Raw genomic sequence first — 115,343 nt, forward strand, 5'->3', positions numbered from 1 at the left:
GCGGAGGAAGTTCAGATCTGGACGGACATCGATGGGATGCACAATAATGATCCTCGTGTTGTCAAAGGAACAACACCGATTGCCCATCTAAGCTTTGATGAAGCTGCAGAGCTGGCTTATTTCGGTGCTAAAATTTTACACCCTCAATCGGTATTCCCAGCGCAAAAATATAACGTTCCAGTTCGGTTATTGAACACGATGGAGCCCAATGCAAAAGGGACTTTGATCAGTAAGGACGGTGCTCAGAAAGGTTGTATTCGCGCCATTGCCGCGAAAGACGGTATCACGGCAATTCACATCCATTCATCGCGTATGCTACTTGCCTATGGTTTCCTACGTCGTGTTTTTGAAATATTCGAACGTTATAAAACACCAATCGATATGATCACAACTTCGGAAGTGGCGGTATCGTTGACCATTGATGATACAACCAATTTGGCTGATATAATCAAAGAAGTGGAGGATTTTGGTTCTGTAACAGTAGATGGCGATCAGACCATTGTATGCGTTGTAGGCGATTTTGGTTTGAATAGCCACGGTTATGCCGCTCGCGTACTTGACGCTGTAAAACACCTTCCAGTTCGTATGATTTCTTACGGTGGTTCAGACTTTAACGTGTCGATTCTATTGAATTCAGATCATAAAACAGAAGCATTACGTTCATTGCACAATCGTTTATTTTAAGAAGTAGGTTTTTATATGATAAATACAGGTATCGCGGCGAAGTTTGCAGAGAAAGAAACGCCGTTTTATTATTATGATCTGAATGTGTTAAACAAGACCCTGGAGGCTGCGCATGCTGCTTCCCACAAACGGGGATTTCACGTTCACTATGCATTAAAGGCCAATTTTAATGACGAGCTATTGAAGGCGATTCAAGAGATCGGCTTTGGTGCGGATTGTGTGAGTGGCAATGAGGTAAAGAAAGCCATTGAATGCGGCTTTGATTCCAAGAAAGTCACTTTTGCAGGAGTTGGTAAATCTGATAAGGAAATCAATTATGCGCTCGATCAAAATATTTTTGCTTTTAATGTGGAATCCATTCAGGAGCTTGAGGTCATCAATGAGCTTGCCTCAAAGAAAGGTGTAAAAGCAAATGTGGCTTTACGGATCAACCCAAATGTGGATGCACACACCCATCATTATATTACAACAGGGCTTGATGAAAACAAATTTGGTGTGCCCAATGCCGATTTGGAAAAATGTGCAGCCGTGCTAAAAAAATGTGAATCTATTGAACTGGTTGGTCTTCATTTTCACGTAGGTTCACAGATTACGGATATGACCGTATTCAAAAGCCTGTGCGTGAAGGTCAATGAATGGAAAAACTGGTTTGAAGAACGCGGTACACAAATCCGTGTATTGAATGTCGGTGGCGGATTGGGGATTGATTATAAAAATCCTGATGGAAATACAATTCCTGATTTTGAAGCCTATTTTGATATTTTCGACCGCTTCCTGGAGCGTACAGCACAGCAAGAAGTGCACTTTGAATTGGGGCGGGCTTTGGTCGCACAATGCGGAAGCCTTGTTAGCCGCGTGTTGTATGTTAAAAATGGTGTCAAGAAAAATTTCTTGGTATTGGATGCTGGAATGACTGAATTAATGCGCCCGGCCTTGTATCAAGCCTATCATAAAATTGAAAATATCAGCGCGACAGACAGTGCCGAATCCATTAACTACGATGTGGTTGGGCCAATCTGTGAATCGTCCGACTGCTTTGGTAAGGAAGTACCACTTCCCGTTTCAAAACGTGGCGACTTAATTGCCATTCGTTCCGCAGGCGCTTATGGCGAAGTGATGGCCTCGCGTTATAACCTACGTGAGGAAATCCGATTTGTGTATAGCAATCAGCTATAACCCCCGTTTTTAAAATATTTATTAAAAGCCAGTCTGTTCTTCAGACTGGCTTTTTGGTTTTAAGAGTTTTGTCATGTGCAGAAACTTTTGTTTGTCATTTTCTTGATCGTCTTTCGTATACTTGTTTATGCTTATGGCGATTGAATTTCCGGTTACGATAGATTTGTTTGGAAAAACGTTTCTCTTACATCCTTTTATGGAAGGATTGGGGATGTTTATTGGCATGCGTTATTATCAGTTGCTCAAATGGAAGGATCAGGAAAGTTTAGGGCATACCAATTCCCTTCTTATTGTTATTGCTGCCGGCCTAGGGGCTTTAATCGGCTCACATGTCATCGGTTCCCTCGAGCGCCCGGCTGAATTGCTCAATGCGACACATAAATGGGCTTACATCTGGGTGAATAATACGATAATTGGTGGTTTGGCAGGAGGCTTGGTTGCCGTGGAAGGGATGAAAAAGATCATGGGTAAAAAAGAAAGTACCGGTGATCGGATGGTCTTTCCCTTGATTAGTGCAATTTCCATTGGTAGGGTAGGTTGTTTTTATACGGGTGTATTCGAGCAGACCTATGGTTTACCCACAACGTCTCCATTGGGGATGTATTTGGGGGATTCCTATAAACGGCATCCTGTAGCGCTGTATGAAATCGCATTTTTACTGCTCTTATTTGTAGGACTCCAACTTTTTAAACGACGATACAATTATCGAAATGGCGTGTTGTTTCAGCTTTTTATGCTTAGTTATTTTAGTTTTCGTTTCCTGTTGGACTTTATTAAGCCACGGGCAATTATACTTTTGGGGCTAAGTACCATACAAATTACCTGCATCGTGGTGATAATTTATTATATTTATTTATTAAAAAATGAACGTTTAATCAAAAAATAGAAATTATGTATTTGCTTGAGGGGTCATTTGGATCGGAAAGTACCGCGATGTTGGGACTTTTTCTACTTACTATAGGTGCTATTGTGATCGGTATTGCACTTTTGGTTATTATTATCGGTTCGATTATTAAAGCTGGAAATAAAGAATCAAAATTCAATGTCAATCCCTGGCTTAAAGTATTGTTGGGCGGAATTGGAGCAATGTTGGCAGGGGGACTTGCCTGTGGACTTACCTTTATGAACTAGAGATCAGCTTTATGCCAGTTAGAAACTATACATACTACGATTACACCATCAGCCTATGTCCAACATGCCTTTCGCGTGTTGGTGCCAAGATTATTATCGAGGATGAACAGGTATTTATGACGAAAAACTGTCCTGATCATGGCTTTTTCAAAACACTGATTGCAACGGATGTTGACTATTATAAGAACATTCGGAATTATAATAAGGCCTCAGAAACACCTTTGAAATTTGATAATGAAGTACATTATGGCTGTCCCTATGATTGTGGCTTATGCGTCGATCATGAACAGCACAGTTGCCTTTCTATAATCGAAGTGACCGACCGCTGTAATTTGACCTGTCCAACCTGTTATGCCATGTCCTCGCCCCATTACGGACGACATCGCTCGCTGGAAGAAATTGAACGGATGTTTGACAAAATCGTCGAAAGTGAAGGTGAACCGGATGTGGTTCAGATCAGTGGTGGAGAGCCAACCATACATCCTGATTTTTTTAAGATTTTAGACATTGCGAAGACAAAGCCTATTAAGCATCTCATGCTCAATACGAATGGGATCAGAATTGCAAATGATCCTGGTTTTGCTGAGCAACTCGCGACTTATGCGCCTGAATTTGAAATCTATCTCCAGTTCGATTCCTTTCGTCCTTCGGTGCTTGAGAAATTCCGGGGCAAAGATCTTACGGATATCCGAAAAAAGGCCATTGACAAATTAAATGCACTCAATCTAAGTACAACCTTGGTCGTCGTCCTGGAAAAAGGAACCAACGATGATGAAATAGGGGAAATATTGGATTACGCCTTACGACAGCGATGTGTACGGGGAGTAACCTTTCAACCGGTGGAAATTGCCGGTCGAAATGCGGCCGATGCGCAGCAACATAAAATGACATTAACGGAGGTACGTCAGGAAATCCTGAATCAATATCCACTATTGGACCCACATGATATTATTCCTGTTCCTTGTAATCCTGATGCTTTGGCGATGGGCTATATACTGAAAATAGGAGCGGAGCGGATACCTTTGACCCGACATATTGATCCGGCTATTTTGTTAAATAGCCAATCGCGCAACACCATTGTATATGAACAGGACAAAGGTGTTCAGATGCAATTGCTGGATATATTTAGCACGGGAATTTCTGTGGATAAGGTAAAGCCAAAAGTAAACCAGTTGCTTTGCTGTTTACCCGAAGTCTGCGCACCTGATCTTGATTACGACAATCTTTTCCGAATTATCATTATGAATTTTATGGATGCCTACGATTTTGACGTTCGTGCAGTCAAAAAATCATGCGTCCATATCGTCAACAAAGACTTGAAATTAATTCCTTTTGAGACGATGAATTTATTTTATCGTGACGATAAAATAAAACGGCTGGAAGAACTAAAACTATCGGATGCTATTCGATTTTAACAGGAGATAAGTTATTTTTGTCGAAGAAATACCTTTGGTCCTTTCTTTGCAAGATGTAGTGTTCATTGCATTTGGCTACACATTGCCAGGTAAGGAAATCAACAAAATTAGAAGTATGAAATTGGGCATTGTTAAGCGTTTTATTTTTGTCTTAAGTCTCTTGGCTTTTCAGTTGCATGTGTCTGCACAGGATTCAGTTCAGGTTAGAAAAAATCAGAGTAACGATCGAACCGCGGCACATGTTGGCTTCAATAAAAGGCCAGCTGTGGATTCCACACGTGTTGGCAATGACTCCTTACGCAATGACCTGAAGAAGCTCAATTTGACTTTTCTTGCTAATATTCGAACAGGTTCAATGGCAGATTTCGTTGCACAACTGAATGAGAAATCCAATACGTATACTGCAACCAATACAGGATCCGCCAAAGACAGTATTGCAGCAATAAAAAATAGTATTCACGAAGAAATTAGGCAGCTGAAGTCTATTAAGGGCAGTATCAGTAATTATTCAAACAGTCTTACTATTACCCAGGATCAGATCAGGAATTTGGTCAACCGGTATGATATTAGTACCAGTAATCATAGTCGCGCGTACCAATACCTTGATAATGCTCAGCTCAAGCTGTCGGCAAAAATGGATTCTTTGGAGGTAATCAACCGTACGATAGATGAACTTATCGCCAAGAACCAACGCCATTTGTTGCGTCTGGATGCTGTGCATGAAGTGAAAAATGTAAGTAAAAAGGTCGATTCTACATCGAGCAAAAGTTCGATCTGGAAAGCGAATACGGCCGCAATTTCAAAAGATGTCTTATTAAATAATATCCGTACAAATTATAGTAATAATAAATCGATTGACAAATATGTCAACCGGACGGACTGGGCAAGCCGTATCCTATTGATTGTATTGGGATTGGGCTATTGCTACTGGATTGTGCGGGTGTCCTACATCCTTCGACAGAATGATTCTGAACATAAACTTGCGATTGATGCTATCGTTGGGAAAACAATTATTTTTCTCTTGACACTGTTGCCTTTTGTAAACTTCTTTACACCAAGTTTCATTCTGCAGGCTTCCCAATTGGTCATTATGTTAATCTTCATGTTTTTGCTAAGGCATCGCATGAGCGGATTACAGCGTAAAATTGCCATTATCCTCATTGTATTTTACATCCTGGATGTATTTGTCAATATGATCGTAAGCGATGACCTCTTTTTAAGGATTGTTTGTATCGCCTTTAATCTGATCGCACTGGGACTTGTTAGCTACACAAAGCGACGAATCAAAAATGCGAACAGTCCGGGGTATATCAGCAATTTTATTTATGTTGTTTTCGCTATCCTCAATATCACGGCAATTACCTTGAATATGATTGGCCATGTTGAGCACTCGCGGAGCTTTAGTATTGCCTGTGCCGTTGGTTTAGTCCAATCCTTTACGTTGCAGTATTTTGCAGACATGATTAAGGCTGATGTGCGTAATCAGTTTAAAAAAGATCGACTGACTGCAGGATTCTGGATGCGTTTTAACGAACAGCGTACATTGGCTATCATCACCGAAATCCTTCGGATCGTCTGTGTGCTTTTGGCCATTATTGTATTGGCAAACAACTTACAGTTTATAGAAACACTATTGGCCGCGAGCGAAGTCTTTTTTGGCAAAGTGCGCAGCATTGGAAGCATATCTTTTACACTCGGCAACCTTGTTGTGGCTGTTTTACTGCTTCTCGTGGCTAACTGGTTTCAAAAAAATATCAGTTTGATTGTTCTCGGCGGTGAAGACGGTCAGCTTAGCCAGGTCTATAATCAGAAGATGACCCTATTTCCGCTATTTCGTTTAGCGATTATTCTGATTGGTTTTTTTATGGCAATCTCTGCCCTGGGAATGAGTTTGGATAAACTTACCGTTGTCATCGGAGCACTGAGTGTTGGTATTGGTCTGGGCATGCAGAATATCATCAATAATTTTGTGTCTGGTATTATTTTAGTTTTTGACAAGCCATTTCGGGTGGGTGACCAAATTGAGCTTGCCGACAAAAAAGGGCGGGTCAAAGAAATCGGTATACGTGCCAGTGTCCTAAAAACTGCAGATGGTGCCGACGTTATCATCCCAAATGGCGATTTACTCTCTGGAAGAGTCGTCAATTGGACTTTATCACAGGAGTACAGCAAAACAAGCTTTGTACTCCATATCGATCGACAGGCCGATCTGGACAAAGCGAAAGAATGGATTAAAGATGCGATGATGGCGAGCCCATATTACATCCAGGAAAGAGACAGCGGGATCAGCATACAGGATATCAGTGCGGAAATGATCTATCTAAGTGTTTACTGCTGGGTAAACGCGGCGGGCAATGCCTCGTCGCTTAAAAACGATGTGCTGCTTGTATTATACAAAAAGTTTGAAGCGGAGGGGTTGAAATTTTATAGTGTCATTCCACCCAAAAATTAATTTATCAATTGACTTTTTCTGACGAGTGTGCATCATGGATTATGGGCAAGGCTTATTATTTAGTCAAATGAGTTCGGAAATATAAGGGGCTGAATCCCTTGGCCCGTTTGTAGAAATGGGAAAGATGGCTCTCGTCGGTAAATCCGAGTTCTGCAGCAATTTGTTTCAAGGTATAATCTTTGGATTTAAGTCTGTTTTCGATGAGTTCGATCCTGTAGCTGTTGATATAGGCTCTTAAACTGGTGCCGAAGTTCTTCTTAAAATAGATTCCAAAATAGGATGGAGCAATATTAAATTTCTGAGCCAGCAGGTTGACCTGAAGTTTTTCGGGCGAAAAAATATAGCGATGAATATAAGCCGAAATCGATCGGTCAACATATAGTTCATGCTGCTGGGTTAAGCGTTGTGTTTCTGATATTTCTTTGTAGAGCCCAAAGATCGCAACGAGTTGGTCAAATAGCCAATCAGAACGTTCGTTGACAGTGGTATTACTATACAGTCGGACAGCTTCCAGGATATGTGAATAAATTAGGCGATGGTGTTCGTCCATATACAGTTTGCGTTCCTTTATTCCTTTATCGTTCATTAGCTCCATAATCCAGGCATAGCGCTTTAGATTACGTTTATTCTGCAGGAAGTAGGTGTCTGTAAATAAAATAAACAAAAAATGGGTCTTTTCTTCAATGTTAAAATAATGCTTGTCTGCGGGACTAATTAAGAACACATCGCCAGGTTCATAATTCAGTTCAAATTTGTTGATCACATGGGTTCCTTTGCCCGAACGAATATAAACAAGCTCATAATAATTTTGCTCGTGGGGGGGCAAATGAAAACTATCCTCAATAAATTCGCTGATCCGTAAAGGTTCAAACTGTTTTTTGCGCATTGCTCTCCTGGTATATATCTTTAAATGTACATAAAAATAATGTATTTGTACATGTTATTGCCTGCTCTACTATCGCACCTTTGTGTCGTATAAAATGATAAGAAAACATGATTAATTTTATAATGATTGCATTTTGCATCGCAGCGGGGATGGTATTAAGGCGAACAAATTTAATTCATTCCGAAGCACATAAAGGGATCAATACCTGGATTCTTTATTTTGCGCTGCCGGCGGTGTCTTTCAAATATATTCCGAAGATCGTATGGTCATCACAATTACTGTTTCCCGTGTTTTCGGCAATCCTCGTTTGGGCAGGTAGTTGGTTATTTATGGAAGTGTACTGTCGGCGCAAAAATTATAAACAGCGTTCCCGCAGTAGCTTGGAATTGGCCGCAGGTTATAGCAATACATCCTTTATAGGCTTTCCATTGATCATCGCCTATTTTGGTGAAGCCCAATTGCCGATTGCAATTATTTGCGACCAAACTACATTTATTCTACTTTCTACAGCCGGAATCATCAATGCACTAAAAGCGAATGTCCAGGATGGCGAAACGATCGATGTCAAATTTATGCTTCGAAAGTTAGTCAGCTTTCCACCTCTAATCGGTTGTATAACTGCTTTAATGCTGTCTCAATTTGTTGACCTTTCAGTTGCCGAGCCTTTTTTCGATAAGTTGGTGGCCACCGTTGGGCCATTGGCCTTATTTTCTATTGGTTTGCAGTTGAAGTTTGATGGTTGGCGACAACAGATTTCGCAGATCAGTACAGCGATGAGTTATAAATTGATTCTAGCGCCAGCATTGGTATTACTATTTGCATTACTACTTGGTGTGAAGGGAGCTGTTGCGCGGATCAGTATATTCGAAGCAGCTATGCCAACCTTGGTCACTTCGGGGATCATTGCCGAGCAATACCATCTGAATACCAAGCTGGTCAATCTGGTTATCGGTTTTAGTATTGTTGTGGGGCTGCTAACAACTGCATTTTGGGATTTTGTTATTCGACTTTTTTTCTCCTAACCTACGGTTGCAATGATTGATTGATTGATTGATTGATTGATTGATTGATTCATTGATTGATTCATTGATTGATTTTGAAAACAGCGTAGGCCTGATTTGGCTGCGATTTGTCATATCCGAAGTATTGTGTAGGCGTGGGGATGTATTCACTTCGTAACATTTTGATAGTGAATCATCTCATGCGAACAACTTTTTTGCTGTTCAACTGTTATTAGGCTATAACCATCTATAAAAAGGAGGTATATTATGAACCTGATACACAAAATTGAACATTGGGGCGATGCTCATCACCCACAATGGATTGATTACCTAAGAATTGCTTTAGGGGTCGTTATTTTTGCCAAAGGTGTAAGTTTCGTAAATGATAGGGATGTTGTTCAACATATGATTGAACAAAGTAGTTTCCACTTATCATCATGGGGTGCTGTTCACTATGTGGTTTTTACCCATTTGGTGGGAGGGTTGTTCCTAATTTTAGGTTTTCAAACCCGTTTGGCCTCACTACTGCTATTTCCGGTACTGGTAGGGGCTGTATTTTTTGTTAATATCACCCACGGCTTTAGTTATTTGAATTCCGAATTGTGGCTTTCTATAGTCGTATTCTTTTTGCTGATCTTTTTTATGGTCATGGGTTCTGGAAAATACTCCCTAGACCAAATGATGAACAAACCAGGATACAAAAGGGATATCTAAAAAAAAGCTCCTTCATACATGAAGGAGCTTTTCTTTATTATTTGCCTTGCGCGTCAATCCATCGACGTGCATTAACGAATGCTTCAATCCAAGGAGAAACTTCGTCCTGACGACCTTTTGGATAATTTGCCCAATGCCATTGGAACACCGAGCGCTCAATATGTGGCATAGTAGCCAAGTGACGTCCAGTCTTATCGCAGACCATTGCTGTATTATAGTCCGAACCATTTGGGTTATGCGGATATTGCTCATACGCATATTTTGCAACGATATTGTATTGCTCTTCAGCATATGGAAGGTTGAATTTTCCCTCCCCATGTGAGATCCAAACACCCAATGTACTTCCCGCCAGTGTCGATAACATGACGGAATTGTTTTTCTGAACTTTTACAGATACAAAGTTTGACTCGTGTTTTCCGGAAGTATTGTGTAGCATTTTTCCGTGGATTTCATGCTCAGGATTGATCATCTCAAGTTCCATAAATAGCTGACAGCCATTACAGATACCAACCGAAAGTGTGTCCGGACGAGCAAAGAAATCGGTCAGGGCTTTTTTCGCTTTTTCATTGTAAAGGAAAGCTCCGGCCCAACCTTTTGCCGAACCCAATACATCTGAGTTCGAGAAACCACCTACAGCACCTATAAATTGGATGTCTTCCAATGTCTCACGACCCGCGATCAAATCGGTCATGTGAACATCTTTTACATCAAATCCTGCCAAGAACATGGCGTTAGCCATTTCGCGTTCGGAGTTGGAACCTTTCTCACGAAGGATCGCGGCTTTCGGACGTGGTTTAGTTCCGTCGATTACTGGTTTCTTACCATCAAATTGACTTGGGAAAGTAAAGGCTAGGGGTTGATTTTTATAATTATCGAAACGTTGTTGTGCTGTTCCATTTTTAGATTGCTTTGAATCCAAAAGGAATGATGTTGTAGACCATACATCGCGGGTTGCTGCGACATCAAAGCTGAATACCGCTTCTTGATTTTTAATCGTTACCGTATTACCTTCGATCACCTGGCCAATTTTAACCGCGTCCACAGCAGCTTCCTTGACAATCGCTTCAAAAGCAGCGTCGTCTTTCGCTTGCAGGACAAGTGCAATATTCTCATTAAAGAAGGCTTTTACGCTATCAGATTCATTTAATGCTGAAAGGTCATAGTTGGCGCCTAGATTCACATCGGCAAAGGTCATTTCCAATAAGGTGGTAATTAAGCCCCCCGATCCGACGTCGTGACCAGCTTCGATCTGTCCTTCGTTAATTAATTGTTGTACGGTATTGAATGCTGTTTTGAAATAAGCAGCATCTTGAATGGTCGGTACTTCAGTACCTAATTTATTGATGATTTGTGCAAATGACGAACCTCCTAATTTGAACTGATCTTTTGATAAGTTGATGTAATAGATCGATCCGGCCTTTTTGTTCAGCACCGGTTCTACCACTTTTGTGATATCCGTACAATTTCCTGCGGCAGAAATGATCAATGTGCCTGGGGCAATGACGTTTTCGCCGTTTGGATATTTTTGCTTCATCGACAAAGAATCCTTTCCCGTCGGGATATTGATTCCCAATGCAATGGCAAAATCCGAGCAGGCTTTAACAGCTTGGTATAAGCGGGCATCTTCCCCCTCATTATTGGCCGCCCACATCCAGTTGGCCGATAGGGAGATTCCTGCGAGGCCATTTTTGATTGGCGCAAATACGATGTTGGAAAGCGATTCGGCAATAGCCGTTCTACTTGCCGCCGCTGGATCCACCAAGGCAGCAACAGGCGAGTGACCTATTGTTGTCGCAATACCTTCTTTACCTTTATAGTCAAGTGCCATAACACCGACGTTGTTCAACGCTAACTGCAATGGACCTGCACATTGTTGTTTGGCAACACGGCCACCAACACAACGGTCTACTTTATTGGTTAACCAATCTTTCGAAGCAACAGCTTCCAGTTGTAATACTTGGTTTAAGTAGTTTGGAATGTCGGCTGCATCATAAGCAAGATCAGCGTAATTGCGAACTACAGTTTTATCGCGCATGAAAGTTTTTGGGGATGAACCAAAGAAATCTTCAAGGGCGTAATCCATTGGTTTTTCACCTGTACTTTTCGATTCAAAAGTAAAGCGGTGGTCGCCAGTGACATCACCTACAGTGTACATTGGTGCACGTTCGCGATCTGCAACACGTTTTAACGTATCAATATCATCTTCAGCGATCACAAGTCCCATACGTTCTTGCGATTCATTACCGATAATTTCTTTCGCCGATAATGTAGGATCTCCCACAGGAAGCGCATCCAGATCAATTAAACCTCCGGTCTCTTCAACAAGTTCAGATAAACAGTTTAAGTGGCCACCTGCACCATGATCATGGATAGAGACAATTGGGTTATGATCGGACTCTACTAAGCCACGAACAGCATTCGCTGCACGTTTTTGCATTTCGGGATTGGAACGTTGAATCGCATTAAGCTCAATTCCAGAACCAAATGCTCCCGTATCTGCAGAAGATACAGCAGCTCCACCCATTCCGATGCGGTAATTTTCACCACCTAGGATAACGACTTTATCACCAGTTTTCGGCGTATGTTTTTTCGCTTGATCTAGTTTTCCATAGCCAACACCACCAGCCTGCATAATGACTTTGTCGTAGCCAAGTTTACGGCCATCCTCTTCATGCTCGAAGGTCAATACAGAACCTGTAATGAGGGGCTGACCAAACTTATTACCGAAGTCAGAAGCACCGTTGGAAGCTTTGATCAGGATGTCAACTGGGGTTTGGTATAACCATTGACGCTCTTGCATCGCATTTTCCCATGGGCGTGTTTTGTTGAGTTCCTTTGCTGGCTCAGTTATTGTTCCTGCCTGAAGGTCCAATTTATTTTGTTCCAATCGCGAATAAGCAGTCATATATACGGCTGTACCCGCCAATGGAATCGCTCCTTGGCCACCGGCCATACGGTCGCGGATTTCACCACCTGACCCAGTAGCAGCCCCCGAAAATGGCTCTACAGTAGTTGGAAAATTGTGTGTTTCTGCTTTTACTGATAAAACCGAATCAAATGCTTTCTCTTCGTAAAAATCAGGTTTGTCGGCAGATTTAGGTGCAAATTGTGTGACACGCGGACCTTTAACAAAGGCAACGTTATCTTTATAAGCAGAAACAATCTCGTTCGGATTGGTTTCAGAAGTCTTTTTGATTAATTTAAATAGGGAAGTGGGCTGCTCTTCGCCATCGATGATAAAAGTACCATTGAAAATCTTGTGTCTACAGTGTTCAGAATTTGCTTGTGAAAAAGCGAATACTTCTGAGTCTGTAAGCAGACGACCCAACTTGGTCGAAAGATTATTGAGGTAGTCTACTTCTTCTGGATTTAGCGCAAGGCCCTCAGATTTGTTGTAGGCCTCGATGTCTTCAATTTCCAATATCGGTTCAGGTGTGATGTTGACGGTATACATGTCCTGTGTCAACATACTGAACTTTTGTGAAATCATTGGATCGAAGTCATTGAAATCCGCTGGTACCGGTTGAAATTCTTCTATACGAACAATTCCTGCAATGCCCATATTTTGTGTGATTTCTACGGCATTGGTACTCCAGGGAGTAACCATCGCAGCGCGGGGTCCTACAAAGTAATGGTTAAGGTTTTGGTCGTCTAGTTTTTTGGCGTTGCCGAATAGCCAGTTGAGTTTAGTAATGTCTTCTTGTGATAAAGAGTTTACGCTTTGAACACCATATACAGTGTTCGATGGGTTCTCAAAGAAATGAATCATTATAAATGTTTGTTTTGAACGTTCTTCAAATTAAAGCACAAAGTTACATATTTATTTTGATGGAAATGCTTGAATTTTCATTAAAAAATAGGTTCAGGTTGCGTTTATTGGAAAAGGCCAAAATTGCTGTTTTGTGTAAATAAGTGTAAAGTTGTGTTAATTCATGTAAATAAAAGTTATAATTAATAATTGCATTCGTTTCGCTCGGGGAAAGCCCCTACATTCGCAGCATTCATCACCTATGAATAAATATGATTATCCTTGGGAAGGGATTTATGAACTCCTTCATACGATCTCTTCCTTCGGTATAAATCTAAGGTCCAAATAGCTAACTTGGTTCTATCGTATCAACTTTCCAAAAAAGATAAAATCGCTTGCTGCCTAGCTTAATGAAGTCTTTTGAGGAGCCTACTTACTGCATTAAATTCAGGCCAACTGTCGATGAAGGGTAAATTGACGTTGGATATAAACTCAAATTTATCTAAGTTTGTGCATCAAATCAAATTCGAGATGAATATTTCATATAATTGGTTAAAACAACACGTTAATATAGATTCGACACCGGAGGAACTATCGCTTATCTTGACAAATACAGGATTGGAAGTAGAAGCTTTGGACGTCGTGCAGAGTATCCCAGGTGGATTGGATGGTTTGGTTGTTGGTGAAGTGAAAACTTGTGAACAGCATCCTAATGCCGATAAATTGAGAGTAACTACCGTTGATGTCGGTGGGCCGGAGTTATTGCACATTGTATGTGGCGCACCGAACTGTCGTACAGGATTGAAAGTCATTGTTGCTACAGTAGGCACGACATGCCATCCGCTTACAGGAGAGCCTTTTAAAATTACCAAATCTAAAATTCGTGGTGAAGTTTCCGAAGGTATGTTATGTGGAGAAGATGAAATCGGTTTAGGTACATCCCATGCGGGTATCGTTGAATTACCAGCTGATGTTGCCGTGGGGACCTTAGTGAAAGATCATTTCAATATCCAGGATGATTACCGTTATGAAATTGGTTTAACGCCAAATCGTGCAGATGCAGCTTCGCATTTAGGCGTTGCAAGAGATATTGCTGCACATTTCCGTACAAAAGTGTTAAAAGCAGACGTTTCTGCATTCGAGGCTGCTGAGGCTGAGGGAACGGCAGTGGTCGTTGCAGACGCACAGGCTTGCCCACGTTATAGTGGTATCAATATTAGCGGTGTTCAGGTTGGAGAATCTCCTGATTGGTTAAAAGAGAAATTAAATGTTATCGGTGTTCGCCCGATCAATAATATTGTCGACGTCACAAATTATATATTACACGATTTAGGTCAGCCATTGCATGCATTTGATGCTGATAAAATTGCGGGAAATAAAGTCCTTGTTCGCCTTGCGACTGAGGGCGAGAAATTTGTTACCCTAGATGGTGTGGAGCGTACCTTGTCTGCAGAGGACTTGGTGATTGCCGATGCTGAAAAACCGATGTGTATTGCCGGGGTTTTTGGTGGAGCGTATTCGGGGGTATCTGGCGAAACGACCAACGTATTTTTGGAGTCGGCTTATTTCAATGCTGTTTCTGTACGGAAGACTTCCAAAAGACATGGTTTAAAAACAGATGCTTCTTTCCGTTTCGAACGTGGTACTGATCCTAATATTACGGTTGAAGCATTGAAGCGCGCAGCTTTATTGATTCAAGAAATTGCAGGTGGAACGATTTCATCTACCCTAAAGGATGAGTATCCTGTCGTGATTAAACCATTTTCATTTCACGTTAGCTATGCAAATGTGGTTCGTTTGATTGGTCAGGCGATTCCAAATGAGGAAATTAAATCAATCATCGTTGCGTTAGGTATTGAAATAGCCGCAGAAAGTGAAGCGGGTCTTGATGTGTTGGTGCCTGCATATCGTGTCGATGTCACACGTGAAGTGGATATTGTAGAAGAAGTGTTGCGTATTTACGGTTATAACAACATTGAGTTGAAATCACAAATTAAAGCATCTTTAAATACGGCTGAAAAACCAGATAAAGAAGTTGTCTTAAATCAATTGGCCGATCTGTTGATCGCTAATGGATTTCGTGAAATTTTATCCAATTCATTGACGAAGCTGGATTATGCCGATGATAGTGAAACAGCGGTTAAATTGCTTAATCCCCTGAGTTCAGATTTGGATACCATGCGTCAAAATATGGTGTTTTCTGCTTTGAGTGCGATCGAATATAACCAAAAGCGAAGAAATTTTGATGTGAAATTCTTTGAATACGGTAAAACTTATGCGCTTGATGGCGAAGGTTATAAAGAAACGCAGCACTTTGCTTTCGTTATGGCGGGTAAGGGTGAAGCCGAGCAGTGGAACAACAACAAAGGAAGCGTTAATTTCTATAACCTAAAAGCAGCAGTAGATACTATTGTTAAAAGGCTGAAAATTGAAGGAATTCAGATACAAGATGCTACAAGTTCACATTTTGCCTATGGTTTGAACTATATGAAAGGGCAGAAATGTTTGGTTTCATTTGGTGCAATTGCAAACGCGGATTTGAAAAAAGCAGATGTTGAAGGTCAGGTTTTCTTTGCTGATTTTGACTGGGATGTTTTGATGAAAATTATTCGTAAGAATAGCATCCAATATAAAGAAGTTTCCAAATTCCCGGCTGTACGCAGAGATTTGTCACTCTTGATTGACGAAAATGTGAGCTTCGATAAGCTACAATTTGTCGCTCAGAAGACCGAACGCAAGCTTTTAAAGGAGGTAAATGTGTTTGACGTGTATAAAGGTGATAAAATTCCGCAAGGGAAAAAGTCTTATGCTCTGAGCTTTATCTTGCAGGATGAAGAAAAAACACTTACTGATAAGCAAATTGATGCGATAGTTCAAAAATTAATTGTTAATTTTGAGAAGGAACTAGGCGCGGAAGTGCGTGGTTAATTAGAGATACAACATTAATTGGTAATATTCAATTTATATTATGGCAACATTGTCTTCACAAATGAATCTGATCGTTGAGAAAACGAAAAATTTAATTCAATTGTGCGAAGTCTTGCAAGAAGAAAATGATTTGCTTAAATTAGAGGTACAATCCTTAAAAGTGGCTTTCGATGCGAGCAACGATAAGAGCAAGCAATTGGAAGAGAAGGTTAAAGCGTTGGCAGTTGCCCGTACGTTAGATTCTGAAACGGATAAGGAAGCAATTAATGAAAAAATACTTGACACAAAACAAAAAATTAACGATTTTGTGCGGGAAATAGACAAGTGTATTAGTTTGTTGAAATAGTTGGGAGAAGTGTTATCGGATTCAAACTAATACAACGTTAAAAAGCTCAAAGAAATGGGAGAGATTTCCATAAAAATAAATATCGCAGATCGTGTTTATCCCCTTCGGGTGGAGAGCGCGGAAGAAGAAGTAATTCGACACGCTGCGAAATTGATAAATGAAAAAGTAAAGGAATTGCAGGAAAACTATACTGTGAGAGATAAGCAGGATTTGTTATCCATGTGTGTATTGCAATTTGCGACGCGTATGCTTAATGCAGAACGGCAGTCTCAAAACCACGAAGTGGGTTTGGAAAATTCAGTACAGGAACTTGATCAGTTGTTGACGGATTTCTTTAAAAAATAAATTTACGTTCTTTATATTTAGAGCTTAAACGACGAATTTGCCGCAATTAAATTCGGGTTGTCACTATTTTAAACTTAACGCTTCAATATTACAGGCGCAAAAAGATATAGGCCATTTTGCGAAAGCCATCTGGGTCACAATCTAAGCCTAATTATGTAATCACGAAGTTTAATAATACATGAGACCTGTTTAAATTTAATTGCGGTTTTTTTTTGTCATGTAGTGCTGATGCACTTATTGGGATCGCTACTGAGTTGGCTTATACCAAGGATAAGGGAACAGGCTGATTGGTGATTTTACTGGAAATTGAACATAATTAATAAAAACAAACACAAATAATACAATTATACATACATGGACATCGCAATTTATAGCATAATTTCTCTGATTGTTGGTGTTGTTATAGGTCGTTATCTATTGGTTCTGTTATTTAAAAAACAAGAACAGGAAGCCAAGGATAAGGTAAATAGCATACTGAAAGATGCAGAGCAGGAAGGGGAACACATTAAAAAGAAACGCCTGTTAGAGGCCAAAGAAAAGTTCCTTCAATTAAAATCTGAACACGAAAAGGAAGTCAATCAACGTAACAATACCATCAACCAAAAGGAAAATACGTTAAGACAAAAAGAACAGTCAATTAACCAAAAGCTGGAAAACATCAATCGCGATAAGCAAGAGGTGGATACCAAGAAAAAGCAATTGGATAAGTTGGTTGAACTGAATGAAAAGAAATCTGAAGAAGTAGAAACGCTCAAATTACAACAGATTAAGCAATTGGAAAGTATCGCTGGCGTAACTGCTGACGAAGCAAAAAATCAATTGGTGGACTCGTTGCGCGAAGAAGCCCGCTCACAAGCGATGATTCAAATCAAAGATATTGTGGATGAGGCCAAATTGACGGCGACTAAAGAGGCGAAAAAGGTTGTTATTCAGACCATCCAACGCACTGCTACGGAATCTGCGATCGAAAATACCGTCTCAATTTTCAATATCGAAAATGATGAAATCAAAGGTCGTATTATTGGTCGCGAAGGTCGTAATATTCGTGCATTGGAAGCTGCAACAGGCGTAGAAATCATTGTAGACGATACACCCGAAGCAATTATCCTATCTGGTTTCGATCCCGTACGTCGCGAAATAGCGCGTTTGGCTTTACACCGTTTGGTAACAGATGGTCGTATTCACCCGGCTCGTATTGAAGAGGTTGTTGCTAAGACGCGGACGCAAATAGAGGATGAAATCGTTGAAATTGGTGAACGTACCGCGATCGATTTGGGAATCCATGGTTTGCACCCTGAATTGATTCGTATGGTAGGGCGCATGCGTTACCGCTCGTCTTACGGACAGAATCTTTTACAACACTCGCGTGAGGTAGCTAATTTTGCAGCAACAATGGCGGCAGAACTAGGTCTGAATGTTAAACATGCGAAACGTGCTGGATTACTACACGATATAGGTAAAGTGCCTGATGATAATCCGGAGCTGCCACACGCTATTTTAGGTATGCAACTTGCCGAGAAATACAAGGAACACCCTGATGTATGTAATGCAATTGGTGCTCACCATGATGAGATCGAAATGACTGCCTTAATATCTCCGGTTGTTCAGGCTTGTGACGCGATCTCTGGTGCACGCCCAGGCGCACGTCGTGAGGTTGTGGAAAGTTATATCAAGCGCCTAAAAGAGTTGGAAGATTTGGCTTTATCGTATCCTGGGGTTGAGAAAACCTTCGCGATACAAGCTGGCCGTGAGCTACGTGTCATCGTTGAGAGTGAGAAGGTGTCTGATGCACAGTCGGAAATACTAGCTGCTGATATCTCTAACCGTATTCAAACGGAAATGACTTATCCAGGGCAAATTAAAGTAACTGTAATTCGTGAGACAAGATCAGTGTCTTACGCAAAATAGATCCTAAGGATCCAGCATAAAAAAGCTCCAAACGAAATGTTTGGAGCTTTTTTTATGCAATGCTCCACGTTTCACCAACTTGATTATTTCAGCCATTCCATTCTTCAAAGGGTGGACTTAAATTGAATCGACTCAAATGACTTGATTTGAATTGAATCGGCTTGACTTGAGTTACTTGGATTGACTTGAGTTAAATTTGATTTGACTTAAATTGAAGCAAATTGTAGCCAATAAATAGTTCGGATCTTTTGGATACCCTTTTTATTATCGGTAATTATTGAAAAAATTCCATCAGATCTGTCACTGTAGCCAATAGATAGGTCGGATCTTCCTGTTCGAGTTCGGCTTGGCTACCATAGCCATACAATACACCAACAGCATCCATGCCTGTTTCTCGTGCACCAATCAGATCATGTTTGCGATCTCCGATCATGAGGCAGTCTTGTGGACTTGTTAGCTTGGCCTGTTCCATGACATATTGGATGACACTGGTTTTGGTCGGTCTGGAATCGTCCAAAGCGCTTCCGCCCGCAAAATCAAAATAGGTATTTATTGCAAAGTGCTGTAATATTTTGTGGGCGAAAATTTCGGGTTTGGAGGTCGCAAGGTAGATGCTGTACCCTTTTGTTTTTAGCAACGCTAAAAGCTCAGGTATGCGATCAAACAGGATATTCTCATACAGCCCTATGGTTGAAAAGCGCTCCCGATATTTTTCTACACAGGCGATCGCTTCGCTTTCGTCAAACCCAAAGGTATGTATGAAAGAATCTTTGAGGGGCGGGCCGATCAAGGGTTTGAGGCTATTCAGATCTGCTGTATGGATGCCTTTTGATTCCAAGGCATAGGCAATAGATTTCGTAATTCCTTCCGCGGGGTCGGTCAGGGTTCCGTCCAGATCAAATAAGATATGTTTGTAAGAGTTCATGCTGCAATATTACGGAATAGAATAGGAGTAAGCGAGTTTGTATGCGCTGAAAGCATATAATGACGTGCAGCAGACCAAAAAATAAGGAATATTATCATCTTTAAGGCCTAAGGCATGCCCAATATTTGTTAAATTTGCCGAATGAAACAAAAGAAGAAAGTTCAAGAAGTCGAACCTTTATGTCCCGTAGATAAGTATTTTGCGGAGCTGGATGCTAATTTTCAGGATCCGACCAATCGTCTGATTCAAGCCATCTTTTTACCATTATTGTTTTTTGGTATCATGGGCTGCATCTGGATGATCCCATTTCCACAGTTCGAGTTCTTGGTCAAACTCAATTGGCATACTTTTTTGAATTGGGGGTCTTTCTTCATCGCTATTGTCATTTATTATTATTTAAAGCTGTCCGCAACGTTGTCTTATGCGATATTATTCTCTATCGGGGGCATGAGTTTCTTTATTGTGCAACTGGAATACGCACAAAAGAATGGTGGCCCTGCTGTCATCTGGGTGTGTTTGGGGATCGCATTGCTAGCTATTGTGGCGCTTTTTATCGGTAAGGGAAAGGAAAAGACGAAAATCACAGGACAGCAGTTTCTACAGTTTTTACTTGTCGGACCGATATGGTTGTGGCATTTTGTCTTTAAAAAATTGAATATAAGATATTAATTGAGCTGTTTTTATGTGCCGATCGTACTATTTATGATCGTAGCCTAATCGGGATGCTTTTATATAAAAGAAAAGGGCCAAATTGCTTGCAATTTGGCCCTTTTTATGTTGCTGTAGTTATGCACAGCTGGTTCAGAATACGGCTAGCTTTTGTAATTGAACCATTTGATGATTTCTTTGAGACTTGCTTTTTTACCATAGATCAAAATACCGACACGATAGATGCGGGCAGCAACCCAGGTCACAAATAAGAAGGTCAGTATGAGCAAGGTCAGTGAGGTCAGAATCTGCCACAGGGGTACACCAAAAGGTATGCGAACGAGCATAGCGATGGGAGAGGTGAATGGAATAAAGCTTAACCATGTTGCAATCGGTCCATTGGGATCATTGATAATGACGCCAAAAGAAAGAATATAGGTTAATAGCAAAGGCATGGTAATGGGCATTGAAAACTGATTGGCCTCTGTTTCATTGTCGACAGCTGAACCAGCAGCAGCGAAAATAGCACTATACAGCAGATATCCGGCAATAAAAAACAGAAAGAAGAAAATGATGACTTCCGTGAAGTTAAAGCTTTGGATCGAAGTAAGGATAGAAGCAGAATCATTCTGAGCCATTGCTTTTGATACGGTACTCATATTACCCGCTCCAGGTTGGCTTGCGGCAACCTCCTGCATATCCTGAGGATTGACAAATAGGAGTGTTGCCGTGATAAAAAGGCCTCCTGTAAGCACGAGCCACATGACAAATTGCGTCAGTCCAACCATACCGATCCCAACAATTTTACCCATCATGAGCTGAAAGGGTTTGACCGAGGAAATAATGACTTCGATGATACGGTTGCTTTTTTCTTCGATAATACCACGCATTACCTGGGCACCATAGAGAAACAGGGATAGGTATACTAAGATAGCCAAAGCGACACCAAGACCCATTGCAATGGCTGTATTGCTGTTCTTTTCTTCACCGTCTGCTGTTATTTCTTTTGCATCGATGGTGACTTTGGGCTTAATGGACTGGATAATCTGCAGGTCGATTCCCTTGGCTTTATATTCCTTTTCACGGATGATCTCTTCCAACTGGCCGCTAATGATCTCCTGTGTGACAAAACTTGTCTTGCCGCCGGTAATCAGTTCGGCTCGTTCGCTTGTTAAAATATCTTTTGGAATATAAAGGATCGACTGTTTTCCTTCGCTTTGTGTAAGCTGCGCTTTTTGGGCCTGCAGGTCCAATTTGGATACCGTATAACTTACATTTTTATTGCTTTGGAGTCTGCTGGCAAAGTCGCCTTGCTCATCTAAAATAAAGACTTCGGTGTGCGAATCTTTAAAGCTCTTTTTTGTCAGATAAAACATGCCTGCATACAGTGCGAAAAAGAACAGGGGCACGGCAAAAGTCATGACAATAAAAGATTTTTTCTTGACACGTGATAGGTATTCCCGTTGGATGATAAGTAATATTTTATGCATGATCGTTAGCTGTAGGTGAGATTTGTGTGACTTTTTGGATGAAAATATCCGCCATGGAGGGAACGATTTCAATGAGTTGATTGAGCTGTATTTTGGGGATGAAACGCATTAATACATCATTGATATGACTGTTGTTATTTAGTTGAATTGTAGTGATGTATGTTTTTTCATGCTTTGTTGACGTGATGACCTTAAATAGGGTGTCGTCGGACAGAAGAAAATTATCTTCGCTTGCTGTATATTCCAATCGATAGGTTTGATTTCGGTATTCTTTTTTAATCGCTTGTACAGAACCATCCAGTATTTTTTTCGATCGATTGATGAGGGCAATATTATCGCAAAGCTCTTCCACAGTCTCCATGCGGTGTGTGGAAAATATAATGGTCGCACCTTCTTGATTTAAGCGGAGAATCTGTTCTTTTATGATATTGGCATTTACGGGATCAAATCCCGAAAAGGGCTCATCTAAGATAATCAATTGTGGTTGGTGGATGACTGTAGCGACAAATTGTACTTTTTGCTGCATACCTTTACTGAGATCTTCTATCTTTTTGTCTAACCAGGATGTGATGTCCAGGCGCTGGCACCAATCTCGGATGCGTGCTAAGGCTTCTCGCTTGGAAAGCCCCTTAAGCTGTGCCAAATACAACATTTGATCACCGATTTTCATTTTTTTATACAAACCCCGCTCTTCGGGTAAATAGCCGATTTGAGCAATATGCTGTGGCCCCAACGCTTCGCCATTAAACAGAATTTCGCCGGAATCGGGGGCGGTAATTTGGTTAATAATACGGATCAGGGATGTTTTTCCAGCCCCGTTTGGCCCCAATAGCCCAAAAATCTTACCCTTTGGGATTTGAATGGATACATCGTCCAATGCACGGTGATTGGCGTAATCTTTGGTGACATGATTGATTTCGAGTAACATCTATTTTAAGGTTTAATTTATTCGTTCTTTGGGTTTTTAAGAACATTGCTTTTTTTCCAAAGACTGACGTTTATTTATGTAGTTAGTATCTTGTACAGCTGAATTGTTACAGCGCCCTTAAAAAATTTTATGCAGGGTGATGTTTCCGTTCTTTACACTGGCCTTCTTTTATTACGTGCAGGCCTCTTTATATTCATACAGGTTTTCTTATTACATGCAGGACTTCTTTTATTTGGTTAATACTACATCGTTCTCCGATTGCATAATGCCGCTTCGGAATACGCTTATTCGTTTGACTAATCGTTTGTAGTGAAAGTTAAAAATAATTAGGGACATTTTATTATCCTGCCCATAAAATCGGAAGTCAAGCTTTTTTATGGAATAGAAGCCGTACAAATCTTGTCAAAGGGATTCATTTAACGTACCTTTGTTCCATGGAAGTGAAAAAAGCCGAATTCGTGTGCAGTAACACGAGAGTTGACAAATTACCTGCACCCAATTTGCCGGAATATGCGTTTATCGGACGTTCAAATGTCGGTAAATCATCGTTGATCAATGCAATGACCAACAAGAAAGGACTTGCCAAGACCTCCCAGAAACCTGGTAAGACGCAGTTGATCAATCATTTTATCATCGACGATACATGGTATTTGGTGGATTTGCCAGGTTATGGTTTTGCTAAGGCCTCTAAAACAAGTCGTAATGAATGGGAAAAGTTCATCCGTCGGTATCTTACCCATCGGGACAATTTGCAATGTGTTTTTGTGTTGGTGGATAGCCGTCATGAACCACAAAAGATTGATCTTGATTTTTGCTATTGGTTGGGCGAATGCGGTTTACCATTTATGTTGGTTTTCACCAAAGCCGATAAGCAATCGACTGTTAAATCCGATGCGAATATTGCGAAATTTAAAAAATCATTGCTCCAATGGTTTGAGGAGGTGCCGCCAATTTTCCTAACGTCTGCGGAGAAGAAAATGGGGCATGAGCCTATTTTAGAAGCTATCGATGAAGTTAATGGCCGATTTGTTCGCCCTGAACTCGACGGAAACGAACAGTTTTAGCTAGATTTTAAGTTCAGATGAAAAAATACTTATCCTTAGTTTTATTTGCCCATAGTGTATTTGCATTGCCATTTGCCTTTATTGGCTTCTTTTTGGCATTGCACACAACAGACTATGCCTTTTCGTGGAAATTATTGGTTTTGATGCTCGTTTGTATGGTGACGGCCCGTAATGCTGCCATGGCATTCAATCGTTATCTGGATAGAGATATTGATGCCATTAATCCAAGAACGGCCATGCGTGATATTCCTGCTGGAAAAATTTCCGCTAAAAATGCATTGGTTTTTACGCTGGTAAATTGCTTGATTTTTATTGCAGCTACGTATTTTATCAATTCTCTTTGCTTTATGTTGTCGCCCATTGCACTTTTTGTTGTGCTTTTTTACTCCTATACAAAGCGCATAACGCCCTTATGCCATCTTGTATTGGGGGCAGGGCTGGGATTGGCTCCAATAGGCGCATATATGGTTATTACAGGACAATTTGCGACCGTTCCGGTACTTTATGGTTTCGCTGTGTTGACTTGGGTGAGTGGCTTCGATATTATTTACGCTTTACAGGACGAAGCCTTTGATCGGGCCAATCATCTTAATTCTATACCCGTGTGGTTAGGAACGAAAGGAGCTATGCGCGTTTCGGAATGTCTGCATGTGCTTTCTTTTATATTTATTTTAATACCAGCATTTTTGATGTCTGTAGGTTGGATTTATTATTTAGGTGTGGTCTTTTATGGGGCGTTGCTGATTTACCAGCATACCCTGTTTTCATCGACTAATTTAAGTCGGGTCAATCGCGACTTTATGACAACCAACGGTTATGCCTCGGTGATTTTTGCGGTATTTTACCTCTTGGATATCTGGTTGATCAAATAAATGTTTTAGCATAAAATAAGAAAGGCTTTAGGAATTCCTAAAGCCTTTCTTATTTTTGCATCTAAACCAAAACACATGCTATGAAGAAAAGTATTCTTTTCACGTCTATTTTATGTTTGTCATTGTCTTCGCAGGCGCAAAAGCTGTCGAATTATGTCATTCAATATAATCAAAGTTTCAATGGGAATACAGCTGCCAATCAAAATGCCATTCTAGTCTATGCCAATGAAAAGGAGACTTTTGTTAGTTCGGCAAAAGAAATGAATGGACAGTTGGCGCCGCCATACGAACGGGTTGTGGTGGAGCGTGCTGGAGGCAATGCTTTACTTAAAATTGCTAAACTCAAAGACGGATCAATCATTCTAACCAAAGATTCGCTCGCGCTTTCGAAGCAAAAATTTAACGCCACAAACGAGACTAAAACAATATTGGGCTATCCCTGTAAAAAAGTGGAGACGAGCATCAATTCCAATAAAATAGAAGTTTGGTATACCGATAAATTAGGGGTCAAAGGTGCACCCACGGAACTTGGTCAGGACCTTGGTCTGGTACTCGAGGTAATCCGCAATGGGAATACACGGACTTTTGCCACTAAAGTAGAAAAGGTAAAGACTATACCGGATCAACTGAGGCTGAAAGGAAATGAAAAACCTTACGACGAACTTTCTTACAAAGATCTCATCTGGAAGAACCGTTTTATTCAAATACCTGTTTTTCGGAAGGAAAGAATACGTTTTGCAGATGATGTGAAATCGGATTCTATTTTACGTTTTGCTAATGGGACAGTTTTGGTAAAAAAGGTGAAAATCCCAAAAATAAAGACAAGCGACAATGTATTTGTGCAGTTGGTCGAACAATCGAAAGGTGATGCCTATGATCGCACTGGATCAGTTTTTATCATCCCGACCAATAAGGCACAGAGCTTTTTGGATGGCATGAAAAATGGTATGAATACCCTTCCTAAGTATGAAAATGGCAATGGTAAAGCCTATCAAGGGGTTGTAAAAACAACATCCTTTGAGCCTATTGTTGAATTGATGCGTTTCTTTACACCATTTGGTGTTAAGCAGTTTAACTATCTTCAGTTAAAGGATAAGGTTTGGCAAGACTCAGTGCTGTACCGTCAGGACGTAACCGAATTGGCAGGTATGTTGAGCGAGCAGGAGATCTATGTGGGTGCCTTCATTGGTAACTATGATAAAAATGGACATGAGGTTAGTGTGGAGCTGACGATACATCCGGGCTTCGATGCCGAGTCAAAAGGCAGTCTGAAAAAGACGATGTCTTTATTTACGACGACCAATGTCATGGAAATGGGCGGTCAGGAGTATGGATCTATGTTTGACAAGGAGAAAGGTCTTACTGTTTCATTTCATTTGGACCAGGATGCTAAAAACGTGCAATTACGCTACATTACCACAGGACATGGAGGCTGGGGCAATGGTGATGAGTTTGTGCCTAAAGAAAACCGCATTTTCCTAAACGATGCATTGCTCTTTAAATACACCCCTTGGCGCAATGATTGCGGTTCGTATCGTTTGTCGAACCCCGCTTCAGGCAATTTTGCTACAGGGTTGTCTTCATCCGATCTGAGTCGCTCCAATTGGTGTCCAGGTACAGTAACACCACCGATCTACATTGATCTGGGGGATTTAAAAGCTGGAGACCATACGATGCAGGTACAGATCCCACAGGGAGCGCCTGAAGGAACAAGTTTCAGTAGCTGGAATGTGACGGGTACCTTGTTATTCGATTAATTATTTTTTCATTGCTGTTATGTGCAATAATGCTATTGCACATAACAGCAATATTCCTTCGTTTTTAAGACAAAAATTAAAGGGGATAAGCCGTCTCGCTTTTTGTCTCCGATAATACAAAGTAGGTCTGTACGGTGTTTACTTGAGGTAATACAGCCAGTCGATGCCGCAGAAAAATATGATAAGCATCCATATCTTTGGTTGCTATACGTAACATAAAGTCGTAAGAGCCTGCCATTTGGTAGCATTCCATAACCTCGGGAAATTTAGCCACCTCTTTTTCGAATTCATTCAACACCTCAAACGTATGCGCCTTGAGAAAAACCTGGGAAAATGAAATTAACCCAATGCCTATTTTGTGGCGGTCCAAAATTGCCACCGTTTTTTTGATGTAACCCAACCGCTTTAGCTTTCTAACACGTTCATGAACAGCTGCAATAGATTTGTTGAGTTCAAAGGATAGCGCTTTATTACTCATTGAGGCATCTTGCTGTAGGAGGCGCAATAATTTTACATCGATATCATCCAATTCCATAATCTGAATATTTTCGGTACGAGTGTAAAAATACGCTAATGTTCTGAATTATTTATTGGTTTTTATGTCTTTTAATTTAATTTTTATTGAAATTATGGTGATGTATTGAATATTATCTTGTCATTGGTCAATTTTGCAACAGAATAATCATTTATAAGAAATGGCTGAACAAGAATTATTAAGTGCGTGTTTGTCACCTGCATTGGACAAGAGGTTTAAACATCTGTGGCGATTAGTTGGAAATACGCCAATGTTGGAACTACAGTATACTTACAAAGGTAAACCCGGACGAATTTTCGTGAAATGTGAGAACTACAATCTGACCGGTAGCATTAAGGATAGGATGGCTCTTTATATTCTATACAAAGCGTATATGAATTGTCAGATTCGCCCGACTGATGTTGTTATTGAAGCCACAAGTGGAAATACAGGGATTGCTTTTTCAGCAATCGGCAAAGCGCTTGGTCATCAAGTAAAGATTATTATGCCTAACTGGCTGAGTAAGGAGCGTACCGATATTATTCGAAGTATGGGAGCGGATATTCAGTTGATAAGCAAAGAAGAAGGTGGTTTTTTAGGAAGTATTCGTTTAAGTGAAGAGCTTGCTGCGAAAGGCGGTGTTTTTCTTCCACGGCAATTTGAGAATCAATATAATGCCGAAGCGCATGAGAAAACCACAGGTTACGAGATTGTAAAGCAACTGGAAGAACAGGGCTTAGTAGCTGATGCTTTTGTTGCTGGTGTGGGAACTGGTGGTACAGTAATGGGTGTGGGGAGAAGCTTAAGAAAGGTAAACCCAAATGTCCGTGTACATCCACTGGAACCGGCAGAAAGTCCAACCTTGACTACAGGACATAAAGTAGGTTCACACCGTATTCAGGGAATATCTGATGAATTTATTCCTGCTATTGTGGATTTAGATGAACTCGATACTGTCGTTTGTGCGAATGATGGCGACTCCATTATCATGGCGCAGAAGCTGTCACGTCAATTGGGATTGGCTGTTGGTATCTCTTCCGGAGCAAATGTAATCGGAGCGATTAAATTACAACAGGAATTGGGTGATGAAGCTGTCGTGGTGACGCTACTTTGCGATGATAACAAAAAATACCTAAGTACTGATTTGGTGAAAGAGGAGCCAGTAAAAGAAGGATATCTTTCTACAGACGTTGATTTTTCGGGTTTTCAACCTATTTGCAGACTGGCAAATCCAGTATTTGGAGCCTAAAAAGATTTAGTTTCATATGTTTATAGTTAACTCGGGGAGTCTCTAGCTCCTCGGGTTTCATTTATTCAAAAACCAACATATACCTAAGAATAACACAAAATGAAAGTCAATTTCAAATTATTTATCCTTCTCATGTTGCTGATAGCGCCTGTGGCCATGTTTGCCCAAGCGGATACAATAACAAACAAGTTGGAGGGGCTTGAGTTTACGGATGGTACGATAAGTCCCGATTCACTATCTTTTGAGGAATCTCCGGATACCGCTACCGTAAAGGCCGACTCAAACAAGACCACAGTAGCGGCAGTAGCAACAGGTGAAAAAGCTGCTGGGGCAGAAAAGAAATCATTGTGGAGTATCTTTATTGCAGGCCTTATAGGTGGTTTTGCAGCATTATTGATGCCTTGTATTTTTCCGATGTTACCCCTGACGGTGAGTTATTTTACCAAACAGGCAGGAAGTCGTGCAAGTGGTATCAGTAAAGCTCTGTTGTATGGATTATTTATTATTGTGATTTATGTAGCCTTGGGGATGATTATCACGATTGCATTCGGATCTGATGCACTCAATGCGCTTTCGACTAACGGCATCTTTAACTTCATTTTCTTTTTGTTGTTGGTTGGATTTGCGGCTTCTTTTTTTGGTGCATTTGAAATTACTTTACCAAGCTCCTTTGTCAATAAAATGGATGCCAAATCAGATAAAGGTGGCTTAGTCGGCTTGTTCTTTATGGCCTTTAGCTTGTCATTGGTTTCATTTTCTTGTACAGGACCGATTATTGGCACGCTGTTGGTTGAGGCAGCTTCGAAAGGGGAAAGATTAGGTCCAGCAATTGGGATGTTGGGATTCTCCATTGCCCTGGCCATTCCTTTTGGTTTGTTCGCTATGTTTCCTTCCATGCTTAAATCCTTACCGAAATCCGGTGGTTGGCTGAATAGTGTGAAAGTAGTCTTGGGATTTTTGGAACTCGCTTTAGCATTGAAATTTTTATCCAATGTCGATTTAGCTTACCACTGGAACTGGTTGGATAGAGAGGTGTTCCTGTCGCTATGGATTGCTATTTTTGCTTTGATGGGTCTATACTTGATCGGCAAGATAAAGTTCTCCCATGACAGTGAGCTGAAATTCCTATCTGTTCCTAGAACGATCTTGGCAATTGTTGTTTTTTCTTTTGTAGTCTATATGGTGCCCGGTTTATGGGGTGCACCTTTAAAATCGATTTCTGCTTTTTTACCACCATCGGCAACACAAGACTTTGATCTTTCTTCGGGTGTAAGTGCTGGTGCTGCTGCACATTCAGACGGGAAGGTGAAAAAATATGCTGAAATTTTTCATGAAAGAGGCACGCCAAAAGGATTTGATCCTTATTATGATTACGACCAGGCATTAGCTACGGCTAAAGAATTAAACAAGCCCGTATTAATCGATTTTACGGGTTGGAATTGTGTCAATTGTCGTAAAATGGAAGCGAATGTTTGGACAGACCAAGCTGTGGCCAAATTATTAAAAGAAGAGTTTGTTATGGCTGAACTTTTTGTGGACGATAAGACCGAGCTGGCTGCCAACGAACAATTTGTTTCCAAATATAGTGGCAAAAAGATCAATACAATCGGTAAAAAAAACAGCGATTTTCAAGCTGCTACATTTGATAGCAATTCACAACCGCTGTATGTAATTGTCGATCCGACGGGCAAAAAACTGGTGCCTCAGAGCGGTGCCAACTACAATGTAGAAGAGTACAAGGCGTTCCTGCAAAGTGGTTTGGATGCATTTAAACATAAAAACTAACCATCGTCATATTCTAATTTTATCCTCCTTGTTCTGTGCAAGGGGGATTTTTTTTGATAAAACATCGCTTTTTGTGTCTCCAGGGCTAATGTAGAGGGGCTTTCTTCATATTGTCTTCGTATTGTGTTCGTACCAGCTTCGAACGGGAGCAGTCTTGTAACATATATTGACCAAACCTTGACCAGATAATTCCTGTTCGAGGTCTGTTCAACAACTGTACAGCACCTGTTTAATATCTGTTGCTTGTCCGAAGCAGGTACGAACCTCGTCCGAAGCAGGTCCGAATCTTACCGCGAACCTTATCGTGATGTCTTATACTGAAATAGGTTTACATATACCGAACAGATTACTATATAGATTTTACATTTTATTTTTTTCTACTGGATATAGTTTTCATTGTCTGTTTTCTTACTATTATCAGTTGTCCGTTCCCTGACCACAGTTTCCCTGGTTTTACTGCGGAACTTTTTTGACTCAGCGTTACGTCTTTGAAACACTTTGGGAGTTTTTGGGTTCTGCCATTCCAGATGTGCCTGTTGGGGAGACATCATATTGCAGGACATATGTGGTCTAAAATGATTATATATATTGACTGCTTTGACCAACTGTGCAAGTGCCGTTTTATAGTCCGGGAAAGTTTCGGCCATTCGATATTCGTTTTTTAGGATGCCATTTAACCTTTCTGCCACGGCATTGTCATATGGGCTCCCGGATTGCGTCATGCTTATTGCGATCCCATTTTCCTGCAATATAGTGACATAATTTGTGCTGCAATATTGGATGCCCCGATCCGAGTGGTGGGTCAGACTACTCTGCGGGTAGATTCGATGTGATATGGCCATCCTGAGCGCTGATATACAGGCCTGGGCTGTTGGTCTGTGGGTAAGTTTGTAACCCACGATCTTTCGGGAATAGGCATCTGTGACCAGGCACAGGTAGATCCATTTGTCCCGGATGCGGATGTAGGTGATGTCACTTACCCATATCTGCTCGGGACGCAGGGCCTGCCTGCGCTGCACAAGGTCGGGCTACTTTTTGAAACGGTGGTCGGATTGGGTGGTGATGGCATACCTACGTTTGCATTTGACCAAAAGGTCATTCTCACGTAACAGCCTGAAAAAAGCGTCCCTTCCCAGTCCAGTCATCGCGCTGCCCATTTCTTTGGCCAATATGCTGCGGAGTTTAAGGGTACCCATACGATGGGAGTCCTTCCGAATTTCACGTACCCGCGCCAACACAAGACCACTGCGAACGGAATATTCCTGCTCTCTGCCCATATATTTATAGTAGGATTGCCTTGTTCTGCCAAATAGTCCACAAAGTCTGGAGACCGAAACATTCTGGTAACACGACTTCATTTCTTGGACGATTTGGCCCCAGACTTTTTTACAAAATCAGCCCCATGGAGCTCCTCCGCTTTTTTGATCAGCATCTCCAGGGCAGTAATTTTGCGGTTCGCCTGGAAGAGTTCATCCCTGAGATCCTGCTCATTTTTCAACCCGGTATCTTCTGACTCCACAGCCTGGGGAACTTCCAGCTCCAGATTGCTTTCCCACTGCTGGTACCATTTCATAAAATACCGCGGAGTGGCTTCCCCAGGAAGATTGTACTTCTGGGCAAGTTGCGAATAACTCAGCTTTCCGGCAAGGTATTCTCTGGAAACGAGGATCTTGAAGCTATCGCTGTAAACTTGCTGTCCCCCTGATTTACGTTTTGTCATACGCTTTTTCATAATATTAAATTTAAGATTTTAATATTCGGTTTTTGTAAACCTTTTTCAGGAATGGACATGAATGTGCCACCCCCATCAAGTAATCTAGGTTTTCCACCGTCACGGCCATCATATCCATCACTACCATCTATTCCACCTACTATCCTACAGGTGGAGATGGTGGCGGGGGAGCCGATGTTGCGGAAGCATACGGCAAAAAAAGAAGCCCTGTCATTTGTATGAACAGGGCTTCAAATTATACTATAAATTTATGGAAACTATTAGAAGTCAAATCTGACCCGCGCACGAATACCCCAGGCTGGCGCATCGACGTGGTCAAGATAGTTTAGACGTTTTACGTAGTCTACACGTAATATTTTGAAAATATTGGATAGACCGATACTCGCTTCCATATAAGGTTCTGAACCGAACGTATAGGAACTTTGCACACCATCTGCATTGTGCTGCCAAGTGAATACCTTTGAGCCATAGTTAGGGTCATCAGGATTGTTTTCTTTACGCAGTCCACCGTATACCCCTTTGAAGCTAAATACTTCGCGTAATTTAAGTTTTTTGATCAAAGGAATCTTGTTCAAAAGGAAACCGTTCATATAATACTGCACGTTCAATGAGGCATTATGGTCACTCACAAACTCAAGGAAATTCATCAAGTTATACGAGTTCAATTGATAAGCATAGGTCTGATTGGCGCGGTGGATTGTCAAGAAAGGGAATGGGATCTCTTTTCCTGCAATATAGTTGCCCTCAGCTGTTACGTCAGCAAATCCAAATTGACTAAAATAAAAGCGCTTGAATGCACCAACATTAAAGTTGTGATAATTGTATTCACCCTTCGCTAATCCTTTGATTCCAGCGGTATAATTGAACGTGAAGATCGGATATTGATTGAATATAGGTGTCCGGTAAATTTTGCCTTGATAAAACTCTTCATGCGGAGCGTATCTGAAATTTACAGACACTTCGGTCGAGTTCAGTTCATTGAACAGTCTACTTTCATTGTTGGCATCGACCATTTGATAAGTCAGACTTCCAGCAGGTGTTTGTCTGTTGATATTGAAAGCAGCGCCAATAGCCAGGTGATTTAAAAATTCTTTTTTATACTCTAAGCCATAGTTTGTCTCATAAATGTAACGGTCATTATCTCCGCGTTTGAAAGATAACAAGAAGTTGTCTTCCTGAATAAACTCCAGTTTTTGTCCCGGAATCTTTGTATCCTTTTTATAAGAGGCCCTGATGTAGTGCATCGGGAAAGAGTAGACAGATTTGTTGTTGAACGCGTACGTTCCGCTGAAAAAGTATTTCCACTTTTGATCTTTAAAACCATAAGCCGCATAACTTTCAGCATAGAAACGCTTGCTTAACGATTCTGTCGTACGGCCACCGACACGTAAACGGAACCCTTCTACGGGATTAAAGCTATAGAATGTATTCACAGGGCCGATTTCAACCGGGCCAGCTTGTTTGTATCCTGAAAGCAATAACGCTGCAATATCCATAAACGTACGGAATGAAGGAATCTTTTGTAACGTATCGATATTATGATAGATGTTCAGTTCGTTTTGTGCAAGGGCAAGTGGACGTTGTGTTTCAAATAAAGATTTTGTCGCTTTCTTGTTTTCGACATTATAAGCAATGACCGTGGACGGGCCATCATAGATGCTGTCCGGTTGCTGGATGCCAACTTTGTAATTGTTGTAATCTACAGTTCGGCTTCCACGGATTCCCATACCTTTCTCTGTTAATGAAAAATCAATACCCAGTGTACTTGTTTTTAAGTAGAAGCGACTTTTGCTATCTTTTTCAAATTTAAGCTGTATCTGGAGGTCACGTACGAAATTTAAATTGATGTCGTCCGCTACGGTCATATTGGCACCCTGCACGGCATAATTTCCATCTAATGTAACGTACAGCTGTCCTTTGAACAACATATCCGCCTTGTTGCGCGGAAAAAAGCTTAATTCAACCAACCAAGGTTGTACAGTCTTAATCGTATCCGTAATAAAAAACTTATAAAAAGTAGGAGCGGAGTTTGCTATTGGGCTTAAAAACTGATTAGTAACCAACGAAATGTTGTTGTCATAAATATCAACTTGTTCGTAGAGTTTATTGAAGTAGGCTGTCAGACCATCGTTATCAATAAATTTAGGGTCAAATTGTGCCCGTTGGTTACCAAGGATGTACTGTTTGGTTTTGCTTGGATCTTTTCGGTAATACACTTTTGACATTTTTTCTTCTATGAAAGCAGGCAATACATATTTGTTGGCTGTTTTAGCCGAATCGTCCGTTTCAAAAAGAAACTGATAATTTTTGAATATTTTTTTATTGACAAATTTTTCCGAAAGATTGCTTAGCCCTAAAGACATCTTCTCATATTGGTCGAATTGCGCATATTGTTGACCCGAAAGCCTGTTTTTTTCTTTATTCTCGATGACTTTACGGATCAATGCGACCGCAGGATTATCCTTGTTACTGTATTTTTTCTTTTTGGCCTTAACAACGACCTCTTCCAACATATTGTCCTGTTGATCCATCAAAATCTCTTTTGTTTGCGTGGCGTCATTCGTAACAAAAGCATCCTTGCTGTCATATCCAATATAGCTTGCTCTGATTTTTACATAAGATGTGGGAAAGACAAGTTTGTATTCACCATTTGCATTGGTCGATGTTGTGGTTCCCGCAGAAGCAGGAGCGCCGACTACAGCCACAGTCGCATAGGGTATGGGATTCTTGGTCTTTGCATCTCTAACTGTACCGGTTACGGTTTTGTTTTGGGCAAAAGCCATGGACACCGTTAGCACGAGCGTTATCGAAAAAAAGAGTTTAGTTATGAAGGTTGTTGCGTTTATTTTAGCTCTCATTATATTGCTATAATCTTGAAAATTCAAAATTGTTTTCCTGTTTTTACTTTATTTTTGACTTTATAGGTATTAAAATCAAAAAATCAGTGAACAAAGGAAACAAAAAATTAAGAATAATTAAAATTTTATTGTAATGTAATAAAGGAAAGTAGTTGAATTACATTTCTGTGTAAACGGCTGTTTTTTAATTGTTTATGCTGAATTATTGATTTGGGTCAATAAATTTTACATTACATTTTGACTTGGCGATGATTTTCCATTGCTTTATTTGCTGACTTTTGTAACGATATAGTCAGCGGTATCAAAAATCTGGCTCGATTTCGAAGGTCATTTCTTGCTTGGAACGAGGGTGAATAAAGGTAATTGAAGCTGCGTGGAGATGTAATCTATTGGCTTTTCTGCCATAGAGATCGTCACCAACAATAGGTGTATTTAGGCCATTTGGATGTACAGCATGCATGCGAAGCTGATGGGTGCGACCAGTCAAGGGGTAAAACCTGACTCTCGTTTGATTATTCGTTATTGCAATTTTTTCCCATTTTGTCTGCGCTGGTTTGCCATACGTGTAGCAGACCATTTGCCGTGGTCTATCATCCAGATCTACGCGAAGTGGGAGATCGATCAAACCTGATGGGGCTTCGATAATACCATCCAGTAAAGCAATGTATGTTTTTTTGATGGTATGTTGTATAAATTGATCTTGAATAAATTTATGCGCCTCTTTGTTTTTAGCAACAACCAACAAGCCGGATGTAGACATGTCGAGGCGGTGGATAATAATTGGCCCCGCATTTGGGTAGCGTTGAAGAATACGGTTGTAGACCGAATCCTTTACATATATTCCGGGGACAGACAGAAATTCGGCCGGTTTGTTGATGATGATGATATCCTCATCTTCGTAAAGTTGAGGAAGTGCTAAATCCAACGTCGTTTCCTGTTGCATGGGATTGGGATCTACGACCAAGCCTTCGAGCATATACCCTAAAATCGGTTCACATTTTTTGCGACAGGCAGGGTAGTAGTTTTTGTGTCTGCGTATTTCAGATGCAGGTGAGCAGCCCCACCAAAATTCGGCCAAAGCAATAGGTGTCAACTGGTTTTCATAAGCATATTGCAGCAGTTTTGGCGCTGCGCATTCCCCCGATCCGGCAGGCGGTGTTGTGCGGTCAAATTCCTGAAATATGTTGACTACATTTTTATGTTGCCCTTTCGCGTTGCGAAAATTATATTGTTCGAAAAGCTGTTTTTGAAGATTTCCTGAGCGCATTTTGCGTTCCTCTTTTAGCGCAGTAATCGTCGATAGCAATTGGTGTAAATGGTTACTTTCTGTCTCCAGGGCCAAATGCATTTCATATTGAAAGCGTTGAAGCTGTTGTTTGTCTTTTAAACTCTGGCTCCGCATGTCTTCCATCAATAATTCATACTCCGCATCCGATAAACTGACTTTTAATTTTGTGCGGGTTTCTTTGCGTTCCTTCTTTTGAATTCTCAATTTCGATTTTAGCTCATCGAGTGATTTATCCCATCCGTTTTTTAATAGATCAAGATTACGTTGAGCATTTGCTAGCTCTTCACCTGTTTCAAGATTTTCTATTTTTCGGTTCAGCGCATTGAGATGCACCTCTTCGTTTAGAAAAAAACTGTTTTCTTCCAACATATCGAAGATGGGGGGGACAAAATGCCGGTGTTTGTTGCTCCCGGCCAGTTTTCCCGAAACAGCGGCAAGGTAGCCAAGCTCATTGTGTTGGTTTTTGACAACCAGAACACCGAACATTTTTCCAATAGCGAGTCCCTCCACGGCGGCGTCTAGGCCAAAATTGTGGGTCCAATCGTCTTGGGTTTCGATGTAATATTGGAGTTCTTGTGCGGCGGTGACGGCAAGGGGGTGCGGTTCATAGCAAAATGGAAAAGTAAATCGTGTCGGAAGTTCAATAGCTGAAATATCCTGTTTGAATTGATGAAAATATGTATTGTTGTCCATTTTGTCCGCAGCGCTCCCTCAAAATAAAGATGTCCGCAAAAATACAACATTATGTGCTTTAAATAATAGCTTGATCGATTTTTGTTTAAAATGTTTCGTATATAAGGTACTGTTTAGGTTTAATTGCTGTCTATAAAGATCAAGGTCGGTGCAGCTTCGGTATTTTCATTTTTTCGGTATAGCAAACCCTTTGCAGCTATATGATATACAAGTCGGTTTTGGTATAGTGGGTTGAGGTAATTATTGTGAATTTGAGTGGCTTTTTATTTGGTTTTTACTGCATTATTAGGTAAATTTAACTAAGCATTTAAAACATATAGTTAACAAAAGAATATACATATGAAAACTTCAATTGGAATTAAAGATGCGGACTTGAAAAAAGTTGCAAAGTTGTTAAATGTGCTGTTGGCAGATGAACACATTATCTACATGAAAACGCGCAACGCGCATTGGAATGTGGAAGGTGCGGATTTTCATGCTGCTCACTTATTTTTGGAATCACAATACGATGAACTAGCTGAAGTGATCGATGAAATCGCAGAACGTGTACGTACTTTAGGGCATTATGCGGTAGGTACCTTTGATCAATATTTGAAATTGACTCGTTTAACGGAGTCTACTTCAGAAAAAACCGACAGTCAGTCCTATTATAAGGAATTGTTGGCTGATCATGAATCCATAGCAATGTCAATTCGTGCCGATCTTTCCGTAGTTGAAGGAACAGCGGATAATGGTACGGAGGACTTTTTGGTCGGATTATTAGAAAAGCATGAGAAGATGGCTTGGATGCTTCGTGCGCATTTCATTAAGTAAGCTGTAGAAGTTTATCCACAGGTATTGAAAAAAATTCCGTCTATCCCAATAGGCGGGATTTTTTTTTGTGTTTTGTTGTCAGCGCAGGATTAATTTTCTATCTTAAAGAGGAATTAAGCCTTCAGAAACTTTTTAACATATTACAACTATGCTTGAAGACGACAACCTAAATCAAACCACACTAAATGAGGAGGGAAATGATGGTACTTTGGAGAGTATGCATCATGTGAATAATCCGGTATTGGATTTACCTAAAATTGAAAAGAAATACCTTGAAACCATAGTAGCCCACAATCAAAACGATAAGTCCTATTATTTTTCTGACGGCAAAGCCAAGGTAGAAATTAAGATCGTCACGGACGAGATTGTCAGGGTGCGGCTGGCTCCACAAGGAACTTTTTTGGAGGATTTTTCTTATGCCTTAGCCAAGAAAGATCACCGTGTTAGTATACATCAATGTAAGGAAGAGGCTGACCATTATCTGGTTCATACGAATACAATTTCTTGTAAGATCAATAAGAGTGACTTTTTGATTTCTTTTTCGGACCGATCAGGGAAGCTGTTTAACGCTGATTTGGCACCGATGCACTGGGAGGAAAATCCCGATTTTGGAGGTTACTATGTATATAGCACGAAAGTGGCCTTTGAAAATGAAGCTTTTTATGGACTAGGGGACAAGGCCACTAAATTGAATCTGAGAGGTAAAAGACTTAAAAACTGGAATTCAGATACTTATGCTTTTGCTTATGATCAGGATCCACTTTATAAAACTATTCCGTTTTATATTGGTTTAAAAGATGGTGAAGCGTACGGCATATTCTTTGACAATACTTTTAAAACGTATTTTGATTTCGCGGCGGAAGATCCGGGAAAAACAAGCTTTTGGTCCGAAGGCGGTGAACTGCAGTACTACTATATACACGGGCCGCATATTATCGATGTTATCCGTCGTTATCATACGTTGACAGGTACGCATTACCTGCCACCGTTATGGGCAATTGGTTACCACCAGTGTCGTTGGAGTTACTATCCCGAAGCGAATGTCCGGAAGGTGGCAGAGGAGTTTCGGAAGCGACAGATTCCATGTGATGCTATTTATCTTGATATCGATTATATGGAAGGATACCGCTGTTTTACCTGGAATAAGCAGTATTTCCCAAATCCAAAAAATATGATCAGCGATTTGGCCAATGATGGTTTTAAAACCGTGGTGATGATCGATCCGGGTATTAAGGTTGATGAGAACTACTGGGTGTTCAGGGAAGGGAAAGAAAACAGGTATTTTTGTCGTCGAGGGGACGATTATTTTATGGAAGGATTTGTGTGGCCCGGACGTTGTCAATTTCCTGATTTTACCAATCCGGAGGTTCGCCAATGGTGGGGTACATTATACCAGGGGCTTGTGGAAGATGGTGTTGCAGGCTTCTGGAACGATATGAATGAGCCGGCGGTATTTGGCCGCGGAACATTCCCCGACGATGTACGTCACCAGTACGATGGCCATCGGGGTTCACATCGCAAGGCACACAATGTTTATGGCATGCAGATGGTTCGTGCAACGTATGATGGCTTAAAGAAATTGTATAAAAACAAGCGCCCATTCACCATTACCCGAGCGGCTTATGCGGGTACACAACGCTATTCTTCGGTTTGGACCGGCGACAATCTGGCGAGTTGGGAACACCTCAAGTTGGGGACCTTGCAATTACAGCGTCTATCGACTTCGGGTATGTCCTTCTGCGGAACGGATATCGGTGGATTTACGGGCGAGCCGGACGGTGAGTTATTTACGCGATGGATGCAATTTGGCGTTTTCTCGCCCTTTATGCGTGTGCATTCTGCCGGCGATACCCGCGATCGTGAGCCCTGGAGTTTTGGGGAGGATTGGGAAAAGATCAATCGGAAATTTATCGAACTCCGGTATAAGTTGTTGCCGTATATCTATACCTGTTTTTGGGAGCAGACCAAGTATGGTTTTCCAATATTACGTCCGATTTCCATGGTCGAGCAGCATATACCGACCAACTGGCAACGCGAGGAGGAATTCTGTTTTGGGGATAAAATATTGGTATCCCCGGTATTGCAGCCAGGACAAAAAAGCAAGATTGTCTACCTACCCGAGGGCACTTGGTTCTATTATTTCAATAATGAAATCTACGTAGGCGGTAAGGAACATACCATCGCTACGCCGATTGATGAAATGCCGATTTTCATTCGCGGAGGATCTGTTGTACCTGAATACCCGGTGATGCAATATACTGGTGAAAAGAAAATTGAGGAGCTACAGCTCAATGTTTACTTCGCTGAAGGTGTAACCCGTTCGTATGTGTATTCAGATCATGGCGACACCTTTGCGTATGAACAAGATATTTATCTTGAAAAATGTTTTACGGTTTCAGGGCTCAAAGAATCCTTGTCGATCAAACAAACGCGAGATGGACTTTTTACAGAGCGATACGAAGAATATAAACTACAATTGATCGGTCTGCCTTTTCAAGTGAAGAAGGTGAAGACCGATGGTATTGATACAAAAGTACAAGTAGATGAAAAGGGGCGGTATTGGATTAATGTCGCACGAGAATTTGATAACATATTGATAGAAGGTTAAACATGGCCAATGAAGTAATTCCGCATAGTCTCTTTTCTGAATTTGATGTCGCCTTATTCCAGTCGGGTAAGCACTTCAAATTATACGAAAAGTTCGGTTCGCACGAACTGGAAGTCAACGGTGAAAAAGGCGTTTATTTTGCGGTTTGGGCTCCAAATGCAAAATCCGTCTCCGTAACCGGCAACTTCAATTTTTGGGATAAGGAGCATCACGCGCTCTTTGTGCGCTGGGATGGTAGCGGAATCTGGGAAGGGTTTATTCCGGGGCTTGGCAATGGAGAGACATATAAATATGTTATCCAGACCTATACTGGTGAGCAACTCGAGAAAGGTGATCCTTTTGCCTTTCGGTGGGAAGTTGCCCCAAAGACTGCTTCCGTTGTTCATTCGACCTGGTACGAGTGGCAGGATAAGCAATGGATGCAGGAGCGTATCGTTAAAAATAGGCTGGATCAACCCTGGTCCGTCTATGAGGTCCATTTAGGGTCCTGGTCGCGGGATCCCGAAAGTCCGGATACGTTGCTCAATTATCGGGAAATAGCCGTGGCACTTGTATCTTATGTGAAGGAAATGAATTTCACGCATGTGGAGTTTATGCCTTTAATGGAGCATCCCTATTATCCTTCTTGGGGATATCAGATAACAGGTTATTTTGCGGCGAGTTCGCGTTATGGTTCGGCACAAGATCTCATGTATCTGATTGAGGAGCTGCATGCCGCCGGGATAGGCGTATTGTTGGATTGGGTTCCTTCGCATTTTCCGGGTGATGCACATGGTCTTTATCGTTTTGATGGCACGGGCTTATACGAGCATGAAGATCTCAGGAAAGGGTTTCATCCCGATTGGCAATCCTATATTTTTAACTATGGGCGAAATGAAGTACGCTCTTTTTTGATCAGCAATGCATTTTATTGGTTGGATCGTTTTCATATCGATGGACTTCGGGTCGATGCGGTAGCTTCTATGTTGTATTTGGATTATAGTCGAAATGCAGGCGAGTGGATTCCGAATGAATTTGGAGGAAATGAGAATCTCGAAGCGGTACAATTTTTAAAAGAGCTGAACGAGGCTGTTTACGGACATTTTCCAGATGTGCAGACAATTGCCGAAGAATCTACTTCTTGGCCGAGTGTCAGTCGGCCAACGTATGCTGGTGGATTGGGCTTCGGAATGAAATGGATGATGGGCTGGATGCATGATACGTTGGATTACTTTAAAGAGGATCCAATTAACCGCAGTTATCATCATGATCGACTCACCTTTGCGACAGTATATGCTTTCCATGAAAATTTTATGCTACCCTTGTCACACGATGAGGTGGTTTACGGAAAGCAGTCCCTAATTTATAAAATGCCAGGCGATGAGTGGCAAAAGTTTGCCAACTTGCGAGCATTGTACCTCTTTATGTATACTTTTTCGGGAACAAAATTGCTGTTTATGGGCGGTGAATTTGGGCAGACGTCGGAGTGGAATGTAAACCAATCACTTGATTGGCATCTTCTGGAGTTTGCGCCTCATCAGGGTATGAAAAGATTTGTAGCCGATCTGAACGCGATTTATAAAGCTCAACCAAGTCTTTACCAAAAGGCTTTCGATGCTGCAGGTTTCGAATGGATAGATGCCGGTGATCGTGAAAATTCGATTGTGGTCTATTGGCGAAAGGGATTTGACTCCTGGGATGATACGGTGGTTGTACTTAACTTAACGCCTGTCGTTCGGGAACATTTCCGTATTGGTTTACCTTACGCAGGTGAATGGGAAGTGCTGCTGAATTCGGATGATTTGACCTATTTCGGTTCAGGTATACATCATCCCGTTGTCCATAGTGAGCACCTGCATTGGATGAACCAAGTACAGTCTGCACAACTTCATTTGCCTCCTCTAGGAGGCTATATCCTCAAAAGGAAGAAGGAACTAAAGGATGTAAATCCGGTGAAGCAGGGAGAACGTACACCTGTATAATATGTTTCTCGAAAATTTGATGATGCACAAGAATAAGTTGAGTTATAAAATACGGATCTGGCCTCAATTTTCAGGTTCGGTAAATTTGTTGTAATAAATAGTAGGAAGGTCGCTTTTTGCCTTTGAAAGAGATAAAATATAGAACTTATTCGAATGAAAGTATTTCACTTGAGTGTTGAATGTTATCCGGTCGCCAAAGTTGGTGGCCTTGCGGATGTCGTTGGGGCATTGCCCAAATATCAGACCAAACTCGGTTGGGAAGCGGCGGTTGTCATGCCCTGGTATGACCGACCATTTGTTCGGGACCATACTTTTACTGTCGTTCACGAGGGTACTTTTTATCAAGGATCTGAATTGTTGAACTATATTGTTTATAAGGAAGCAGACAATATACTGGGATTTGAGCTTTATTTAGTCAAGATTCCAGGAAAACTCGATCGGCAGGAGGTGTATTGTTATCCCGATGAAGGCGAACAGTTTATCGCCTTTCAACATGCTGTATTGGCTTGGTTTAAGGATAAAGCTATAGTACCTGATATTGTGCATTGCCACGACCATCATGTCGGTTTGATGCCTTTTTTGATGAAGTATAGCAATGACTATAATTTTCTTGCCGATGTTAAAACGGTAGCCACCGTGCACAATGGGCAATATCAGGGTTGGACACATTGGAGCAAAGCCATTCTGTTGCCTGCTTTCGATAGCTGGAAATGGGGATTATTGGACTGGGATGGTTTAATTAACCCACTTGCGGCCCTAATTAAATGTTGCGATGCTTACACCACAGTATCTGAAGGCTATCTGGAAGAGCTCTATGTGGAAGCAAATGGCTTACAGCATCTATTTTATAATGAGCGAAATAAATCTGTTGGTATTGTCAATGGAATTGACTGGGAAATCTGGGATCCCAAAATTGATTATACCTTGTTCGAAAACTATGATGTTGTACAAGCTTTTTCCGGCAAATTGAAAAATAAGGAGGCTTTGGCGAAGCAGTATAAAATCAATCCAGATCGACCACTGCTTGTTTTTATCGGCCGATTTGCAACAGAAAAAGGAGCGGATTTACTACCGGAGATAATTTTGGATTTGACGGAGAAATATCGCGATAGATTAAGTATATTTATACTGGGTGCCGGAGACCCAGCGATCCAGTCGCGTGTGAAATCACTCGTCGATGATGGAATTGATAATTTTGATGTGTTCTTTGGTTATGATGAAAGCCTTGCCCATTGGCTTTATGCCAGTGCGGATTTTCTTTTAATGCCTTCCCGTGTTGAGCCCTGTGGGCTTAATCAGCTCTATGCGATGAAGTACGGTACATTGCCGATCGTGCATCAGGTGGGGGGATTAAAAGATACAGTAATCGATCTGAAAAATGATGGTTACGGTATAGGTTTTGATAGTTTGACAATCACTGAAATTAGTGCAGCGATTGTTCGGGCTATAAATTTTTACGACAGTAAAAAGCAGTTTGAGGAGAATCAACGTAAAATGATGCAGTTGGATTTTTCTTGGGATAAATCTGCAGCGAAGTATATAAGTCTATATAACCAAATAATGTAATTTGATATGTCACGTCATAATGTAGTAGCTATCGTCTTGGGCGGAGGAAGGGGCTCACGTCTGTATCCATTGACCGATCAACGGTCTAAGCCAGCGGTTCCCATTGCCGGGAAATATCGCTTGGTGGACATTCCCATCTCGAATTGTCTTAATTCGGGTTTTAACAAGATTTTTGTGTTGACACAATTCAATTCTTCGTCACTCAACTCCCACATTAAGAATACCTACAACTTTAGTATTTTTAGTAAGGGCTTTGTTGATATCCTGGCTGCTGAACAGACCAATGATGGCGATAAATGGTTCGAGGGTACGGCAGATGCCGTACGGCGATCGTTTCGGAAGCTGGCTAGTATTGATTATGACTATGTACTGATTTTATCGGGGGATCAGCTGTATCAAATGGATTTTGATGCACTGGTTGACTTTCATGTCGAAAACGAAGGCGACCTGACCATTGCGACTATTCCAGTAAACGCCAAAGATGCCACTGGTTTTGGAATACTGAAATCGGATGAAAAGAATCACATTACCTCTTTTATTGAGAAGCCGAATAGTGAGCAGCTGGTGGACTGGAGTTCAGAAGTGAGCGATCATTTAAAGGGTGAGGGTAGGGAATACCTGGCTTCAATGGGTATTTATGTTTTTTCAAAAGGCGTCCTGAAACGTATGCTGGAAGAGAATCGCGGAATGGATTTTGGTAAGGAAATTATTCCCGATGCAATTGATACGAATAGGGTGCTTAGCTATCAATTTGAGGGTTATTGGACAGATATCGGAACCATAGGTTCTTTCTATGAGGCCAACATTGGTTTGACTGATAATATTCCGGCCTTTAATCTGTTTGATAAAAATACGGTTTTCACCCGTCCAAGGATGTTGCCGCCTTCTAAAATTTCGGGTACAACATTAATCAATTCTGTCATTTCGGATGGCTGTATTATCCAAGCAGATAAAATAGACCGTTCCGTCGTGGGCGTTCGTTCGCGGATTGGTACAGGATCTGTGGTGCGCGGTACATATATGATGGGGTCTGACTATTATGAAGATCTCGTCGATATGGAGGATGCAAAGCGGAAAAACATTCCTGTGGTTGGTGTTGGAGAACGCTGTTATATTGAGAATGCTATTTTGGATAAAAATTGTCGTATCGGTAACGATGTACGGATCAATGGCGGACCACATCTCTTAAATGTAAATCACGCGACCTATACCATTTGTGATGGCATTGTTGTTATCAAAAAAAATGCAGTTATTCCAAACGGAACAACAATAGGATTGACAAGCCTATAAAATTTATAGAACAAGGGAGATAATATATTGTTATCATTGCAAGTTATTCTAATGGAAGTATCGCGAAATAAGGCTAATCTACAGGCTCAATTTATGGGCAGATAGCGATAATTGTTTCATGGTACTGTCTTTGCTAGCAAAGAACATTTTAATATAATGAAATCGTATGCAATTGAGACAGATTATCTCCCTTTTTTTGATGGTATTTGCCCTACTGGGCTGCGAAACTTCATTGATGGTGCAGGGAACTGGTGTACTGCGTGATGCCTCGCGTAGATTTGAACTTCGTAACGGCAATCGAACAGTCGTTTACATTCCAATGCGGCATTTGGGTACGCGTGTGTACTATGATCAAATCCAGCGTGCTGTAGATTCTCTTCAACATTCGGGCTATGTGGTTTTTTATGAAAGTATCGCTTATCAGGTGGATAGTGCGGCACAACGTGATCTGTATGACCGCAAATTTAGAAAGCTTACAGGCAATCGGCTAGGGTTGCAGCAATGTATTGAAATACCGGGTGATACTTCCCGGGTTCTTCGGGCGCCCATGTACCGTAAATTGGGGCAGCGAATCATTAGTCAGCCCGATTATTCCTTTTTCCTGGTGAATTACGAAACAGCGGTGAATGCAGATATTCCCAAAAACAAATTGCTTGACGAGTTTGAATACCTGTATGGTACGATCAACCTGGATGACTGTGATTACAAAACACCGCTTCAGGAACCTTATTCCTGCAAACCTATAAAAGCAGCATTAAAAAACAAATTTGATAAAGAATTTATCATGAAAAAAAGGGAAGAGAACCTGGCTTCCTTAGTTGCTGATGCCCCACAGCAAAAGATTTTAATCTTATTTGGAACCTCACATTTTAAAGGCTTTTTGCGTAATTTGCAGGCTCGGGATCCCAAATGGATACAGATCAAATAATATGCTAGGAAAACTATTCATTGTACTGCTTATACCAGTAACCATTTATGTTGTTTATTACCTGTTAAATCGCACGGCCAAAAATAGCAAAGCCATTAAACGTGTATTGAGCGACGAAGGCAAGGAAATTCTAGAAAAAGAAGTTGCCTATTATCGTAATCTGTCTATTGCGGACAAAACGGAATTTGAAGCCCGCTGTTTAAAATTTTTGGATACAGTCAAGATTGAAGGTGTGGGGGTAGTGGTTGAGCTGAAAGATTATATGATGATTGCTGCCAGTGCAATTATACCAATATTTGCCTTTAAGAAATGGACTTATCCCAATTTGACCAATATTATGGTTTATCCTTCCCAATTCAATACTGCGTATGAATTTGAAGGCCATGCTGACCGCAATATTATGGGTATGGTGGGTGAGGGAGCCATGAACGGACAAATGATATTGTCTAAATCGGCATTGGAGTATGGGTTTAGGAATCCAAAGGATGGACAGAATACAGCGATACACGAATTTGTGCATCTGATTGATAAAACCGATGGCACAGTGGATGGCATTCCCACACATTTGATGGATAAAGCTTCAGTCATTCCTTTTATGAATCTGATACGGGAAGAAATTACCAAGATAAAAGAAAATAAATCTGATATCGATGTATATGGCATGACCAATCCGGCAGAGTTCTTTGCAGTTGCCTCGGAGTATTTTTTTGAGAATCCAGAAAAATTTAAGCAGAATCATCCCGAGCTCTATACAGCACTTTCTGAAATTTTTGAACAAAGTTAGTTATCGATAAATAAAATTTTAGTATTTTTAAGGCAAACAGAAGTTGTTTGCCTTTTTTCTTTGAGCACCCGCTCCTAGGCGGAAAAAAGTACGATGCGATCGTGAATCCATCGCTGCTGGCAGCTTCGATAAAGTTTTGTTAATTATAACTGTTATGCCTAAAACTACAATTTATTCTTCTATTGCCCTGGCTTGTATGCTATTTTATGGCAGTAATCCGGGATTTTCCCAGCAGCGTTTTGCTACAGGGACAACATTTACTGAAATGGCCGATCCCACAAAGGATACTTTATCCAACTGGTCGAATGTTAAAACCGGTCTACATGCTTCGTTTGTATCGATAGACAAACGTTATCCCAAATCTGTTAATCCAAATCTGACAACACAACGTACGGCGACTGTGGATGCCTGGAAAGGTGAGCAGGTATCGGCGCAAGTATTGTTATGGACCAGTGCTGCCGCAGCAGATGTTGCTGTATCGGCAAGTGAATTAAAGTCTACAACAGGCAAGGTGATCGGTAGCGATGCGGTACAAGCACGTTTTGTTCGTTATGTCATGACTGACGAATTTGCAAGTGGTTGTGGCCATCGTAAACCAGAAGATTTTAAAGCATCGCTTTCAGCGGATATGCTGGATGATCTGAAAAGCTATGACCTTGAAGCTAAGAAAGTCCGTCCTGTATGGATTACAGTAAAGGTTCCCAAGGAAGCTGCTGCTGGACAATATAAAACGACAATTTCGGTTAAGCAAAATGGTCAGGTAAAGGAACAGTTACAACTTACGGTCAATGTGCAAAATCATGTGCTGCCACCTGCATCCCAGTGGACTTATCATTTGGATCAATGGCAACACCCTTCGGCAGTTGCCCGCGTCAATAATGTGAAGATGTGGAGCGATGAGCATTTTGAAGCGTTGAAGCCTACCATGAAACAACTTGCAGCTGCAGGGCAGAAGGTCATTACAGCAACCTTGAATAAGGATGCCTGGAACGTACAGACCTATGATCCCTATGCGGATATGATCACCTGGAAGAAGGCAAAAGACGGTTCCTGGACCTATGATTATACTGTTTTTGATCGATGGGTAAACTTTATGATGGATCTAGGGGTCAACAAACAGATCAATTGTTACTCTCTTTTGCCGTGGAACAACGAGGTTCATTATTTTGACGAAGGTAAAAATGAATTGGTCAATGTAATTGCTAAACCGGGAACGCCGATATTCGAAGAATTGTGGACGCCTTTCCTAAAGGATTTTAGCAAGCATGTCAGCGCAAAGGGCTGGTTGAAGATTACCAATATCGCCATGGATGAAAGAGGTCGTGAAGAAATGGATCCAGCCATAGCATTGTTGGAAAAAGTAGCGCCTGAGTTTGGGGTTGCTTTTGCAGATAATCACAAAAGCTACCAACGTTATCATAAAAGTACCGATATCAGCGTTGCGGCCGGAGATCCATTTGACCAGAATGATTTGATTGAACGACGCAAAAAAGGATATATTACGACATTTTATGTGTGTTGTTCGGACGAATTTCCAAATCAATTTACGTTCTCGGATCCAGCAGAATCTACCTATATGGCTTGGTATGCACTAGCGGCAGGCTTCGATGGAGCATTGCGTTGGGCGTTTAACTCCTGGGTCAAAGATCCGCTGCATGATTCAAGGTTCCGTACCTGGCCAGCAGGAGACACCTATATTGTTTATCCACAAGGAAGAAGCTCTATCCGTTATGAGCGTATGTTGGAAGGTATTCAAGATTATACCAAAGTCGGCATTCTTAAAGCAAAGTTGGAGAAGTCAAAAGATCAAGCTAACCTAGCGAAGCTAAATGCAAAAATTGCAAAATTGAATACCGCTAAACGCTATGCGGACTGGAACAAAGATCTCAATGATGCGAAGCGTTTTGTCGATGAATTGTCGCGACAAATCAACTAAGGATTTATTAAGTCTATAATTTTAAAAAAGCTGTTTCAATCAATTTGAAACAGCTTTTTTGTTGATTACAATCTTTTTCTATTTTAAGTGCAGCGGATTATTGGCTGAAAATTTCAGCGCAGTGTGTCCTTGCTTCCCGCTGAGGCTATCCTTGCACATGCGATCATTTTATACGCTTGGGTAATACTGTATTGTTCAGGTAATATCCCAAACCATTACGCTAAATTATTGTTGTTATTAAGTGGCGATAACATAATTTGTATAAGGTCGCTGTCACAAAATCTTAAATTATAGTATAGGTATGAAAAATGTAGCACACCAGATTGTGGGTCTTTTAAAGGATGCGGGAATTCAGCGTATTTATGCCGTAACAGGCGATAGTTTAAATTTTTTCAACGAAGCAGTTCATGCGGATGGAACGATGCAATGGATACATGTTAGACATGAGGAAGTGGGGGCATTTGCCGCAACGGCAGAGGCTGATTTGCACGGGATCGCCTGTTGTGCGGGAAGCAGTGGACCAGGACATGTGCATCTGATTAATGGTGTTTATGAAGCGCACAAAACTCGGGTACCCATGCTTGTGATTGCATCAACCTGTGCTACATACGAATTTGGAACCGATTATTTTCAAGAAACCAATCCAATCAAGTTGTTTGACGATTGTTCTTGCTATAATCAAATGATTACCCGGCCCGAGCAAGTGCAACGTATGGTGCAAAATGCATTACAGCAAGCCATTTCGAAACGGGATGTTGCGGTTATCGGTTTGCCTGGTGATGTATCAGAAATGGAAGCGGTTCAAATGAATACCTCAACGAAGGTGTTTTTCACTGAACCTCAGGTGAGGCCTTCGGATATGGAAATCGGGCGCCTGGCGCAGTATATCAACCAGGCTGAAAAGGTGACTTTGTTTTGTGGAGTGGGCGCCAAGAAAGCACAGGAACAAATTGTGGCGTTATCACAAAAGATCCATGCGCCAGTAGGTTATTCATTTAAAGCAAAGTTGGATATTCAACGCGACAATCCCAATGAAATCGGTATGACCGGACTTTTGGGTATGGCGTCTGCATTTCAAAGTATGCATCATTCGGATCTTATTTTACTTTTGGGGACTGATTTCCCTTATAAAGATTTTATACCGACGAATAAAACCATTGTTCAGATTGATATTGAAGGCGAAAAGCTTGGGCGCAGATCTATCGTAGATTATGGGCTAGTGGGCGATATCAAGCATACCTTAAAAGCGGTATTGCCCTTTGTGGAAGCGCGTTCGGATACAAAATTTCTGGAGAAGCAGCTTGCATCCTATGCAAAAGTCAAGGAAGATCTCATGACTTATGTGGACGATTCGGGCAGCGAATGCGCGATACAGCCTGAATTTGTTGCACATACCATTGATCAAAAAGCCAGTGAGGATGCGATTTTTCTGCTTGATACCGGGATGTGCTGTGTGTGGGGAGCACGTTATATTAATCAGCGAAAGGATCGTATCATGCTAGGGTCTTTTAATCATGGGTCTATGGCTAATGCCATGCCAATGGCTATTGGAGCGGCATTGACACATCCTGAACGTCAGGTTATTGCTTTTTGTGGTGATGGGGGACTATCCATGTTGTTGGGGGATCTCGCTACGATAAAACAATATAACTTACCGATTAAAATCATCGTCTTTAACAACCGTGCACTTGGTATGGTTAAATTAGAAATGCAGGTATCAGGTCTGAAAGATCAGGAAACCAATATGGTCAATCCAGATTTTGCGATGATCGCTCAAGCGATGGGAATACGCGCATTTACGGTGACTCAGCCCCAAGAGGTGGATGCTGTTATCACTGAAGCTCTTGGCATGACGGATGAGCCTGTCCTGATCGATGTATATACCAATCCCAATGCATTGGCTATGCCGCCCAAGATATCCTTCAGTCAAATGAAAGGGATGACAGAAAGTATGGCAAAATTAATGTTGTCGGGTAATTTCGAAGAAGTATGGGATACCATTAAGTCGAACTATAAACATTTGAAATCGCTTTAATCACTTGTGATATTCGAATTGTTAAACATATTAAAAGCCCCTCGAAGCATAACAGCAGAGGGGCTTGTTTTGTGTTAAAAGTGAATTCGTTGCTGTCAAGCGATACGTTACTGACAGGCACTAATAGTCGAAATTTGGAGTAAAATGTTATCTCAACATTGACGTTGAACAAACCAAAGACTTTTAAGCAATTCTTCTTTACAGCGTCTGAGTTTTTCAACTTTGGATTCGGAAGAAATGGTAACTTGCTCTTTAACAATAATAGCTAAGTCTGTTTCAATGGACAATTTTGTGAGTGATGTACATCCACTATCAAATTTCTTAAAGCTTACATCTTTCATACTAATATTGGTTAAGAATTCCTGAATTTTATAGAGTACAATTTACTAATAAAAATTAGCTTTACAATAAGCCTGCAATAATTTTATTGTTACTAAATTGTTTATTTTTAATAGCTTATATCGTGCTAAAATAGCCGAGTGCTATCTAACTTATAAACAATATTTGCTTGCTTTTTGTTTTCTGAATTTTAAATTTTTAAATGTTAGTTATTTAAAACAAAATTTCTTTTGAATTGCTATCTATACTATCAAACAAAAAAACACGATGAGAATAATCAATTTTGGATTTATAGTGTTGCTGTGTTGCGCTGCTTGCCATCAGGAACAAAAAAAACAGGATACTTCGGCGAAACTCGATGACACTGTTCAAAGTACTAAACCATTGGATACCGGGAGGTTTCTTACAGGAAAGAGTACGTATCAATACCTTAAAAATGGCGATACCATTTCATTATCAATCACTGTTGATGGAGAAAAGGTTCAGGGTGATCTAAGCTATGCCTGGAAGGAAAAAGATCGTAATAGCGGACATATTGATGGCGTATTAAAGGGGGATATTTTAACTGCCGATTATACTTTTTCTTCTGAGGGACAGGAATCCGTCCGCCAGGTAATATTTAAACTATCCAAGGAGCGTGCACTGGAAGGTTATGGTGCGATGGAGGAGAAGGCTGGAAAAATGACTTTTGCCGATCCTAAAAAGATAGCTTTTGATGAGAAATTCGCCTTAGAAAATTTAGCGAAGGGCCAATGAGATCAGCTTGGGAATAAAAATTAAGAGGCCGATCAATAGTGCAGTGATGCTGCTGATCATCACTGCCGCTGCGGCAATATCTTTAATTTTTTTTATGTTTGGATTATTTTCAGGACAGATAAAGTCGGCTATATTTTCCAATGCGGTATTTAACAATTCACAGACAAATACAAAACCAATGGAAAAGAGTACAGCAATCCATTCGTGGGTACTTATGTGAAGCACAAATGACAGGGTAATGGCAATAATGGCCGCAGTACAATGCACCCTGAAATTATGTTCTTCCTGCCAGGCTGTTTTTAGCCCACTGAAGGCATAGTGAAAACTCTTTAATCTAGCACGAAATGAAAAGTTATTTTTGGCCATAGTTGTCCTACTATTTTCTGTAAAGATAGCGCTTTCTGCTTATCTAGGCATACTGGATTTTTTATTGTATTTAGTCCGAGTTATTCCTTTGCCATATCCATCTGATCCGCTTTCTTGTTCATCCATTTTACTTTATAGGGCTTTTATTACAAATGCAGCCTAATTTTGAGTAAATTGCTGTATGATCTATAATTTTGATAAAACGATTGTTCGTCGTGGTACCGAATCGGTCAAATGGAATCAACATGATTATGACGATTTGATTCCACTCTGGGTTGCGGATATGGACTTTCCAGCAGCACAACCTGTTGTGGATGCGCTTGCGCAGCGGGTTCAACATGCGGTATATGGGTATGCCACTATTCCAGCTGCTTTTTACAGCGCGGTTATGAGCTGGTCTTCGCAGCGGCATAAATTTGTACTTCAGCCGGAATGGATACTTCCTGTGATCGGTGTGGTACCGGCGCTTTCGGCTTTGGTTAGCGCATTTACTTCACCGGGTGATAAGGTTTTGGTTCAAGAGCCTGTATATCATTGTTTTTTTTCCTCAATAGAACGCAATCAAGCCGAGGTGGTTTCCAATGACTTGATTTACCGCAATGGCGAGTATGCTATTGATTTTGAAGATTTTGAATATAAAGCAAGTGATCCGAAAGTCAAGTTATTTATTTTATGTAGTCCACATAATCCCGCTGGCCGTGTTTGGACTAGAGCTGAGCTTGAACGTCTCGGTGAAATCTGTTTGCGGCATCAGGTCTTAATCATTTCGGATGAAATTCATTGCGATCTGGTATTTGACGGCCATACGCATATTCCTTTTGGGAGCATCAGTGCAGCCTTTTTGGCGAATTCGATTACCTGTGTAGCACCGAGTAAAACCTTTAATTTGGCAGGACTCCAGGTCGCTACGGTCTTCGTGGCCGATCCTGAACTCAGAAGGAACGTGCAGCAGGCTTTCTTAGCCAACGAGATAAGTAGCATAAGTCCCTTTGCTATTACAGGCCTGATCGCAGCGTATGAGTCGGGTGGGGAATGGTTGGATCAAGCTTTAAGCTACATTCATGCGAATTATGTTTATTTGAAAGGCTTTATGGCTGAATACCTGCCTGCTTTGCATGTCCTTCCTTTGGAGGGTACTTATCTGGTATGGGTAGATTGCGCCGCTTTGGGGATTTCAAGTCGAAAATTGGGGCAGCTCTTATTGGACGAGGCACATGTACAGGTCAATGTCGGTGCGATGTATGGCAAGGGGAGTGACGCCTTTATTCGCCTCAACATTGCTTGTTCAAGGGAAGTCTTGACAACAGGCTTGTTGCGTTTGAAGATTGTTTTCTCCTCTTTACTGCAAGGAGCAAAATAGTATACGGATAAATTCTAAGTGAGGAGTTGAATAGGTTCTGATATACGGCGAGTTTTCGGCTCATAGTATCGTGGATCATGGTATCTTCCCGCTTAGCGAAAAGAAAATAGCCTAATGAACAAAAAAAATCCGCTGTATCTCTCGATGCAGCGGATTTTTTGAGGTTTGTTTTAGACCCTATTAAATACCCATTTCTTTCAGAATGAAATGCGCGTTGTCGATTTTATCGGCAACCCAGAGGACATAACGAATGTCGACTCCGATAGATCTGCTGTAACTCTCGTTCCAGGCGAAATCATTAATTGTTGCATCATAAGCACGGTCAAAATTTACACCGATTAATTCACCATTGGCATTCATTATTGGAGATCCTGAATTTCCGCCTGTAGTATCCATATCATATAAGATATTGACCGGCACAGAACCCAGATCTTTTTGAAGATAAGGACCAAAATTCTTATTGAGGTAAGCTGTCTTGATTTCTTGCGGGTAATCAAATTCTTCTAAACCAAGATTTCCTTTTTGAATGATTCCTTCGATTGTCGTGAATGGCTTCATATAAGTTGCATCAGCAGGAGAGTAGCCTTTGATGTGCCCATACGTCAGACGTAAGGTTGAATTTGCATCAGGAATAAAGTTTTTGGCCTGAAAAATTTCCTTGACGGCAACATAATCGCCCATTAATTTGTTCAGTACCCCTTCACGTCGTTTTTGTTCAGCAGCGAACTGGACAATATCACTGTTCAATTTGCCCTGGAAATCCAATAATTTGTCGTCAAATTTCTGGAGTGCATCGGCATTGGCCAAGACAGTATTTAGTATGTAATTTTGATCGCCAAGTTTACTGTTCTGAATAATCTCTGTTGCAAATTCTTGTGCGGTACCCGTATTAAATTGCAATTTCTGAATGGAAGCCAATTGATTTTTACCTTGGAATGCGATGGCATCTTCCAACATTCGGGAAAAAATACGCTGATCAGCCTGCTTATTGTAGCTTTCGTAGGTTTCTTTAACAGCGGTTTTTAATTTTTCGATATTCAGATCGAAAAGCTGCTTGGCAGCTTGGGAAGATTTTTCCTTTGCCAAGTTGGTTTTCAGAACGTTTAGGTCGCGGGCTACTTTCAATAAGCTCGTACTATTGTAAATATTATTGATCCAAAGTTCTTTCAGGGCATCTTGATCGCTCAGCTGATAATAGGCGTCAATATCAGTGAGTAGGCTTCCATATTTGTTTTTCAGTTCGGGTTTACTTAAGATAAACGCTGCCAGTGCTTCGTCTTCTTGTTTTTTTGTCGATAGCAAGTCGATTCCTCGTAAGCCCTTGAGTTTACCACGATAGTTTTTCAATACATTCGCATTACGTTTTATGCGTGTTGCCAAGGACAAGGCGATATCGGTATTGTCTTTTCCTGCTTCCTCCATCTGTTTATTTTGGAAATCATACAGGTTGGATACGTAAGGCAAAAGATATTCTTGTTGATATCGAATATATTGTGCTGGTCTGTGTCGGAATGTTTTTCCGGGATAACCAAGGATAAAGGTGAAATCATTTTCCTGTACACCATTTGGATTGACTTTAAGGTGTTTTTTGGGCTGGTACGGAACGTTGTCTTTAGAATAAGGTGCAGATTTTCCGTTTTTGCCGACATAAGCTCTCAGAAAAGAATAATCTCCGGTGTGGCGTGGCCATACCCAGTTATCTGTTTCGCCACCAAATTCACCGATGTTTTGACGTGGAATATAAACCAAACGAACGTCTTCAATTGTTTTATAACGGAATAGGACATAACTTTTACCGATAAACATTTCCGATACTTCAGCTTTAATCGTGGGATCTTCTTTTTCCGCTTGTTTAACCAGTTCTTGTTGTTTACGTTTGATCGTATTGATACGCTCTACCGGGTCACTGATGTTGGCGACAGCATTCAATATTTTAGCGGAAACATCCTCATAAGAATCGGTAATTCTTATTTTTAATCCTTTTGCCTCAATTTCCTGTTCTTGATTTTGTGCGACAAACCCGTTTTTTAGGTAATTGTTGATTGCAGTACTTGCAAGTTGAACGGCAGAAAAAGCGCAGTGGTGATTGGTAATGATCAAACCACGGTTTGAGACAAACGATCCTGTACATCCACTGACTTGAACCAGGGCATCTACCAGTCCGACCTGACCGGGATTGTAGATATCTTTCTCACTGATCTTTAACCCAGCTTTCTTCAATCCAGCTCTATTTAGTTCGCTCAATGGAAACATTCCCTCATCGGGATTTGCCTTGCTGTAAGGACTGTTTGCCATGGTTAAGAATAAAGCTAGTGCAATTGTCGTGCGATTTATAAACTTCATAGGATTTTAACTATCAACTGTTGTAAATCTCCAAATTTAAGAAAAGCATTTTGATGAAATCGATTTTTTATGTGAACTAATGTAACAATAGTGGATATACTGGACCTTTTTGGCAAGGTATTTATTGTATATTCGGCAGGCCAAATGCTCCTGTTGACTTTAATTATAAAGGATTTGACATTGGTTTACGACAGGATTCGTAATTTTGTGCTTTAAAGATAGTAAGATGACCTTAATCCAACTGGAATATATTATAGCTGTTGATACCTACCGAAGTTTTGTTGCAGCTGCAGAAAAATGTTTTGTCACGCAACCTACGTTGAGCATGCAAATACAAAAACTTGAAGAGTCTTTAGGGGCTAAAATCTTCGACCGGAGCCGTCAGCCTGTTGTTCCTACAGAAATCGGCGAGAAAATTATTCTTCAAGCTCGATTGGTATTGACGGAAAGCCGAAAGATCAATGAGATCGTACAGGATAAAAAAGGGGAAATTGAGGGTACACTACGGGTCGGTGTTATCCCGACAATCGCACCTTATTTACTTCCGAATGTGCTCACCACATTTATGGAGAAATATCCAAAGCTACAATTACAGATTTGGGAATATACGACAGAACGGATTGTGCATGAATTGAAGGTCGGACTTCTGGACTGTGGTGTGCTATCTACTCCCTTAAATGACCCCGGGATTTTGGAATCACCCTTATTTTACGAAAATTTTGTCGCTTATATTTCAGCCAATAGTCCGCTGTTTCCAAAAAAAATACTGAGTGGTGATGATATTGCCGATGATAAACTTTGGTTGCTCAATGAGGGCCATTGTATGCGCGGGCAGGTGCTTAATATTTGTCATCATAAACATAATCAAGATCTTACAGGGCGATTTGAGTATAATACGGGTAGCGTAGAGACTTTAAAACGTATGGTAGATATCAACGACGGAATCACGATATTGCCTGAGTTGTCGATTTGGGATTATTCCGATGAACAATTGGATCGGATCCGTTATTTCAAATCACCGGAACCAGTACGGGAGATATCATTGGTGACGACGCAAAATTATGTAAAGAGACATGCAATTTCGGCCTTAGAAAAAGAAATATTGGCCGTAGTACCCGATAAATTCAAAACAAAAAAGAAAAAGGAAGTGTTGAGCTTTCAATAGGACGATATGAGAAACCTCAAAAGACGTTTTTTTAAAAAAATAGACCAGATCAATCAATGGCGGATGAAGAAAGTTTCTAACCGGAACTTTATCATTATACTCGCATTTTTGGTTGGAATTGTTGGTGGTATTATGGCATCTGTGCTAAAAAGATTAACCCATTTTATTGCAACGACTATACAGGATGATATCGATTGGAAAGTAAAATACTCGGTTTACTTGATTTTTCCATTGATAGGGATTTTGCTCAGCGTGTTTTTTGTTCGCAAATTTTTGAAAGGGAAGAAGATGGAGCACGGGATTACCCCGATTATTTATGCCATCAGTCGGAAGGGCAGCCGATTGGATCCCAGCAATATTTATTCTCAGGTGGTGACATCGGCTATTACCGTTGGCTTTGGCGGGTCCTGTGGTTTGGAAGCTCCTGTTGCTTTGGGTGGTTCTTCTATTGGTTCTAATATCGCCCGTTTTTTTGGATTGCAGTATAAGGAAGTTACCATGTTATTGGCTTGTGGTGCAGCTGCAGGAATTTCAGGCGCCTTCAACAGCCCTTTGGCAGGAATGATTTTTGCTATCGAGATCTTGCTTCCCGAATTTTCCATTCCAGTGTTCATTCCTTTGCTGATCTCATCGGCATTGGCTTCTGTTGTCTCTCGGGTGCTTTATAATGAACCCTTATTCAGTACATTCAATTCCGATTGGCAAGTTTCGGCATTGTTGTTTTATTTGCTATTAGCTGTGCTGATTGGGCTTTATACGATTTACTTTGCACGTGTTTCCAGGAGTGTGGGGAAATGGTTTTCTAAGATTAAGAATCCCTATAATAAAGTGTGGGTCAGTGGTATCGCCTTGGGTCTGATGATTTTTGTATTCCCAGCGCTGTATGGTGAGGGCTATATTACCATTCAGCAGATTCTCAATGGTCAGTTTAATTCGATTGTTAAGAACAGCTTGTTCTCAGACTACAAAGATATGGGATTAGTAGTTTTGGGTTATACAATATTGACTTTATTTGGAAAATCGCTTGCTGCATTATTTACATTAAATGGCGGTGGAAATGGTGGGGTATTTGGGCCAAGTTTAGTGATGGGAGGTCTGTTGGGCTTTGCATTTTCTTATGGTGTAAATTTGACTGGAATTGCCGAGCTAAATGTACCAAATTTTGTGGTAGCGGGGATGGCCGGTGCGTTGAGCGGCATTATGCATGCGCCATTGACGGGCATATTTTTGATTGCAGAAGTGACCGGAGGTTATACTTTGATGGTTCCATTGATGCTGGTTTGTTCCATTTCCTATTTGATTAATCGGTCGGTTTTAAAGCATTCCATTTACACCAAGGTATTGGCGGAGTCTGGCGATCTGATTTCTTATGAAGACAAGGATCGATCCGTGTTAAGTATGATGCGGATAAAATATGTATTGGAAACTAATTTTGTGATCTTACGCCCCGACGAAACACCAAAAGGTCGACAAACAGACATTATCCATAGTAAACGCAATATCTTTCCAGTGGTTGATTACGAGGGCAAATTTATGGGGCTTCTTTATAGCGAGTTTCTATTCTCCGTATTATTGGGTGAAGTGGATGGGGGGGATACGACTTTCGAAAAGTTAGCTCAGAAGCCAAATGATACGGTAGGAATCAATGAAAACATGGAAATCGTGATGGCTAAAATGAATAAGGACGACACGTGGATACTTCCAGTTTTGGGGGATGAAAATAAGTATATGGGCTTTGTTTCCAAATCGAGTGTATTCAACAAATATCGCGCGTTATTGATACGTCAGGGACACTATTTGGAGTAAACTGAGTATACATTGTTAGAACCCGAAACGAAGCGGGTTCGGATATGCTCCCTTGGGTCGGCTTTAAACCCGAGGAAGCATAGCAAATTTTTTAAGCGCGTAAAGCCATTATCTTTGTGACATATTTTCCGATAATATCAAACTCCAAGTTGACTGTGCTACCCACTTCAACTTGTTGCAAGTTGGTATGCTCTAGTGTATACGGAATGATAGCAACTGAAAACCGATCGTCTTTAGAGTCTACTACGGTCAAGCTGATACCATTTACGGTAATGGATCCTTTTTCTACGGTGATATTTTGTTTGGAAACATCATATTGAAAGGTAAAAATAAAACTACCATTTTCATCTTTCTTTTGGATACAACGCGCAGTCTGGTCTACATGTCCTTGGACGATATGTCCATCAAATCTTCCGCCGGCCAAAGTACAACGTTCCAGATTGATCAGGTCGCCCACCTTTAATTGAGCGAGATTTGTCTTCTGCAAGGTTTCATCAATTGCCGTCACTTTATGCTGATCATTGTTCAATCCAACAACAGTAAGGCAAACACCATTATGACTTACACTCTGGTCTATTTTAAGTTCATTGGAAATAGCAGAACTGACGTAAAAATGGATATTGCTTTTTTCCTGTTCGATATTTTCTATTTTTCCTAGGGTTTCTATGATTCCAGTAAACATGATATTTTTTTTGATTGATTCCAAAGTTACTAAATAATTAAATGAAATATCGATGTTTAGATCGCACAAATGTGGTAGATAAGAGCTCATGGTAATTACATCTGAAATCAGACTTCACCACCAAATTAAGTTGAATGGCAGACTTGAAAGTTAAGGGGCAATCAACAATTGTGGTCTGTATTGACCTGTAGGGTGTATTTACGGATGCAATTGAGTGCGTAAAGATAAAAGTGATAGATAAAATGAGGGTAGGAGATGACCGGTCATTCTGTTGTAAAGATAAATAATGCAAGGGTTAAATACTGTGGTTGGGACTAGCTGAGCGAAGCAACCAAAAAAATAACCTGTTGAAAAATGCAAAAAGATTGTAGTGTACATTGTACACTTACTATTCCTTTTGTGATTGCTGTGCTAAAACAAATTTATGGGAGTTGAAAAAAAATATAACAAAATTTTTGTTTATATCATTTGAACCACTATCTTTGTCCTAGGTTTAGGTTGATTGCCTCTTACAAAGAGGTATTTATAAAAGCTTAGCAGGTCGCCCGACCGAATGCTAAGCTTTTTTTTGTGATCATTTTTTTTGATTATTATTTTCCTAAACGATTGATAGGTAGTTGTTTACTTTGTTTTATAAATTTCTGGGAGGAGGATGCGGGCTGTGCGGTAGCAGTTAACTTTTGAAGGTATACCAAGCTGTCAGCATTAGGATGGTGAGATATTCAAATTTTTTCGATTTGAAACGTTCTTTTAACGCATGCAATGCTTTGGATCTCGCATAATAGATGGTTGATGCAGTTGTGTTCAATGTTTCGCAAATTTCATCTGTATTCAAGCCTTCCAAAAAACTGAGCTTGCAGATCTGAGCTTGTTGTTTGGGAAGCAAATTGATTTCAGCAAGTAACAACTCGGTGAGTTCTGTTCGGAATATCTTCTTGAGTACATCTTCATCCGGAACCGACATATGCTGCAGAATATCGAGTTCCTCTTTCCGTATTTTGAATTGCGTAGTTCTTTGCATATCGATACAGGCATTTTTAGTGGCGATAAAAAGAAAGGCTTTGAGGCTTTCATAATGCTCAACCTTTTGTCTATTATTCCAGAGTTTAACAAAAACATCGGAGACAATTTCCTCGGCATCGGTTTTGTTACGGAGGTAAGAAAAGGCAAAATAGCGTAAAGAATGACCAAAATGATCCATAAAAAAGCATAAAGCCATTTCATCACCTTCTTTCAGTGTATTGATGTATGATTCTATTTGCCGCATACTTGGTTATTGATCGTTTTACGTTGGCCTTCGGAATATGTTACACTCCTGTGTGGTCAATACGTCATTCAATAGGTAAATTCACATTCGAGCCCCGCTATGGATTGCTTGGCTAAATTACATAAAAAACTTGGGTTGTCATGATTCAATCCGGACAACCCAAGTTTTTTAAGATTAAAAAATTAAGAAAGAAATCGATTTATTTTTTAATCATCTTATTCGCTACAATCTCCCATTCCTGTATATGAGCAGGCTGGTGTTCATTATTGACAATTTCATCGAAATGCAGCAGCATTTGTGGGTGCTGTACCGCGATATCTTTTTCTTCCCAAGGGTCTGTTGTTAAATCATATAATTGCCATTTTCCTTTAGGGTTTTTCTTCAGATCGAGTTTGACTGCCTTCCAGCGTCCTTCGCGTATGGCGATCTGGCCGCCCTTTTCTGGATATTCGAAATAAAGATATTGATGTTTTTGTTGGTTCTTTTCACCCAGCCAGGTTGGAAGGAGGGAGAGCCCATTGCTGTGGCCGGGGCTTTGTTGAACCAGCTGTGCGAAGGTCGCCATGAGATCGTATTGGGCCGAAATCAAATCTGTTTCGGAATTCGCTTTGATATGGTTGGGCCACCTGACAATTAACGGAACTTTGATACCACCTTCAAAAACATCCATTTTCAATCCCCGAAGTGAATCGACACTGCGGAAAAAACGATAATCTATGCCCCCATTAAAGCCAGTTCCGTTGTCACTGGAGAATAAAATAATGGTATTGTCATCTATTCCCAATGCTTTGATATGCTTCATAATCGTGCCGACCTGGTCATCCAGATAGGTGATCATACCGGCATAGGTTGCTCTTGGATAGGGGGTAGCCGTATAGCCGTCCTGTCCGTAATAAGGTTTGTCATGGAAGAGGTCCTTATATTTATCTACATATTCCTGGGGAACTTGTAGTGATAAGTGTGGCAATGTATAAGGAAGGTATAAGAAAAAAGGTTTGCTTTGGTTTTTGTCGATAAAAGCCAGTGCTTTCTCTGTCATTAGTTCAGGTGCATATTCCTTACCGTCAAACTGTTTGAAGTCCTCCGCCGTGGCCTTACTGGAATCTAAAGGAGAATGGACAAATTTTTCCTTGTTTTGAAGGGGATATTTTGTTTCATTTTCCCAAAGATGTGTTGGGTAGTAATTGTGTGCCTGTTTCTGGTCCAGGTAACCGAAGAAATAGTCAAATCCCTGTTTATTGGGGCTTCCGGTGGAATTATTCATCCCAAGTCCCCACTTTCCAATGGCAGCGGTCTGGTAACCGGCTTTTTTAAATAGGTGAGCCATGGTATACGTTCCTTCAGGTAGTGGCATCTGGCCACCCTCGAGACTATCTGCGAAACCGCCCAATTCATAATTTCCGCGAATATAAGATTGGCCACCATGCTTGCCCGTTAATAACATGCAACGGGCTGGGGCGCATACAGGTGTACTTGTATAGTGGTTTATAAAGCGTAAACCTTCATGTGCCAGCTGCTGGATATGTGGTGTTTTGATCAATCGTTGTCCATAGGGCTCAGTTTCGGCATAACCTAAATCGTCCGCATAAAAAAATATAATATTGGGCAATTTATGCTGCTTTTTCTTTTGTTGTGCAAAAAGAGTCCCCCATCCGAGGAGGATGAGGGAGAGTCCAACTTTTAATTTCATTTTTTACGTTCTCCTTCCAATAACTGCTTGAGTTCTGCGACCTTTTCTGGATATTTTGAAGCCACATTATTCTTTTCGCCGATGTCATTTTTAAGATCGTATAACTGATCTTCCGGAAGACTTCCTGTTTCTGTATCGGTTAATTTCATGTAGGGGGAACCTTTGCTTGGCGCAATATATTTCCATTCGTCCTTTACGATGGCAAGTGTCTGTGCATGCTGAACCATACTGCTACGTCCCTTATTATCTTGACCGGTTAAGGTTTTCAAGAGCGGCGCGCTGTCTTTTGCTTCATCTGCTTTTAGTGGAACATCCAATAATTGGGCACTTGTTGCCAAGAGGTCTATTTGGCTGATCAATGCATTGGAAACTTTTCCCTGTGCAACGCCCTTGCCGCTTACGATAAAGGGCACGCGAGTTCCGCCTTCGAAGATGCTATATTTGCCGCCGCGTAGTGGACCTGCGGGTAAATGGCCATTTTGCTGGGCCACAGCGCCATCCATATAGCCGTCGTCGAGAACGGGGCCGTTGTCGCTGCTGAAAATTATAATCGTGTTTTTGTCAAGTCCCAAAAGTTGCAATTGCTGTTGAATTTGTCCGACGGTCCAATCCAATTGAAGGATTGCATCGCCGCGGTAGCCGAGTTTGCTTTTACCTTTAAATTGTGTTGCGGGCATGCGTGGGACGTGTGGTTCTGTCAAGCAGAAGTAGAGAAAGAACGGTTTGTTTTGATGTTGCGAAATAAAGTCCTGGGCTTTGTGAAGAAATGTTGTGGAAACTTCTTCGTCTACCCATCTGGCACGTGTTCCACCGCTCATGTAACCGATTCTTCCGATTCCGTTGACAATAGTTTGATTATGTCCCTGACCAGGTGAAGAATGCATTTTGAGCAGTTCGGGATGCTCTTTTCCTGTGGGGTCGTTACCTATTTTCTTTTCATAGTCGACCAGGATTGGATCATTGGCCTCTGCAGCGACGACCTGATCATTTTCAAGGAAAACCGTTGGGACGCGATCTGCTGTTGCAGGAAAAATGAATGAATAGTCAAAACCTACATCATTAGGCCCGGGTTTTATGGGTGCATTCCAGTCTTTTTGGACCTGATTTCCGAGTCCCATATGCCATTTGCCAACAATGGCAGTAGCATAGCCCGCATGTTTAAATACTTTGGGTAAGGTGATTTTATCAGTAGGAACGATTAGCTTGGCATCTCCGGGCAGAATGCCTGTCCCTTCCTGACGCCATGGATACGTTCCGGTCATCAATGCAAAACGGGAAGGGGTACAAGTTGCCGAAGTACTATGAGCATTGGTAAATCGTACGCCGCTTTGGGCGAGCTTATCCAGGTTGGGGGTTTCGATCTGTTTGGCACCATAGCTGCTTAAATCACCAAAACCAAGGTCGTCAGCATAAATATAGATCACATTCGGTTTATTGGCCTTTTGGGCAAAACTAACCGTGGGGAGCGCTGCGAAAAGGCTCGAGGAGAGTAATAACGTTAGGGATAGTGGCTTCTTCATATACGTTAAGTTTTGTTTAAAGGGTATCGTTTGACAATTGACGATACCCAAGATACTATTTTAAATTTGGATTGATATTAACTTCATTTTGCGGAATTGGCCAATGTTCATCTTGGCCAGTACGGAAGGACTTGCTGGTCACATACCATCGGCTATAAGGGTCTTTACTTCCACCGGATTTTATACGAAGATTTTTCGCATTTGGAAATGGGGCGCCATAAAAATCACCTTTCAGTACATCCTTTGCGATACCCCAACGTAGTAAATCCCAATAACGAAGTCCTTCCAATGCGAGTTCCACACGTCTTTCGTTGCGTAACGTCGTGCGCAAGGTGGCACTACTTTGGATGTTAATGGCTGGCATATTAACGCTGCTTCTTTTTCTGACAGCGTTGATGGTTTTGTCCAGTAGGTCGCTGGTAATAGGGTCTCCATTTTCGAGTTTGGCTTCAAGGTAACTCAGGAGAACTTCGGCGTAGCGTACAATAGGAACGTCGGCTCCAGAGTTTTGTAAGTTTCCACTAAACCCTTCGTCGTTGAACTTGCGTAATCCGTAGCCCGTACGTGTGGCCTGTTTTGTTGTGGTCAATTGGTCGATAGATAGGGTGGAGTCGGGGTGAGATGTATATTTAAGGTTTTTGAAACGATCACCATTCGTTATCACGGTGAAAGCTAAACGCGGATCCCGGTTTTTGCTGATGTCTTGCGCATTATATCGCGCATCATCGTACGAAAATGCCGTTCCATCGGTGAAACCATAGCTTTCTACAAGACTACCGAGCGGGCAGTGAAGATGCCAGCCGCCGGCGATTGCCGGAAAATTGTGCTGAAACATTCCGTTTCCGGCAAGATCAACCAAGTACTGCGTGGCAAAAATAATCTCTTTGCTCGTTTCGTTGGTTCCATTAAATAAGCCTGAATAGTTAGGATCTATGCTATTTTCATTGGCATTGATGATCTGCTCATAGCTTTTGATAGCGTCGGCGTAAGATTTTTCTGCCAGTTGGATGCGTCCAAGGAAAGCGAGGGCTGCCTGTTTGCTTGCGCGGCCCCTTTCTGCGGTAGTCAATTTGCCATAACTAGGTAAGTCGTTTGCTGCTTCCTGCAATTCACGCGCGACAAATGTAACCAATTCCTGTTTTTTCGCTTTGGAAACCTGATTTGCTTCACTGGGCGTTAAAGTTTTGGTAACTAAAGGGGCATCACCCCAGTATTGGGATAGGTAGAAATATTGGCAAGCACGAATAAACCGAGCTTCTGCTTTAAATCGTGCGAGTAGATCTGCTGAAATAGGAGTTTTATCTATGTTTTCAAGAAAATAATTTACACGGGCGATTTTCTTGTAGGTATACATCCAATAATTGTCTAAGTTGCTATTATTGCTTGTCAAGGTACCATCGGATAGTTTGTTGAAAACCGAATTATCACCACGTCTATCGTAGGCATTGTCCGAAGCAAACTCCAGGTAAAGCAGACCGTTATAGGACCACCAATCTGTGGGGCTGAATTCGGCGAGGGAGTTCATTTGTATTTCCGCTTTGTATAATCCTGTCAGCGCTGCTCGAGCATTCGTTTCGTTTGTCCAAAAGGTTTCGTTGGCAAATTTATCCAGTGGATTGGTTTCCAGTTGTTTTTTGCAACTGGTACTTAGGCTTGATGCAAAAAGAATGCATAAGGCCAATTTTATAGGTTTATATGAGATGTGTATCATGGTTTTTTATCGATTGGTTAAAAACTAAGGTTAACCCCAAATGTAAAATTGCGCATAATAGGGTAGTAGGCGCCGCTTGAATTGATTTCAGGATCCCATCCTTTTCTATAATTGCTTGCTGTCAATAGGTTTTCGGCATTTGCGTAAACCCTTAGACCCGACAATTTCCATTTGTTAAGGATGTGCTTAGGAATGGTATAACCCAATTGGATGTTCTTGAGCCGTAGGTAGCTCGCATCCAGTAACCAGTAGTCTGATAGCAGGGTATTTGGTGTGCCGGTATTTGGCAATTGTTCGATTCTTGGATATATGGCATTTCGATCGGGATTGGCTGCAGTCCATCTGCCGTCAGCTTGCCAGCGTTGGATATTGCCGTTTTGTGTCAACGCAAATCCAGCATAATTGTCCAATAAGCCTTTAACACCGCTTACACCTTGAAGAAGTATTCCTAAGTCAAACCCTTTGTAGTTCATCCCGATATTCATCCCGTAGGTGTATTTGGGGATACGTGATCCAATCACAGTTCGGTCGTACGTAGCGTCTACTTTTCCATCAGGTACTCCATCGGGGCCACTGATGTCCTTATATCGGATATCGCCTGGTTGCGGTTTGGGGTTGATGCTGGTTTGATTAGCATAGCTTGCAATATCTGCTGCGTCAACAAATAAGCCATCCGCCTGGTAGCCGTAGTAGGCTTGAATCGGGTAACCGATAAACAGGGTGGAACCATTTCCCACTAAGCCATTTGGTTGATTGATATTGCCGACACCCAAATCGACGACCCTATTTTTGACCGTAGAGAAGTTCAGATTAACGTTGTAAGAAAAATCATTTAATTTTTTTTGATGCCCTAGCGTAAATTCCCATCCTGTATTTCGAAGTTTTCCAGAATTTTGTACACCTACTTCAAAACCCAAAATTTTGGAAACACTAGAACCTGGGCTCACCAAAATATCGTAAGTATATCGGTTGTAATAGGTACTGCTGAATGTCAGTAAATTTTTAAATAAAGCCACTTCCACGCCCGCATCTGCCGTTCGGGTCGATTCCCAGCGTAGCGTAGGATCAACAATTGTGGTTCGAGCTACGCCTGGAGAAATAGTGTTTCCAAAGGGGTAATTATAACCCGGATTTAAAACATCCTGGTATGGGTAGTTGGAGACAACGCGCTGTTGGACATTATTGACAATATTTTGGTTACCGAGAACCCCATAAGATCCTTTGATTTTCAATTCGTCTATCCAACGATAGTGGTTCTTTATAAACGATTCTTCACTCAGTAGCCAACCTACTGCAATTGAAGGAAAAGTGGCATACTTTTTATCGGTTGGAAAACGGGAAGATCCATCGTATCGAACAACACCTTCGACAAGGTATTTCTTGGCATAGTTATATTGTACGCGTGCAAATAACGATTCCAATGCCCACTCAGTAGCTGTACCAGTGTTTTGTTGTCCATCTGGTGAACCTACATTTAACTCGGTAAGATCATTGCTGGGGAAATTCTGGCGGTAAGCGCTTAAACCTTCGCTGTAGCCTTTCTCGAAAGAATAACCGCCCAATATTTTCAGGGAATGTTCCCCGATCATTTTATTATAGTCTGCTAAGGCCTGAAACGTTTTATACGTTTCATAAGGAGCGGTTTGATTGAGGCTGGAAGGTCCTAGCGTAATGGAATTGTTGATCCGTTGTGATGCTCTGAAAAGTTTTGTGCGGCCATTCGTCTGCGTATAGCCCCCAATAGCGGATAAGGTCAGATCTGAAATCGGTTTCCAGTCGAGTCTTGCGTTTCCAGAGATATTGGATACTTTTTCTTTGTAGAAAGATTCGCTCTCCAGGAAGGATACCGGTGTCCCTTTCAAGTTATTCCCTGCGCCCCAGTCGCCATTGCTCAGGCGTATTGGGTATATGGCGGGATAGCGAATCACCTGAGAAATGATATCCGTCATCCGGGAGAAGTCAAGCGTTGCCGGTGCTGCAGGTTCATCTGTTTCGGTCTGAATTGCCGCTACCCGTGTCGTTAATTTGAGCTTGTCATTGAGGTTTGATATAAGATTGAGGCGAACATTGTATTTGTCAAAATTGTTTTTGATGACAATACCTTTTTGATTGAGAAAGCCAGCAGATAAGGTGTATTGTATTTTATCTGTGGTATTGGATATATTTAAGTTGTGGCCTGTTTGCGCCGCTTGGGACTTGAATGAACTGGTCAAGTAATTACTATTTGGATAGTTGTCGGGATCCGAGCCATCTTTAAATTTTTGGATCTCCTCTGCGGTGTAGCCTCCGCCGCCACTTGTGGTTTCATTGAGCAAGGAAGCGTACTCCCAAGAGTTGACAAATTCGGGGAAAGCTGTTGGTTTCTGGATACCGTAATAGCCATTGTAATTGACCGTTAATTTTCCACCTGTTGCCCCGGTTTTTGTTGTAACAAGAATAACGCCGTTGGCGGCTCTAGCTCCATATATGGCTGCCGAAGAGGCGTCTTTCAGTACCGAGATAGATGCAACATCATTTGGATCGATATCATTGAAGGAATTGGTGGGTATACCGTCGACTAAAATAAGTGCGTCGGTACTTGCACCGAACGAACCCACCCCCCGGATCTGGATGGTATTGTTTGCTGCTCCAGGTTGACCAGATCGCTGTATGACGGTTACACCGGGCATTTGACCTGTGAGGGCCTGCGCAAGCTGGGGGACAGTACGTTTTGCCAACTGCTTTCCGTCCACCTGCGAAACCGAACCGATTAATTCTTTCTTTTTTGTCGTACCATAGCCTACGACGACGACTTCCTCTAGTGCATCGACTTGTTGGCTAAGTTCAATATTTAGGTAAAGCTGGTTGGATAATGGGATTTCTTTGGTTTGGTAGCCGATCATTTTAATCACGAGTACGGCATTATTATTTGCTTCGATCTGAAAGTTACCGCTTTCATCTGTCGTGGTTGCTCTAGTCGAACCTTTTATCATGATCGTCGCACCCTGAAGCATTGTTCCTTTGCTATCGTGAACATTTCCTTTGAATGTGCGGGTTTGTTGTACTAACGTGTAGTTATTTGGAAGCTCATAAGTCGGATAATTTGTTTTTAACTTCGTTACGACAAGCATATTATCCTGAAAACTCCAATCGACAGGTTGGTCTTTTAAGAGAACCTGTATGGCTTTTTCTAAAGGCATATTACGAACCTGAGCCTCAATTTTAATTTCGGCAAGTTCTTTACCATTCAACAGAAAAGGGACGCCACTCTGTTTTTGGATGGTACGTAAAACCTGTACCAAAGACATTTTTTTGGCGTTAATAGTAATTGATTGTGCGTAGCTAGTTGCAGACAGCTTAACAACACATGCAAGGGTAAAAAAGGCACTAAGCTTCATTTTGGTCTTCCATTGCTTGGGTATGTTCACAGCAATTCGATTTCTATGAACAAGAAAATTAAAATTCATAAATTTGTTGAATTAGGGATATAATCTATTATTAAGCTGATTGGGTAAATCGGTCAAAAATGGAGATCGCTATTATGGCCGATTAATGTTCGTAGCATTGGTCGGCTTTTTTAGTATCTCGTTTGGTCTCCTTAGGTTGGTTTTCTCATAATTGTTGTTTTTGGGTTATTTTATGGATAATTGGTTAGTTTGAAACAAAGAGTTTACGAACTCCATTTTCTTGGATCAATTCAAATTTAATATGGCTACGCTCCAGGATCTTTAGGACTGCCGCGAGACTTTTCGTGCGTTTAATTTCGCCATATAAAAGTGTTTCTTTTATCGGTTGTGTGTAGATGATTTGCAGGTCATACCATTGACCGATCAGTTGTAGAGCAGTATGAAGGTCCGTTTCATTAAAATAGAATTTATTGTCGAGCCATGCGATGTAATTAGCGGGATCGACCGTTTTTTTAGATAATTGACCCGAAGCTAAGAGCGCTTGCTGATTGGGCTTGAGCTGTAACGTTTGCCCTTGCGCCGATAGATTGATACTCCCCTCTACAAGCGTTGTACTACTTTGGGATTTTGAATAGGTATTTACGTTGAATTCAGTGCCCGTGACTTCAATTTGTTGCCCGTTGGAAAGAACATGGAAGGGCACCTTTTTATTTTTTGCAATTTTAAAATAGGCTTCGCCGTCCACTTCAACAACACGTTTGCTTTTTGCAAAATGAAGCGGGTATTTAAGTGTTGTTTTTGCATTGAGCGTAATCTCCGATCCATCTTCCAGTTGGAGTTGCAGCATCGTGCCAGCAGGGGTGTTGACGGTGGCCATCAGATCTCCTTTTAAAGAGGCGTTTTGAAGGATAGTACCGTCTTCGTAGGTTAAATTGTCTCCTGAAACCAAGGCTCCTTTCTGACTCGATACCTGGAGTACTTTGCCGTTCGAAAGCCGTATTTCTGCCTGGTTGCTCTGTGCTTCTACGTCATTTAAGACGATTCGATTACTGACCGGTGCAACTTGTTTTCTAACCATGAAATACATCAAAGCTCCTAAGATTATGCTTATTGAAGCTGCTGCGTAGGGAAGCAGGTGTTTTATATTTCTGATAGGAGATGGTTTAACGGCAGAGGTCCGAATAGTTTCTAGGGTCTTTGCTTTTAACCTTTCGTTCCAATCCATTGTATCTGAAGCCTGAAGCTCGCTCCATTGATTCAAGTCATTTATCAAATCATGGTTATCCAGGAGGTCTTCAAAAAAAATACGATGTTCTGCTGATTCATCCAACCATAACTTTAAATCAGCCTTTTCACCGGACGTTAAGTTGTCGCCGATATACTTTATGATTAGTTGTTTGATATCATCAGTCAATCTCATGGTATATAATTTTAGATAGATACGTAACAGGGAGGATAAACCTTAGTAAAAAAGTGAAAAAATAATTAGGTGCCGCACGTCGACAAATATTAAGCTCCAACCGACCAATATCGTCAATACCACGCCCAATATTGCCTTGGCATTTATCTTTACGGATTAATTCGCATCTTTAAAGAAGATTATTGTTTTTACTTAAAGCTTGATGGTTAAAGGGATTTATCAGCTGTAACTTGTAAAAGGTTGGCGTTGAAATCAGTTTTGGGATTGCCGCTCCCCTCAGGAACTGGTCGAAATGAATTAAAGGGAATAGGAGGGAACGAGGAGTTCAGGCCTATTCGCCGCTTTGTTTATTTATTTTAAAATAGTGTGCTAATGAAAAGGAAGCTAAGTTTTATTTTCCTGCGAATTATAGGGGTTAGCGTATTGACGACCTTTGTCCTTACAGCCATACTTCAGGCAAATAATGATGCGGCAAAAAGAGCACGTTGCTACATGCCCTTTTTTACAGAATTGTTGCTTTCATTCGTGGCACTCTGTATTGCGATTGGTACGATATCTATTTTTCTAAATCTAAATAAGCAATTTAGAACCAGTAGGCTTGCACGGGCACTATCCTTTGTTTTATTGCCCGCCACTATTAGCCTATTGTTTTCGTCCTTTCTGATCCAAGCTGGCGGAGCATCCAATATATTTGAAATGCTCCACATGGCTGCAACCGTAGTTCCGGTATGGGGGCTGATTTTATGGCAATATAATAGATTTAATCATTGGCTGACTACTACGACTTACCAACATTAATTATAATGACAGCCATTAAAATCAGGAGTATGCCAAACCATTGGACCCCTGAAACAACTTCCTGTAAAACCAACATGGCAGATAGGGTTGAAACAGGGATCTCCAGACTTGAAATAATATTTCCCATCGCTATGCCGGTTTTTGGGATTCCTTTTGTAAATAGTAAGGGTGGAAGAATCGTTCCAAAAATGGCAATCAATAATCCCCAGGGTAATGCATTAGGTTGCATATACCGAATAATATCAATATTCCAAAATGCTACGATGAGCAGCAGTCCGCCTAAGACCAAGAATTGGCTACGTACCGGACTCGGCAGCTCTTTTTCCACTGTGCTTGAAGCATAAATTGCCAGCGCATAACTTATTCCCGCTCCGAAACCCAGTATTATTCCTCTGTAGTCAAGGTCATTATTGTTTTGGAAGAGATTGGTTGCTAAGGTCGTGCCGAGCAAAACAATAATAACTCCTGTTATCTTGCCTTTTGACGGAAACTTTTTCAACAGCACTGCTTCTGCCACCAAACTTATCCAAATGGATTGCATCAGTAAAATAATTCCAACGGATACGGGGATATATTGGATGGAGAGATAGTAAAGTGTTGTTGTTAGACCAAGGGAAATGCCCCAGACCATCAGTTTAATTTTTGATGAAAATTTGATGGCGTTATGTTCTTCTTCATTACGCTTTGATAACAGATTAAAGGCCAACAAAAAGAGAAAACCAAACATAAACTGCAGAAAGGTCAACAGACTTGTGTGTATCCCTAAATGGTTTGCATATTTCACAATTGTTGCGAGCAGTCCATAGCTGCAAGCGCCGGCAGCAACATAGAGTGTCGATTTATAGTCCTTCATGTTGAAAGTAGTTTTGAAATAAAGCCAACTGTTGTGATAGTGATTTGCTCCAATAAGCAGTATCGTGTCCTCCTTTTGATTCGATGTAAAGATGCTCGATGTTCTTGTTGGTCAGATGCTTGTGGAATGTACGGTTCATTTCCAGCATTTGCAGGTCTTCAGTTCCACAATCGAGGATATAGCGTTGTTTATTGTGCTTCATTTTATCTTCGTTGCTGTAGATGCGGTCTACATCGTTTAGATTTTTGAAATCGCCCAATACCTTGTCTACCTGATATTGCTGGTAAGCTTGTCCGAAGCGGTCGAAATCAAGTGCGCCGCATGAACTTCCGACGATCGAGAATGTTTGTGGATAGGCTATCCCGATGTGCAATGCTCCGTAGCCACCCATACTCCAGCCCAGTATTCCGCGCGCATTTCGGTTTTGTCGCGTCGGGTAGTGATGATCGATGTAATTGACTAGCTCATTTCCGATAAAAGTGGTGTACTGTGCATGTGGATCGATGGGACTATCTACGTACCAAGAGTTGAAATTTCCATCTGGTAGTACGTAAATAGTCTGAAATGTTTTTGCTTTTTGGATTAAGTCCGGAATGTCTTCTTGCACGGTACGGGTGGGGTTGCCGCTATAACCATGGAGAATATAAACTGTTTTATACTTGATCCCGTCTTGCATGTCGGGCGTAATTATAATGATTTCAATGTTTTTGTCCATTTTGGCACTATGGATATTTGTCTTAACGACTTTTTGTGCCGCCAGTGGTAGGCTAAGGGCAGAAAATAGGAGTGTGTATACTGTTTTCATAGCTTAAAATTTTGTCTCTATAAGGCAAAATTCAACAGTATAATCTTTAAAAACGTATACACATGTTGATGTAATTATTCTTTTAATTCCTTACGGATGCGACTTAATTGCGTGGGAGTTACACCGAGATAGGAGGCGATATGATGCTGCTTGAGGCGTTTGAAAAGTGCCTGATTCTTATGAAGTTCAAGATAGCGTTCCTTTGCAGATTCCCACTTGAGCTCGATTTCAAGTGGTTCTTTTTTGACCACCCAATTCTTTTCCAGGTAGGCTATCTGAAAGAGCGCCAAATCATGCTTTGTGCGGACAAGCTCACGGAAAGCCTTGGCTGAATACTGAATTAGTTCAACATCTTCGAGTGCAATGATGTTGAAGGTGCTCGGTCTTTCTTCAATGATGGCGGCGGTGGAAGCGCAAAAGCTATTTTCTTCAAAAAACATTTTGTAGATGATATTGCCATCAGCGTTTGATTTATAATAACCTAATAATCCTTTGCATATAAAATAATAGTACTTAGCATATTCTCCAGCACGTAGAATATGTTCATTTTTTTTGAACTGCTTCACCTGAAAGATAGTTTTCAAAATTTCTGTCGTAGCTGGGCTAAGCGCAGCATAAGTATTCATTTCGAAGAAGAGTTTTTCTATCATCACCATTGACTATTTTGTGAATGTCTAATCTGTCGATGTAACAAAGTTAGCGAAATGATCGCTTCAATCGTATTTTAACGGTTTTAAGTTGAAAACTAACGATTTTTACACTAGTCTTTGATGTAGTACTCGGTTCCATTCAGACCGACATAGATTTCCTTGTCGAGGTCGCCGCGATAGCCAATAAACAGCGGATACTGCTGTTCGCGTAATGGATTATTATAAAGCTCCTCAATATTCGCATACTTTGCTTTTACAATGATTTGATCAGTCTCACTATTTTTTATTCCCTTTAGTAAAGTGTTCTCACTGGTAAAATCTACGTAAGGTATTTCTTTTCTTTTGGGGCGGAAAATCAATTTAACTCCTTCCTCAATCAACTCCTTATTTTTTATGCGAAATTCCTGAATGGATTGCTCTTCCGGAAATAGTTGTTTTCCACTCTGGTTGTCTTTGATGTGTTGAAAGAGTGTGTTTTGATCTATGCTGTCGCTATAATAAACAGTTGAATTTTTGTACAGATAAATTGTTGTTTCACCTGTCTTAAAATCGGCGGCATTGTATTTATACACTCGTGTACCCATTTTATCGATACGGTAGCGTTCGCCATTGAATAGTACCCAAGCATAGTCTTCTGTTCCATATTTAATGATCTCGGGATTATTGACATGGAAAAGCTGAAAGTTATAATCAGCTTCGAAGAGTTCTGCTTTTTCAAAGAGTGCTTTTATCTTAATGTTTAGCGATTTGTCACAGTAACCATATAAGCTGTTCTGCATGAGTGTGGGAATTAAATCAGGATACATCAAATCCGTTGAAGCTAGTTTATCTTGGGCTGGGGAAGGTATACTTAAGAGGGTTAGAAGAAGTAAAACAAAATTTTTCATCCGTTGTGCTATTTAATGTGCGTAATAAAATTATCAAATTAAATCTGTTAAAAAATCAATGAAAATAGTGATTTTTAATCGTGGGAATAGATTTAGACATTGAATTACTTATATTCGGGTGTTAGCTGTTATTCCATCCGAAATTATTCATAAATTGATAAGGACAAAGACAATTCGCAGATAATCCTTAAGACAATGCTGATTTAACGTTAATTGCAAAAAGAATGAAACAAAACACACTTTTTTTAATGCTCATCTTTTTTTCAATTGTTGTTCAGGGGCAACAATTTGACAGTACCTATGGAAAACCATTGATTGTGCTCACTGAGACAAATCCTTGGGTAATGGTTATGGGGTCTGACATACCGTCATTTGCACTTTATGAAAATGGACAAATCATCTATAAGCAAGTCGAAAATAAGCAGTTGAAAATTTATGAAGTAACATTGGGGAAATCCGAATTAGAATATGTAATTAAGTCATTAGATATCACAGACGGCATTTACAAATTACCCCAATACATAGAAGTAAGCTCTTGGACAGATCAGCCATCAAATGAGTTAATTTTGAACATTGACTCAATTAAAATGATTAGTGTATATGGCAATATTGGGACAAAAGATGAAGACAGAAAAGCGGCACCTAAACAATTCTTGACTGTTTACGACAACATCAAAAAATATAAGAGTAAGTCTGCAAAAGAATGGTTACCAAACAAAATTGAAGTAATATTTTGGGACTATGCCTATGCGCCCAATAAACGGCCTTGGCTTTCGGGGTTTCCAGATTTAAATTCTCCTGCAACGGTGAAACGAGGTGACGATGAAAATACAATGTATAGCGTTTATATTGACAAAAAAGATTTTGAGGAGTTCAAAAAATACTATCTATCAATGGAGGAAAAGCAAGCAGTGGAAATCAATGGAAAGATGATGGCGATTGATTACCGATTACCTTTTCCAAATTTAGAGTAAACCCGGCCGACCCTTCTTTCGAATCCTAATAGCTTTAAAACAAGAAAAGCTAATCTTTCGATTAGCTTTTTTCTTTGTGATCCCGCTGGGATTCGAACCCAGGACCCATACATTAAAAGTGTATTGCTCTACCAGCTGAGCTACGGAATCTTACTTCTTTGTTTTTGAACTACCGTTCCTTGTTTGAAGTGATGCAAAGATAGGGTTAATCCCTATTCCACGCAAGTATTTGTGCGATAAAAATGCGCTACGGCTGTTTAGGGCTTCATTTTTAGTGATTTATTTTTTTATTTAGGACAGAAATTCCCGGTCTTCATCCGATAATTGGGACTTTCTGTCGCTGTTTTCTTCTTCCGATTCGTCTATTTCTTCCTCTTCATACGCCCGTTGTTTCTTTTTTCCGATTTTCAATAGGGATACAAATACAATTCCCGCAATAAAAAAGGCCAATAATAGCTTCCATAATGCCACTTGTGATTCCCCAAGAAAATTGAGCTGCACCGATTGCGGATTTTTGACACACATCACTGTGATGATAACCGTTATCAAGATTAAAAAGATATTACGCATGTTACTGTAAACTATATGTCGTTATTCTAACAGCGAATATAGGGAATATCTGTTTTTAATCGATATCGATCTTTGCACGATTTAAGCGTAAAGAATTCAAGATAACCGAAACGGAGCTGAAACTCATTGCAGCGGCAGCGATCATCGGGGACAGGAGAATTCCGAAAGAAGGATATAGAAGCCCAGCAGCCAATGGAATCCCAAGTATATTATAGACGAAAGCGAAACCCAAGTTCTCCTTAATATTTCGGAGCAGTTTTTGGCTCAGCACCTTTGCTTTGGCTATTCCGATAAGGTCTCCTTTCAGCAAAGTGAGTGAAGCGCTTTGTATGGCAACATCGGTACCTGTGCCCATGGCAATGCCGATATCGGCTTGAGCAAGGGCAGGGGCATCATTGATGCCATCACCAGCCATAGCCACCACATGTCCTTTTTGCTGTAACGCATGAATTTCCTGCAATTTATCTTTGGGCAAGGCATTGGCTTTGAAATGCTTGATGCCAACTTGATCAGCCACAGCCCTTGCTGTATGGATATTATCTCCCGTCAGCATAACGACATCGACTTTATGCTGTATAAGATATTGGATTGCGCGCTTCGAAGAGGCCTTTATTTGATCTGAAATACTAAAATACCCCAATAAGCTACTGTCTTTTGCCAGAAAGGATACTGTCTTTCCATGGGATTGTGCAGTTTCGGCCATCTGCTTCATATCGTGAGGGATTGCTATGCCGATAGACTCCATCAACAATTGATTGCCCAGTGCTATGCTATGTCCAGCTATATTTCCCTTGATTCCTTGCCCGGCAACATTTTCAAAATCGGAAACTGCAAGGTCCGTTTTACTATTTTCCTTTTTTGCCCTTTCAATAATAGCATGGCCCAAAGGATGTGTGCTATTGGCGTTTAAAGCGGCAGCCAAAGACAATATCTCGTCTTTGCTGCTTGACGAGTTTGGCTGAATATCATCAACGGTGGGTTTTCCTTCGGTGATGGTACCTGTTTTGTCTGTTAGAACCACATCCACTTGGTTCATTTTTTCCAGCGCACTTGCATCTTTGATCAGGATCCCATGTTTGGCCCCTTTGCCGACCCCCACCATGACGGACATCGGTGTAGCGAGTCCCAAAGCACAGGGGCAGGCGACAATAAGTACGGCAAGTGCATTCGCAAAGCCGAACGCTAAGGAAGCAGAAGGAACCCAAAGCCACCAGGTAAGAAATGTTAAAATTGCAATGATTATGACAATCGGAACAAATATCTCAGATACTTTATCCGTTAACCGTTGAATGGGAGCTTTGCTTCTGCTCGCATCATTGACGAGTTGAATGATCTGAGCCAGTAGTGTGTCCGAACCGATACGTTCTGCCTTCATGAGGAAACTGCGGTCGCCATTGATTGTTCCCGAACTAACATGATCTCCTTCCTGTTTTTCTACCGGAATGGGTTCACCCGTTAGCATGGATTCATCAATGTTACTGTTGCCATCCGTAATCTGTCCGTCAACGGGGATTTTGTCCCCGGGTTTTACTTTGAGTATATCTCCGAGTTGAATTTGATCTATGCCAATTTTTTTATCTATTCCATTTTCTACGCGCGTAGCTTCGGAAGGGCTCAGCTTGATCAGCTCTTTGATTGCCGAATTGGTTTTGGAATGTGCTTTGGCCTCCATCACCTGGCCTAATAATACCAAAGTCAATATGACGGTAACGGATTCGAAGTAAAGGGCAATGTAGCCATGGTGATTTTTTAATTCAGCAGGGAACACCTGCGGAAAAAATAGGCCAACCAAACTATAGGCAAACGCAGCTCCAGCACCAAGTGCAATCAGGCTAAACATATTAAGGCGCCAGGTTTTGAAAGATACCCAGCCCCGTTGAAAGAAAGACCAACAGGTATAAAAAACGACCGGCAGGGATAAAACCAGTTGTATCCAGCCAGACCAGCTGGGCGAAATGATTTTACCTATTGGATTACCGGGAAGCATTTCGCCCATGGAAAGTATAAAGATCGGGACCGTAAATAGGATAGAGATCCATAATTTCATGCGTAGATCACGATAGGTATGATCGTCGGCCTCATCATTCCCATTGGCTATAGGCACAAGGTCCATACCGCATATAGGGCAATTTCCAGGATGATCTTGTACAATCTCAGGATGCATGGGACAGGTATATTGGAGGTCTGTCTTTAACATGGGGATCTTTTCCAGATTCATGCCGCATACCGGACAGTTTCCGGGTTCGTTATAGCGTTTGTCGCCCTCGCAATGCATCGGACAATTGTATTGATCAGCGGATGTGTAACCATGTGCTTTGTCAGCTGAAGATATTGTCTGTGATTGATGTACCGTAGCATTTGACTGCGCGGAATGATTGTGTTGCTGTTTGTGTTGGATATGCGAGGTCGCTGCGTGCTCAGTATGCAGCTTATTTTTAATTGCTGTTTCTGCATCGAGCTTCACCAAATGCATACCACAGATCGGACAATTTCCTGGTTGGCTGTACGTTTTTTCACCTTCGCAATGCATGGGACAGCCATATCTCTCCGATGCTTGTGCTACAGTGTGTTGATCGGACTGTAAATTACCCTGATGCTTATGTATTTCACTGAGCTGATAAGGACCTAATTTTGATATGATTTCCTGTAATTGCTGTAACGGAATATGTTTCTGGGATGTTACTGTCATGCTTGGCGGGTTTAAAGTTACCTCGGCATGAACCCCAGGAAGCTCATTCAATGCATGTTCGATTGTGGTTCTACATCCATCACAGGACATTCCCGAAAGTGTATAGTGGTGTTGCATAGCGTTGTCTTTGTTGCCTAAAGTTAAACGTTATATCGAGGTGATTTTTACACTTTTACCGGGTTTTCTTGTAAAATTTCCCGTTGATAATATGTGCTTCCGGTTTGCTCTCATTTTCTAGGTCGAACCAGCTTTATAGTCTTCGGGAGACGGTATGTGATGTAAAAAACAGCGAAACTACGCTATGATAAACACAATCGAGCGATGTTTTGTTTGCTCTGGGGTAGGTATGGGATAGGGGAATTTCCCTTTTATTAAGCCAGTAGCATTACTTGGGGATGTTTGATCAAGGTATTGATGGTTATTTGTTCTTTCAGAACTGCTTCGTGAAAAGGCGCCGGGATCATCAATTTGAATGTTTTTCGGGCGGTTTTTACCAGGAAAAGAGCACCGTGAATCACTTGCTTATCGTCGATGATCAACGTGTGCTGTGTTGCCGGCTGATTGCCTAATTTTTCTTTTTCGATGAGTTGTATAAGTTGTTGCATTGTATCAAAATATTTAGCCAAAATTACCAAATACTTAGCATTTATTGTTTTTTTTCTAATCGTTGCTATTTGAAATTTATCCACTGCTTTCAACCTTTTATTATTTTTTTAATAGCTAATAATCGTTTTAGCAAAGAAGAGTTTTCAAAACATAGCGCAATCGATTGCGTATTTAGTCTGCTAAAATGCTAAATATGAGAAGGATGTGTTTGCTAAATTTTATTTAACTTTTTTAGCTTTGTGCAACAAATATCCAATAAAACAACATTATGAGTGGTATAACTACACTAGGTCAATTTATCATTGAAAAACAGGCCGATTTTCCGTATGCTAAAGGGGAGCTTTCTAGACTACTGCGCGATATTGGAATCGCAGCAAAAATTGTAAATAGAGAGGTTAATAAAGCGGGATTGGTCGATATTTTAGGCGATGCAGGCCAGGTCAATGTGCAGGGCGAGGGACAAAAGAAACTGGATGTTTATGCCGATGAGCAGTTTATCAAAGCGCTTCAAAGTGGGGGAGAATGCTGTGTAGTTGCCTCAGAGGAACATGAAAATCCCGTGTATATCCAATCAGGGGTTTCCAAAAATGCGAAATATATTGTTTGTATTGACCCGCTGGATGGCTCAAGCAATATCGATGTTAACGTATCTGTGGGGACGATTTTTTCCATTTATCGACGAATTTCTGATACGGGTGTTTCCTGTAATGGCAATGATATTTTACAGCATGGAACGAAACAGGTCGCTGCAGGTTATGTAATCTATGGTAGTTCAACCATGTTGGTGTACACAACAGGAAAGGGCGTAAACGGATTCACATTGGATCCTTCGATCGGCGAGTTTTGTTTATCCCATCCTGATATGAAAATTCCGGCTTCGGGTCAAATTTATTCGATTAACGAAGGAAATTATTCCAAATTTCCAAACGGCGTTAAGCAATATATCAAATATTGCCAAATGGAGGACAGTGCAACGCAACGCCCCTATGCGTCAAGGTATATCGGCTCAATGGTCGCCGATATTCACCGCAATCTCCTCAAAGGGGGCATCTTTCTTTATCCAACGACTTCTGCGCATCCTAATGGTAAACTAAGATTGATGTATGAGTGCAATCCAATTGCCTTCATCATTGAGCAGGCAGGGGGTAAAGCTTCGAATGGATCTCAGCGTATACTAGATATTGAGCCAAAAACTTTGCATCAGCGATCAGCAGCTTTTTTGGGTAATACCGATATGGTGGAATTGCTGGAAGATTTCCTGAAAAAATACAGTGATTGATTCTGTAGTGATTCAATGACAGGTAAGATTCTTTAGACAATAAGAATTATTTATCTTTGTCCTCAGAAAATGGCTTCATTATTGCGAAGCCATTTCTTTTTCACGATTTGTAATATGTTACGATTTTTAGTTTTTATTTCATTTGTTTCAGTAGTATTTTTTTCTTGTAAAGATAATCCTCCGACTTATGGCGATGTGTTGGCGAAAGAGTTTGAAAATAAGTCCTATAAGGATTTTGACACAGCAGCTTATGTAAAAGTCTTCCGTGAAGTGTATGGCAAGGAAAAATCTCAATTGGTTAATCCGAGCTGGATGAAGGAATTATCGGATTCTACTGAAGGGATGACTTTAATTGCCGAACACCTTTTTGATGGTAGTATCGACACCATGTTAACGTACTTTGAGCGGAGTGATGCACATGGTATTCGAACTAGTTATTTCCATACAACTGCGATTAAGGAAACATTATCTTCACTTCGAAAACTGAAAAGCAAAGATGTTGCTGAAGTTTATCCCTTATTGGCCAAACTTGACTTATTGAGTACTGACGGGCTCGTGGCTTATATCAGCAGCATAAAATATGGTGTGGTCAACCCCAAACGCCTTTATGGACGATATTTCGTTCCTCAAAAGCGTATGAGCTATGGCAAAGTTGTACAAATGCTGGATAGTGTAAAAATTGGAACTGTGTTGACCGATATCCAACCTAAAAATCAGTATTACATCAAATTTCAGGATTTATTGGAAAACGGGAACCTAAACAGTGCACAACGAAGCCAGGTGTTAATGGTATTGGAAAAATTGCGCTGGATGGGAGATGCTTTTCCGGAGAAATATGTATTTGTGAACATACCTGAACAGCGTTTACATATTATGGAAGAAGGGAAGACAAGTCAACTGATGAATGTGTGTGTAGGTGAAACAGATAATCCGGCGTATACACGGAAAGGTGAGAACCACGAGACGCCTGTCATGCAGGGGGTCTTGGATGCCATGCAAGTAAATCCTGTATGGAATATTCCAAGTAGTATTGTCAAGAAAGAATTATTGTCAAGCGTTCGAAACAATCCAAACTATCTGGCATCGCGCAATATGGTGGCTTATTACAAAGGTAAACAAGTGGACCCTGCAACGGTCAACTGGAATTCGGATTCTGTGGAGAATTTTCGTTTTAAACAAAATCCTGGTTCGGATAATTCATTGGGGAATGTGAAGTTTTTGTTTGAGAATCCCTATTCCATTTACCTGCACGATACGCCTGCAAAACAAATGTTTGGGCAGAGCAATCGCGCTGTCAGCCACGGTTGTGTGCGTGTTGAAAAACCCGTTGATTTGGCGTCATACCTTGTCAATAATGAAAAACAGGCCGAAAAAATTGCAAAAGAAATTACGACAGATTCGATCTCAAAATCACGTTGGGTAACACTTAAACGGCAGATGCCAGTTTATATCACCTACTATACAACCTGGTTGGATGACGAAGGGAAAATCGTTACTTATCCGGATATATATGGTTATGATCCGCGTTTGAAGGAAGCGTTAAAGAAATATTGGATAAATTAATCAAAAAGGCTTAACTCATTTAGTTAAGCCTTTTTTATCGCTAGTATTCAGAGTTGTAGGCTAGTGCTATCCGGACAAAAGGATAGTCTTTGTTGACATTGTTATGGTCTTGATAATGACCTTCCAATCTAAAGTAACCGGAGTAAAGGTTGACACCGAAATTTTTCCAGATACGCATTGAAGCACTTGTGGATACCGCGTGTAGAAAATGGTGGGATTTGTTGCCACTGATTGTGACAAAATATCCGCCACGATAATCTACACCAAATTTAAAGCGGTTTAATGTGCTCAATGTGGCTGAAGCCCTAACATCGGCCCCGGGGCCATAATCGTATGTGCGGCTTTCACCAAAATGGAGATAAGGATCGGGTACAGCGGCCAGTACCACTGGACCACCACCAAGGATGGTTGTCAGCTTGGTACGGCTACCAATATTGAAGTTTGAAAAGACATTGTAATTGATGCTCTGTGATCCATAGTAAAAGGCTTCATTGCGTAGAAAGTCGAAATGCGCAGACACGATACCACGATGACGTCCTGTTAAATTGGATAAAATACGGTTACCGTATAACGAGGCATACACATTGACCGCATTGACGATGGAACTATCATCTGATCCAAGTTCCAAATTGAGGAAGAAGTCATCAAAGGGTTTCTTTTTGTCTAGATCATCGTTGGTGTAAATCAGTTTGATACGCGCATAGATGTCATTCTTTCCTTTATTCAAGATATCATGTTCCTTGGCATCAAACCGTCTTAGCCCCAATTCAACTTCGGTGTGTACTAAAGAACTGTCGACCACCGCACCTTTTACTTTATCTCCCCAGCGCCCGTCGAGCAGACGGTTGAGTCCGTTTATCGGATTGATCAGCATGGCCAATAGTTCTTTTTTATTACGTTGTCCTTTGGTCAGACTCGGGCGCGAAAGAATATGATGCGATAGTCTATGGGTCATTTCACCTAAAATAGTACCACCAAAACTTGTGTTGATGATATCATTGATGGATGGTGGTTCTGTTTCACCTGCAGTTTCCCAGATATAGCTACCAGCTACGGTTGCTGCTGTCGATTGTAGAAAACTATAGTTGTTGGATCGGAACGAATTGAAATAAAACTGACCGTGATAAGGGTGCGCCATTTGATTTGTGGCAAAGAGATTGTCGTCCCAGGTCCAGGCAGACAGTTTTAAATGGCTAAAGAAGTTTTTAAAAGAAATATGCGAAACAGGATCTTTTCGAATGAAGTAATTAACCGAAGCAGGAATAGCTTGGATGGAAAACCACTCAATTCCCGCCCTTAAGAAGTTCTTCTTTTGGTAATCGAATAGACTGTCTGTTTGTTTTACGTTGATAAGATGATTGTTCCAATGTCGTTGTTGCCCATCGTGGTACATGGGATATTTTTCGACAGGTTTCGCTCGAAATAGGCTATCTGAAGTCATTAAGGAGTCTCTAGCTGGTAGGAATGCAGCCTTACTAGGCCCTATACTCCCGAGCTGGACAAGCAACAAAAAGATACATATTAAAAGACTATAATGACGTTGGTTAATGCGTTGTTTGATCGAAATGAACATACTGTTTTGCGATAAAATTTGTAAAGAATAACAAATATAGGGGAAAAGTGTTTGTGTGATTAGTACCTTTGCGGCAATTATCCTGTTCTAGTAATTTAAAAATGAACCATACCTTTGAAATATTCAATATAAAATCGATTAATCTTAAGAATGAGTTGTTTGCAGGATTAACGGTCGCAATGACAATGATTCCGGAATCGCTCTCATTTGCAATTTTAGCCGGGCTACCACCGTTGACGGGACTTTACGCAGCATTTTTAATGGGTTTGGTGACCTCCATTTTGGGAGGTAGGCCAGGGATGGTATCCGGAGGTGCTGGCGCAACAGTGGTTGTATTGATGGCCCTGGCGGCAAGTCACGGTATTGATTACCTGTTTGCTGCTGTCGTCTTGGCGGGGCTCCTGCAATTTTTAGTCGGGCTTTTTAAATGGGGGAAATTTGTACGCTTGATTCCACAGCCTGTTATGTACGGTTTTTTAAACGGACTGGCCATTATCATTTTTATGGCTCAAGTAGTCCAATTTAAGGTGAATACCGGGCAGGGGGCTGAGTGGATGTCGGGAAGTACCTTATACATCATGGGGGGATTGACTCTGCTGACGATGTTGATTGTGATTGGATTTCCGCGGATAACGAAGGCTGTTCCGGCCTCTTTAATCGCTATTCTGGTTGTATTTGGCCTAGTTTCTCTTTTAGGTATTGATACCAAAAAAGTCGTCGATATTGCCTCTGTTAGTGGGACATTGCCCCATTTACATTTACCTCATGTACCGCTGAGCTGGGAAACATTGCAGCTGATTTTTCCGTATTCTTTGGTGATGGCTGGAGTAGGGTTGGTGGAGTCGCTTTTGACACTGAACATGGTGGACGAAATAACGGCGAGTAAAGGAAATGCAAACCGCGAATCCATGGCGCAGGGGATAGCCAATACAATCAATGGATTTTTTGGGGGAATGGGTGGATGTGCCATGGTTGCTCAAACACTGGTCAATTTAAATGCTGGTGCACGCACGCGGCTTTCTTCTTTTATTGGAGCGATGACCATCTTAGTGATTATTTTGGTAGGTGCTCCTTTTATTGAGCAGATACCCATGGCCGCGCTGGTCGGTGTGATGATGATGGTAGCCATTGGAACCTTCCAATGGGTGAGCTTACGTATTGTGAATAAATTTCCCAAATCAGATATTTTCGTTGGGATTATTGTTGCCGGAATTACCGTGGTTTTACATAATTTGGCACTTGCGGTGCTTATTGGTGTAGTGGTATCGGCACTTGTATTTGCCTGGGATAATGCGAAGCGCATTCGGGCAAGAAAATATTTGGATGCCGAGGGCATCAAGCATTATGAAATCTATGGCCCTCTTTTCTTTGGTTCGACAGCTAATTTTTTGGATAAATTTGATGTTTTGGAAGATCCCGAGCGCGTGATTTTAGATTTTAAGGAAAGTCGTGTGGTGGATATGTCCGCCGTGGATGCACTCAACAAAATTACCGAACGCTACGCTGCACAAGGGAAAAAAATCGAATTGTGGCACCTCAGTGAAGATTGTCGCTCTTTGTTAAAAAATGCTGCGGGCATTGTGAAGGTCAATATCATGGAAGATCCAACCTATCGGGTCATGCCGGGCAAGTAGACTATTTTTTGCGCAGCTCAAAAAACAGTTCATTTCCCTGTCTTTGGGGAATACTATTTGTTGAATCTGTCAGCTGTAAAATGTCAAATTGCGATGCGAATAATTGTTGATATTCCGTTTGATCTCCACCGAAAGGCGGTCCCTGTAGTGCAAATTCCCGTTTAAACAATAAGCCCATCAGAATACCCTGCTGCTTGAGCAAAGTATGCATTTGTTGTACATAGCTGGGGCGTAATGAAGGATCCAGTGCACAAAAAAATGTTTGCTCAATTATATAGTCGTACTGGCCCTGGTGCTGGAAGAAATCTTGACATACAATTTGGATCTGAGGGCTATTGGCAAACTCCTTTCTTACCTTCGCAACGAGGGTCGGAGCGATATCAAGTAAGGTAATTTGATGGAACCCCATGTCAAGTAGAGCCTTTGCTTCATAAGCATTTCCACAACCGGGAATTAGAATAGATGCATCTTTGGTGATAGACTCCGCTGCATAGTTGATAATAGCAGGAGAGGCATAGCCAATATCCCAGCCTGTTGCTTTGTTTTTATAACGTTCATCCCAATAGTTTCCATCCAATAGTGAAGAATTCATAGCTGTTTTTGTTCTATATGCTTTAGCAATTTACATAAATATTAGGTCAATAGGGTGCTTCTCTTTGCTGAAAATTGCTTTTAGCTATCCGCTCGGAAGTTGATTTTATTCAATTGATTTGCGCTATTGTGGTCAAAGTTCGATTGGCAAGATGTCGTATTGGAGAGAAATCTTGAAATTCAGGTGTGTTCCATACGATATTAAAATTTACAGCGTTCAATTACTCTAGTAGGGATAATCCCCTGATGTTTTTAGATGAATTATATTAAAGTAGTTTTATTTATTGTTTTATTTCTAATTGTTGGTCTTGCCTACGCTAATCAAGATTGGAATGGTTTGGAGAGTGCACATTACTATATCGGTTATTTGTTGTTATCATTATATCTATCGGGCTCAATACTGTTTATGTATAAGCCTCTTCAAGGGGATAGAAAACTAAAACGACATTTTTTTATTCGATTTTCTGTAGTCTGCATCGCCTTTCTGCTACTTCTTGTCCCATATTTGATTCTTAAACAACAAAATGATGGTTTGGGGGCTGGATATTTACTCTATTTTATGACCGTCAGTCTTGCAGCACCGTTGTCCATTTATGCCTTTATTGAGATTCTATGGTTATTTACCCAAAAGAAATATCCGCAAATAGGTGTTAACCTATTACTTGTTGGCTATATCTACTGCCTTTTTTTATTCACTGGTCTATTTGGATATTAAACCTATGGGAGACACCGACTTGTCATCATCGTCTTTTAATCGGTTAAAATTAAGCATGTTTCTGCTCGTTTTTCGAAAATTATTTTTTTGTAAAAAGAATGAGTGATCAAAATTGTTGTTTGCTTCTTATCCGGAAAATTGCTAATTTAATAAGGATTCTTAAACCTGAATTTAAAGAATCTCGAGACTAAACCTGATCAGGTCCTTGTTCTTGAAGATAACAATTTTATAACCAATTAATGGATTGAGGTATGATACACAAAGTAGTTTCCCTTGTATTGGGAGGAGGTCGAGGGTCGCGCCTTTTCCCATTGACACAGCAACGTTCGAAACCAGCGGTTCCAATAGCTGGAAAATATCGTTTGGTCGATATTCCGATTTCGAACTGTTTGAATTCTGGCTATAATAAGATCTTCGTACTGACGCAGTTCAATTCGGCCTCTTTGAACACACACATCAAAAATTCTTACAATTTCAGCATTTTCAGTAAGGGCTTTGTTGACATCTTGGCTGCTGAACAGACCAATGAGGGCGATCGTTGGTTTGAGGGTACGGCTGATGCTGTTAGGCGAACGCAGAAACATCTCCTGAATGTAGATTATGACTACATTCTTGTCTTGTCTGGTGATCAGTTATACCAAATGGATTATTCGAAGCTGATTGACTTCCATGTTGAAAATGGCGGGGATGTTACCATTGCGACTATACCGGTCAATGGTAAGGATGCTACGGGATTTGGTATTTTAAAAGCGAATGAAGCGAATGAAATTACCGCTTTTGTCGAAAAGCCCGATAAGGACGAAGTATTAAATTGGACCTCAGAGGTCTCCGAGGTTTTGCATAAGCAGGGAAGGCATTATTTGGCATCCATGGGGATTTATGTTTTCTCAAAAAACATCTTGCGTAACCTTTTAATTGCCAACCCGGGGATGGATTTTGGCAAAGAAATTATACCCGATGCCATCGAAGCACTTCGCGTGTTAAGTTATCAATTTGATGGTTATTGGACCGATATCGGGACCATCAAATCTTTTTTTGATGCCAATATCGGATTAACGGATGATATTCCGGATTTCAACTTGTTTAATGAGACCGTATATACACGTGCGCGGATGCTTCCGCCTTCGAAAATTTCAGGAACGACTTTAAATAATACGGTAATTGCCGATGGATGTATTTTAAATGGAGATAAACTGGAAAGGTCTGTTATTGGGATACGCTCCCGTATTGGTGAAGGGACGGTTATTAAATCGACCTACATGATGGGAACAGATTACTATGAGCAATTGGAAGAAGTATTGGAATTGGGAAATACACAAAAGCCACCACCGGTAGGCGTCGGTAAACGTTGTTATATTGAAAATGCAATTTTGGATAAGAACTGCCGTATTGGAGATGACGTTCGTATCATTGGTGGACCGGGCTTGAATGATGGCGATTTTGATACGCATATGATCTGTGACGGCATCGTTGTTGTGAAAAAAGATGCTATCATTGCCAACGGGGTTACGATAGGATTTTGATCATTTATCTATGTTGAAGTTAAAGACTGCTGTTTATATAAATTGTGTAAACAGCAGACTTTCGTTGCTTTTTCCTTTGTTTTACTGATAAAATGGAGATTGATGCCCAATATTGTCGTGCTGTATGGAGTAATACTGTCAAAGAGGTAGTTTATAAATATTATCTTTGCGCATTATAAAATTTTTTAAGGCTAAAATGATCGATTACAGGAAACAGATTGTTTTTTATTGGCTACTGGTTTTACTTTTTGTAATGCCGGTAACCTCATTTGCGCAGATCCAGTTGGAACAACCTTCGGATTCGAGTAGCGGATCTCACTTTTTTAAGAAAATTCCTTACAAAGAACTTGCTGTTCCTGTTGGATTGATCACCTATGGTATTGTTGCCAAAGGGAATCCCTTTTTAAAAGGGATAGATGAAGACATTAGAGACGGTGTATCGAGAGGGAACAATCAAAAAATTAAGTTGGACGATTTCACCCGTTTTGCTGGAACTGCCGGAGTTTTTGTTCTGGATGCGGTCGGGGTACCTGCGAAACATAACCTTAAACAACGCCTGTTCACAACAGCAGTTTCCAATATTATCATGACTTCGACCGTGAAAATTATGAAATCGACCATTCCTGTGTGGCGGCCGGACAGTTCAGCGAACAATTCCTTTCCTTCAGGGCATGCTGCCACTGCATTTGTTGGAGCGGAACTTCTTTGGCAGGAATACAGACAGGAGTCAATTTGGTACGGAATAGCGGGTTATGCTGTTGCTGCTGGTACCGGTTATCTGCGGATGCACAATGACAAGCACTGGTTCTCGGATATCGCTATGGGAGCTGGGGTCGGTATCTTAAGTACTAAAATCGCTTATTGGTTGCTACCTTTGGTAGACAGTCGATTGCAGAATTCAAAAAAGAGTTATGTGGTATTACCAACCTATAATGGGCGGCAATTTTGTCTAAATGCCAGCTTACAGTTTTAGGCTCTTATTTTTTTTAGCCCCATTCGGAGCCTCTACATTGATCGTATTCGGCTCGCCTGAAAATAAAATTTCCTAGATATGATTCATACAGGGATATAAATCCGATTTAAATCCCTGGGTTCACTATCGTTTTTAGGTGTCCTACCTGAAGATCGGGACTGCCGTGTCGGGCATTTCCATTCCCTATTTTAAGCATGTAACGTTTCTGTGAATTTTAGATTAAAAAATCATATTAATTTCGTTAATATGATTTTGTTTTTTAAATTTAATAGACAATCTAATCCACTTTTGCTGTTTTTTATAAAAAGAAAGGCATGCAAAGTCAATAAACCAAAGTTGAACCCCACGGTTCTTTATTATTTTAAACCAATTTGTAATTATGATGAGAAATTTTTTTCTTCATGGAAAGGCGAGACCCATTAGCCTTTTGGGGCTCTGCCTGCTGTTTAGTCAGCCTGATTCTTACGCGCTGAATCTGGATCCGATCAATGCTATTGTCGATCAAGATCAGGTTACAGGGATCATCAAAGATGAGAAAGGTCAGGCATTAGCCGGTGCTACCATCACCGTCAAAGGAACATCCGTTCAAACGTCCTCCAATCAACAAGGTGTTTTTTCTATTCGTGCTAAGCGTGGTGATGTTTTGGTCGTGAACTACCAAGGGTTTACAAAACAGGAGGTGGCCGTTTCCACAGGTAATGTGAATGTGGTCATGGTTTCGAGTGATCAAGCACTTGAAGAGGTCGTAATCATTGGCTATGGTAAGCAGCGGAAAGGAAATATTACCGGTTCGGTGGCTACCGTCAATGCAGAACAGTTAAAAAACATCCCCAGTTCAAATCTTTCCAATTCACTCGCCGGTAGAGCCGCGGGAGTCAACGTAACCAATACTTCGGGGATGGCCGGAGCATCGTCGAGCTTGCGTATCCGGGGGAGTTTTGCCGAACCACTCTATGTAATTGATGGCGTGGTTCGCGATAAAGCTGCATTCGATGTGCTTGAAGCGAACGAGGTTGACCAAATGACCTTCTTAAAAGATGCTGCAACTGCCGCAGTGTATGGCACCCGGGCCGGTAATGGTGTAGTGGTAGTAACGACAAAAAAAGGAACAGCGCAAGCACCAGTTTTTAATGTACAAAGTAATTATACTTTCAATACACCAACACAGGAGCTCCTAGCTAACTTAACCACTGCGAAAGATGAACTCACCTATCAAAACCGGGTCGCCGAATTTCGTGGTCTTTCCATCCCAAATGGACAAAAAGAGTTTGATTATTTCAAGGACAAAAATTACAATGCCAATGACGTTATCTGGCGCAATCCGTTTACACATCGACAATCGATATCGGTTAATGGGGGGGGCGACAAAATTACTTATTATAGCTTGCTGAGCTACCGTAAAGAAAATGGATCTTATAAATCTTTGGATCATGAGAAATTTAACCTACGGAGCAATATCTCCGCGCAGATTACTGAAGATTTTAGCATGGATTTTAATATTTCAGCCAACCAGACGAATTCGAAGCGCTTTTTTTGGCCCTTTAGCACATCTTCCAATGATGATGATTTTGATGTATCCGATTTCTACCGTGTTACATTCAACTGGCCAAAGATGTATCCTTTTTACCTGAATGCAGATGGAACGCCAAGCAATACACCAACGGCTTTTCCTGTACAGACCCCTATGGGAAGCTGGCAGGCGTGGAATGTGATCGATCAGGTCATCGGAGATCGCTATATAGACCGTAAAGTGCGGCAGGTCAATCCTATTATGACCCTAAACTTGAAGCTGGATAAATTGGTACAGGGCCTTTCGACAAAAGTTGTAGGAAGTTACATTGCTCAAGACTATATGCGCAAGCGTTATATGAGTTTTCAAAAGAACTATACCTTTACCTCTTTAAACCCGAATGACAACCGCTTTATACCAGCTCCGCCATCAGAAGCTAATATTAATATTTTTACTTTTAGTCAGAGCCAGCCTTTCATGGATTACAGTCCACAACGATTGTGGGAATATCAGGTAAACTGGTTTTTAAACTATAACCGCAAGTTTGGTAAACATTCCGTAGACGGAACATTGGTGTATGAACAGTCCAAAAAAGGAGGGACTTATGTCACTTCACGGGCAGAAAATCCAATTACAGCCCTGGATCAAATGTTTATTTATCCTACAGATCGCAACTTCAGGTCGACAACGGCCAATGAAACGATCGATTCGAGACGTGGTATCATCGGGCGTGCCAACTACAATTATGCGGATAAATATATTGCGGAGTTTTCTTTTCGTTATGATGGTTCACCATTATTCCCGACAGATAAGCGCTGGGGATTTTTTCCTTCAGTATCAGCAGCCTGGCGTGTGTCGGACGAAAACTTCTTTACGGATATAAAAAATACGATATCGGATTTGAAGTTCAGAGCTTCTTATGGTACAACGGGTAACGATTTGGATGTCAATGCCAATCGAATCGGGCAATTTGGTTATTTAGAAAAGTACACCACCTCGGGCGGCTATATGTTTGGTGACCGCTATTATAATGGTATTGCATATGGTGCAACCCCAACACAAAATCTAACCTGGACAACTTCTAAGAGTGTCAACTTGGGTTTAGATTTTGGATTTGTTAATAATAAGCTGACCGGTAGCCTTGATCTGTTTTCACGCAAGGAAACCAATATTCTTGGTCCAAGATCGCTGAAGGTTCCTGACAATTACGGTCGTGCACTTGCTCCTGAAAACTATGCGGCGAGAAGTTATAAAGGCGGCGAGATTTCATTTAACTGGAATGACAAGGTTGGTGAAGTGGCTTATGGTCTCAATGCCAATCTGGGGTATGCCAAAGACCGTTGGGACATCATTGACGAAGAACCTTCTTATGCGTCGGGCCAACCGCAGAACTTTCGCTCCAGAATTGGACGACCTGAGAATAGAATAATCGGCTTAGAATCCCTTGGTTTGGTTAGGACACAGGCTGAAGCTGATGCGTTGAAAGCAAAAGGATTTAAGACCTACGGAAGGGATCCTTTTCCTGGGATGATCTTATATAAAGATATTCAGGGAGCAAATTACTCAGGTGGTCCGGATGGGAAAATTGATGATAACGATTTGCAGTTATTGTCGGACAATAATTCCCCGCGCATCAATTATGGGTTTGGATTCAATGCGAGCTGGAAGGGCTTTTATGTCTCGGCCTTATTTCAGGGAGTCCTTGCTTATGATCGCATGATCAGTAATCAAGAAGGTGGTGGAATGCGCCAGCACGGTGATACCTTCCGTCCGTATTATCCAATTTGGGCTTCCGATGTTTGGACACCGGATAATACCGACGCCAAATATCCGCGACCAACGGGGTACTCAGGCTGGGCCGAATCCGGTGCAGCCCCTTCGTCATTCTGGATAAGAAATGGGGCCTATTTGCGCTTACGTGACATTAATGTTTCTTATCGATTGCCGAAAAGCGTGACAGAGAAATTGCGTGTGAAAGATGTCAATCTGTTTTTTAATGGAACCAATTTGTTTGTTTTTTCGCCAATGAAAGAGTTTCATGATCCCGAACAAAAGCTGTATGATTCTTATCCAGTCATGAAAACCTTTACGTTTGGACTTGATGTTAAATTTTAAATGAAAAAAAGATGAAAAAAATATATTATCCTTTAATTGCATTGGCCTTGTGCATGTCCTCCTGTAAAAACGTATTGGACATTGAGGACCTCAATTCGCTGGATGAAGCTAAGGTATGGGCTGATCCAAATCTAGTGAACGGCTATCTTGCCAATTTATATCCACTATTTGGTAACTGGAATTCTGGTGCGGACGGAAATTCGGAACAACTAATCGGGATCGCTTTTCCATTGGATGCGGTTACCGTCAACAATGGTTCTTACAAATCGTGGGATTATACGACCATCCGGAAAATCAATACGGCCATACAGAAAGTCAATGAAAGTAGTTCGTTAAAAGATGACTTTAAAAAAACGGTGATTGGCCAAGCGTTGTTTATGCGTGCCTTTATGTATTTTAACATGGTCAGGATCCACGGCGGTGTTCCTTATATTACTGTACCGCAAGACCTAAAAAATGATGATCTAAATGTGCCCCGCAATTCGACAAAAGAATGTTTTGAGCTGATCGTTAAAGATCTGGATCAGGCTATTTCACAATTGCCAAAAACAATTGCAAAAGGAACGGCAGATTATGGGAAAATTGATGGTGATTTTGCAGCCGCTTTTAAAGCAAAGGTATTGTTATATAAGGCTTCTCCACAGTTTAACCCTTCCAATCCTTATGGAAATGCCTATTGGCAGGAGGCCAATACCGCAAATAAATTAGCTTATGATCAGCTTAAGGCGGATGGCTATAGTTTGACTTCAGATTATTCCAATATCGCGCTGGTAGAAAAGGGGCCAGAGGTTGTTTTTGCTGTGATTAATACCTATCCAAATAAAGTTGCCAATTGGGATAATGGTGTACGTCCGGGATCCGAAAGTAGAGGGCCGGCAGGTTCCGTTCCATCCTGGGAATTTGTAAAAGCTTTTCCAATGAAAGATGGAAAGCTATATTCCGATCAAGCGGGTAAATACCATAAGACAGAAGATCAATTTTTACAATCCTATTGGGAAAACCGCGATCCGCGTTTTGACAAGTCTATTGTGTGGAATGCCAAAATCTATGAAGTTTCTGGCAAGACTGGCAAAAGACAATACACTTCTGTCGGTATTGCTCCGGCTTTAGATGACTTTGGCATTAACCCGAAGGCAAAAACTCCATCGTCCAATTTGGATCGATATAGTGGTTTTTTTATCTTAAAAAATTCCAAACTGTCATTAAAGCAAACCGAAGTGGAAACTCAGTATGATGTCGACTTTGTGTTGATGCGCTATGCTGAGGTCCTATTGAATTATGCTGAAACGGCAAATGAAACAGGAGATTTTGCGACAGCCTTAGACCTGGTTACACAGATTAGGAAAAGAGCGGGAATCGAGCCGGGCGCAGACAATAAATATGGCATAACAGCAACCACGAAGGAACAAATGCGTGAAGCTATTTTGGCAGAGCGTAATATTGAGTTCTGTTTTGAGGGACATCGTTTTTGGGATTTAAGAAGGTTACGTAAGCTCAATATACTGAACAATACAACCAAACATGGAGTTGAAGCGATAGCAATAAATTCAAATGGAACCGAGATGAATCTGGATGATGCCAATGCATTGGCCAAAACATACACATTGAAAGAAAATCAGTTCAAATATAGCGTCTTGCAGGTGCCAAGTACAGGAAATAAAGTGAATTTGGTGCCCGATACCTATTATTTCTTTCCCGTCGCGCAGTCGGTCATTGACAAGAACCCAAATATCAAGCAGAATAAAGATTGGGGCGGTACATTTAATCCAACCATGGAATAGTATTTTTGTCTAAACCCATTCAATAAAAAACACCCGCAACAGCTAAAGCCGTTGCGGGTGTTTTATTTAAATCTCATGTATGGTGAGTTTATTAATCGCCCGATTGAGCCTTATTTGGATGATAATTTAAAAACTCTTGAACTGAGTCTACCCTGGCCTTTGATTTTGATTTCTTTCGGATAGAGTTCCAAAAGTCCATAGGCATTGCTGGTAGCTGTTTCGATCATACCTTCTATGGTTACAAAAGGAATATTATTTGCCATTACATAATTGCCTTTATGATGATGACCGGAAAGTACCAGCTTAACTTCGGGGAATTGGTATAGTATATCAAGAACTGCCCGGTTATTGAGTGTTTCATAGCCGTTTTCTGGCAATAAAGGATGATGTGTCAATACAATCACATGCGCTTTGTTTTTCCGCGCTTGGGCAAGTTCGTTTTGCAACCATTTGAGTTGTTTACGGTCAACCCCGGCATTCCAGGGTTGCGTATTTTTCCTTCCGCTTGTCTGTAGGCTATCCACTAGGGTTTTCCATTCATGTTGGTCTGCTGAATTGGGCGTTGTGGCATATTCACTGAGCGCATTCGTATTTAAGAAAACAAATCGCCATTTTCCTTTTGTAAATGCGTAGTATTTAGCTGGCATCCCAAAAGTAGTGTGCAAAAGATCTGGTTTGGATACGTTGACATAGTCGTGGTTTCCAAGTAGACAATAAGTCGGTTTTTTTAAAGGGGAGAGATGTTTTATCAGTATAGGTAGATCTTTTGGACCTTCGTCGACAAGATCGCCAAGAATCAATGAAAAATCGACCTTATTGCGATTGAAGAAGTCTACAGCCGTATCGACCTTCATTAATGAATTGTGGTAGAAACGGCTACCGTGGTCTGCTTTGTCTGCGTATTGCATATCGGCCATGATACCGATACGGAGGACCGGTGTGTTGGATTGTGCCATGCTGAATAAGCTGGGTAAAGAGCAGATAACGAATATGGAAAGAAACTTCCATTCCCGTTTGATTTTTAAGCCAATCTGTTTCATTTTTTAGCGTTTTAAAATATATTGCTATAAGAATATATTAGTCTGTATTCCGGTAATGTTCCTTTACGGTCTGTTTAGTCTATTTTTGAACCGCCGTTCTGAGTAATTGATTATAATGTTATTACGAGTATACTGAGAATAAATTAGAGATTCAAGTAAATTGAATACACAAACGTTTGTGTAAATTGATGGATCACTAACGAATTATAAATGATTGCCAACACATATAAACTATCGATTTTTTAGCTATTGTAATACTGTAAATTGGCGATTGTGATGTTTAACGAATAAAAGGTTTTAACTTTTGTGTTGATTATAATTTTTTAAAGGCTTATTATTTGAAACGAAGAGCAAAAATAAATACGTATGATAAAGAAAATCCTGATTAGCTTGACTTTAATTACCATTATTGGCTGTTGCTGGTTTTTTTTTACGCTATTCGATGCTATCGACTTGGCGCCTACGAAAAATAATCATTTGGCAAGTGAGGAAAAATGGAAAATAGAGCAGCGGGCTGATATTGACAGCTGTGAAAAGCATCTGCTGAAAAATCAGATCGATTTACGGCGCGGAAATGCAAAACGGGTCTCTGAACTCGCTTTTCGAACACAAACTATTTTATTTTTTGTCATCTGTATACAGATTGTTATACTCTTAATACTTCTAATAGTTCCCAAAAGATATATTTTTAAAATTTAAGAATGAAAATGCTGCTGAATAATTTGAGGTTGTCAATAGGACAAGCTGGTCGTTGTGTGCAAAACATGGATGACTAGTATTCAAAAAAAACGTATTTTCACAATAGACAAATTTTATCCATACCAGTAAGGACTAAAAAACGATATCAATGATCAAACAGAATGCGGCGGAGAGAGCCACTATTTACCTGAATACAAAAGAAGAATGGCGATTTTGGCTTGAGAACAATCATCACATAGCACAATCAATTTGGGTGATCTGTAATACTAAAAAATCAAATTTACCGGTGGTCAACTGGACTGAACTTGTGGATGAAGCATTGTGTTTTGGCTGGATTGATAGCACACGGAGACCGATTGATGCCTATTCATTCATGCAGTTATTTAGCCGAAGAAAACCCAATAGTACCTGGTCTAAAATTAACAAAGAAAAAGTTAAAAAACTAATCGATGGGAATCTGATGACTCCAGCGGGGCATGAGGTTATAAAAATAGCACAAGAAAATGGCTCCTGGTCAATTTTGGACAGTGTGGAAGAGTTAATTATTCCCCAGGATTTGGATGAAGCATTTCAACATTACGCTGGTTCAAAAGATTATTTTCTTGGATTGAGTAAATCCGTCAAAAAAATGATGTTGCAATGGATTGTTCTTGCCAAAAGACCAGATACCCGCAAAAAACGCATTGATGAGATCGTGGCAAGGGCGGCTGAAAAAGACAGGCCTAAGCAATTTCAGTAAGTTTCCAGTATTTTGAACTGCTATATCGAGTGGTAAATAAAGAATTTTTGGTCAGATCTAAACATCTGGTTTTACCAATTCTATTGCCTGATAGGGCTGTTTAAATAGTGCTATTTTCATGGCTATTTAATAGCAATCTTTTGGAAGCGCTTCATTGTAAAACTGATCTTCAATTTTTCCTACAAAACGTATTAATTAATTTATACCAGTTCTACTATTAGTAGGGGTTTAACAGGGGGATAACAGGGGGTTAACAGGGGTATAACAGGGGTAAACCCTTGTTAACCCCTAGCTATATCCCTGTAAAAATGGTACTATTCCGATTTAACTTACGAACATGATCGCAATGTGGTAACATGGTTAGGGGGATAAAGAATAGTTGTCTCAATAATGCCATTTTTTATATTGGGAATATGATAAGCGGTGATAGTGCGTGTTATATAATGATGAAACGATCAAAAGACCATGTTAAAGCTTATATCAATAGCAACTTGATTTGCTGTATTTGCTCAATTTTTGTATCATTGGGGAGATGATAACCAATGCAGCAGCTTAAGTCTTTTTTATACGCGTATCTCCAACTCTTTCTTTTCCTTTTCTTAGGGCAATCTTCAGTTTGGAGCCAGGTCAATACGTATGCGTTTAAAACCTTAACTTCTGATCAGGGCCTGGTCCATAATCATGTCAATTGCGCACTCCGGGATAAGTATAATTACCTTTGGTTTGGTACCGAATCTGGCCTGAGCCGATTTGATGGGGCGCAATTCACAAATTTTCGCTATTCTGCCAATAAACGTACCGGGCTGAGTGGAAATTCGATTTCCGCAATCTTTGAGGGACTAGAAGGCAATGTATGGATTCGTACCAGCAACCGGATGAATGTGTATGATCAGCGCTCAGGTATTATCATCCAGCAGCTTGATTCCATACTGACCCGCTTAAAGTTGCCCGTCAAAGACGTACATACGATAAGACAGCTGGAAGGGCAGATCTTTGCACTATTGTATAGCGATCGTTCGCTGATCTTGTACGATAGCCTAAAGAAAACCTATCGTACTGTACCGCCGTTGACCAAAAACAACCGAATCGCCGATGTGATAGCTGGGCAAGGCCACACGATCTGGGTAATCTACGAAAATGGCCTGCTGGGCCATATTGATACGAAATCACTTCAAAGTACCAAAGCCAGCTTATTGCCGATCAGCAATAAGCTGGTAAATTATAATCTATTTGCCGATCAGGATGGGGCGATATGGATCTTCTCAAAGGATATTCCAATCGGTGTATACTGGTTTGACCCGAAAGATGGATCAATTCAACATCTCCAAAAAGAACTATCCAATCCTTTTGTAGGCAATATCGTGCAAGATGATAAAGGGCACCTCTGGCTAGGAACTGACCATGGTGGGATCAATGTTTATGATAAAAAAACAAAAAGTGTACAAATCATCGGTAACGATAAATATGATTTACGAAGCCTACCTTACAATAGCATAACGGCTTTATATCGGGATAAGTCAGGTATTATCTGGACGGGAACATACAAAGGCGGCATCAGTTATTATCATCCCAACTTGTTATTATTCTCCTTAGTCAAGAACTATCCTGGACTTCCCAAATCACTTCCCTTTGACGACGTCAATAAGTTTGTACAGGATCGAAAGGGTAATCTCTGGATTGGGACAAATGGTGGGGGATTGCTCTATTATGATCTCAGTCAGAAAACCTTTACGCAATACCTGCATGATCCTCAGGATCCCAATAGTTTGAGCAGCAACGTGATTGTTTCCTTATTGCTGGATGCGGAAGACAGGCTGTGGATAGGAACTTATCGAGGTGGTATGTGTCGATTTGACGGCAAAAGTTTTAAGGTTTTCCACCGTGACTCGGCCCCCGGGAAATTGAACGACGATAGTGTATGGGAGATCTATGAAGATAGTCAACATCGGCTTTGGATAGGAACGCTAAGTACCGGCCTGTACCTGTTTGATAAAAAAACAGCACAGTTTTCGAAAACATATACACGGCAGGGCCAAACCATCAACAGCAATTATATCTCTGTTTTATTTGAGGATTCAAAAAAACGTCTCTGGATCGGCACAGCTACAGGATTGGCATTGTTGGCCCCCGACGAGAAGATTACCTATATCAATACATCCAGTTCGCCTATGAAACTCATGAATGATCTAATTTATGATATCAAAGAGGATAAAACTGGTCGTATTTGGGTAGCGACACAAGAGGGACTGCATGTAATCGATGGTACCAAAATAAGCTATCTTACACAGCAAGATGGGCTTAGCGACGATGCAATCCTGGCACTCTTGGTCGATGATCAAGGTGATGTTTGGGCTTCCACAAACAAAGGCCTGTCGGCGATTGTCGGTACAGGACAGGCAGAGAAGTTTATCATCCGCAATTTTACGCAGGAATTGGGCCTTCAGGGGAATGTATTCAATGAAAACGCTGCTTTAAAAATGCGGGACGGAAGGCTTGTCTTTGGTGGGCCAAAGGGGTTCAATTTTATTGATCCTGCGAAAATTAGCCGCGAAAGTGAACTGATCTTGCCGCTTTTGTCCAATCTCTATTTATTCAACAAGCGGGTAGCCGTAGGTGAAGAATTTTCGGGCCGGGTCATTTACGATCAAGCCCTGAATAATCTTAAGGAACTGAGGCTTCCGTACAACCTCAATGCCATTTCGCTGGAGTTCTCAACCTTTGACTACCTACAGCAACATAATGGACTCTACCAATATCAGCTTGCTGGTCTAAGTGATGAATGGTTTGATTTTGAACCGGGAACCATGCGGGCCAGTTTTACCAATCTGGACACCCGTAGCTACAGCTTGTATATACGGCATGCTATCGATTCAAGTAGCTGGTCAGATGGTGTACTACTTTTGACAATCGATATACAGCCACCGTTTTGGCGTTCAACAATGGCCTTTCTTTTTTATGCCGGTTTGATACTAGTCGTCCTATGGGCTTATTTTTATTTGACAAAACTGCGTGTCAGGACGCGTAATCAACTTTACCTCGCTCAGGAACAGGCTGCACAGGCAAAGGAACTGGATGCGTTGAAAACACGTTTCTTTACCAATATAAGCCATGAATTCAGGACTCCGATCAGCTTGATTCTAACCCCAACACAGCAGCTGCTGGATGAAGAACAGCATCCAGAAAAAAAAGCCGACCTAAACTTAATCAAGAAGAATGCAGACCGCCTGCTTAAATTGGTCAACCAGCTGCTGGACTTTAGAAAATTGGAGAAAAGTGAACTTGAACTGAATGAAGAGTATGGGGACCTCATGGGATTTATCCGCGAACAGCTCGATGCCTTCGCCGGGATAGCTCAAAGTAATCAGATCTCGTTGCAGGTCAATATCGCTCCAGACACATATCTGTCCTGGTTTGACAAAAACAAATTGGAAAGCATTATTTTCAATCTGATGTCAAATGCGGTCAAATTTAGCCCAGTATCCGGCATTGTGGCATTCCATGCCGAAATCACTGAACAAGAAACAGAAAAGATACTGTGTATTGAAGTTCAAAATCAGGGTATAGCGATTCCCGAAAATTTACAAGCCCGCGTTTTTGAACGTTACATACAACTGGATGTGCCAAATGGAAAACTGAATCAAGGTACAGGCATCGGGCTTTCTATTGTCAAAGACTATGTCGAATTCTTGAATGGAAATATCAGGCTGAGCAGCAATGCGCACTGGACGACATTTAATGTTCAGCTGCCCATAAATAAGGCCGTAGCGAGCGCCGATCCCGTCGAAAGCAGTAAGCAGGATAAACCCGCTATTTTATTGGTGGAAGATGATATTGACTTCCTTCATTACTTGGAGCGAACCCTGAGTTCGGTCTACTTAATTCACGCTGCACAAAGTATTAATGATGCAAAATTGATCCTAAGCAAGCAGCAGGTCGATCTTATCATCACGGATCTTAGCCTGCCTGGAGAGAGCGGACTGGATTTTTGCCGCTTTATAAAAGCCCAGGCTAAGTTGGTTCATATCCCTGTGCTGATTGTAACTGCGGTAGTCAATCAGAAGATTGAACTGGAGGCCTTACAGGCCGGTGCAACAGATTATATAAACAAACCTTTTAATATCAGTCTACTGCGTTCAAAATTGGCGCAGATACTCCATCAGCAGCAGACGTTGGTAAAACGGTATAAAAAACAGATCAACGTTAATCTGGAGCAGCCCGATATCGTATCTGCTGATGAACAGTTTATCCGTTTGCTTGTAAAGGAAATTGAGCAGGATCTCAGTGACTCTTCGCTTTCTGTCGAACTGCTAGCCAAAAGAATGAACCTCACCCGCGTAGGGCTTTATAAAAAGGTGCTTGCCATCACAGGCTATTCACCGATGGAATACATCCGACATATACGGCTCAAGCGTGCCATGCATCTGGTTCAGAACTCGAAATTATCGATGGCTGAAATCGCTTATGAAGTTGGATTCGGAAATCCGAAACAATTCAGCAAATATTTTAAATCTGCATTTGGTAACCTGCCGTCTTTTTATCGAAAAAGCTTATAAATAAGTGGTATAGTGGCAATGTCGTCTGCATGTCTTACCGCATAAGTTAACAAAATAACCCCTAAAAGTTAACAAAACATACCCCTTATACAACCGGTTGCATTTTATATTTGATCTGTTCTTTCAATAGGAAAGGACACGTAATAACCAAGGGAATATAATAACCAATAAATCTTATTTAAATGCGCAACTTAACGTACGCTTTAAGTGGTTTGATGCTCTTCGCAATCGTGCAGCAGGGATTTAGCCAAGCCAATAAAGCTCATTATGAAAAAATGCCTTCTGGTATTAAGGTCAGCTTCAAAAATTCGGAGACCTCCATTGATCAGGATATTTATTTGGATGTCGTAACCGACAAAATTGTGCGTGTCACAGCTGTTCCGGCTGGTGCAGCCTTACCGGGAAAAACAAGCTTAGTGATCGTCGATTCACTGCGCCGGCAAGTAAAATCACTTGCGGTAAGCTCGACCGACTCGACGGTAAATGTACAAACGGCCAATATGCAGGCAGTGGTTTCCTTAATAAATGGTAAAGTGGAATTTTTTGATCTTAAGGGGCAATCCATCTTTAAAGAAGCAAAGCGGAATTCAAGTTCTTTCTTAGCCAATAGTTATCAAGGTGATGCATTTTATCACATTAACCAAGACTTTATTGTCAATGCGGAAGAAGGGATCTATGGACTCGGCCAACATCAGAATGCGGTGATGAACTATAACCGCGGAAAACAGGTTTCGCTGCTGCAATATAATACCGAAATCGGAATCCCCTTTTTACTGTCCACCAATAACTATGGTATTTTATGGCACAATTACTCCATTACAAAAGCGGGCGACGTGCGGCCGTTATTGCCCCTAAATGCGTTTAAGCTGCAGTCAAAAGAAGGTGAACCGGGGTGGCTCACAGCAACCTATGTAAACCGGAACAAAGGCGAAGAGGTTTATCTATCCCGGCCGGAATCGATCATTGACTATGGCTACCTAACAGATCAGCACAAGTTTCCAAAGGGCGTAAATCTGGCCGAAAGCAAAGTCATCTATGCCGGAAGTTTCTCTTCGCCCTACACAGGCAAACATGTGCTGCATTTTAAATATTCGGGTTATATGAAAGTCTGGATTGATGGGGAGCAGGTCGCCGACCGCTGGCGTCAATCCTGGAATGCAGGTACCTTTGAGATTGAGAGAGACCTCCAGAAAGATAAGATCCACCAGATCCGCATGGAATGGATACCAGATGGAGGGGAATCTTATTTTACATTAAACTGGCAGAGCCCTATCCCAGAAGCGCGTAAAAATGTATTTTCCTTTAATTCGGAAGCTGGCGATGCCATTGATTATTACTTTGTTCAGGGGGCATCAATGGATGAGGTCATTGCAGGTTATCGCCACTTGTCCGGCAAGGCACCGATTATGCCGCTTTGGAGCTTCGGATTTTGGCAGAGCAGAGAACGCTACAAGACGCAAGCGGAAATTGAAGCGGTCGCAGCTGAATTTCGCAAACGTAAGATTCCAATCGACAATATTGTGCAGGATTGGTCTTACTGGGCTGAAAATGACTGGGGGAGCCAGAAATTTGATGTAAAGCGTTTCCCAGATCCTCAGGCCATGGTGAAGAAGCTGCATGATCAGCACTTTAAGATCATGATTTCGGCCTGGCCCAAAATCAATGAAGAGTCTTCCGTCTACCAAGAATTTAAAGCCAACAAATGGATCTATCCACGAAATATTTATGATGGCAGAAAAGACTGGATCGGAAAGGGCTATACCTCGACATTTTATGATCCTTTCAACAAAGCGGCACGCGACGGGTTCTGGAAATTGTTGGACAACAACCTGTTCAAAATTGGGATCGATGCCTGGTGGATGGATGCCAGCGAACCAGATATTCACTCCAATATTGATCTGGATGAGCGTAAATCGGTTTTTCAGCCGAGTATAGGGTCATCTGTTCGCTATTATAATGCGTTCCCTTTGCAAAATGCCAAGGGTATCTATGAGGGCCAGCGTGAAACAGACCCTAACAAACGGGTATTTATTCTGACGCGATCTTTTTTTGCAGGGCAGCAGCGCTATGCGGCGGCGGCCTGGAGCGGCGATATTGCTTCGAGATGGCATGACATGAAAGATCAGATTGCGGGGGGTATCAATTTCTCGATGTCCGGGACACCTTATTGGACCATGGATGCGGGTGGCTTTTTGGTTGAAAATAGGTTTCACAAACCGAATGCGGCGGACTTGGAGGAGTGGCGCGAGTTAAATAGCCGCTGGTACCAATACGGGGCATTCTTGCCTTTGTTCAGGGCGCATGGACAATATCCCTACCGCGAGCCGTATAATATCGCTCCTGTGGATCATCCGGCCTATAAAAGCATGACCTATGCGATCAATCTACGGTATAAATTACTGGCCTATAATTATAGTCTTGCCGCGAAGACTTTTTTTGAAGACTATTCGATGATACGTGGACTTGCCATGGATTTCCCGCAGGACAAAGATGGATTCCAGAGCAACGACCAATACCTTTGGGGACCATCCTTGCTCATCAGTCCAGTCACTGAAAAAGGAGCGACCTCACGAAAGATACACTTTCCAAAAGGAGCCAGCTGGTATGATTTATACAGTGGCAAGATGGTAGCAGGCGGGCAGGATCTGGTTGTGGCAGCACCATACGAACGTATCCCTGTTTATGTCAGAGCCGGAGCAATAGTACCCATTGGGCCTGTCATGCAGTATACGGCCGAGAAAAAGCCGGATGTGCTGGATCTTTATATCTATGCCGGAGCAAACGGTCAGTTTTCACTCTATGAAGACGAAGGGAGCAATTATAATTATGAAAAAGGGAAATATAGCCGCATTGATTTCAGCTATGACAATTCTGCACAAATACTGTCTTTGGCCAGCCGTCAGGGAGATTTCGACGGCATGCTGACCAAAAGAAAGTTCAATATCATTTTTGTCAGCGACAGCAACGCCGTCGGACTGGATGTTTCATCAGCAAAATCAACAGTGGTAACCTATACAGGCAAAGCCTTGCAGGTCAAATTAAAATAATAAAAAACCAATTTATAAATCAAGACATATGATAAGCAAACAATTGTTGAGCAGGGGCATGGCAGTCGTTGTCATGACCAGCGTGACCTCTTTGGTCTGGGCACAATCCTTCACCGGATCGATTGTTTCGGCTGATTCAGGATTGCCGATCGGGGGCGCGAGTATCAGCGTAAAGAATCAGAAGGTTTCAACGAGCAGCGATGAATCGGGCAAGTTTTCTATTGCAGCCAGCACAGGGACGGTATTGACCATTACTTACGTAGGGTACAAAACGGAGGAAGTTAAAATTACGGGTCCCAATATGGTGATCCGCCTACAGCCGCAAGCTTCCGATCTCGAAGAGGTGGTGGTCATTGGCTACGGTGTACAAAAGAAAAAACTGAATACAGGTGCCAATTTGAAGGTGGAGGGTGAAGAACTGCAGAAACGCAATCAATTGAACCCGCTGCAGTCGCTTCAGGGACAGGCACCGGGCGTATCCATTACATCAACTTCCGGTCAGCCGGGAGCAGATATGAAGGTCGTCGTCCGCGGGCTGGGAACAATCGGTAATTCGGGCCCCTTGTACGTCATCGACGGCGTTCCGGGAGGGGATATTTCGGTCTTGAATGCGGCCGATATCCAATCTATCGACGTACTGAAAGACGCAGCTTCGGCCGCCATCTATGGTTCGCAGGCTGCCAATGGGGTTATCCTGGTCTCCACCAAAATGGGGACTGCGGGCAAAAATGTGCTGTCATTTGATGGCTATACGGGCATTCAGAACGTTTCGCGTAAAGCAAAATTGCTGGATGCAGATCAGTACAAGCTGATCATGAATGAGCAATCGCTGAATTCGGGGGCCGCGCTGATTGATTTTAACGGCATGGACGGTCTGGCCAATACCAATTGGATGGATTACATGTTTAAGGATAATGCAAAAATGGACAATTACAATGTTGCCCTGACCGGCGGCAATGAAAAATCCACCTACGCCTTATCGATGAACTATATTGGTCAGGAGGGGATTGTCGGTGGTAAAGACGTTTCCAACTATCAGCGTTATGGTTTCCGTACGAATTCGGAACATAAACTCTTTGATAATTTTGTGAAAATAGGTCAGCACCTCAACTTTAACTACATCAAAAATCGAGGCATCAGTGTGGGCAATCAGTACAGCAATACGCTGCGTGGTGCGTTTGCCACTTCGCCTTTGTCACCGGTGTATTCAGACAACGGTTTGTACGGAAGTCCTTTCAATGATACCTCCAATTCACCTTGGTACAATGGGGACAGCAATCCATATGGGGTGATGATGACCAATTCGAACAACGCCAATGATGGCCAAAAATTATTGGCCGATATCTTTGCGGAAATCGAACCGATCAAAGGCCTAAAGGTCCGCTCATTGCTGGGATTCAACTATTATGCTTCAGAGTACAGAAGTTTTACGCCCTTATACCGCTTCTCCATCTACACCTACAACCAAGATCATACAACAACCTCACAGAACATGAGCAAAGGTCATACGCTGACCTGGACAAATACCGCTTCCTATGACTTTGATATCCATACGGATCATCGTTTTTCGGCCATGGTCGGTATGGAATCGCTACGTTACCAGGGAACTTACCTTTCTGGGTCCAACTGGAATCTACTTTCGCAGTTCAATGATTTTGCACATGCTTACCTGGACAATACCACAGGCCAGGCGCACCTGGATGAAAAAGGAAACGTCGTCGAAACGCGTACGGTGTCTGGAAAGCCTGAGAACATCACCCGTAGAGTCTCGTACTTTGGACGGCTGGGTTACAATTATAAGGAAAAGTATCTGTTGAATGCGACATTGCGTGCAGATGGATCCTCTAAATTTTCGCGCAGCAACCGCTGGGGATATTTCCCTTCGGTGTCGGCAGGCTGGGTAATTTCTTCGGAAGAGTTTTTTAAAGAACATTTAGCGGCTGTAAACTTCTTTAAACTCCGTGCTTCATGGGGGCAAGTGGGTAATCAGGATATCGCTGATTTTCAATATGCGGCACCCATCAGTACCTCAACAGGCATTACATCGTCCAACCCCGGCGCACATTATGTTTTTGGAACGAGCAACAATAATATCGCTGGGGCCTATCCGAGCCGCTTGTCCAATCCGAATCTGACCTGGGAAACTTCCGAACAGACCAATATCGGATTTGATGCCAAATTTGCGAACAGCCGTCTTGATGTTGTTGCCGACTTTTATGTCAAAAAGACGAAAAACTGGCTGGTTACAGCGCCTGTTTTGGCGACAACTGGAACGTTGCCCCCTTTTATCAATGGCGGTGACGTGAAGAATACAGGGGTGGAACTGGGACTAAATTGGGCGGATAAGATCAATGAAGTCAAGTATCGTCTTGGGGTAAATGGTGCCTATAACAAAAATAAGGTGGGACAGATACCAACTGAAGATGGTATTATCCACGGACAGACAGCCATGTTATACGATAACTCGGAAGAATTTTACCGCGCCGCAAACGGCCTACCCATTGGCTACTTCTGGGGGTATAAAACAGACGGTCTATTCCAGAACCAAGCCGAGATCGACGCCTGGAAAACCGCTGGAAAAGGTATCCTTCAAGCGGATGTAAAACCGGGCGATGTGAAATATGTAGATCAGAATAACGATGGTATTATCAATGCCTCGGATAAGACAAATTTGGGCGTGGGCATGCCTAATTTTACCTATGGATTTAATATTGGACTGGATTATAAGGGATTTGATTTCTCGGTGAATGCCTATGGTTCCCTTGGAAACAAAATTGTACAGTCTTACCGCAATCATGCCAATAAACAAGCAAACTATACCACACGAATATTAGACCGATGGACCGGAGAAGGTACTTCCAGTACGATCCCCCGTGTTACGGAAACTAATGTCAATTGGCAGTTTTCAGACCTTTATATTCAGGATGGAGACTTTCTTCGGATCAGCAATGTGACCTTAGGTTATGATCTGTCGAAGCTGATCAAATGGAAGTATGCTAATCAGATCCGCTTCTACGTACAAGGTCAAAATCTGTTCACGTTCACCAAATATGATGGGATGGATCCCGAGATCGGCTATGGAACAGATGGTTGGGTATCGGGTATCGACCTCGGTTACTATCCAAGACCAAGGACTGTATTATTTGGCCTAAATGTTAAATTCTAAACACAAGAAATCATGAAAAAAACGAGCTATATCTATCATTCCATGTTATTTGGATCCTTAATCTTAGGATCATGTTCATCCAGTTTTTTGGATGTCGAACCGATGACAAGCGTTTTGGAAAGCAATTTTTATAAAACCGTAGCCGATGCTGACATGGCTCTGGTCGGCTGTTATGATGGTTATCAACGGACGACCTCCAATGGGAGCCAGTCTTTCTATCTGACAGCAGAGGTGGCCGCCGACAATTGTTTTGGCGGAACAGGTACAACAGACGGTCGCTCATTTCAGGCAATAGACCGTTTTGATATTGCGCAGTCCCAATCGGACAATAATATCTTTGATGGTACCTGGTCTGATTACTACGCGGGAATTTTTCGCTGCAATACCCTTTTGGGAAAATTGGACGGTACTGATTTTTCAGGCAACACAACAGCGCGGGCACGTATCGAAGGGGAAACGAAATTCCTGCGGGCCACCATGTACTTTGATCTCGTCCGTCTATTCGAAAACATCCCTTTGCTAACGAGCCCGACCAATGAGAATATTCCACAGTCGGACCCCAAAGCGATTTATCAACTGATTGTTTCAGACCTTAAATTTGCGGCCGCCAATATCCCAGCAACAGCTTATCCCAAGTCAGCTGCGGCAACCAATGATGGTCGGGCAACTCCATTTGCTGCCAAAGCGCTACTGGCCCGTGTTTATCTATTTTATGCAGGCTATTATGGCAGTGAAGATATCGGTGTCTCCAAGGCCGAAGCCCTGGCGGGACTGGAAGAAGTGATCAGCAGCGGCCAGTTTGCGCTGGTGGCAGATTTCAAAAATCTGTGGCCGGCAGCGAGTTATATCCCCAATGCAAGCAATAATACGCTAGATATTTCCAAATATGCCGGTAAGGGAAATGCTGAGGTTGTATTTGCACAGAAATTCAACAATACATCGAACTACAACGGTTATGTTGATGGCAACCGCTGGGTCGTCTTTCTGGGCTTGCGTGGTAAAAATTGGTCGCCTTATGGCCAAGGATGGGGGGCATGTACGGTAAGCAAAAAGTTCTTCAATGAGTTTGACAACATGGATACACGCAAAACTGCCTCAATTATTGATATCGATGGCGAGAATATCACGGGATTTGACCTGAAAGACCAGCGTGAGTATACAGGTTACACCATCAAAAAATACGCCCCCACGGCATTGCCGGACGGCACCACCAATACAGGCGGGGATAAGGATATGCAACTGTCCCAGGACCAGGATTACTTTGTCATCCGCTACGCTGATGTCTTGCTTATGGCGGCAGAACTCGGTTCCGCAAACGCACAGAAATACTTTGACGAGGTAAGGAAAAGAGCGTATAAGACCAATTTTGTGCCGCTAGCAGTTTCAAAAAACAATATTCTGAAGGAAAGAAAATTTGAATTTGCGTTTGAAGGTATCCGCTATTGGGATGTATTGCGGCAGGGGCTGAATAACGCAGCCGCTACACTGGAAACAACCGAAGATGTGCTCAGTGGATCTGTGCCGGAGAAGGTCACTGTGACTAAAGAGCGTTTTTTGACAACGAAAGGATTTATGCAAATACCCAACAAGCAGATTACCTTATCCAATGGTGTACTGAAACAAAATGCTGGATGGAACTAAACACAGGTATACCAGGACTTACTATTGGTTGAATTATAACTAGACAAACATGAAAAAGATATTCACATATGCCATCTGCTTTTTTGCGGCGATGGTACTCTTTGGAGCTTGTTCTCCCGAGAATTATACGCTGGGAGAAATTGATGTCACTTCGGCGCAGTTGGAGAAGGGAAAGGCCTTTACCGTTGAACATGACGCCAGTAATCCCAATATTGTGTATTTAACCAGCTTGATGGATTCAAAATACACCCCATTGTGGGAGCATCCACAAGGACGGAGTCAGGAGAAAAAGGTAACCCTGAAAATGCCTTTTCCCGGTGAGTACACCGTTAAATTTGGTGTCGAGACGCGTGGTGGCATCGTCTACGGCGATCCAGTGACATTTAAAATCGATCAGATGTATGCCGAGTTTATCAGTGACGAGACCTGGACCTTATTGACGGGCGGGGCAGGGGAAGAGAAAACATGGTACCTCGATCTGGATGCTGAGGGCATTTCCCGCTACTTTAAAGGTCCAATGTATTTTTACGGCACCGGTGACTGGTGGGGAAGCATCAATAAAACAGCCGCGCCTTTAAATAGCGATAGCTGGAGCTGGGAACCCGATTGGAAAGGCAATAGCTGGCTTATGCCTGCCGGTGATTATGGAAGTATGACTTTTGATCTGAAAGGCGGTGCAAACATCAACGTGAATCATGCTATGCTGGGGAAAGTTCAGAAGGGGACTTTTAATATCGATACCGAAAAGAAAACCATCCGTATGACCGGGGCTTCGCCTTTACATGGAAAGCCACAAGATGGGATCGTTGTAGACTGGGGCGATGTCCGTATTATGTCACTGACCGAGAATACGATGCAACTGGCGGTATTGCGGGATCCCGTGCTTTCGAACGACGGAGCAGCTATGCTGACCTTCAATTTTATCAGCAAGGCCTACAAGGAGAGTTTGACCGAAAATGCCTCGGATACCAATAAGACTAAATAAGCCTATGTTGAAGCGACTATTTCACACCGGATATAGCCGAATGATGATCCTGCTCTTCCTGTTAGTGGTGATTGCGGGCTCCTTAAGTGGACAGTCCAGAAAGGTTATTGATTTTAATGGGGGCTGGTGGTTTAAACTGGAAAGCAGCCAGCAATATAGCAATGGACGAAAAGGAGAGGGCTGGCGAAAGCTCGATCTACCACATGACTGGAGTATCGAAATGCCATTTAGAGAAAACAGCCCCGCAGGTAGCGGGGCTGCTTACCTCGATGGTGGCGTAGGTTGGTATCAAAAAACGTTTAAGTTGGCTCAGGCTGAGCAAGGGCAACAGATATTTATTGCATTCGAAGGTGTATACGAAAACAGTGAAGTCTGGATCAATGGGCATTTCTTAGGAAAAAGACCCAATGGTTATATCGGATTTGAATATGAGCTTTCCCCTTATTTATACTGGGATGGTAGGGAAAACCTGCTTTCAGTAAAAGTAAACAATAAGAATCAGCCCAACTCGCGTTTCTATTCGGGGTCGGGGATCTATCGGGATGTCAAATTAATCAGCCGGAATCCAGTCAGCGTAGGAACGAACAGCACCTTCATAAGAGCTGGGCAGCTCAGTGAGAAACGTGCTGTCGTGGATCTCTCCCTGGAAATTGAGCATAACCTTGAGGAACCAAAAAAGATTACGCTACTGACAGCGGTTCTTTCGGCTCAAGGTGCTGTTGTCGCAAGCAAACGTACCACGTTGAGCGCTGTCAAAGCAGGTCAGCACTCCATCGCTCAGCAGATAGTCCTCGAAAATCCCGTCTTATGGGATATTGAAAATCCCTATCAATATACGGCAAAAATTAAACTTATTGTTGATGGTCGGGTTGTGGATGAACAGCTTACGAAATTTGGCTTACGCAATTTTAGCTTCGATCAGCAACAGGGCTTTATACTGAATGGGCGGCAGCTTAAAATCCGGGGTGTCTGTTTACATAGTGATCTCGGCGCTTTGGGCATGGCATTCAATACGTCGGCAGCATTACGTCAGCTCCGCATCATGAAAGCAATGGGGGTCAATGGGATACGCACCTCACACAACCCTACGGCTCCAGCGTTTTTGGACCTTTGCGACAGCTTGGGTTTTGTCGTGATGAGCGAAACTTTCGATGTCTGGAAAGGGTATAAAAATCCCTATGACTATCATTTATATTGGGACGAATGGTACAAGCGGGACTTTGTTGACCATGTCAAAAGGGACCGGAATCATCCGTCGCTGTTTATCTGGTGCCTGGGCAATGAAGCGCAGGAGCAATGGCATTCCAAAGCTGATGGTACAGCCATTCCGATCGCGCTGGCCGCAATCGTCGATAGTCTGGATGGCACACGTCCGACCACCATTGCCAATAATGAGCTCTCCAAAGCAAATCCGGTGCTGATGAGTTCGGCGGTAGATCTGATTGGCTACAACTATAACCATAAGAAATGGGCAAGCTTCCCACAGGACCATCCCGGAAAGAAGTTTATCGTAACGGAAAGCACCTCGGCGTTGGAAAGCCGCGGAACGTATGATTTGGTCCCTTATGATTCTAGTCGCATGTGGCCTGAACGATGGGATATTCCTTTTTCTGGCGGGAATGAAGACAGGAACATATCGGCTTACGACAATGTATTCACACCATGGGGTTCAAATCATCAGACAAGCTTGAGGTTGATGGAAAGGTATGACCATATTGCTGGGATGTATGTATGGACGGGATTTGATTATCTTGGCGAACCCACACCGTATACCTGGCCGGCACGAAGTTCGTACTTTGGTATTGTGGATCTAGCTGGGTTTCCGAAAGATGTCTACTATCTGTATCAAAGCGTATGGACAGAAAAGCCGGTCTTACATGTATTGCCTCATTGGAATTGGATGCAAGGTGACCGGGTAGATATCGTCGTGTATTTTAATCAGGCTGACCGGGTGGAGCTTTATCTGAACGGTAAAAAGATAGGGGAGCAGTCCAAAGCCCCAGACCGGTACGACCTTGTATTTAAGGCCGTTGAATTTGAACCAGGGGAGATTGAAGTTATATCATTTCAAGGTGGCAAGAAACTGTTAAGTAAAACGATTCGTACAGCAGGGAGAGCGCATCGTATACAATTGTCTGCAGAAAACGTGACTTTCAATTCGGCAAACAAAGAACTTGCCTTTGTGCATGCCTATATCGTGGACGAGTTTGGTACGATTGTTCCTGATGCAGACGATAAAATCGAATTTGAGGTGGAGGGAGATGCTGCAAAAATTGTGGCGACAGACAATGGCAATACGACGGATCTGACAAGCTTCCAATCAGCTTCACGCAATGCTTTTCATGGTAAAGCCTTGGCGATTGTCACGAGTAAAAACAAAGGTAAAATACGGGTAAGGGCAAAAAGTGAAGGACTAATTTCGGGGGTTATTCAACTTGAAGCCAATTAGTTCTTGGCTCTGGTCTGCGCTGGATTTGCATGTTTTTTTACTAATACGAACAAGGTCTTACCATGGTAGGACCTTGCCTTTTTGTTGTATCGTGTGTTATCCGCAATCTGTTAAAAACTTCGTTTCTCCATTATTATCATTAATATCGATAAAAAGACTGTGGTAAGTACGATATATCCTGAAAAAGGAAATAATTTGATAAATCTTCGTGAAGATATTTATATTTGATCAGAAACCATTATTAGCACATGATACCTGTATCGCCGACAAAATAAGGAAATTTACAAGGTATTATTAAGTATTTTGTCCTTGGACCTAAAGTAAAAATAGCATGAAAGAAAAAGAATCATGAAAGAAAAAGAATTAAGCGAACTATCGGATCAAGAATTATTAAAAAAACGGAAAGATTTACTGATCTTCAAAAGATTCTATTTAATATGAACCGTATTGTGTCTGGAGTCTTCGCGATCATTTTAAAAACTGTCCACATGAAAATAAAAACACTAAATCTAATGCTAATATTGATGTTTTTGAATACGCTTTTATATGCTCAAAAAAATCAAATTTCATACGAATTCGAAGAAAGAATTAAAACAGAAATAGAAAATCCATCTTCACAGTATTTCTATCCTAATTTATTAAATAAAATAACAACTGAACCTGAAAAAATATCAAGTGAAGAAATTAAATTTTTGTACTACGGTCAAATATATAAAAAAGGAAGTGGGCTCGCTTTTTTAGACAATCCAAACGAGGATAATTTCAGAAAAGCGGTTATAAAAAATAACTGTTCTAAAATATTGAAATTGGGCTACTCAAATTTGGCGAAAAATCCTGTAGAACTCTCCACATTAATTCCTGTCTGTGGTTGTCAACAAAAAAAGGGGACAACAGATAACAATTATTTAGGTGCAAGATTAAAAATGGTTTTAGAAACAATTTTTGAGACTGGAGACGGAAAAACGAAAGAAACTGCTATAAAAATAGCAAATGTCGAAGACGATTTGTGGGTAAATGGAATTTTAGGATTTAAGGGAGATAAAGAATCGTTTGAAACTTCAAATGGTAGAATTTTTAGTGTCTGGGAAAATGGAAAGGAGAAAATTTACTTTGAAGACAGTTGGAACTATAAGTATAACTAATTCAAGAAAACTAGCGCTAACGTTGAATTGGCAAAAGGGCGCTGAATTACTTTGATTGAGTATATTTGATAATTGGCGGTAATTCAGACCGGTCATACAAAACGGTGAAACATTATGGACAATTTTAAAACCGACCCCCCGAATGAGAAATAAGATATTGACACTATTACTTTTACTAACAATCTTCACAGTCTACGGACAAAAGAAAATGGAACAGACATTCTTCACTTGGGACGATTTTGTTAAGGGATATAGCAAAGAAATAGTTTCTGCCGAAGACGTTTTTACTAATATGGTCAAGAGTGGTCTTAAAGACAACTGCATGACAAAAATGGATTTTACTTTTATCTCAGACAAAAAAGAGAACTTACAAAAACTTGGAGAATTTATCAAGGTACATTATCCCTATACCGTTCTAGAAGTTAAAAAATACGAAAAACTCTGGGAATTAAACGGTGAGACCAATGAAATTCCAATGACAGCCGACAACTTACTTTTTTGGGGTTTGGATATGTATAAAAGAGGTTTTGAATTTGACGCAAAACTTGACGCTTATGGTGGACCATTTGACCCGAAGGAACAAAAATTTCCAGTCATTGACACAACAAATGCGGACTATTATTTTGACAAAGGTTTAGCATGTTATAACAATGGAGATTTAAGCGGCGCAATATTTAATTGGAACTTTGCAATCCAAATTGACCCAACAGACCCAAATGCTTACTATTCAAGAGCTATCGTGAAAAACGAGCTGTACATCTGGAAATCGGCACTTAAAGACTACGACAAAGCATTAGAAATTGCACCAAAATTTGTAAGTGCTTTAATAAATCGTGGTGGACTTAAAGACCAAAATGGAGATTATCAGGGTGCAATTGCTGACTACGAAACAATTTTGAAACTTGACAAACTGGGGCAGGAGGCAAAACAACAAGCATACTTCAATTTAGGAAACACGTATTTCAATTTAAGAGACAAAAGGAGAGCTTGCGAAAATTGGAATAGAGCACTTGACAACGGAGCAGAATATGCAAAAGAACGAATTAATGAATACTGCAAATAGAAAAACAACCCATAGCAAGGTATTGCCAAAGATGGGGTTGAAAGGTGTAGATAGGGCGTTTATACATGATTTAGCGTTCGTCCTTTGATTGAATTTTAGAGCTAAAATCACTGCCTTCGGCAATATATCCAAACTGTTAGCGGTCATTGTTACAGATACTGGCATAGAACGAAAATTATGAAAACAAGACAACCAGACAATACAGCAGTACGAACAGCTTTGTGGAGAGCGTTACACGTTTTGATAGACGAAAAACCTTATGTGATTGACGACAAAATTGGATATAACTTAATCAAACCCGAGGCAGAATGGCAAGAACGCCCTGATATGAAATATACCGAACGACTTCGTGCTTCTATTGTTGCTCGTGCGCGATTTGTTGAAGATGTTGCAAAAACTGAAATTGAGAACGGAATAAAACAATATGTTGTGCTTGGTGCAGGATTGGACAGTTTTGCTCA

83 protein-coding genes and 1 tRNA gene (2 of these 84 running past the window's edge) are annotated in these 115,343 nt (G+C 41.3%); 52 read left to right on the forward strand and 32 right to left on the reverse strand.

Features of this window, described 5'->3' with window-relative positions; all coding sequences use genetic code 11:
* The 6 genes from ACLCDV_RS09650 to ACLCDV_RS09675 form a co-directional block, all read left to right on the forward strand.
* Positions 1-684, forward strand: partial view of an aspartate kinase gene (locus tag ACLCDV_RS09650; protein WP_088161047.1) — the 3' portion only. It extends 630 nt beyond the left edge of the window; the window shows 684 of its 1,314 coding nt (coding positions 631-1,314); its start codon lies beyond the left edge, outside the window; its stop codon occupies positions 682-684.
* A 15-nt stretch (positions 685-699) separates the two neighbouring features.
* The gene (gene lysA / locus ACLCDV_RS09655) at positions 700-1,860 is read left to right on the forward strand and encodes a diaminopimelate decarboxylase (protein ID WP_075991987.1); all 1,161 of its coding nucleotides are present in this window, start codon (positions 700-702) and stop codon (positions 1,858-1,860) included.
* A 133-nt stretch (positions 1,861-1,993) separates the two neighbouring features.
* Positions 1,994-2,746: a prolipoprotein diacylglyceryl transferase gene (locus ACLCDV_RS09660; RefSeq protein ID WP_411973537.1), complete on the forward strand. Its 753-nt coding sequence runs from the start codon at positions 1,994-1,996 to the stop codon at positions 2,744-2,746.
* A gap of 5 nt (positions 2,747-2,751) precedes the next feature.
* The gene (locus tag ACLCDV_RS09665; RefSeq protein WP_046675824.1) at positions 2,752-2,991 is read left to right on the forward strand and encodes a hypothetical protein; all 240 of its coding nucleotides are present in this window, start codon (positions 2,752-2,754) and stop codon (positions 2,989-2,991) included.
* An 11-nt stretch (positions 2,992-3,002) separates the two neighbouring features.
* Positions 3,003-4,406, forward strand: coding sequence for a radical SAM protein (locus ACLCDV_RS09670; protein WP_317667426.1), 1,404 nt, complete (start codon positions 3,003-3,005; stop codon positions 4,404-4,406).
* 115 nt (positions 4,407-4,521) lie between these two features.
* The gene (locus ACLCDV_RS09675; RefSeq protein ID WP_411973538.1) at positions 4,522-6,858 is read left to right on the forward strand and encodes a mechanosensitive ion channel family protein; all 2,337 of its coding nucleotides are present in this window, start codon (positions 4,522-4,524) and stop codon (positions 6,856-6,858) included.
* A gap of 55 nt (positions 6,859-6,913) precedes the next feature.
* Here the strand turns inward: ACLCDV_RS09675 and ACLCDV_RS09680 are convergent, their stop codons facing one another.
* Positions 6,914-7,744 carry an AraC family transcriptional regulator gene (locus ACLCDV_RS09680; protein ID WP_411973539.1) on the reverse strand — a complete coding sequence of 277 codons (831 nt, stop codon included), beginning with the start codon at positions 7,742-7,744 and terminating at the stop codon, positions 6,914-6,916.
* A gap of 107 nt (positions 7,745-7,851) precedes the next feature.
* Here ACLCDV_RS09680 and ACLCDV_RS09685 point away from each other — a divergent pair, with 107 nt between their 5' ends.
* Positions 7,852-8,766: an AEC family transporter gene (locus ACLCDV_RS09685; RefSeq protein WP_333575496.1), complete on the forward strand. Its 915-nt coding sequence runs from the start codon at positions 7,852-7,854 to the stop codon at positions 8,764-8,766.
* Positions 8,767-9,012: 246 nt separating this feature from the next.
* A complete protein-coding gene (locus ACLCDV_RS09690; protein ID WP_075991990.1) occupies positions 9,013-9,459 on the forward strand; it encodes a DoxX family protein in 447 nt (148 codons plus the stop codon).
* A 37-nt stretch (positions 9,460-9,496) separates the two neighbouring features.
* Here ACLCDV_RS09690 and purL read toward each other — a convergent pair whose 3' ends face one another.
* Entirely contained in the window at positions 9,497-13,228 is a 3,732-nt protein-coding gene (gene purL / locus ACLCDV_RS09695) for a phosphoribosylformylglycinamidine synthase (protein WP_411973540.1), read from the reverse strand.
* Between the two features lie 510 nt (positions 13,229-13,738).
* On the opposite strand from purL, the gene pheT reads away from it, so the two are divergent.
* The 4 genes from pheT to rny all read left to right on the forward strand — a co-directional run bounded on the left by pheT (position 13,739) and on the right by rny (position 18,734).
* The gene (pheT, locus tag ACLCDV_RS09700; protein ID WP_333575493.1) at positions 13,739-16,135 is read left to right on the forward strand and encodes a phenylalanine--tRNA ligase subunit beta; all 2,397 of its coding nucleotides are present in this window, start codon (positions 13,739-13,741) and stop codon (positions 16,133-16,135) included.
* 40 nt (positions 16,136-16,175) lie between these two features.
* A complete protein-coding gene (locus ACLCDV_RS09705) occupies positions 16,176-16,481 on the forward strand; it encodes a hypothetical protein (RefSeq protein ID WP_046675830.1) in 306 nt (101 codons plus the stop codon).
* Positions 16,482-16,535: 54 nt separating this feature from the next.
* Positions 16,536-16,826: a cell division protein ZapA gene (locus ACLCDV_RS09710; protein ID WP_046675831.1), complete on the forward strand. Its 291-nt coding sequence runs from the start codon at positions 16,536-16,538 to the stop codon at positions 16,824-16,826.
* 354 nt (positions 16,827-17,180) lie between these two features.
* Positions 17,181-18,734 carry a ribonuclease Y gene (rny, locus tag ACLCDV_RS09715; RefSeq protein WP_075991992.1) on the forward strand — a complete coding sequence of 518 codons (1,554 nt, stop codon included), beginning with the start codon at positions 17,181-17,183 and terminating at the stop codon, positions 18,732-18,734.
* Positions 18,735-19,008: 274 nt separating this feature from the next.
* Here rny and ACLCDV_RS09720 read toward each other — a convergent pair whose 3' ends face one another.
* Complete coding sequence (locus ACLCDV_RS09720) at positions 19,009-19,659, reverse strand: HAD-IA family hydrolase (protein ID WP_411973541.1); 651 nt, start codon at positions 19,657-19,659, stop codon at positions 19,009-19,011.
* Between the two features lie 141 nt (positions 19,660-19,800).
* Between ACLCDV_RS09720 and ACLCDV_RS09725 the strand changes: the two genes are divergently transcribed.
* Entirely contained in the window at positions 19,801-20,328 is a 528-nt protein-coding gene (locus tag ACLCDV_RS09725; protein WP_411973542.1) for a hypothetical protein, read from the forward strand.
* 143 nt (positions 20,329-20,471) lie between these two features.
* Here ACLCDV_RS09725 and ACLCDV_RS09730 read toward each other — a convergent pair whose 3' ends face one another.
* Positions 20,472-21,797 (reverse strand): ABC transporter permease, encoded by a 1,326-nt coding sequence (locus ACLCDV_RS09730; RefSeq protein WP_336834559.1) that lies wholly within the window; start codon positions 21,795-21,797, stop codon positions 20,472-20,474.
* Positions 21,790-22,725, reverse strand: a complete 936-nt coding sequence (locus ACLCDV_RS09735) for an ABC transporter ATP-binding protein (protein ID WP_411973543.1) — start codon at positions 22,723-22,725, stop codon at positions 21,790-21,792. Before ACLCDV_RS09735 ends, ACLCDV_RS09730 begins: the two co-directional genes overlap by 8 nt.
* Before the next feature lie 434 nt (positions 22,726-23,159).
* On the opposite strand from ACLCDV_RS09735, the gene yihA reads away from it, so the two are divergent.
* The 3 genes from yihA to ACLCDV_RS09750 all read left to right on the forward strand — a co-directional run bounded on the left by yihA (position 23,160) and on the right by ACLCDV_RS09750 (position 26,418).
* Positions 23,160-23,789 (forward strand): ribosome biogenesis GTP-binding protein YihA/YsxC, encoded by a 630-nt coding sequence (yihA, locus tag ACLCDV_RS09740; protein WP_075991997.1) that lies wholly within the window; start codon positions 23,160-23,162, stop codon positions 23,787-23,789.
* Between the two features lie 17 nt (positions 23,790-23,806).
* Complete coding sequence (locus ACLCDV_RS09745; RefSeq protein WP_317667413.1) at positions 23,807-24,661, forward strand: UbiA-like polyprenyltransferase; 855 nt, start codon at positions 23,807-23,809, stop codon at positions 24,659-24,661.
* Positions 24,662-24,741: 80 nt separating this feature from the next.
* Positions 24,742-26,418, forward strand: a complete 1,677-nt coding sequence (locus ACLCDV_RS09750) for a PNGase F N-terminal domain-containing protein (protein ID WP_411973544.1) — start codon at positions 24,742-24,744, stop codon at positions 26,416-26,418.
* A gap of 76 nt (positions 26,419-26,494) precedes the next feature.
* Here the strand turns inward: ACLCDV_RS09750 and ACLCDV_RS09755 are convergent, their stop codons facing one another.
* Entirely contained in the window at positions 26,495-26,956 is a 462-nt protein-coding gene (locus ACLCDV_RS09755) for an Lrp/AsnC family transcriptional regulator (protein WP_248933805.1), read from the reverse strand.
* 157 nt (positions 26,957-27,113) lie between these two features.
* On the opposite strand from ACLCDV_RS09755, the gene ACLCDV_RS09760 reads away from it, so the two are divergent.
* Together ACLCDV_RS09760 and ACLCDV_RS09765 are read left to right on the forward strand one after the other, a co-directional pair.
* Positions 27,114-28,181 carry a PLP-dependent cysteine synthase family protein gene (locus ACLCDV_RS09760; RefSeq protein WP_120334692.1) on the forward strand — a complete coding sequence of 356 codons (1,068 nt, stop codon included), beginning with the start codon at positions 27,114-27,116 and terminating at the stop codon, positions 28,179-28,181.
* 99 nt (positions 28,182-28,280) lie between these two features.
* On the forward strand, positions 28,281-29,966 hold the full coding sequence (locus tag ACLCDV_RS09765; RefSeq protein WP_411973545.1) for a protein-disulfide reductase DsbD family protein: 1,686 nt from the start codon (positions 28,281-28,283) through the stop codon (positions 29,964-29,966).
* Between the two features lie 377 nt (positions 29,967-30,343).
* On the opposite strand, the gene ACLCDV_RS09770 is transcribed toward ACLCDV_RS09765, so the two are convergent.
* The 5 genes from ACLCDV_RS09770 to ACLCDV_RS09790 all read right to left on the reverse strand — a co-directional run bounded on the left by ACLCDV_RS09770 (position 30,344) and on the right by ACLCDV_RS09790 (position 36,537).
* Positions 30,344-30,985, reverse strand: a complete 642-nt coding sequence (locus tag ACLCDV_RS09770; protein WP_411973546.1) for an IS3 family transposase — start codon at positions 30,983-30,985, stop codon at positions 30,344-30,346.
* Positions 30,986-30,994: 9 nt separating this feature from the next.
* Positions 30,995-31,243, reverse strand: coding sequence for a hypothetical protein (locus tag ACLCDV_RS09775; protein WP_411973547.1), 249 nt, complete (start codon positions 31,241-31,243; stop codon positions 30,995-30,997).
* A 77-nt stretch (positions 31,244-31,320) separates the two neighbouring features.
* Positions 31,321-31,698 carry a transposase gene (locus tag ACLCDV_RS09780; RefSeq protein ID WP_411973548.1) on the reverse strand — a complete coding sequence of 126 codons (378 nt, stop codon included), beginning with the start codon at positions 31,696-31,698 and terminating at the stop codon, positions 31,321-31,323.
* Between the two features lie 260 nt (positions 31,699-31,958).
* Positions 31,959-34,556 (reverse strand): DUF5686 family protein, encoded by a 2,598-nt coding sequence (locus ACLCDV_RS09785; protein WP_411973549.1) that lies wholly within the window; start codon positions 34,554-34,556, stop codon positions 31,959-31,961.
* Positions 34,557-34,857: 301 nt separating this feature from the next.
* A complete protein-coding gene (locus ACLCDV_RS09790; protein WP_411973550.1) occupies positions 34,858-36,537 on the reverse strand; it encodes an RluA family pseudouridine synthase in 1,680 nt (559 codons plus the stop codon).
* A 339-nt stretch (positions 36,538-36,876) separates the two neighbouring features.
* Between ACLCDV_RS09790 and ACLCDV_RS09795 the strand changes: the two genes are divergently transcribed.
* The 9 genes from ACLCDV_RS09795 to ACLCDV_RS09835 all read left to right on the forward strand — a co-directional run bounded on the left by ACLCDV_RS09795 (position 36,877) and on the right by ACLCDV_RS09835 (position 50,458).
* A complete protein-coding gene (locus ACLCDV_RS09795) occupies positions 36,877-37,350 on the forward strand; it encodes a Dps family protein (protein WP_411973551.1) in 474 nt (157 codons plus the stop codon).
* A 148-nt stretch (positions 37,351-37,498) separates the two neighbouring features.
* Positions 37,499-39,958, forward strand: coding sequence for a glycoside hydrolase family 31 protein (locus tag ACLCDV_RS09800; RefSeq protein ID WP_411973552.1), 2,460 nt, complete (start codon positions 37,499-37,501; stop codon positions 39,956-39,958).
* A 2-nt stretch (positions 39,959-39,960) separates the two neighbouring features.
* The gene (gene glgB / locus ACLCDV_RS09805) at positions 39,961-41,919 is read left to right on the forward strand and encodes a 1,4-alpha-glucan branching protein GlgB (RefSeq protein WP_411973553.1); all 1,959 of its coding nucleotides are present in this window, start codon (positions 39,961-39,963) and stop codon (positions 41,917-41,919) included.
* Positions 41,920-42,072: 153 nt separating this feature from the next.
* Positions 42,073-43,485 carry a glycogen/starch synthase gene (locus ACLCDV_RS09810; protein WP_317667405.1) on the forward strand — a complete coding sequence of 471 codons (1,413 nt, stop codon included), beginning with the start codon at positions 42,073-42,075 and terminating at the stop codon, positions 43,483-43,485.
* 6 nt (positions 43,486-43,491) lie between these two features.
* Positions 43,492-44,775, forward strand: a complete 1,284-nt coding sequence (locus tag ACLCDV_RS09815) for a glucose-1-phosphate adenylyltransferase (RefSeq protein WP_120334684.1) — start codon at positions 43,492-43,494, stop codon at positions 44,773-44,775.
* 166 nt (positions 44,776-44,941) lie between these two features.
* Positions 44,942-45,703 carry a hypothetical protein gene (locus ACLCDV_RS09820; RefSeq protein WP_336834551.1) on the forward strand — a complete coding sequence of 254 codons (762 nt, stop codon included), beginning with the start codon at positions 44,942-44,944 and terminating at the stop codon, positions 45,701-45,703.
* A 1-nt stretch (position 45,704) separates the two neighbouring features.
* Positions 45,705-46,487 (forward strand): zinc-dependent peptidase, encoded by a 783-nt coding sequence (locus ACLCDV_RS09825; RefSeq protein ID WP_317667403.1) that lies wholly within the window; start codon positions 45,705-45,707, stop codon positions 46,485-46,487.
* A 154-nt stretch (positions 46,488-46,641) separates the two neighbouring features.
* Positions 46,642-48,423 (forward strand): DUF4091 domain-containing protein, encoded by a 1,782-nt coding sequence (locus ACLCDV_RS09830; protein WP_343567069.1) that lies wholly within the window; start codon positions 46,642-46,644, stop codon positions 48,421-48,423.
* A gap of 301 nt (positions 48,424-48,724) precedes the next feature.
* Positions 48,725-50,458 carry a thiamine pyrophosphate-dependent enzyme gene (locus ACLCDV_RS09835; RefSeq protein WP_411973554.1) on the forward strand — a complete coding sequence of 578 codons (1,734 nt, stop codon included), beginning with the start codon at positions 48,725-48,727 and terminating at the stop codon, positions 50,456-50,458.
* A gap of 152 nt (positions 50,459-50,610) precedes the next feature.
* Here ACLCDV_RS09835 and ACLCDV_RS09840 read toward each other — a convergent pair whose 3' ends face one another.
* The gene (locus tag ACLCDV_RS09840) at positions 50,611-50,799 is read right to left on the reverse strand and encodes a hypothetical protein (protein WP_075992013.1); all 189 of its coding nucleotides are present in this window, start codon (positions 50,797-50,799) and stop codon (positions 50,611-50,613) included.
* A gap of 265 nt (positions 50,800-51,064) precedes the next feature.
* Here ACLCDV_RS09840 and ACLCDV_RS09845 point away from each other — a divergent pair, with 265 nt between their 5' ends.
* Positions 51,065-51,553, forward strand: a complete 489-nt coding sequence (locus ACLCDV_RS09845; protein ID WP_411973555.1) for a hypothetical protein — start codon at positions 51,065-51,067, stop codon at positions 51,551-51,553.
* Here ACLCDV_RS09845 and ACLCDV_RS09850 read toward each other — a convergent pair.
* Entirely contained in the window at positions 51,536-51,919 is a 384-nt protein-coding gene (locus ACLCDV_RS09850; protein WP_317667398.1) for a diacylglycerol kinase family protein, read from the reverse strand. The genes ACLCDV_RS09845 and ACLCDV_RS09850 overlap by 18 nt on opposite strands.
* 181 nt (positions 51,920-52,100) lie before the next feature.
* On the opposite strand from ACLCDV_RS09850, the gene ACLCDV_RS09855 reads away from it, so the two are divergent.
* Complete coding sequence (locus ACLCDV_RS09855; RefSeq protein ID WP_411973556.1) at positions 52,101-53,279, forward strand: MalY/PatB family protein; 1,179 nt, start codon at positions 52,101-52,103, stop codon at positions 53,277-53,279.
* A gap of 180 nt (positions 53,280-53,459) precedes the next feature.
* Here ACLCDV_RS09855 and ACLCDV_RS09860 read toward each other — a convergent pair whose 3' ends face one another.
* A complete protein-coding gene (locus tag ACLCDV_RS09860; protein ID WP_411973557.1) occupies positions 53,460-55,622 on the reverse strand; it encodes a S46 family peptidase in 2,163 nt (720 codons plus the stop codon).
* 226 nt (positions 55,623-55,848) lie between these two features.
* Here ACLCDV_RS09860 and ACLCDV_RS09865 point away from each other — a divergent pair, with 226 nt between their 5' ends.
* Positions 55,849-56,787 carry a LysR substrate-binding domain-containing protein gene (locus tag ACLCDV_RS09865; RefSeq protein ID WP_411973558.1) on the forward strand — a complete coding sequence of 313 codons (939 nt, stop codon included), beginning with the start codon at positions 55,849-55,851 and terminating at the stop codon, positions 56,785-56,787.
* A 6-nt stretch (positions 56,788-56,793) separates the two neighbouring features.
* On the forward strand, positions 56,794-58,593 hold the full coding sequence (locus tag ACLCDV_RS09870) for a chloride channel protein (protein ID WP_075992018.1): 1,800 nt from the start codon (positions 56,794-56,796) through the stop codon (positions 58,591-58,593).
* Positions 58,594-58,684: 91 nt separating this feature from the next.
* On the opposite strand, the gene ACLCDV_RS09875 is transcribed toward ACLCDV_RS09870, so the two are convergent.
* The 7 genes from ACLCDV_RS09875 to ACLCDV_RS09905 form a co-directional block, all read right to left on the reverse strand.
* A complete protein-coding gene (locus ACLCDV_RS09875; RefSeq protein WP_333575466.1) occupies positions 58,685-59,275 on the reverse strand; it encodes a riboflavin synthase in 591 nt (196 codons plus the stop codon).
* A 673-nt stretch (positions 59,276-59,948) separates the two neighbouring features.
* Positions 59,949-60,542, reverse strand: coding sequence for an RNA polymerase sigma factor (locus ACLCDV_RS09880; RefSeq protein ID WP_088161078.1), 594 nt, complete (start codon positions 60,540-60,542; stop codon positions 59,949-59,951).
* 199 nt (positions 60,543-60,741) lie between these two features.
* Positions 60,742-62,232 (reverse strand): arylsulfatase, encoded by a 1,491-nt coding sequence (locus ACLCDV_RS09885; RefSeq protein ID WP_411973559.1) that lies wholly within the window; start codon positions 62,230-62,232, stop codon positions 60,742-60,744.
* Entirely contained in the window at positions 62,229-63,752 is a 1,524-nt protein-coding gene (locus ACLCDV_RS09890) for a sulfatase-like hydrolase/transferase (RefSeq protein ID WP_411973560.1), read from the reverse strand. The genes ACLCDV_RS09885 and ACLCDV_RS09890 overlap by 4 nt, the downstream gene beginning before the upstream one ends.
* Before the next feature lie 55 nt (positions 63,753-63,807).
* Entirely contained in the window at positions 63,808-65,463 is a 1,656-nt protein-coding gene (locus ACLCDV_RS09895) for a RagB/SusD family nutrient uptake outer membrane protein (RefSeq protein WP_411973561.1), read from the reverse strand.
* Between the two features lie 17 nt (positions 65,464-65,480).
* Positions 65,481-68,750: a SusC/RagA family TonB-linked outer membrane protein gene (locus ACLCDV_RS09900; RefSeq protein WP_411973562.1), complete on the reverse strand. Its 3,270-nt coding sequence runs from the start codon at positions 68,748-68,750 to the stop codon at positions 65,481-65,483.
* A gap of 343 nt (positions 68,751-69,093) precedes the next feature.
* Positions 69,094-70,269 (reverse strand): FecR family protein, encoded by a 1,176-nt coding sequence (locus tag ACLCDV_RS09905; protein ID WP_333575460.1) that lies wholly within the window; start codon positions 70,267-70,269, stop codon positions 69,094-69,096.
* A 372-nt stretch (positions 70,270-70,641) separates the two neighbouring features.
* Between ACLCDV_RS09905 and ACLCDV_RS09910 the strand changes: the two genes are divergently transcribed.
* Entirely contained in the window at positions 70,642-71,067 is a 426-nt protein-coding gene (locus ACLCDV_RS09910) for a hypothetical protein (protein WP_411973563.1), read from the forward strand.
* On the opposite strand, the gene ACLCDV_RS09915 is transcribed toward ACLCDV_RS09910, so the two are convergent.
* From ACLCDV_RS09915 to ACLCDV_RS09930, 4 genes are all read right to left on the reverse strand, one after another.
* A complete protein-coding gene (locus tag ACLCDV_RS09915; RefSeq protein WP_317667387.1) occupies positions 71,048-71,920 on the reverse strand; it encodes a DMT family transporter in 873 nt (290 codons plus the stop codon). The two genes, ACLCDV_RS09910 and ACLCDV_RS09915, sit on opposite strands and share 20 nt — an antisense overlap.
* The gene (locus ACLCDV_RS09920) at positions 71,907-72,725 is read right to left on the reverse strand and encodes an alpha/beta hydrolase (protein ID WP_411973564.1); all 819 of its coding nucleotides are present in this window, start codon (positions 72,723-72,725) and stop codon (positions 71,907-71,909) included. Before ACLCDV_RS09920 ends, ACLCDV_RS09915 begins: the two co-directional genes overlap by 14 nt.
* Before the next feature lie 74 nt (positions 72,726-72,799).
* A complete protein-coding gene (locus tag ACLCDV_RS09925; RefSeq protein WP_317667385.1) occupies positions 72,800-73,375 on the reverse strand; it encodes a Crp/Fnr family transcriptional regulator in 576 nt (191 codons plus the stop codon).
* Between the two features lie 110 nt (positions 73,376-73,485).
* Complete coding sequence (locus tag ACLCDV_RS09930; RefSeq protein ID WP_317667384.1) at positions 73,486-74,262, reverse strand: hypothetical protein; 777 nt, start codon at positions 74,260-74,262, stop codon at positions 73,486-73,488.
* 224 nt (positions 74,263-74,486) lie between these two features.
* Here ACLCDV_RS09930 and ACLCDV_RS09935 point away from each other — a divergent pair, with 224 nt between their 5' ends.
* Positions 74,487-75,236: a hypothetical protein gene (locus ACLCDV_RS09935; protein ID WP_317667383.1), complete on the forward strand. Its 750-nt coding sequence runs from the start codon at positions 74,487-74,489 to the stop codon at positions 75,234-75,236.
* Between the two features lie 77 nt (positions 75,237-75,313).
* On the opposite strand, the gene ACLCDV_RS09940 is transcribed toward ACLCDV_RS09935, so the two are convergent.
* From ACLCDV_RS09940 to ACLCDV_RS09955, 4 genes are all read right to left on the reverse strand, one after another.
* A tRNA-Lys gene (locus ACLCDV_RS09940) sits at positions 75,314-75,386 on the reverse strand.
* A gap of 141 nt (positions 75,387-75,527) precedes the next feature.
* Positions 75,528-75,806 carry a lipopolysaccharide assembly protein LapA domain-containing protein gene (locus tag ACLCDV_RS09945; protein ID WP_411973565.1) on the reverse strand — a complete coding sequence of 93 codons (279 nt, stop codon included), beginning with the start codon at positions 75,804-75,806 and terminating at the stop codon, positions 75,528-75,530.
* 55 nt (positions 75,807-75,861) lie between these two features.
* The gene (locus ACLCDV_RS09950; RefSeq protein ID WP_411973566.1) at positions 75,862-78,612 is read right to left on the reverse strand and encodes a heavy metal translocating P-type ATPase; all 2,751 of its coding nucleotides are present in this window, start codon (positions 78,610-78,612) and stop codon (positions 75,862-75,864) included.
* 254 nt (positions 78,613-78,866) lie between these two features.
* Complete coding sequence (locus ACLCDV_RS09955) at positions 78,867-79,100, reverse strand: hypothetical protein (RefSeq protein WP_411973567.1); 234 nt, start codon at positions 79,098-79,100, stop codon at positions 78,867-78,869.
* A gap of 269 nt (positions 79,101-79,369) precedes the next feature.
* On the opposite strand from ACLCDV_RS09955, the gene fbp reads away from it, so the two are divergent.
* Positions 79,370-80,380, forward strand: a complete 1,011-nt coding sequence (gene fbp / locus ACLCDV_RS09960) for a class 1 fructose-bisphosphatase (RefSeq protein ID WP_317667298.1) — start codon at positions 79,370-79,372, stop codon at positions 80,378-80,380.
* Positions 80,381-80,494: 114 nt separating this feature from the next.
* A complete protein-coding gene (locus ACLCDV_RS09965) occupies positions 80,495-81,943 on the forward strand; it encodes a L,D-transpeptidase family protein (RefSeq protein WP_411973568.1) in 1,449 nt (482 codons plus the stop codon).
* A gap of 40 nt (positions 81,944-81,983) precedes the next feature.
* Here ACLCDV_RS09965 and ACLCDV_RS09970 read toward each other — a convergent pair whose 3' ends face one another.
* Positions 81,984-83,516 (reverse strand): DUF3943 domain-containing protein, encoded by a 1,533-nt coding sequence (locus ACLCDV_RS09970; RefSeq protein ID WP_317667295.1) that lies wholly within the window; start codon positions 83,514-83,516, stop codon positions 81,984-81,986.
* A gap of 101 nt (positions 83,517-83,617) precedes the next feature.
* On the opposite strand from ACLCDV_RS09970, the gene ACLCDV_RS09975 reads away from it, so the two are divergent.
* On the forward strand, positions 83,618-85,150 hold the full coding sequence (locus tag ACLCDV_RS09975; protein WP_411973569.1) for a SulP family inorganic anion transporter: 1,533 nt from the start codon (positions 83,618-83,620) through the stop codon (positions 85,148-85,150).
* A 1-nt stretch (position 85,151) separates the two neighbouring features.
* On the opposite strand, the gene ACLCDV_RS09980 is transcribed toward ACLCDV_RS09975, so the two are convergent.
* A complete protein-coding gene (locus tag ACLCDV_RS09980) occupies positions 85,152-85,742 on the reverse strand; it encodes a methyltransferase domain-containing protein (RefSeq protein WP_411973570.1) in 591 nt (196 codons plus the stop codon).
* Positions 85,743-85,997: 255 nt separating this feature from the next.
* Between ACLCDV_RS09980 and ACLCDV_RS09985 the strand changes: the two genes are divergently transcribed.
* From ACLCDV_RS09985 to ACLCDV_RS10005, 5 genes are all read left to right on the forward strand, one after another.
* Entirely contained in the window at positions 85,998-86,456 is a 459-nt protein-coding gene (locus tag ACLCDV_RS09985; protein WP_411973571.1) for a hypothetical protein, read from the forward strand.
* 251 nt (positions 86,457-86,707) lie between these two features.
* Entirely contained in the window at positions 86,708-87,979 is a 1,272-nt protein-coding gene (locus ACLCDV_RS09990) for a glucose-1-phosphate adenylyltransferase (RefSeq protein ID WP_145327434.1), read from the forward strand.
* Between the two features lie 196 nt (positions 87,980-88,175).
* On the forward strand, positions 88,176-88,952 hold the full coding sequence (locus tag ACLCDV_RS09995) for a phosphatase PAP2 family protein (RefSeq protein WP_313182945.1): 777 nt from the start codon (positions 88,176-88,178) through the stop codon (positions 88,950-88,952).
* Between the two features lie 379 nt (positions 88,953-89,331).
* Entirely contained in the window at positions 89,332-92,577 is a 3,246-nt protein-coding gene (locus tag ACLCDV_RS10000) for a SusC/RagA family TonB-linked outer membrane protein (RefSeq protein WP_411973572.1), read from the forward strand.
* Between the two features lie 11 nt (positions 92,578-92,588).
* A complete protein-coding gene (locus tag ACLCDV_RS10005) occupies positions 92,589-94,358 on the forward strand; it encodes a RagB/SusD family nutrient uptake outer membrane protein (protein ID WP_333575443.1) in 1,770 nt (589 codons plus the stop codon).
* A 110-nt stretch (positions 94,359-94,468) separates the two neighbouring features.
* Here the strand turns inward: ACLCDV_RS10005 and ACLCDV_RS10010 are convergent, their stop codons facing one another.
* On the reverse strand, positions 94,469-95,398 hold the full coding sequence (locus ACLCDV_RS10010) for a metallophosphoesterase (protein ID WP_411973573.1): 930 nt from the start codon (positions 95,396-95,398) through the stop codon (positions 94,469-94,471).
* Between the two features lie 366 nt (positions 95,399-95,764).
* On the opposite strand from ACLCDV_RS10010, the gene ACLCDV_RS10015 reads away from it, so the two are divergent.
* The 11 genes from ACLCDV_RS10015 to ACLCDV_RS10065 all read left to right on the forward strand — a co-directional run.
* Complete coding sequence (locus ACLCDV_RS10015) at positions 95,765-96,097, forward strand: hypothetical protein (RefSeq protein ID WP_317667286.1); 333 nt, start codon at positions 95,765-95,767, stop codon at positions 96,095-96,097.
* A 148-nt stretch (positions 96,098-96,245) separates the two neighbouring features.
* The gene (locus ACLCDV_RS10020; protein WP_411973574.1) at positions 96,246-96,836 is read left to right on the forward strand and encodes a YdeI/OmpD-associated family protein; all 591 of its coding nucleotides are present in this window, start codon (positions 96,246-96,248) and stop codon (positions 96,834-96,836) included.
* A gap of 542 nt (positions 96,837-97,378) precedes the next feature.
* Entirely contained in the window at positions 97,379-101,389 is a 4,011-nt protein-coding gene (locus tag ACLCDV_RS10025) for a two-component regulator propeller domain-containing protein (protein ID WP_411973575.1), read from the forward strand.
* A 182-nt stretch (positions 101,390-101,571) separates the two neighbouring features.
* Complete coding sequence (locus ACLCDV_RS10030) at positions 101,572-104,436, forward strand: TIM-barrel domain-containing protein (RefSeq protein WP_411973576.1); 2,865 nt, start codon at positions 101,572-101,574, stop codon at positions 104,434-104,436.
* A 28-nt stretch (positions 104,437-104,464) separates the two neighbouring features.
* On the forward strand, positions 104,465-107,602 hold the full coding sequence (locus ACLCDV_RS10035) for a SusC/RagA family TonB-linked outer membrane protein (RefSeq protein ID WP_411973577.1): 3,138 nt from the start codon (positions 104,465-104,467) through the stop codon (positions 107,600-107,602).
* A gap of 12 nt (positions 107,603-107,614) precedes the next feature.
* The gene (locus ACLCDV_RS10040) at positions 107,615-109,243 is read left to right on the forward strand and encodes a RagB/SusD family nutrient uptake outer membrane protein (protein ID WP_294350255.1); all 1,629 of its coding nucleotides are present in this window, start codon (positions 107,615-107,617) and stop codon (positions 109,241-109,243) included.
* A 49-nt stretch (positions 109,244-109,292) separates the two neighbouring features.
* Positions 109,293-110,228 carry a hypothetical protein gene (locus ACLCDV_RS10045; RefSeq protein WP_294350254.1) on the forward strand — a complete coding sequence of 312 codons (936 nt, stop codon included), beginning with the start codon at positions 109,293-109,295 and terminating at the stop codon, positions 110,226-110,228.
* A 4-nt stretch (positions 110,229-110,232) separates the two neighbouring features.
* Positions 110,233-112,677, forward strand: a complete 2,445-nt coding sequence (locus ACLCDV_RS10050; RefSeq protein WP_411973578.1) for a glycoside hydrolase family 2 TIM barrel-domain containing protein — start codon at positions 110,233-110,235, stop codon at positions 112,675-112,677.
* Positions 112,678-113,165: 488 nt separating this feature from the next.
* A complete protein-coding gene (locus ACLCDV_RS10055; RefSeq protein ID WP_411973579.1) occupies positions 113,166-113,819 on the forward strand; it encodes a DUF4919 domain-containing protein in 654 nt (217 codons plus the stop codon).
* A 142-nt stretch (positions 113,820-113,961) separates the two neighbouring features.
* Positions 113,962-114,882 carry a tetratricopeptide repeat protein gene (locus ACLCDV_RS10060; RefSeq protein WP_411973580.1) on the forward strand — a complete coding sequence of 307 codons (921 nt, stop codon included), beginning with the start codon at positions 113,962-113,964 and terminating at the stop codon, positions 114,880-114,882.
* Between the two features lie 177 nt (positions 114,883-115,059).
* Positions 115,060-115,343: the start of a class I SAM-dependent methyltransferase gene (locus ACLCDV_RS10065; RefSeq protein ID WP_411973581.1), read on the forward strand. It continues 556 nt past the right edge of the window; 284 of the gene's 840 nt are visible here — the first part of the coding sequence; its start codon is at positions 115,060-115,062; its stop codon lies off the right edge, out of view.

It is taken from the genome of Sphingobacterium sp. Lzh-3 (assembly GCF_046764375.1).
In the GTDB taxonomy this organism is placed as follows: domain Bacteria; phylum Bacteroidota; class Bacteroidia; order Sphingobacteriales; family Sphingobacteriaceae; genus Sphingobacterium.

Coding starts and splice junctions, on each gene's coding strand:
- ACLCDV_RS09660 (WP_411973537.1), top strand. CDS start 1,994: ATGGCGATTGAATTTCCGGTTACGATAGATTTGTTTGGAAAAACGTTT.
- ACLCDV_RS09830 (WP_343567069.1), top strand. CDS start 46,642: ATGCCTAAAACTACAATTTATTCTTCTATTGCCCTGGCTTGTATGCTA.
- ACLCDV_RS09945 (WP_411973565.1), bottom strand. CDS start 75,806: ATGCGTAATATCTTTTTAATCTTGATAACGGTTATCATCACAGTGATG.
- ACLCDV_RS10020 (WP_411973574.1), top strand. CDS start 96,246: ATGATCAAACAGAATGCGGCGGAGAGAGCCACTATTTACCTGAATACA.
- ACLCDV_RS09775 (WP_411973547.1), bottom strand. CDS start 31,243: ATGGGCAGAGAGCAGGAATATTCCGTTCGCAGTGGTCTTGTGTTGGCG.
- ACLCDV_RS09730 (WP_336834559.1), bottom strand. CDS start 21,797: ATGCATAAAATATTACTTATCATCCAACGGGAATACCTATCACGTGTC.
- ACLCDV_RS09845 (WP_411973555.1), top strand. CDS start 51,065: ATGAGAATAATCAATTTTGGATTTATAGTGTTGCTGTGTTGCGCTGCT.
- lysA (WP_075991987.1), top strand. CDS start 700: ATGATAAATACAGGTATCGCGGCGAAGTTTGCAGAGAAAGAAACGCCG.
- ACLCDV_RS09820 (WP_336834551.1), top strand. CDS start 44,942: ATGCAATTGAGACAGATTATCTCCCTTTTTTTGATGGTATTTGCCCTA.
- ACLCDV_RS09905 (WP_333575460.1), bottom strand. CDS start 70,269: ATGAGATTGACTGATGATATCAAACAACTAATCATAAAGTATATCGGC.
- ACLCDV_RS09795 (WP_411973551.1), top strand. CDS start 36,877: ATGAAAACTTCAATTGGAATTAAAGATGCGGACTTGAAAAAAGTTGCA.
- ACLCDV_RS10040 (WP_294350255.1), top strand. CDS start 107,615: ATGAAAAAAACGAGCTATATCTATCATTCCATGTTATTTGGATCCTTA.
- ACLCDV_RS10000 (WP_411973572.1), top strand. CDS start 89,332: ATGATGAGAAATTTTTTTCTTCATGGAAAGGCGAGACCCATTAGCCTT.
- ACLCDV_RS09980 (WP_411973570.1), bottom strand. CDS start 85,742: ATGAATTCTTCACTATTGGATGGAAACTATTGGGATGAACGTTATAAA.
- ACLCDV_RS09760 (WP_120334692.1), top strand. CDS start 27,114: ATGGCTGAACAAGAATTATTAAGTGCGTGTTTGTCACCTGCATTGGAC.
- ACLCDV_RS09935 (WP_317667383.1), top strand. CDS start 74,487: ATGAAACAAAACACACTTTTTTTAATGCTCATCTTTTTTTCAATTGTT.
- ACLCDV_RS09915 (WP_317667387.1), bottom strand. CDS start 71,920: ATGAAGGACTATAAATCGACACTCTATGTTGCTGCCGGCGCTTGCAGC.
- ACLCDV_RS09885 (WP_411973559.1), bottom strand. CDS start 62,232: ATGAAATTAAAAGTTGGACTCTCCCTCATCCTCCTCGGATGGGGGACT.
- ACLCDV_RS09880 (WP_088161078.1), bottom strand. CDS start 60,542: ATGCGGCAAATAGAATCATACATCAATACACTGAAAGAAGGTGATGAA.
- ACLCDV_RS09825 (WP_317667403.1), top strand. CDS start 45,705: ATGCTAGGAAAACTATTCATTGTACTGCTTATACCAGTAACCATTTAT.
- ACLCDV_RS09985 (WP_411973571.1), top strand. CDS start 85,998: ATGAATTATATTAAAGTAGTTTTATTTATTGTTTTATTTCTAATTGTT.
- ACLCDV_RS09900 (WP_411973562.1), bottom strand. CDS start 68,750: ATGTCTTTGGTACAGGTTTTACGTACCATCCAAAAACAGAGTGGCGTC.
- ACLCDV_RS10025 (WP_411973575.1), top strand. CDS start 97,379: ATGCAGCAGCTTAAGTCTTTTTTATACGCGTATCTCCAACTCTTTCTT.
- ACLCDV_RS09920 (WP_411973564.1), bottom strand. CDS start 72,725: ATGAAAACAGTATACACACTCCTATTTTCTGCCCTTAGCCTACCACTG.
- ACLCDV_RS09720 (WP_411973541.1), bottom strand. CDS start 19,659: ATGAACTCTTACAAACATATCTTATTTGATCTGGACGGAACCCTGACC.
- ACLCDV_RS09840 (WP_075992013.1), bottom strand. CDS start 50,799: ATGAAAGATGTAAGCTTTAAGAAATTTGATAGTGGATGTACATCACTC.
- ACLCDV_RS09970 (WP_317667295.1), bottom strand. CDS start 83,516: ATGTTCATTTCGATCAAACAACGCATTAACCAACGTCATTATAGTCTT.
- purL (WP_411973540.1), bottom strand. CDS start 13,228: ATGATTCATTTCTTTGAGAACCCATCGAACACTGTATATGGTGTTCAA.
- ACLCDV_RS10060 (WP_411973580.1), top strand. CDS start 113,962: ATGAGAAATAAGATATTGACACTATTACTTTTACTAACAATCTTCACA.
- ACLCDV_RS09765 (WP_411973545.1), top strand. CDS start 28,281: ATGAAAGTCAATTTCAAATTATTTATCCTTCTCATGTTGCTGATAGCG.
- ACLCDV_RS09735 (WP_411973543.1), bottom strand. CDS start 22,725: ATGTTACTCGAAATCAATCATGTCACCAAAGATTACGCCAATCACCGT.
- rny (WP_075991992.1), top strand. CDS start 17,181: ATGGACATCGCAATTTATAGCATAATTTCTCTGATTGTTGGTGTTGTT.
- ACLCDV_RS09680 (WP_411973539.1), bottom strand. CDS start 7,744: ATGCGCAAAAAACAGTTTGAACCTTTACGGATCAGCGAATTTATTGAG.
- ACLCDV_RS09995 (WP_313182945.1), top strand. CDS start 88,176: ATGATCGATTACAGGAAACAGATTGTTTTTTATTGGCTACTGGTTTTA.
- yihA (WP_075991997.1), top strand. CDS start 23,160: ATGGAAGTGAAAAAAGCCGAATTCGTGTGCAGTAACACGAGAGTTGAC.
- ACLCDV_RS09910 (WP_411973563.1), top strand. CDS start 70,642: ATGAAAAGGAAGCTAAGTTTTATTTTCCTGCGAATTATAGGGGTTAGC.
- ACLCDV_RS09685 (WP_333575496.1), top strand. CDS start 7,852: ATGATTAATTTTATAATGATTGCATTTTGCATCGCAGCGGGGATGGTA.
- ACLCDV_RS09950 (WP_411973566.1), bottom strand. CDS start 78,612: ATGCAACACCACTATACACTTTCGGGAATGTCCTGTGATGGATGTAGA.
- ACLCDV_RS09710 (WP_046675831.1), top strand. CDS start 16,536: ATGGGAGAGATTTCCATAAAAATAAATATCGCAGATCGTGTTTATCCC.
- ACLCDV_RS10055 (WP_411973579.1), top strand. CDS start 113,166: ATGAAAATAAAAACACTAAATCTAATGCTAATATTGATGTTTTTGAAT.
- ACLCDV_RS10015 (WP_317667286.1), top strand. CDS start 95,765: ATGATAAAGAAAATCCTGATTAGCTTGACTTTAATTACCATTATTGGC.
- ACLCDV_RS10030 (WP_411973576.1), top strand. CDS start 101,572: ATGCGCAACTTAACGTACGCTTTAAGTGGTTTGATGCTCTTCGCAATC.
- ACLCDV_RS09810 (WP_317667405.1), top strand. CDS start 42,073: ATGAAAGTATTTCACTTGAGTGTTGAATGTTATCCGGTCGCCAAAGTT.
- ACLCDV_RS09990 (WP_145327434.1), top strand. CDS start 86,708: ATGATACACAAAGTAGTTTCCCTTGTATTGGGAGGAGGTCGAGGGTCG.
- ACLCDV_RS09790 (WP_411973550.1), bottom strand. CDS start 36,537: ATGGACAACAATACATATTTTCATCAATTCAAACAGGATATTTCAGCT.
- ACLCDV_RS09750 (WP_411973544.1), top strand. CDS start 24,742: ATGAAGAAAAGTATTCTTTTCACGTCTATTTTATGTTTGTCATTGTCT.
- ACLCDV_RS10045 (WP_294350254.1), top strand. CDS start 109,293: ATGAAAAAGATATTCACATATGCCATCTGCTTTTTTGCGGCGATGGTA.
- ACLCDV_RS10010 (WP_411973573.1), bottom strand. CDS start 95,398: ATGAAACAGATTGGCTTAAAAATCAAACGGGAATGGAAGTTTCTTTCC.
- ACLCDV_RS09865 (WP_411973558.1), top strand. CDS start 55,849: ATGACCTTAATCCAACTGGAATATATTATAGCTGTTGATACCTACCGA.
- fbp (WP_317667298.1), top strand. CDS start 79,370: ATGAGTGGTATAACTACACTAGGTCAATTTATCATTGAAAAACAGGCC.
- ACLCDV_RS09725 (WP_411973542.1), top strand. CDS start 19,801: ATGAAACAAAAGAAGAAAGTTCAAGAAGTCGAACCTTTATGTCCCGTA.
- ACLCDV_RS09860 (WP_411973557.1), bottom strand. CDS start 55,622: ATGAAGTTTATAAATCGCACGACAATTGCACTAGCTTTATTCTTAACC.
- ACLCDV_RS09835 (WP_411973554.1), top strand. CDS start 48,725: ATGAAAAATGTAGCACACCAGATTGTGGGTCTTTTAAAGGATGCGGGA.
- ACLCDV_RS09815 (WP_120334684.1), top strand. CDS start 43,492: ATGTCACGTCATAATGTAGTAGCTATCGTCTTGGGCGGAGGAAGGGGC.
- ACLCDV_RS09875 (WP_333575466.1), bottom strand. CDS start 59,275: ATGTTTACTGGAATCATAGAAACCCTAGGAAAAATAGAAAATATCGAA.
- ACLCDV_RS10005 (WP_333575443.1), top strand. CDS start 92,589: ATGAAAAAAATATATTATCCTTTAATTGCATTGGCCTTGTGCATGTCC.
- ACLCDV_RS09925 (WP_317667385.1), bottom strand. CDS start 73,375: ATGATAGAAAAACTCTTCTTCGAAATGAATACTTATGCTGCGCTTAGC.
- ACLCDV_RS09895 (WP_411973561.1), bottom strand. CDS start 65,463: ATGATACACATCTCATATAAACCTATAAAATTGGCCTTATGCATTCTT.
- ACLCDV_RS09665 (WP_046675824.1), top strand. CDS start 2,752: ATGTATTTGCTTGAGGGGTCATTTGGATCGGAAAGTACCGCGATGTTG.
- ACLCDV_RS09690 (WP_075991990.1), top strand. CDS start 9,013: ATGAACCTGATACACAAAATTGAACATTGGGGCGATGCTCATCACCCA.
- ACLCDV_RS10035 (WP_411973577.1), top strand. CDS start 104,465: ATGATAAGCAAACAATTGTTGAGCAGGGGCATGGCAGTCGTTGTCATG.
- ACLCDV_RS09890 (WP_411973560.1), bottom strand. CDS start 63,752: ATGAAGAAGCCACTATCCCTAACGTTATTACTCTCCTCGAGCCTTTTC.
- ACLCDV_RS09705 (WP_046675830.1), top strand. CDS start 16,176: ATGGCAACATTGTCTTCACAAATGAATCTGATCGTTGAGAAAACGAAA.
- ACLCDV_RS09675 (WP_411973538.1), top strand. CDS start 4,522: ATGAAATTGGGCATTGTTAAGCGTTTTATTTTTGTCTTAAGTCTCTTG.
- ACLCDV_RS09800 (WP_411973552.1), top strand. CDS start 37,499: ATGCTTGAAGACGACAACCTAAATCAAACCACACTAAATGAGGAGGGA.
- ACLCDV_RS10050 (WP_411973578.1), top strand. CDS start 110,233: ATGTTGAAGCGACTATTTCACACCGGATATAGCCGAATGATGATCCTG.
- ACLCDV_RS09745 (WP_317667413.1), top strand. CDS start 23,807: ATGAAAAAATACTTATCCTTAGTTTTATTTGCCCATAGTGTATTTGCA.
- ACLCDV_RS09850 (WP_317667398.1), bottom strand. CDS start 51,919: ATGGCCAAAAATAACTTTTCATTTCGTGCTAGATTAAAGAGTTTTCAC.
- pheT (WP_333575493.1), top strand. CDS start 13,739: ATGAATATTTCATATAATTGGTTAAAACAACACGTTAATATAGATTCG.
- ACLCDV_RS09855 (WP_411973556.1), top strand. CDS start 52,101: ATGATCTATAATTTTGATAAAACGATTGTTCGTCGTGGTACCGAATCG.
- ACLCDV_RS09670 (WP_317667426.1), top strand. CDS start 3,003: ATGCCAGTTAGAAACTATACATACTACGATTACACCATCAGCCTATGT.
- ACLCDV_RS09930 (WP_317667384.1), bottom strand. CDS start 74,262: ATGAAAAATTTTGTTTTACTTCTTCTAACCCTCTTAAGTATACCTTCC.
- ACLCDV_RS09785 (WP_411973549.1), bottom strand. CDS start 34,556: ATGAGAGCTAAAATAAACGCAACAACCTTCATAACTAAACTCTTTTTT.
- ACLCDV_RS09955 (WP_411973567.1), bottom strand. CDS start 79,100: ATGCAACAACTTATACAACTCATCGAAAAAGAAAAATTAGGCAATCAG.
- ACLCDV_RS09780 (WP_411973548.1), bottom strand. CDS start 31,698: ATGAAAAAGCGTATGACAAAACGTAAATCAGGGGGACAGCAAGTTTAC.
- ACLCDV_RS09975 (WP_411973569.1), top strand. CDS start 83,618: ATGAACCATACCTTTGAAATATTCAATATAAAATCGATTAATCTTAAG.
- ACLCDV_RS09870 (WP_075992018.1), top strand. CDS start 56,794: ATGAGAAACCTCAAAAGACGTTTTTTTAAAAAAATAGACCAGATCAAT.
- ACLCDV_RS09965 (WP_411973568.1), top strand. CDS start 80,495: ATGTTACGATTTTTAGTTTTTATTTCATTTGTTTCAGTAGTATTTTTT.
- glgB (WP_411973553.1), top strand. CDS start 39,961: ATGGCCAATGAAGTAATTCCGCATAGTCTCTTTTCTGAATTTGATGTC.